114 protein-coding genes, 1 riboswitch and 1 other annotated feature (2 of these 116 cut by a window edge) are annotated in these 115,343 nt (G+C 26.0%); of the genes, 86 read left to right on the forward strand and 28 right to left on the reverse strand.

The annotated features are described in order from the left end of the window. Positions 1–3,685, forward strand: the 3' portion of a protein-coding gene (locus AC4FRL_RS01365) for a S8 family serine peptidase (protein WP_491138212.1). It extends 983 nt beyond the left edge of the window; 3,685 of the gene's 4,668 nt are visible here — the last part of the coding sequence; its start codon lies off the left edge, out of view; the stop codon is at positions 3,683–3,685. Between the two features lie 443 nt (positions 3,686–4,128). After that, entirely contained in the window at positions 4,129–4,365 is a 237-nt protein-coding gene (locus tag AC4FRL_RS01370; RefSeq protein ID WP_491138213.1) for a branched-chain amino acid ABC transporter substrate-binding protein, read from the forward strand. A gap of 510 nt (positions 4,366–4,875) precedes the next feature. Here the strand turns inward: AC4FRL_RS01370 and AC4FRL_RS01375 are convergent. Next, on the reverse strand, positions 4,876–5,391 hold the full coding sequence (locus AC4FRL_RS01375; RefSeq protein WP_491138214.1) for a GNAT family N-acetyltransferase: 516 nt from the start codon (positions 5,389–5,391) through the stop codon (positions 4,876–4,878). Between the two features lie 463 nt (positions 5,392–5,854). On the opposite strand from AC4FRL_RS01375, the gene AC4FRL_RS01380 reads away from it, so the two are divergent. Continuing rightward, positions 5,855–6,460, forward strand: coding sequence for a DUF3267 domain-containing protein (locus AC4FRL_RS01380; protein ID WP_491138215.1), 606 nt, complete (start codon positions 5,855–5,857; stop codon positions 6,458–6,460). Positions 6,461–6,635: 175 nt separating this feature from the next. Then, positions 6,636–7,205 (forward strand): hypothetical protein, encoded by a 570-nt coding sequence (locus tag AC4FRL_RS01385; protein WP_491138216.1) that lies wholly within the window; start codon positions 6,636–6,638, stop codon positions 7,203–7,205. Between the two features lie 70 nt (positions 7,206–7,275). Here AC4FRL_RS01385 and AC4FRL_RS01390 read toward each other — a convergent pair whose 3' ends face one another. Further along, positions 7,276–7,479 carry a hypothetical protein gene (locus tag AC4FRL_RS01390; protein WP_491138217.1) on the reverse strand — a complete coding sequence of 68 codons (204 nt, stop codon included), beginning with the start codon at positions 7,477–7,479 and terminating at the stop codon, positions 7,276–7,278. Between the two features lie 361 nt (positions 7,480–7,840). Between AC4FRL_RS01390 and AC4FRL_RS01395 the strand changes: the two genes are divergently transcribed. From AC4FRL_RS01395 to AC4FRL_RS01435, 9 genes are all read left to right on the forward strand, one after another. Beyond that, positions 7,841–8,818, forward strand: a complete 978-nt coding sequence (locus tag AC4FRL_RS01395; protein ID WP_491138218.1) for a DUF4003 family protein — start codon at positions 7,841–7,843, stop codon at positions 8,816–8,818. A 172-nt stretch (positions 8,819–8,990) separates the two neighbouring features. Next, positions 8,991–10,910, forward strand: a complete 1,920-nt coding sequence (locus AC4FRL_RS01400) for an FUSC family protein (protein ID WP_491138219.1) — start codon at positions 8,991–8,993, stop codon at positions 10,908–10,910. A gap of 111 nt (positions 10,911–11,021) precedes the next feature. Further along, complete coding sequence (locus tag AC4FRL_RS01405; protein ID WP_491138220.1) at positions 11,022–11,414, forward strand: hypothetical protein; 393 nt, start codon at positions 11,022–11,024, stop codon at positions 11,412–11,414. A 227-nt stretch (positions 11,415–11,641) separates the two neighbouring features. Continuing rightward, positions 11,642–12,511, forward strand: a complete 870-nt coding sequence (locus AC4FRL_RS01410; RefSeq protein ID WP_491138221.1) for a cation diffusion facilitator family transporter — start codon at positions 11,642–11,644, stop codon at positions 12,509–12,511. A gap of 130 nt (positions 12,512–12,641) precedes the next feature. Further along, a complete protein-coding gene (locus AC4FRL_RS01415; protein ID WP_491138222.1) occupies positions 12,642–13,664 on the forward strand; it encodes a hypothetical protein in 1,023 nt (340 codons plus the stop codon). A gap of 88 nt (positions 13,665–13,752) precedes the next feature. Continuing rightward, entirely contained in the window at positions 13,753–16,929 is a 3,177-nt protein-coding gene (locus tag AC4FRL_RS01420; RefSeq protein WP_491138223.1) for a DEAD/DEAH box helicase, read from the forward strand. A 421-nt stretch (positions 16,930–17,350) separates the two neighbouring features. Further along, positions 17,351–18,040, forward strand: a complete 690-nt coding sequence (locus tag AC4FRL_RS01425; RefSeq protein WP_491138224.1) for a pseudouridine synthase — start codon at positions 17,351–17,353, stop codon at positions 18,038–18,040. 120 nt (positions 18,041–18,160) lie between these two features. Beyond that, the gene (locus AC4FRL_RS01430; RefSeq protein ID WP_491138225.1) at positions 18,161–18,922 is read left to right on the forward strand and encodes an SDR family NAD(P)-dependent oxidoreductase; all 762 of its coding nucleotides are present in this window, start codon (positions 18,161–18,163) and stop codon (positions 18,920–18,922) included. A gap of 175 nt (positions 18,923–19,097) precedes the next feature. Continuing rightward, on the forward strand, positions 19,098–19,784 hold the full coding sequence (locus tag AC4FRL_RS01435) for an MgtC/SapB family protein (protein WP_491138226.1): 687 nt from the start codon (positions 19,098–19,100) through the stop codon (positions 19,782–19,784). Positions 19,785–19,814: 30 nt separating this feature from the next. Here the strand turns inward: AC4FRL_RS01435 and fliB are convergent, their stop codons facing one another. Continuing rightward, positions 19,815–20,963, reverse strand: a complete 1,149-nt coding sequence (fliB, locus tag AC4FRL_RS01440; protein WP_491138227.1) for a flagellin lysine-N-methylase — start codon at positions 20,961–20,963, stop codon at positions 19,815–19,817. A 217-nt stretch (positions 20,964–21,180) separates the two neighbouring features. Here fliB and AC4FRL_RS01445 point away from each other — a divergent pair, with 217 nt between their 5' ends. Further along, a complete protein-coding gene (locus AC4FRL_RS01445) occupies positions 21,181–22,194 on the forward strand; it encodes an alpha/beta hydrolase (RefSeq protein ID WP_491138229.1) in 1,014 nt (337 codons plus the stop codon). A 66-nt stretch (positions 22,195–22,260) separates the two neighbouring features. On the opposite strand, the gene AC4FRL_RS01450 is transcribed toward AC4FRL_RS01445, so the two are convergent. Then, on the reverse strand, positions 22,261–22,905 hold the full coding sequence (locus AC4FRL_RS01450) for a DedA family protein (RefSeq protein WP_491138230.1): 645 nt from the start codon (positions 22,903–22,905) through the stop codon (positions 22,261–22,263). Between the two features lie 242 nt (positions 22,906–23,147). Between AC4FRL_RS01450 and AC4FRL_RS01455 the strand changes: the two genes are divergently transcribed. From AC4FRL_RS01455 to AC4FRL_RS01555, 21 genes are all read left to right on the forward strand, one after another. Further along, a complete protein-coding gene (locus AC4FRL_RS01455; RefSeq protein WP_491138232.1) occupies positions 23,148–23,864 on the forward strand; it encodes a ferredoxin-like domain-containing protein in 717 nt (238 codons plus the stop codon). A gap of 29 nt (positions 23,865–23,893) precedes the next feature. After that, positions 23,894–24,229 (forward strand): hypothetical protein, encoded by a 336-nt coding sequence (locus AC4FRL_RS01460; protein WP_491138233.1) that lies wholly within the window; start codon positions 23,894–23,896, stop codon positions 24,227–24,229. Positions 24,230–24,244: 15 nt separating this feature from the next. Beyond that, a complete protein-coding gene (locus tag AC4FRL_RS01465; protein ID WP_491138235.1) occupies positions 24,245–24,523 on the forward strand; it encodes a hypothetical protein in 279 nt (92 codons plus the stop codon). Between the two features lie 71 nt (positions 24,524–24,594). Then, positions 24,595–25,518 carry a hypothetical protein gene (locus AC4FRL_RS01470; protein ID WP_491138236.1) on the forward strand — a complete coding sequence of 308 codons (924 nt, stop codon included), beginning with the start codon at positions 24,595–24,597 and terminating at the stop codon, positions 25,516–25,518. A 145-nt stretch (positions 25,519–25,663) separates the two neighbouring features. Continuing rightward, positions 25,664–27,463, forward strand: coding sequence for a diguanylate cyclase (locus tag AC4FRL_RS01475; RefSeq protein WP_491138238.1), 1,800 nt, complete (start codon positions 25,664–25,666; stop codon positions 27,461–27,463). Between the two features lie 176 nt (positions 27,464–27,639). Then, positions 27,640–28,272, forward strand: coding sequence for a hypothetical protein (locus AC4FRL_RS01480; protein ID WP_491138239.1), 633 nt, complete (start codon positions 27,640–27,642; stop codon positions 28,270–28,272). A gap of 19 nt (positions 28,273–28,291) precedes the next feature. Continuing rightward, positions 28,292–28,705, forward strand: a complete 414-nt coding sequence (locus AC4FRL_RS01485) for a hypothetical protein (RefSeq protein ID WP_491138240.1) — start codon at positions 28,292–28,294, stop codon at positions 28,703–28,705. 47 nt (positions 28,706–28,752) lie between these two features. Next, positions 28,753–29,574: an MBL fold metallo-hydrolase gene (locus AC4FRL_RS01490; protein WP_491138241.1), complete on the forward strand. Its 822-nt coding sequence runs from the start codon at positions 28,753–28,755 to the stop codon at positions 29,572–29,574. A 233-nt stretch (positions 29,575–29,807) separates the two neighbouring features. Next, on the forward strand, positions 29,808–30,512 hold the full coding sequence (locus AC4FRL_RS01495) for an MIP/aquaporin family protein (protein ID WP_491138242.1): 705 nt from the start codon (positions 29,808–29,810) through the stop codon (positions 30,510–30,512). Between the two features lie 153 nt (positions 30,513–30,665). Next, a complete protein-coding gene (locus AC4FRL_RS01500; protein ID WP_491138243.1) occupies positions 30,666–31,898 on the forward strand; it encodes a sensor histidine kinase in 1,233 nt (410 codons plus the stop codon). A gap of 17 nt (positions 31,899–31,915) precedes the next feature. Next, positions 31,916–32,668: a response regulator transcription factor gene (locus AC4FRL_RS01505; protein ID WP_491138244.1), complete on the forward strand. Its 753-nt coding sequence runs from the start codon at positions 31,916–31,918 to the stop codon at positions 32,666–32,668. A 335-nt stretch (positions 32,669–33,003) separates the two neighbouring features. Continuing rightward, the gene (locus AC4FRL_RS01510) at positions 33,004–34,668 is read left to right on the forward strand and encodes a propanediol/glycerol family dehydratase large subunit (protein ID WP_491138245.1); all 1,665 of its coding nucleotides are present in this window, start codon (positions 33,004–33,006) and stop codon (positions 34,666–34,668) included. Positions 34,669–34,681: 13 nt separating this feature from the next. Next, the gene (locus AC4FRL_RS01515; protein ID WP_491138246.1) at positions 34,682–35,248 is read left to right on the forward strand and encodes a propanediol/glycerol family dehydratase medium subunit; all 567 of its coding nucleotides are present in this window, start codon (positions 34,682–34,684) and stop codon (positions 35,246–35,248) included. Positions 35,249–35,266: 18 nt separating this feature from the next. Further along, positions 35,267–35,692: a diol dehydratase small subunit gene (locus tag AC4FRL_RS01520; RefSeq protein WP_491138247.1), complete on the forward strand. Its 426-nt coding sequence runs from the start codon at positions 35,267–35,269 to the stop codon at positions 35,690–35,692. A 17-nt stretch (positions 35,693–35,709) separates the two neighbouring features. Next, positions 35,710–37,557: a diol dehydratase reactivase subunit alpha gene (locus AC4FRL_RS01525; protein WP_491138248.1), complete on the forward strand. Its 1,848-nt coding sequence runs from the start codon at positions 35,710–35,712 to the stop codon at positions 37,555–37,557. Beyond that, the gene (locus AC4FRL_RS01530) at positions 37,550–37,900 is read left to right on the forward strand and encodes a glycerol dehydratase reactivase beta/small subunit family protein (protein WP_491138250.1); all 351 of its coding nucleotides are present in this window, start codon (positions 37,550–37,552) and stop codon (positions 37,898–37,900) included. Before AC4FRL_RS01525 ends, AC4FRL_RS01530 begins: the two co-directional genes overlap by 8 nt. Before the next feature lie 15 nt (positions 37,901–37,915). Then, positions 37,916–38,428 carry a cob(I)yrinic acid a,c-diamide adenosyltransferase gene (locus AC4FRL_RS01535; RefSeq protein ID WP_491138251.1) on the forward strand — a complete coding sequence of 171 codons (513 nt, stop codon included), beginning with the start codon at positions 37,916–37,918 and terminating at the stop codon, positions 38,426–38,428. 25 nt (positions 38,429–38,453) lie between these two features. Further along, positions 38,454–38,882 carry a GlcG/HbpS family heme-binding protein gene (locus tag AC4FRL_RS01540; protein WP_491138253.1) on the forward strand — a complete coding sequence of 143 codons (429 nt, stop codon included), beginning with the start codon at positions 38,454–38,456 and terminating at the stop codon, positions 38,880–38,882. Between the two features lie 99 nt (positions 38,883–38,981). Beyond that, positions 38,982–40,139, forward strand: coding sequence for a 1,3-propanediol dehydrogenase (gene dhaT, locus AC4FRL_RS01545; protein ID WP_491138255.1), 1,158 nt, complete (start codon positions 38,982–38,984; stop codon positions 40,137–40,139). A gap of 333 nt (positions 40,140–40,472) precedes the next feature. Beyond that, positions 40,473–41,150, forward strand: coding sequence for a ferric reductase-like transmembrane domain-containing protein (locus AC4FRL_RS01550; RefSeq protein WP_491138256.1), 678 nt, complete (start codon positions 40,473–40,475; stop codon positions 41,148–41,150). A gap of 91 nt (positions 41,151–41,241) precedes the next feature. Next, entirely contained in the window at positions 41,242–41,751 is a 510-nt protein-coding gene (locus AC4FRL_RS01555) for a GNAT family N-acetyltransferase (protein ID WP_491138257.1), read from the forward strand. A gap of 38 nt (positions 41,752–41,789) precedes the next feature. On the opposite strand, the gene AC4FRL_RS01560 is transcribed toward AC4FRL_RS01555, so the two are convergent. The 6 genes from AC4FRL_RS01560 to AC4FRL_RS01585 form a co-directional block, all read right to left on the reverse strand. Next, positions 41,790–42,542: a DUF7852 domain-containing protein gene (locus AC4FRL_RS01560; RefSeq protein WP_491138258.1), complete on the reverse strand. Its 753-nt coding sequence runs from the start codon at positions 42,540–42,542 to the stop codon at positions 41,790–41,792. 94 nt (positions 42,543–42,636) lie between these two features. Next, positions 42,637–43,422 carry a hypothetical protein gene (locus tag AC4FRL_RS01565; protein WP_491138259.1) on the reverse strand — a complete coding sequence of 262 codons (786 nt, stop codon included), beginning with the start codon at positions 43,420–43,422 and terminating at the stop codon, positions 42,637–42,639. A 100-nt stretch (positions 43,423–43,522) separates the two neighbouring features. Further along, positions 43,523–43,867, reverse strand: coding sequence for a DUF1622 domain-containing protein (locus AC4FRL_RS01570; RefSeq protein WP_491138260.1), 345 nt, complete (start codon positions 43,865–43,867; stop codon positions 43,523–43,525). A gap of 150 nt (positions 43,868–44,017) precedes the next feature. Further along, entirely contained in the window at positions 44,018–44,674 is a 657-nt protein-coding gene (locus AC4FRL_RS01575; RefSeq protein WP_491138261.1) for a pentapeptide repeat-containing protein, read from the reverse strand. Between the two features lie 152 nt (positions 44,675–44,826). Then, positions 44,827–45,708: a hypothetical protein gene (locus AC4FRL_RS01580; protein WP_491138262.1), complete on the reverse strand. Its 882-nt coding sequence runs from the start codon at positions 45,706–45,708 to the stop codon at positions 44,827–44,829. Positions 45,709–45,993: 285 nt separating this feature from the next. Further along, positions 45,994–46,221 carry a single-stranded DNA-binding protein gene (locus AC4FRL_RS01585; RefSeq protein ID WP_491138263.1) on the reverse strand — a complete coding sequence of 76 codons (228 nt, stop codon included), beginning with the start codon at positions 46,219–46,221 and terminating at the stop codon, positions 45,994–45,996. A gap of 247 nt (positions 46,222–46,468) precedes the next feature. Between AC4FRL_RS01585 and AC4FRL_RS01590 the strand changes: the two genes are divergently transcribed. Then, positions 46,469–47,680 carry a BaiN/RdsA family NAD(P)/FAD-dependent oxidoreductase gene (locus AC4FRL_RS01590; RefSeq protein ID WP_491138264.1) on the forward strand — a complete coding sequence of 404 codons (1,212 nt, stop codon included), beginning with the start codon at positions 46,469–46,471 and terminating at the stop codon, positions 47,678–47,680. A gap of 113 nt (positions 47,681–47,793) precedes the next feature. Next, complete coding sequence (locus AC4FRL_RS01595) at positions 47,794–48,330, forward strand: glutathione peroxidase (protein ID WP_491138265.1); 537 nt, start codon at positions 47,794–47,796, stop codon at positions 48,328–48,330. A gap of 64 nt (positions 48,331–48,394) precedes the next feature. Here the strand turns inward: AC4FRL_RS01595 and AC4FRL_RS01600 are convergent, their stop codons facing one another. Continuing rightward, a complete protein-coding gene (locus AC4FRL_RS01600; protein ID WP_491138266.1) occupies positions 48,395–48,985 on the reverse strand; it encodes a metal-dependent hydrolase in 591 nt (196 codons plus the stop codon). Positions 48,986–49,714: 729 nt separating this feature from the next. Between AC4FRL_RS01600 and AC4FRL_RS01605 the strand changes: the two genes are divergently transcribed. Further along, positions 49,715–50,146 carry a MarR family winged helix-turn-helix transcriptional regulator gene (locus AC4FRL_RS01605; protein ID WP_491138267.1) on the forward strand — a complete coding sequence of 144 codons (432 nt, stop codon included), beginning with the start codon at positions 49,715–49,717 and terminating at the stop codon, positions 50,144–50,146. 42 nt (positions 50,147–50,188) lie between these two features. Here the strand turns inward: AC4FRL_RS01605 and yjeM are convergent, their stop codons facing one another. Continuing rightward, positions 50,189–51,802 carry a glutamate/gamma-aminobutyrate family transporter YjeM gene (gene yjeM, locus AC4FRL_RS01610; protein ID WP_491138268.1) on the reverse strand — a complete coding sequence of 538 codons (1,614 nt, stop codon included), beginning with the start codon at positions 51,800–51,802 and terminating at the stop codon, positions 50,189–50,191. A gap of 663 nt (positions 51,803–52,465) precedes the next feature. On the opposite strand from yjeM, the gene AC4FRL_RS01615 reads away from it, so the two are divergent. Continuing rightward, entirely contained in the window at positions 52,466–53,440 is a 975-nt protein-coding gene (locus AC4FRL_RS01615; protein WP_491138269.1) for a hypothetical protein, read from the forward strand. Between the two features lie 74 nt (positions 53,441–53,514). Here AC4FRL_RS01615 and AC4FRL_RS01620 read toward each other — a convergent pair whose 3' ends face one another. Next, complete coding sequence (locus AC4FRL_RS01620; protein WP_491138270.1) at positions 53,515–54,966, reverse strand: cation:proton antiporter; 1,452 nt, start codon at positions 54,964–54,966, stop codon at positions 53,515–53,517. A gap of 27 nt (positions 54,967–54,993) precedes the next feature. Continuing rightward, positions 54,994–55,614: a methyltransferase gene (locus tag AC4FRL_RS01625; protein WP_491138271.1), complete on the reverse strand. Its 621-nt coding sequence runs from the start codon at positions 55,612–55,614 to the stop codon at positions 54,994–54,996. A 226-nt stretch (positions 55,615–55,840) separates the two neighbouring features. Here AC4FRL_RS01625 and AC4FRL_RS01630 point away from each other — a divergent pair, with 226 nt between their 5' ends. Then, the gene (locus AC4FRL_RS01630; protein ID WP_491138272.1) at positions 55,841–56,620 is read left to right on the forward strand and encodes a histidinol-phosphatase; all 780 of its coding nucleotides are present in this window, start codon (positions 55,841–55,843) and stop codon (positions 56,618–56,620) included. 25 nt (positions 56,621–56,645) lie between these two features. Here the strand turns inward: AC4FRL_RS01630 and AC4FRL_RS01635 are convergent, their stop codons facing one another. Next, positions 56,646–57,674, reverse strand: a complete 1,029-nt coding sequence (locus AC4FRL_RS01635) for a lactonase family protein (protein ID WP_491138273.1) — start codon at positions 57,672–57,674, stop codon at positions 56,646–56,648. 190 nt (positions 57,675–57,864) lie between these two features. On the opposite strand from AC4FRL_RS01635, the gene AC4FRL_RS01640 reads away from it, so the two are divergent. Next, complete coding sequence (locus AC4FRL_RS01640) at positions 57,865–59,805, forward strand: GTP-binding protein (RefSeq protein WP_491138274.1); 1,941 nt, start codon at positions 57,865–57,867, stop codon at positions 59,803–59,805. A gap of 116 nt (positions 59,806–59,921) precedes the next feature. Further along, a complete protein-coding gene (locus tag AC4FRL_RS01645; RefSeq protein WP_491138276.1) occupies positions 59,922–60,275 on the forward strand; it encodes a hypothetical protein in 354 nt (117 codons plus the stop codon). A gap of 33 nt (positions 60,276–60,308) precedes the next feature. Here the strand turns inward: AC4FRL_RS01645 and AC4FRL_RS01650 are convergent, their stop codons facing one another. Further along, positions 60,309–60,821, reverse strand: coding sequence for a ferritin (locus tag AC4FRL_RS01650; protein ID WP_491138277.1), 513 nt, complete (start codon positions 60,819–60,821; stop codon positions 60,309–60,311). A gap of 150 nt (positions 60,822–60,971) precedes the next feature. Next, positions 60,972–61,790 carry an AraC family transcriptional regulator gene (locus AC4FRL_RS01655; RefSeq protein WP_491138278.1) on the reverse strand — a complete coding sequence of 273 codons (819 nt, stop codon included), beginning with the start codon at positions 61,788–61,790 and terminating at the stop codon, positions 60,972–60,974. Positions 61,791–61,951: 161 nt separating this feature from the next. Between AC4FRL_RS01655 and AC4FRL_RS01660 the strand changes: the two genes are divergently transcribed. Together AC4FRL_RS01660 and AC4FRL_RS01665 are read left to right on the forward strand one after the other, a co-directional pair. Next, complete coding sequence (locus AC4FRL_RS01660) at positions 61,952–63,784, forward strand: beta-N-acetylhexosaminidase (RefSeq protein ID WP_491138279.1); 1,833 nt, start codon at positions 61,952–61,954, stop codon at positions 63,782–63,784. Between the two features lie 121 nt (positions 63,785–63,905). Next, positions 63,906–64,373: a DUF8426 domain-containing protein gene (locus AC4FRL_RS01665; RefSeq protein ID WP_491138280.1), complete on the forward strand. Its 468-nt coding sequence runs from the start codon at positions 63,906–63,908 to the stop codon at positions 64,371–64,373. A gap of 198 nt (positions 64,374–64,571) precedes the next feature. On the opposite strand, the gene AC4FRL_RS01670 is transcribed toward AC4FRL_RS01665, so the two are convergent. Continuing rightward, positions 64,572–66,089, reverse strand: a complete 1,518-nt coding sequence (locus tag AC4FRL_RS01670; protein WP_491138282.1) for a YfcC family protein — start codon at positions 66,087–66,089, stop codon at positions 64,572–64,574. A gap of 376 nt (positions 66,090–66,465) precedes the next feature. Here AC4FRL_RS01670 and AC4FRL_RS01675 point away from each other — a divergent pair, with 376 nt between their 5' ends. From AC4FRL_RS01675 to sdaAA, 4 genes are all read left to right on the forward strand, one after another. After that, on the forward strand, positions 66,466–68,142 hold the full coding sequence (locus AC4FRL_RS01675) for a PAS domain-containing sensor histidine kinase (protein ID WP_491138283.1): 1,677 nt from the start codon (positions 66,466–66,468) through the stop codon (positions 68,140–68,142). Between the two features lie 210 nt (positions 68,143–68,352). After that, positions 68,353–69,420 carry a PTS sugar transporter subunit IIC gene (locus tag AC4FRL_RS01680; protein ID WP_491138285.1) on the forward strand — a complete coding sequence of 356 codons (1,068 nt, stop codon included), beginning with the start codon at positions 68,353–68,355 and terminating at the stop codon, positions 69,418–69,420. A gap of 29 nt (positions 69,421–69,449) precedes the next feature. Next, positions 69,450–70,130, forward strand: a complete 681-nt coding sequence (sdaAB, locus tag AC4FRL_RS01685) for an L-serine ammonia-lyase, iron-sulfur-dependent subunit beta (protein ID WP_491138286.1) — start codon at positions 69,450–69,452, stop codon at positions 70,128–70,130. A 3-nt stretch (positions 70,131–70,133) separates the two neighbouring features. After that, entirely contained in the window at positions 70,134–71,012 is an 879-nt protein-coding gene (gene sdaAA, locus AC4FRL_RS01690) for an L-serine ammonia-lyase, iron-sulfur-dependent, subunit alpha (protein ID WP_491138288.1), read from the forward strand. A gap of 39 nt (positions 71,013–71,051) precedes the next feature. Here sdaAA and AC4FRL_RS01695 read toward each other — a convergent pair whose 3' ends face one another. Further along, a complete protein-coding gene (locus AC4FRL_RS01695; RefSeq protein WP_491139513.1) occupies positions 71,052–71,777 on the reverse strand; it encodes a tRNA 2-thiocytidine biosynthesis TtcA family protein in 726 nt (241 codons plus the stop codon). A 202-nt stretch (positions 71,778–71,979) separates the two neighbouring features. On the opposite strand from AC4FRL_RS01695, the gene truA reads away from it, so the two are divergent. Next, positions 71,980–72,726 (forward strand): tRNA pseudouridine(38-40) synthase TruA, encoded by a 747-nt coding sequence (truA, locus tag AC4FRL_RS01700; protein WP_491138289.1) that lies wholly within the window; start codon positions 71,980–71,982, stop codon positions 72,724–72,726. 160 nt (positions 72,727–72,886) lie between these two features. Further along, positions 72,887–73,597, forward strand: a complete 711-nt coding sequence (locus AC4FRL_RS01705) for a Crp/Fnr family transcriptional regulator (RefSeq protein ID WP_491138290.1) — start codon at positions 72,887–72,889, stop codon at positions 73,595–73,597. Positions 73,598–73,625: 28 nt separating this feature from the next. Here AC4FRL_RS01705 and AC4FRL_RS01710 read toward each other — a convergent pair whose 3' ends face one another. Continuing rightward, positions 73,626–74,540, reverse strand: coding sequence for a radical SAM protein (locus tag AC4FRL_RS01710; RefSeq protein WP_491138291.1), 915 nt, complete (start codon positions 74,538–74,540; stop codon positions 73,626–73,628). A 260-nt stretch (positions 74,541–74,800) separates the two neighbouring features. Between AC4FRL_RS01710 and AC4FRL_RS01715 the strand changes: the two genes are divergently transcribed. From AC4FRL_RS01715 to AC4FRL_RS01745, 7 genes are all read left to right on the forward strand, one after another. After that, the gene (locus AC4FRL_RS01715) at positions 74,801–75,181 is read left to right on the forward strand and encodes a hypothetical protein (protein WP_491138292.1); all 381 of its coding nucleotides are present in this window, start codon (positions 74,801–74,803) and stop codon (positions 75,179–75,181) included. A 585-nt stretch (positions 75,182–75,766) separates the two neighbouring features. Further along, entirely contained in the window at positions 75,767–76,807 is a 1,041-nt protein-coding gene (locus AC4FRL_RS01720) for a M42 family metallopeptidase (RefSeq protein WP_491138293.1), read from the forward strand. Positions 76,808–77,881: 1,074 nt separating this feature from the next. Further along, positions 77,882–78,529, forward strand: coding sequence for a hypothetical protein (locus AC4FRL_RS01725; protein WP_491138295.1), 648 nt, complete (start codon positions 77,882–77,884; stop codon positions 78,527–78,529). A 16-nt stretch (positions 78,530–78,545) separates the two neighbouring features. Next, entirely contained in the window at positions 78,546–80,195 is a 1,650-nt protein-coding gene (locus tag AC4FRL_RS01730) for a hypothetical protein (protein WP_491138296.1), read from the forward strand. A gap of 127 nt (positions 80,196–80,322) precedes the next feature. Then, positions 80,323–80,550 (forward strand) — a binding site (T-box leader). 52 nt (positions 80,551–80,602) lie between these two features. Then, positions 80,603–82,264, forward strand: a complete 1,662-nt coding sequence (gene gltX, locus AC4FRL_RS01735; RefSeq protein WP_491138298.1) for a glutamate--tRNA ligase — start codon at positions 80,603–80,605, stop codon at positions 82,262–82,264. A gap of 167 nt (positions 82,265–82,431) precedes the next feature. After that, positions 82,432–82,587: a zinc-ribbon domain-containing protein gene (locus tag AC4FRL_RS01740; RefSeq protein WP_003481131.1), complete on the forward strand. Its 156-nt coding sequence runs from the start codon at positions 82,432–82,434 to the stop codon at positions 82,585–82,587. Between the two features lie 107 nt (positions 82,588–82,694). Further along, positions 82,695–83,306, forward strand: coding sequence for a DUF488 domain-containing protein (locus tag AC4FRL_RS01745; protein ID WP_491138299.1), 612 nt, complete (start codon positions 82,695–82,697; stop codon positions 83,304–83,306). A 22-nt stretch (positions 83,307–83,328) separates the two neighbouring features. Here AC4FRL_RS01745 and AC4FRL_RS01750 read toward each other — a convergent pair whose 3' ends face one another. Both AC4FRL_RS01750 and AC4FRL_RS01755 read right to left on the reverse strand, forming a co-directional pair. After that, positions 83,329–83,529 carry a hypothetical protein gene (locus tag AC4FRL_RS01750; protein WP_491138301.1) on the reverse strand — a complete coding sequence of 67 codons (201 nt, stop codon included), beginning with the start codon at positions 83,527–83,529 and terminating at the stop codon, positions 83,329–83,331. 143 nt (positions 83,530–83,672) lie between these two features. Continuing rightward, positions 83,673–84,638 (reverse strand): hypothetical protein, encoded by a 966-nt coding sequence (locus AC4FRL_RS01755; RefSeq protein WP_491138302.1) that lies wholly within the window; start codon positions 84,636–84,638, stop codon positions 83,673–83,675. Positions 84,639–84,909: 271 nt separating this feature from the next. Between AC4FRL_RS01755 and AC4FRL_RS01760 the strand changes: the two genes are divergently transcribed. The 8 genes from AC4FRL_RS01760 to AC4FRL_RS01795 all read left to right on the forward strand — a co-directional run bounded on the left by AC4FRL_RS01760 (position 84,910) and on the right by AC4FRL_RS01795 (position 90,184). After that, entirely contained in the window at positions 84,910–85,089 is a 180-nt protein-coding gene (locus AC4FRL_RS01760) for a DUF896 domain-containing protein (protein WP_491138303.1), read from the forward strand. An 11-nt stretch (positions 85,090–85,100) separates the two neighbouring features. Beyond that, positions 85,101–86,024, forward strand: a complete 924-nt coding sequence (gene hprK, locus AC4FRL_RS01765) for an HPr(Ser) kinase/phosphatase (protein WP_491138304.1) — start codon at positions 85,101–85,103, stop codon at positions 86,022–86,024. Positions 86,025–86,069: 45 nt separating this feature from the next. Continuing rightward, a complete protein-coding gene (locus AC4FRL_RS01770) occupies positions 86,070–86,999 on the forward strand; it encodes a magnesium transporter CorA family protein (RefSeq protein ID WP_491138305.1) in 930 nt (309 codons plus the stop codon). Positions 87,000–87,065: 66 nt separating this feature from the next. Then, entirely contained in the window at positions 87,066–88,472 is a 1,407-nt protein-coding gene (locus AC4FRL_RS01775; RefSeq protein ID WP_491138306.1) for an aminopeptidase, read from the forward strand. 207 nt (positions 88,473–88,679) lie between these two features. Beyond that, the gene (locus tag AC4FRL_RS01780) at positions 88,680–89,039 is read left to right on the forward strand and encodes a methylglyoxal synthase (protein ID WP_491138308.1); all 360 of its coding nucleotides are present in this window, start codon (positions 88,680–88,682) and stop codon (positions 89,037–89,039) included. 132 nt (positions 89,040–89,171) lie between these two features. After that, a complete protein-coding gene (locus AC4FRL_RS01785; protein WP_491138309.1) occupies positions 89,172–89,426 on the forward strand; it encodes a phage holin family protein in 255 nt (84 codons plus the stop codon). Positions 89,427–89,511: 85 nt separating this feature from the next. After that, positions 89,512–89,889 carry a RidA family protein gene (locus AC4FRL_RS01790; protein ID WP_491138310.1) on the forward strand — a complete coding sequence of 126 codons (378 nt, stop codon included), beginning with the start codon at positions 89,512–89,514 and terminating at the stop codon, positions 89,887–89,889. A 49-nt stretch (positions 89,890–89,938) separates the two neighbouring features. Continuing rightward, on the forward strand, positions 89,939–90,184 hold the full coding sequence (locus tag AC4FRL_RS01795; RefSeq protein WP_491138311.1) for a TIGR03905 family TSCPD domain-containing protein: 246 nt from the start codon (positions 89,939–89,941) through the stop codon (positions 90,182–90,184). A 54-nt stretch (positions 90,185–90,238) separates the two neighbouring features. Here the strand turns inward: AC4FRL_RS01795 and AC4FRL_RS01800 are convergent, their stop codons facing one another. Further along, positions 90,239–92,875: an FAD-dependent oxidoreductase gene (locus tag AC4FRL_RS01800; protein ID WP_491138313.1), complete on the reverse strand. Its 2,637-nt coding sequence runs from the start codon at positions 92,873–92,875 to the stop codon at positions 90,239–90,241. 208 nt (positions 92,876–93,083) lie between these two features. Continuing rightward, the gene (locus AC4FRL_RS01805; protein ID WP_491139514.1) at positions 93,084–93,920 is read right to left on the reverse strand and encodes a PHP domain-containing protein; all 837 of its coding nucleotides are present in this window, start codon (positions 93,918–93,920) and stop codon (positions 93,084–93,086) included. A 238-nt stretch (positions 93,921–94,158) separates the two neighbouring features. On the opposite strand from AC4FRL_RS01805, the gene AC4FRL_RS01810 reads away from it, so the two are divergent. The 7 genes from AC4FRL_RS01810 to folK are packed head-to-tail and all read left to right on the forward strand — an operon-like array spanning position 94,159 to position 99,616. Next, positions 94,159–94,746 carry an anthranilate synthase component II gene (locus tag AC4FRL_RS01810; RefSeq protein WP_491138315.1) on the forward strand — a complete coding sequence of 196 codons (588 nt, stop codon included), beginning with the start codon at positions 94,159–94,161 and terminating at the stop codon, positions 94,744–94,746. Positions 94,747–94,751: 5 nt separating this feature from the next. Beyond that, on the forward strand, positions 94,752–96,098 hold the full coding sequence (gene pabB / locus AC4FRL_RS01815) for an aminodeoxychorismate synthase component I (protein ID WP_491138316.1): 1,347 nt from the start codon (positions 94,752–94,754) through the stop codon (positions 96,096–96,098). A gap of 18 nt (positions 96,099–96,116) precedes the next feature. After that, the gene (locus AC4FRL_RS01820; protein WP_491138318.1) at positions 96,117–96,890 is read left to right on the forward strand and encodes an aminotransferase class IV; all 774 of its coding nucleotides are present in this window, start codon (positions 96,117–96,119) and stop codon (positions 96,888–96,890) included. Between the two features lie 15 nt (positions 96,891–96,905). Further along, positions 96,906–97,460, forward strand: coding sequence for a GTP cyclohydrolase I FolE (gene folE, locus AC4FRL_RS01825; RefSeq protein ID WP_491138319.1), 555 nt, complete (start codon positions 96,906–96,908; stop codon positions 97,458–97,460). Between the two features lie 25 nt (positions 97,461–97,485). Further along, the gene (locus AC4FRL_RS01830; protein WP_491138321.1) at positions 97,486–97,959 is read left to right on the forward strand and encodes an HD domain-containing protein; all 474 of its coding nucleotides are present in this window, start codon (positions 97,486–97,488) and stop codon (positions 97,957–97,959) included. Between the two features lie 11 nt (positions 97,960–97,970). Then, a complete protein-coding gene (gene folP / locus AC4FRL_RS01835) occupies positions 97,971–98,780 on the forward strand; it encodes a dihydropteroate synthase (RefSeq protein ID WP_491138322.1) in 810 nt (269 codons plus the stop codon). Positions 98,781–98,794: 14 nt separating this feature from the next. Continuing rightward, on the forward strand, positions 98,795–99,616 hold the full coding sequence (gene folK, locus AC4FRL_RS01840; protein ID WP_491138324.1) for a 2-amino-4-hydroxy-6-hydroxymethyldihydropteridine diphosphokinase: 822 nt from the start codon (positions 98,795–98,797) through the stop codon (positions 99,614–99,616). Positions 99,617–99,703: 87 nt separating this feature from the next. Here the strand turns inward: folK and AC4FRL_RS01845 are convergent, their stop codons facing one another. Then, positions 99,704–100,168, reverse strand: a complete 465-nt coding sequence (locus AC4FRL_RS01845) for a DUF4883 family protein (protein ID WP_491138326.1) — start codon at positions 100,166–100,168, stop codon at positions 99,704–99,706. A 117-nt stretch (positions 100,169–100,285) separates the two neighbouring features. Between AC4FRL_RS01845 and AC4FRL_RS01850 the strand changes: the two genes are divergently transcribed. Together AC4FRL_RS01850 and AC4FRL_RS01855 are read left to right on the forward strand one after the other, a co-directional pair. After that, entirely contained in the window at positions 100,286–100,726 is a 441-nt protein-coding gene (locus AC4FRL_RS01850; protein WP_491138328.1) for a hypothetical protein, read from the forward strand. A gap of 191 nt (positions 100,727–100,917) precedes the next feature. Then, positions 100,918–101,997 (forward strand): pyruvate kinase, encoded by a 1,080-nt coding sequence (locus AC4FRL_RS01855; RefSeq protein ID WP_491138329.1) that lies wholly within the window; start codon positions 100,918–100,920, stop codon positions 101,995–101,997. A gap of 54 nt (positions 101,998–102,051) precedes the next feature. On the opposite strand, the gene AC4FRL_RS01860 is transcribed toward AC4FRL_RS01855, so the two are convergent. Further along, positions 102,052–102,600, reverse strand: a complete 549-nt coding sequence (locus AC4FRL_RS01860) for a phosphatase PAP2 family protein (protein WP_491138330.1) — start codon at positions 102,598–102,600, stop codon at positions 102,052–102,054. A 174-nt stretch (positions 102,601–102,774) separates the two neighbouring features. On the opposite strand from AC4FRL_RS01860, the gene AC4FRL_RS01865 reads away from it, so the two are divergent. Then, positions 102,775–104,223, forward strand: coding sequence for an ABC transporter substrate-binding protein (locus AC4FRL_RS01865; RefSeq protein WP_491138331.1), 1,449 nt, complete (start codon positions 102,775–102,777; stop codon positions 104,221–104,223). 21 nt (positions 104,224–104,244) lie between these two features. Here AC4FRL_RS01865 and crcB read toward each other — a convergent pair whose 3' ends face one another. Continuing rightward, complete coding sequence (gene crcB, locus AC4FRL_RS01870; protein ID WP_491138333.1) at positions 104,245–104,631, reverse strand: fluoride efflux transporter CrcB; 387 nt, start codon at positions 104,629–104,631, stop codon at positions 104,245–104,247. Between the two features lie 456 nt (positions 104,632–105,087). On the opposite strand from crcB, the gene AC4FRL_RS01875 reads away from it, so the two are divergent. Beyond that, on the forward strand, positions 105,088–106,539 hold the full coding sequence (locus AC4FRL_RS01875) for an ABC transporter substrate-binding protein (RefSeq protein WP_491138334.1): 1,452 nt from the start codon (positions 105,088–105,090) through the stop codon (positions 106,537–106,539). A gap of 153 nt (positions 106,540–106,692) precedes the next feature. Then, positions 106,693–107,421 (forward strand): metalloregulator ArsR/SmtB family transcription factor, encoded by a 729-nt coding sequence (locus tag AC4FRL_RS01880; RefSeq protein WP_491138335.1) that lies wholly within the window; start codon positions 106,693–106,695, stop codon positions 107,419–107,421. A gap of 150 nt (positions 107,422–107,571) precedes the next feature. On the opposite strand, the gene AC4FRL_RS01885 is transcribed toward AC4FRL_RS01880, so the two are convergent. After that, entirely contained in the window at positions 107,572–108,372 is an 801-nt protein-coding gene (locus AC4FRL_RS01885) for a phosphotransferase (RefSeq protein WP_491138336.1), read from the reverse strand. Between the two features lie 62 nt (positions 108,373–108,434). Here AC4FRL_RS01885 and cobT point away from each other — a divergent pair, with 62 nt between their 5' ends. From cobT to AC4FRL_RS01930, 9 genes are all read left to right on the forward strand, one after another. After that, complete coding sequence (gene cobT, locus AC4FRL_RS01890) at positions 108,435–109,517, forward strand: nicotinate-nucleotide--dimethylbenzimidazole phosphoribosyltransferase (protein ID WP_491138337.1); 1,083 nt, start codon at positions 108,435–108,437, stop codon at positions 109,515–109,517. Positions 109,518–109,547: 30 nt separating this feature from the next. Next, on the forward strand, positions 109,548–110,108 hold the full coding sequence (locus AC4FRL_RS01895) for a bifunctional adenosylcobinamide kinase/adenosylcobinamide-phosphate guanylyltransferase (protein ID WP_491138339.1): 561 nt from the start codon (positions 109,548–109,550) through the stop codon (positions 110,106–110,108). Continuing rightward, the gene (locus AC4FRL_RS01900; RefSeq protein ID WP_491138340.1) at positions 110,092–110,847 is read left to right on the forward strand and encodes an adenosylcobinamide-GDP ribazoletransferase; all 756 of its coding nucleotides are present in this window, start codon (positions 110,092–110,094) and stop codon (positions 110,845–110,847) included. The genes AC4FRL_RS01895 and AC4FRL_RS01900 overlap by 17 nt, the downstream gene beginning before the upstream one ends. A gap of 13 nt (positions 110,848–110,860) precedes the next feature. Further along, positions 110,861–111,238 (forward strand): bifunctional adenosylcobinamide kinase/adenosylcobinamide-phosphate guanylyltransferase, encoded by a 378-nt coding sequence (locus AC4FRL_RS01905; RefSeq protein WP_491138341.1) that lies wholly within the window; start codon positions 110,861–110,863, stop codon positions 111,236–111,238. Positions 111,239–111,243: 5 nt separating this feature from the next. Further along, positions 111,244–111,888 carry a histidine phosphatase family protein gene (locus tag AC4FRL_RS01910; protein ID WP_491138342.1) on the forward strand — a complete coding sequence of 215 codons (645 nt, stop codon included), beginning with the start codon at positions 111,244–111,246 and terminating at the stop codon, positions 111,886–111,888. A 2-nt stretch (positions 111,889–111,890) separates the two neighbouring features. After that, positions 111,891–112,838 carry a cobalamin biosynthesis protein gene (locus AC4FRL_RS01915; protein WP_491138343.1) on the forward strand — a complete coding sequence of 316 codons (948 nt, stop codon included), beginning with the start codon at positions 111,891–111,893 and terminating at the stop codon, positions 112,836–112,838. Further along, positions 112,835–113,899: a threonine-phosphate decarboxylase CobD gene (cobD, locus tag AC4FRL_RS01920; protein WP_491138344.1), complete on the forward strand. Its 1,065-nt coding sequence runs from the start codon at positions 112,835–112,837 to the stop codon at positions 113,897–113,899. The genes AC4FRL_RS01915 and cobD overlap by 4 nt, the downstream gene beginning before the upstream one ends. An 80-nt stretch (positions 113,900–113,979) precedes the next feature. Further along, positions 113,980–114,157: riboswitch (cobalamin riboswitch) on the forward strand. A gap of 248 nt (positions 114,158–114,405) precedes the next feature. Then, on the forward strand, positions 114,406–115,323 hold the full coding sequence (locus tag AC4FRL_RS01925) for an ABC transporter substrate-binding protein (RefSeq protein ID WP_491138345.1): 918 nt from the start codon (positions 114,406–114,408) through the stop codon (positions 115,321–115,323). Then, positions 115,310–115,343 carry the 5' end (the start) of a FecCD family ABC transporter permease gene (locus tag AC4FRL_RS01930; RefSeq protein ID WP_491138347.1) on the forward strand. Its footprint extends 998 nt past the window's final position, so 34 of the gene's 1,032 nt are visible here — the first part of the coding sequence; its start codon is at positions 115,310–115,312; its stop codon lies off the right edge, out of view. The genes AC4FRL_RS01925 and AC4FRL_RS01930 overlap by 14 nt, the downstream gene beginning before the upstream one ends.

A 115,343-nucleotide genomic window follows, 5' to 3' on the forward strand; every position in this document is an offset into this window, starting at 1 on the left:
AAAGGAAGATGACCCAGAGCAAATAGCAGTTAAAAAAGCAGTAGATGCAGGCGTTGTAGTTGTTGTTGCAGCGGGAAATTCTCAATATTCTACAGCACCATATAAGGTTCCTGATGTAAAAGATACTGGTTTAGTAGGGGCACCAGGAACTGCAAAGGATGCTTTAACTGTTGCAAATTATCATAATAGTAAAATGCCATTACCTACAATATCTTTTAATCTTAAAGGTGAAAATTATAAGGTTCCATTTATGATGTCAGCTGATGAAAGCACTTTAAATTTAGACAAGGACTTTGAAATTGTAGATTGTGGACTTGGTAAAAAGGAAGATTTTAAGGATAAGGACTTAAGTGGAAAGATTGCTTTAATAAAAAGAGGAGAAATTACCTTTATAGATAAAAATTTAAATGCACAGGAAGCGGGAGCAGAAGGCGTTATAGTTTATAATGGTGATAATGATGAATCTTTTATAAACATGGCAACAGATGAAAAGGTAACAATACCTTCAGTTTTTATTAAAAATTCTGATGGAGAAAAATTAAAAGAAGTAATAGATGAAAATTCAAAGGTGAAATTTACTAAGGAGAAAATTTTAGTAAATAGTAATGATGCTGGAGACTTTGTTGAATCTTCTTCTTGGGGACCTACTCCTAGTTTGGATTTTAAACCTCAAATTTCTGCACCAGGAGGAAATATCTATTCAACTTTAAATGATAATAAGTATGGAATAAAAACAGGTACATCAATGGCATCACCTCATGTTGCAGGGGGAGAGGCTTTAATTGTTGAAGGACTTAAAAAAGAAAATCCAAATCTTAAGGGAAGAGATTTAGTTGATTTAGCTAAAAATACAGCTATAAGTACTTCTAAAATAGAGATGGATAAAAATAATCCTAAGATACCATACTCACCAAGAAGACAAGGAGCAGGTCTTATGCAGATAGAAGAGGCTCTTAAAAATAAAGTTGTTGTTTTAGATGAAAATGGAAGTCCTACTGTAGCATTAAAAGAAATAGGAAATGAAAAGGAATTTATCTTAACTTTAAAAAATTATGGTGATAAAGATGCAATATATGAGGTTGAAAATTTAGGTGGAATATTAACTGAAACTAGCGACACCTTAAATACTATGTCTCATGATGTAAATATTGAAGGGGCAAATCTTAAATTTGATAAAGAAAAGGTAGTAGTTAAGCCTAATAGTACTGAAACCCTAAAGGTTAAATTAACTATACCAAAAGCTGTTTCAGAGGATAGATTTGTTGAAGGATTTATTAAATTAAAAGGACAGGATGTTCCTTCATTATCCGTTCCTTTTATAGGATATTATGGTGATTGGGGTAAAGACCAAATAATAGAGACTATGAATTGGGACAAAGAAAATCAAAAGTTTATAGTGCCTTCAGAGGTTCTAACTAACTTAAATGGAGCAATGGGATACAAGTTAGGTCTAGGAAATAAGGATGAAAAAGGAAATTTTGTAGTTGATGAAAATAAAATAGCAATTTCTCCAAATGGTGATGGTAATGGAGATTTAATAGCACCATACCTATACTATTTAAGAAATGCTAGAGTTACAGAGGTTGAACTTTTAGATAAGGATAAAAAATCTTTAGGTCTTATAGGACATGAAGATTATATAAGAAAAGAAGAATTTAATGAACCAAGTGGAAGTGGAAAAGCACCTAATTTATTTGAAAATTTAAATTGGGATGGAAAATTATATAACGAAAGTACAGGAGAAAAAGAAGTTGTAGAAGAAGGTCAATATTATTTAAATATAAAATCTAAAGTTGACTATGATGGGGCTAAGGAGCAGGAAGTTATTGTTCCAGTAAAGGTAGACCTTACAGCGCCAAATATAGAAATAACTTCTAAAGATAAAGTTTTAGGAAATAAAGATGAAGAAGAAGTTGACTATACTCTTCAATGGACAGCGAAGGATAATGTTTCTGTTATTCCAGGAGTAGCTTCTGTTTCAGTTAATGGAAAAAGTGTACAAGCACCTATTAAAGAGGAAAAGGGGCTTTATAGTTGTGAAGTCAAACTTAAAAATAATTCTTTAAATGAAGTTAAGGTTGACATGAATGATACAGCCTTTAACTTAGGAGAAGTTACAAAGAATATAAAGGTTGAGTCTTCAGAAGCTATTATTAATTTTGCTGATAACTTTGGAAAAACTACATTAAGTGTTGATAATTCTTCAGAATATGTAGTTAAAGGAATTTCATTAGGACCTGTAGAGGAATTTAAAATAAATAATGAAGAAGTTTCAGTTAATGAAGATGGAACATTTGCTCATAAAATTTCATTAAAAGAAGGTATGAATAAAGTAAATATTTATGCTAAAGATAAAAATGGAAAAGAAATTTATAATTATGCAAGTTGTATATTATGTGATACTAAGGCTCCTATAATAAATTTAGTTTCTCCAAAGGTTAAAGAAGATGGAATTGTTATAACAAATGAAGATAGCATAAAGGTTGAAGGTACTGTTGAAGATAATACTATAGGATATAAATTCTATAAAAATGGAACTATGGAATTAGATGTAGAAGATAGAGCTAAACCAGGAAATGATAGTACAAGAAGAAATTTCTCTTATGATGTGCCTGTAAAAGATGGGGATGTTTTAGTATTAAGAGCTGTTGATGTTTTAGGGCATGAAACCATAAGAAAGCTTACTGTTAAAGTGGATAAAAATGCTCCAAAGGTAACCTTAGAAGGGGTATCTGATAAAGGAATATATAACTATGATGTTTTACCAAAGGTTACATCTAATGAAGAAGCTACTATTACTTATTTATTAAATGGAAAAGAATATGATGGAAAAACTCCTATTAAAGAAGAAGGTAATTATGAATTAATAGTTACAGCATTAGATAAAGCTGGAAATAAAACAGAGGTTAAAAGTAATTTTATAATAGATAAAACACCAGCAAATATTCAAGTTAAAAATATTGAAGAGGGAAAAGTTTATAATAATGATGTTTCTTTAGAGGTAGATACCAATGAAGAGGCAACCTTAGAATATACTTTAAATGGAAAAGAGTATGATGGAAAATCTCTTATAAAGGATGAAGGAGAATATCTTTTAAATATTACTGCAACTGATAAGGCTAAGAATGTATCTAGCAAAAAAATTAAATTTTCTATAGATAAAACACCAGCTAATATATTAGTAGAAGGTGTAAAAGATGGAGAAGTTTATAAAGAAGCAGTTACACCAATTATTGAAACTGATGATAAGGATGCAACTTTAGAATATACTTTAAATGGTGAAACTTATAATGGAAAAGATAGAATAGAGAAAGAAGGCCAGTATGTTTTAACAATTGTTTCCTTAGATAAAGCAGGAAATAAATTAGAAAAGACAATTAATTTCTCTATAGATAGAAGTTCCTTAAAAGATGAAGAAAATAAGGAGGAGGATAAAAAGTATAATGAGCCTAAGGAGGAATTAATAGGAGAAAAACCAGAGGCTAAAAATGATTCAAAGGAAGAAATTGAAATTTCTAAAGATGAGAATAACTCAAAGGCAAGTAAGGAAGAAAGTATGTTAGATAAATTAGGGAATTTACCTAATACAGGACAAGTTCTTGGAGGGTCTTATTTATCAATTTTAGGTGTTATTATGGCTACTTTAGGAGCTGTTTTTACAAAGAAAAAGAATAAAGATAAATAATTTATAGAAGTTTAAGGGATTTTTAGTTAAAAGGCTATTTATTTAAAATAGCCTTTTATTTTTTTCTATTATGAGTAATTTTATTATGAAAAAAATAATTACTTTAAAAGTATATACTTTTTATTAAAAATAATGATAAATAGTTAATAAAATTTATAAATATTCTACAGAAAATGTTTACATTAAGAAATTAGAGTAGTATAATAAAGGTGTAAAGAGAAATAGACTTATTTAGGAAAATTTATATAATTATTCAAAATAAGTTGAAGTGAATTATTTTATCTTGTGTAAACGTTTATAAAGTCCTGCGTTTTGAATTTTGCTTTTAATTATCAAAATAATTTATCTCTTTTTAAAATATAGCTTTTAAAATATCTTTTAGGACTTTACATTAATATGATTCATTTTATAAAGGATTTTATTATTAAAAGGGGTGTTGTAATATGTTATACAAAGGCAATGACAAAATAAAAATAACTTTTAATGAAGATTTTTTAAGTAGAGTCGATTTTATGAGAGCTGTTGTTAGATACTTAATTAAAAATGATAGAGATTGTAAAATAATAGATTTTTATCATTTAATAGTAGATGACAAAAAATATTATTTAAGAGATCAAAATTTAACTCCTGAAGGAGCAAAATGTATTCAAAATGCAATTTTAATTCCTATAGATGATTAGAGTTTTTATATATAAATTAAAGAACATAAAAATATTTAAAAAATACTTTTATGTTCTTTAATTTTTTTATTTAATAAAAAAATATAAGGAAAGGCTAAATAAGCCTTTCCTTATATCTAAAAGGAGTTTAAAAACAAAGAAATATTTGCTTTTAAATTTAATATAAGATTAGTTTAAAGGAGATTTAGGGTGATTTATAGGATTCTTTTGTTTTTTAATTCTTTAGTTTGTATGTTTTTATTTTAAGTTAGTCTTTAGTTTCTTTAAATTTTATGATTTATTCTAATATAAATCTCGTATAATTATGTAAATTTGAATTTTTGCTTTAAGTTAAAATTTAAATGTGTAACTAAAAATAGAGGAGAGCTTTAAGATACACATTTAAATTTTTAATGGTTTTATAATTTTAAAACATAAGTTTTAGGTTTGAACTTAAATATAGTATTTTTTATAGTCATTAAGATTGTAGACATGAATTTTATTTTCTATACATTAATAATTAAATTTTTATTAGGTTATTTTTTTTATTAATATTTCTCTATTATCATAGTAAAAGATACCAGAGTTGGAGAAGTTTAAATTTAACCAAAATAATTTGTTTTTAGGATTAGTAGGGGTTAATTCTATAGTTTTAGCACATTCTTTTTTTAATTTTTTTTCAAGTTCTTTAAAGGCTAATTTTCCTATTCCTTTATTTCTATAATCTTCATTTATACAAAATTCTAAAATTAAGGCTTTACCTTTTTTATCAATGTAAGTTATATAGGTAGCAAAGCCTAATAACTCTTCATTATTTTTAAAAAATACTAATTTTAAAGGGTTAAAATCTCTTTCTAATGCTTCTAAAAAAGATAGTTTATATTCTTTAGATAAAAAATAATTAATCTTCTCCTTAGAACTATTACTATTTTCAGAAATATGATTTATGTATTTATAAAACATATTCCAAAAAATATTTAAATCTTCAAAACTTTCAATTTCATAAATTTTAATATTCATATAATAAAAAAGGTTAAAATAACCCAAACTATCCTCCTTTTATTTTAAAAATAAAAAAATAAGGGACTTTAAGAAAAAGGAGATTTTAAAGTAAGTCCCTTAAAAAGTTCAGTTTTAATATTTATATGCTTAAAATTTGAAAATATTACTACATTATAAAAATAAATTTAATTTGGTTCGATTTTCCAGGATGAAAATAAATAATATTATGGTATAATAAGGTAATAAGGGAGAATTTAAGTTAAAAGCCTTATATTTATATAAGGCTTTATATTATGTGCCTAAAAATTAATAGTTAATAAAAGTGAAAAGTTTATATTAAAGTTAAATATTACAATTAATATTAAACTTTTTCTTAATTCACAATAAATGGGGGAGGTGAAGGTCACTAATTATTATATAAGTGCTAAAGAATTGTAACAGCGAGTAAAGTTTTATTTAGAAGTTAAAATGTTAGTTAAAGGTTTTAATAAAGTTAGTGGCTGAATTTTTGAAATTAATTTGGAAAGGGAAGTTTAATGGGGTAGAGGATCTTCCAGTTGAAGAAGTACCTAAGGATGCGAGAAGATTTGAAGAACCAGAGACAGCTTCAGACTTAGCTAGGGAAACTAGGAAATCCTTAATTCCAGTTATAATATTTTTGCTTATAGTTATCTTTCTTAGAATGAAAATAAATGGAAGCTTCAAGGTTAATGATGTTTTAAATATATTTGGAGTTATTTTAGTTCCGTTTAGTATAGTTCCTCATGAATACTTACATGCTTTAGCTTTTCCTAAAGGGGCAGAAGTTAAGATGTGGTATTCTTTTAAACAGAGGTTAGCAGTTATTATTTCGGATAGAGCTATAACAAAAAGAAGATTCATATTTTTAAATCTTTTACCAAACATAGTATTTGGGTTTTTACCCCTTGTAATATGGATTTTTGTACCTAAGAATATGAGTTTTTTATCAGGAATTTTGTTTACATTTGGTTTTATAAGCTTAATCATGGGGACAGGTGATTTTATGAATGTTTATAATGCTATAAGACAAGTTCCAAAAAAAGCAATGATTCAAATTTCAGGATTTAATTCTTATTGGTTTTTGAAAAAATAAGAGTTTGTAAAAAATAGGCATATAAAATAAAAGAATATAATTTTTGTAAAAGGACAAGTAATTTATTACTTGTCTTTTTATTTCTTTTTAAAGAAAAATAAATAAAAAAATGATATAATAAATTAAAGTTTTATTTTATTTAGTTGATGGAATTTAGAATTAGGAGGAGTTTAAAATGAATCTTTTTAATAGAAATGAAGATGAAAAAGATGATTTAGAAGAAAAAAGTGCTGTAGAAGTTGTTGTAAATGAAGAGGGTTCTGTAGAAAACGTTACTTTTGATAAAAGTAAGGCTGTAGCCTATGGAATTGATTTAGAAAAAGAGGAAAAAGAGGAGAATATGGATGGAGAAGAGGGTGAACTTTTAAATCCTATACCAACACCTATAAAACAAGAGGAGAATATGTTAGATTATGTTCTTACTCTATCAGAGGAGCAAAAGATGAGATTAAATGAGCTTATACAGTCTAATGATTTTGCAGGAGTTAGTAGATTACTTGCTGAACATAAAAGAATAATATCAACTCCTAAAGAATTATATAATATAGTTTTAAACTTTAATGATAGCAAAATAATTCCTTTTAAATCTGCTATGGTATTAGGATTAGATGAGGTTGATGCATTTAATGTTTTAACTAAGGAATATCCTATTTTAAAGGAGCTTGAGAGAAATAAAATATCTATTAGAAAAGTAAATAGAGTTCAGCAATCACAAGTTCTTATGGTAGATGGTGAATTAAGATAACTTTAAATTTACATAAAGAGCCTTAAAATTAAAAAAAGAGAGATTTTGATTTTTCAAAATCTCTCTTTTTTTATTTTATATTAAATTTTTCTTGAAGCTTAATAACTACCTTAATTATTAAGAAAAAAATTATGAATATTACAAAAACACTTAATATGCTTAAGGTATATATATTATCTAATAAAAGTTGGTCATAAAACATAGCTACAAGAAGGCCAAATATAAGGTAGGATAAAACTAAAGTCATATTTCTAATATAAGTATAAATATTCATAAAAATAACACCCCTTTTATACCATTTAATACCTTAATTATACAATAAATGATAAAATAAAAGGATTTTTGTAGGTTATTTTGCAAAAAATATAAGTATTTAGATAATATATGCTTTAAATTAAAAGAAAATCATATTAAGAGTATATATTTTAATAATAGCACAAAAATAAGTACCTTTTATTAAATTTAGTTCAGTAGCTTTTTTAGTGCTTTTTAAAAAAAATAGTATAATTTTATTAATAGGACTAAGCGAGTTAATTTTTGTGATTTTTACATAGGGTTTTATTTTATTTTAATTATATTTACAAGGGTTAGTTTGCAAGGTTTACAATATTTTTTCAAAGGAAAGGATGATTTTTATGCTTAACGAATTAGTAAATCTATTAATTAGCAATGGGGAAGTTTTAGATAAAGTAGAAGGGACTTCTGAGAAAAATATTGACAGAAAATACTGTGCCTTAAATTTAACTTTAAAAAATGAAAATGCTAATATAGATAAAATAGAAAATGCAATAAAACTTATAAAGGAAAAAACTTCAATGTTTTCTGAGTATAGAAGAAGAAATCTATTAAACTTAGCTGTAAACTTATCATTAGAAGATGATATGGACAAGGCTTTAAGTTCAATAGAAGAAATCTATAATAAACTTAAAGATGAATTATCTTCAAGCAGATACTTAATGTTAGCAGCTGAAGAAATATTCTTTGCAAAAGATAACATAGATATTGATGAAACAGTAAAAAATACAAAAGCTATATATAAAGAAATGAAAAAAGACCATAGATTTGAAACTAAGAGAGAAGATGTTTGCACAGCTGCTATGCTTTCAATGACTTCAGAGGATATAAACAAAACATTAGATGAAGTTAGAGAATGTTATGAAGTTTTAACAAACTGTGGTTTTTCAAAAAATAATGATTTAGAATTATTAAGCTGTGTTTTAACAGTTATAAATATGCCTGTTGATAGAAAATGTGCAGAGGTTAGAGATTTATCTACTAATTTAAAAGAAAATAAAGTTGAGCTTAAAAAATCAGCACTTCCAATATTAGGTATAGCTGCTTTCGTAACTGATGATTACAACAAGTTAAGCAAAAATGCTTTAGATGTTGCAAGTACTTTAAAAGAAACTAAAGGATTTAAATCTGCAACTGTAGATGAAAAAGTAAGAAATGCTATGGCTATAATATTAGTAGTTAAGTCTTACTTAAGCAACTTAGACGATAGTCAAAAACAAAATCTTGTAAAAGAAATGTCAGGAAAATCTTTAGATGCAATATTTGCAATTGCATCATCAGGTAGCGTTACTTTAGAAGAAATGGCTGTAACAATGTAATATAAGAAAATTTTTAATTAAATTTATATAAGGGAGTTTTAATATTCTAAGTTTTGAATATTAAAACTCCCTTTTTTTAAAACTTATATTTATAGATTTTTAAATAAAAATAAAAATTTGTATGGTAGAATATTTTTTTAAGTAAAATATATGCTTAAGGAAGGAGAAAAACTTGGAAGTAAAAAACATAAGAGAAATTTTTAAAAAAGCCTTACCACCTACCATATTATCTATTATTTTACTTCAGATGAATTTAAGATTTTTCGGAGCAAGTAATATAATTATAGCAACTTATATGACCTTGACCTTTATAAGGATGAGAACTTATTTAATAATAGAAAATAATATTTTTAAGCCTTTATTTATTCATTTATTTATAGGAGTACTAGCATCTATTGCTAGTATGGGAGGGATATTAGAAGTTATTATAAACTTTTTTGGAATAATAACCTTAGTATATCTTTTAACAGATGAATATAATCCTGATAGTTATTTCCCATATTTAATGGCTTTTGTACTTTTACAGATGTTTCCTGTTAAAGTTTCTGAAATATCAGGAAGACTTTTAGGAATTTTTCTGTCATATATAATAGTTTATATAGCTCTTATTATAGTATCTCCTAGTGGAGAGGATAGTAAGATTGAATCTCTTATAAAAAGAGGCTTTGAAAATATAACTTCTCAATTTAAAAATCTTTATTATGGAAAGGTTGATAATATAAAAGAGGAACAGATAGAGCTTTTTGATATATGCAGAGAGTTAAATAGGTTTGTTTATTCAGGTGGAAGAAGAAAATATTATCAAATAATTATATCTTTTCAACACATAAATAACATACTTCATGATTTGAGAGAATCAAAGGAGGTTATTGTTGAAAGTAGAAAGGAACTTAAGAAGTTTTATAAGCTTTTTCATTCTTTAGAAAATAATTTTAAGGATTTTAACTTTTGTAAACATAAGTTATATGAATTTGAAAAGGAAATTAAATTTAAAAATAATAACTTAAATTACTACATAGACTTAGTATTAAAATATTTAAATGAAGCTATAAAACATTTAAATTATCATAGATTTAATTTAGGGAAGTTTTTAGAGTTTAAAAAAAATAAGGACTATTTTCAAGTTTATAGTAAATATAATTTTAAGCTTAATCAATTTAAATTTAGGTTTGCAATAAGAATGGCAATTATAGTAACTTTATCTTTTTTAGCAATTAGAGTATTTTCTCTTCCTAAGGGGTATTGGCTTCCTATGACTGTATTTATTTTAGCACTTCCTTTTTATGAAGATAGTAAAAAAAGAGTATATGCTAGATTTAGAGGAACTTTTTTAGGGGTTATTTTAGCTTTTTTACTATTCTCTATATTTAAAGGAAAGGAAATGCATTTTATTATAATAGTAATTACAACATTTTTCATGTACGCTTTTAAAGATTATGCAACCATGAGTATATATGTAACTTGTTATGCTTTAGCTATAACAACTATATATATGAAAGATGGAGAGGCTGTTTTTTTAAGATTATCTTATACTGCAATAGCTGCACTTATAGTTCTTTTTGCAAATAAATTTATACTCCCTAATAAAAATCATGTTGAACTTATTAATATGATTGAACGGCTTATAGATTTAGATAAAATTATGATTGAAAAAGTTAAGGGGGCTTTAAAAGGTAATTTTGATGAAATGGAATTAAGAAGAATAATATATTCATCTTATCTTATAAGTGGAAGAATACAAATGCATACTAATCCAAAGGATGAAAAAGAAGGGGTATATATAAAAAAGTTCATGCTTTCAAATAGTGAATTTACAACATCTATAATAAATTATGCTGTGGTTTTAAGCAATGCAGAAAAAGGAGCCTTAGATTATGATTATGTAATTTCTGCAGTTGATTTGATTTATAATAAATTAAATTCTTTTAAGGAGGAATTTTTTAAAGAACCTAATTATTTAGGAAACTATTGCAAAAATATACAACTTATAAAGCATGAGGATAACTATAAAAATTATTGCTTAATAAAATGTGTTGACAGGGTTTATACTTTAGAGAAAAGCTTAAATGAGTTAAAAGAAGTAATAAATTAAGAAAATATTAAATTTTTTTAATGTTAACATATTTATTAAAGATAAAGCATATATAAATAATAGAGCATTTAATTTTTCTTTTATAAATAGAATTAGAGAGGGGTGAGCAAAATGGCATCAAATTTAAATGTTAATTCTAAAGAGGATATAAGTGTTTTAAGAGAATCTAATTTAGAAGATTTAACTATGAATGCTTTTTGCTTTAATTGCGAAAAAGGTTTTAGTGGAAATGAGGGAGGATATTTCATAGTAGATGAGCCCTATTGTTCTTTAGAGTGTGTTTTAGATGGAATAATAAAAGATTTGAAAAATGATTTTATTTTAAAGAAAATAAGTAAAGAAAAGTTTGATTTAGAATATTTATATAAAAGTTCTGCAAAAAATTCTCTAAGTCATCTTAAAAATCATTATAATTTAGATAGTAATGACAAGGAATTTTTAATTAAACTTGCAAAGAAAAAGGAAGCTTTTTATTTATTAGAACTTTTAGAAAAGGTTCTTTAGTATTTTAATAGAATTAAATTATGATATTTTTATAAAAATAAGGGGGATTTAAAATCCCCTTTATTTTTTTGTCTAGGCATTTTAGTAACAATAAATAAAACTTTAGAATATTATACTAAGTAAAGTATTTTTAAGGAATAATATTATCAATTGATAATAAATTATATAGTAAATTTAAGGTATTAATATATTTTTTATATTAATTGATAATTTAGAAGGAGAATTTTATGGAATCAAGATATGGTGAGGCTAATAAGGTTACAATTATAGCTATACTTTGGAATATATTTTTAACTTTAGTAAAAATAATATCTGGTATAGTTGGAAAATCAAATGCTATGATAGCAGATGGTATTCATTCTGCCTCAGATATTTTAAGTTCTCTTGGGGTTTTAATTGGAAATAAGATTTCTAGTAGACCAAAGGATAAGGGGCATAATTATGGTCATGAAAAGGCAGAAACATTAGTTTCTTTTTTATTAGCTATTTTACTAGTGATTGTATCTTTAAAAATTGGTTATAATGGTTTTTATTCTCTTTTTCATTTAAATGAAGTTGAAATTCCAACTACTCTTCCTTTAATTGTTTCTCTTTTATCTATTATTATAAAAGAATATCAATATAGAATTACTATTAAGGTAGCTAAAAAAACAAATTCACCTTCTTTAAAAGCAGATGCTTGGCATCACAGGTCAGATGCATTGTCATCTATTGCAGCTTTTATAGGTATTTTAGGAGCTATTTTAGGTTTTAAAGCTTTAGATTCTATGGCATCTATAGTTGTGGCCATTTTTATATTAAAAGTTGGAGTTGAAATTTTAATTTCATCCTGTAATGAACTTATGGATATTTCAATTGATGAAGAGAAGGAAAGAGAGATATGTACTATTGTTGAAAGTATTGAGGAGATAAAAGCTTTAAGAGAAATAAGAACTAGGAAATATGGACCAATGGCCTATGTAGACTTAATAATCTGTGTAGATAAGGATATTTCTGTTTTTGAAGGACATAAAATAGCTAGTAATTTAGAAAGTATTATATTTAAAAATATGAATTTTATAAAAGGAATTACAGTTCATGTAGAACCTTTTGTTTAAATAGAATAAGTGGAGATTTTAATTTTAAGGTCTTCACTTATTTTTTATTCTTTTTTCATATTATTTTAAAATAAATTGTAAATTTATGATACAATTAATTAAAAGTTTTCAAAAAGTAGGGGGAATTTTAATGTTATTAGATGTTTTATTAAGTATAAGCGTTTTGTTAAGTAGTGGATTAAATACTGCTATGGGAGAACATAATGGGATTATGACTTATACAAGGGAAGTTTTGGAAAAAAGTAGGCTATATAATACTTTTAATCTAGAAAGATTTATTTTACAAAAAGACTTTGAAAATAGCTTTGATTTTTATGATTTTCTATATGATATTGGAGAAGGTATAGAAGGTACTAATAAAGATGAAAATAATTTTAACTATGGCTATGAAATTTCTGATAACAAGGAGGAGAATAAAGAAGAAAATAGCCTTGGTGAAGAGGATTTTAATGAAGAATATAAAGAAAACGAACAGCAGGGACAAGAGGATAATTTTAGTGACGAAAATAATTTTAATGAAGATTATAGCTATGGTAAAGAAGGAGAAGCTAAAAATCAAAGTTATATAGATGAGAATATTTTAAGAATAGTTAAAGATAGATATCCTGAAAGATGGAACGAAGAATTATATTTAGAAAATTGTAACTATAAAGAAAGTAAAAATTATGAGGATACCTATGGATATTTAATTGGAACAAATCTTGGAGATATAGGAGATTTAAATGGAGATTATAATTATAACTATGTTATGCTTTTAGGAGCTAAAGTTAAGTATCCAAATATATTTAAGCTAGATATTTCCTATGGTTTAGAGGATAAATCAGCTATATGTCTTAGAAGTAAGGACGAAAAATTGAGATTTGTTTTAAATAGTCAAGAAAATACAACGGAAATGACTATTGATGATTTTTACAAAGAGGAAGTTGAAGGAAGAGAGGTAGTTAGCTGTAGTAAGGATAATAATAAACTTCAGTATTATGTTAGAAGAGGAAATATTTCATATTATAAGGTGATTTCCTTAGAAAAGGGAAGAATAAGTTATTTTATTTACGAATTTCCAAGAGAGTACGGAGATTCTTTACTTCCTATGATGGAAGAAAGTAAAAATAGCTTTGAGGTCTTTTATGGTTATCCTGATAATTTTAAAGAGTAAAATTAAATAATATTAAGTAATTTTTTATTTATAAAGCTTATTTATGATAAAATTATATTTTATGAAAGTTGTTAAAGGAGGGAGGCCTTTGAATTTAGATACTTTTAATAAGAACTTAGTTAGAAAAACTTCTAGTTTTACTAAAGAACAAGGAAAAAAATTAATTAAGGAAGCATATTTAAAAGAAGTTAAAGGGAAAAGGATAGGTGCTACTTATCATATTTATGGAAGTTTATTTAATGAGGATAGAAATAGAGAAGTTAATACTCACATAAAAATAGAAATTACAAGTAGTGAGATAATAAGTACTAATTGTAGCTGTGAAATTTTTAAAGAAAATAGTAAACATATAAAAAATTATGTGTGTAAACATATTTTTGCAAGTAGTGAAGCTTTCTGTTCCTTAGTTAGAAAAAAGGTAAGAAAAAAATCAAAGATAAATAATGAATTTGTAAAAAGAGAGGAAAAGAAAAAGGAAGAAAAAAGATTTTTATCTTTAGATATAGATATTAAGCAGGTTTTAAATGAGGGTGTAAGCATATATAACTGTGAATTTAAAATAGGTATAGTAAATACAAGCTTAATTTTAGACCTAAAGGATTTTTTATATAAAAATACTTTGAAAAAACCTTTAGAATTTCCTAATGGGTTTACATATAATCCCTTAAAAGATGAGTTTTTAGAAGAAGATAAAAAAATTCTTAGATTTTTAGTAGATAATAGGGAAGATATAAGTGGAAGGTATTTAAAAATAAAACAGAATAATTTAAGGGACTTTTTAAAATTAATAAGTGAAAAAAAGAAAATAAACTTTAATATTAATTCTATAAATTATAAAGTTAATGTTAAAAAGGAAAAGGTGCCTGTATACCTAACCTTAAAGGAGGGGAAAGAAGGATTAATTTTAAGCCATCATAAAAAGTTTCCTGTCCTTTTAAATACTTTAGGAGATGTAATGTTTTTTGATAGGAATTTATATCTTCCAAGAAAACAACAGTTAAAATATTATATTCCAATTCATAAATTGTTTTTGAAAAACAATGAAATTATTTATAAAAATGATTTATATACTTTAAGAAACTTATTAGAAACTCTTAAAAATATAAGTAATAATATTGTTTTAGATGAAAATATTAAAATTTTAAAGAAAAAACTTATGAAGGCAAGATTTTTTCTTTATAAAAAAGAAGAAAAAATATATTTTAATGTAAAAATAGATTATTGTGGATACATAATTGACTTAATAAGAGATGAAAAAAATAATAGTTTTTTAAGAGATTTAAAAATAGAAAAACTTATTGAATTTCAACTTGAAAAATTTAAATTTATAAAAAAAGAAGAGGATTTTTTATTTATAGGAAATGAAGAAGACTTATATGAACTTTTTTTAGTTGGAATTAAAAAACTAAAGGACTTTGGCGAGGTTTTAATAGGGGAAGAATTTAAGGAGTTTAAAATTATAGATTCTTCTTTTATTACCTCAGAACTTATAGATTTTAATAATTTTTATAAGCTTAAATTTGATTTTTTAGATTTTACTTTAGAGAATTTTAAAGAGAGCATAGAAGCTATGAAAAGTGGGAATAAGTTTTATAAAAGTTCTAAGGGATATTTAAATTTAGAAGATGAAGCTATAGTTGGATTTTTAAATCTTTTAGAGGATTTAGGCTTAGAAAATATAAAAAATAATGAGGTTTATATAGATAAAAATAAGGTCTTGTATATAGAAGAAAAATTAAAGGATAAAAATCTTTCTTTTATAAAAGGAGGAAGAGTTCTTAAAGACATAGTGGAAAAACTTATAAACAAGGATTTTAAAAGAAAACTTGTTCCAAAAAACTTAAATGCAGAGCTTAGACCTTATCAAAAAGAAGGCTTTAAATGGCTTAATGAAATTACTCATTTAGGCTTTGGAGGTATTTTAGCAGATGATATGGGGCTTGGTAAAACTATTCAAATCATAGCTTTTTTATTATCCCAAAAAAAGAGTAAAAGTATAGTTATAGTTCCAACTTCAGTTATATATAACTGGAAGGAGGAGTTTGAAAAATTTGCTAAAGATATAAAGGTTTTAATGGTTCATGGTAGTAAATCTAAAAGGGAAAAACTTTTAGAAGAATTTAAAAATGGAATTAACTCTAAAAAAAATACTTCCTCTAAAGGAAAGAAAAATTCCTATGAAAGATATGATGTTTTATTAACAACTTATGGAACTATTAAAAATGATGAAAAGTTATATGAAGAATTGGACTTTGATTATTGTATTATAGATGAAGGGCAAAATATAAAAAATCCAGAGGCTCAAGTAACCTTAGCTGTTAAAAGTATTAAATCAAGATGCAATATAGCTTTAACAGGAACACCTATAGAAAATAATTTAATGGAACTTTGGTCAATTTTTGATTTTGTTATGCCAGGATATTTGTTTACTAGAGAAAGATTTAGAGAAAGATTTATTTTAGATGAAGGCAATTTAGAAGAATTAAAAAATTTAATAGCTCCTTTTATTTTAAGAAGATTTAAAGAGGAGGTTTTAAAAGAGCTTCCAGAAAAGATAGAGAAAAAATACTTAGTAGAGATTAGAGGAAAACAAAAGCAGATTTATAATACCTATGTGAAAAATTTAAAAGATAAATTAAAAGATAAAAATAGTAAAAATAAAATAAATTTATTTTCTTATTTGACAAAGTTAAGAGAAATATGTTTAGACCCTTCCTTAGTTATGGAAAACTATAGTGGAGAGAGTAGTAAGCTTATTGTTGTTAAGGAGATTGTAAAGGAAGCTATTTGTAATAATAAAAAGATTTTATTATTTTCACAGTTTACTTCAGTACTTGAAAAAATAAAAGAATCCTTAAAAAAAGAGGGTATTTCCTATATGTATTTAGATGGGGCAGTTTCAGCTAAAGAAAGATTAAACAGGGTTAAAGGATTTAATGAAGATGATAATATAAAAGTATTTTTGATTTCTTTAAAAGCAGGAGGTGTTGGATTGAACTTAACCTCTGCAAGTTTAGTTATACATTTTGACCCTTGGTGGAATCCAGCTATAGAAGATCAAGCTACAGATAGGGCTCATAGATTTGGACAAATAAATAAGGTTGAAGTTATAAAGTTAGTTGCAAAGGATACTATTGAAGAAAAAATATTATTAATGCAAGAAGATAAAAGAGAACTTATAAAGTCCTTAATAGATGGAAAAGCTATGGATGGAAAGGGATTAAGACGTCTTACAGAAGAAGAAATAATTCAGTTATTTGAATAAAATTATAAAAAGCTAAGATATTTTAATACCTTAGCTTTTTATAATTTAACCATTATCTGTATTTGTAGTTAGTTGGTGGCAAACCAAGTTAGAGAGTTTAAGAAATAAGATTAATAAATCTTATTATACATAAAAATCATCCAAGTTATCTTAAAAGTAAAGAAGGTTTTTACTTTTAAAAATACAATATAAAAAACAGGCTAACAGAAAATCCGAAAGTTTATAGTATAACCATACGTTCCTAAGTATGTTCTTTAAATATACTACATTTACATTATAAACTACTATTTGTAATATATAAACTAAATTTTAAAATTTGGTTAAAATAAATATATTTTCTAAGTTTAATAATTATATATTTATTTAATTAGATTTAGTAAAATTAGAAAGTAACTTTTGAAAGGAGATATTAGATTTTATAATGAGAATAAATAAGCTTTTTAGTAACTTTGGTATATGCTCTAGAAAAGAAACTAATAAAATTATTAGAGAAGGAAGGGTTACTGTTAATGGTAAACCATGTATAGAAGGACAATGGGTTGAGTTAAGTGATGAAATACTTTTAGATGGAAAACCCTTAGCTAAGAAGGAGAAAATTTATATAGCTCTTAATAAACCTGTAGGGGTTGTATGCACAGCTTCAGAGGAGGTAGAAAATAATATAATAGATTATTTAGGCATAGAGGACTATGTTTTTCCTATAGGTAGATTAGATAAGGATTCTCAAGGTTTAATTATTTTAACTAATGATGGTGATTTAGCAAATCAAGTTTTAGCAGCTGAAAATAATCATGAAAAGGAATATATAGTAACTTTAGATAATCCTTTTTACGAAGATTTTATTGAGAAGATGGAAAAGGGTGTTTTTATCTTAGGTAAGTTAACAAAGCCTTGTAAAGTTAAAAGAATAAATGAAAATACATATTCAATAATATTAACTCAAGGTTTAAATAGACAGATAAGAAGGATGAGTAAAGTTTTTGGATTTAATGTAGTTAAATTAGAAAGAATTAGAATAGTTAATATAACTATTGATGATATAGAATATGGAAAATGGAAATATATAAATGAAGAAGAAATTTTAAAGTTAAAAAAATTATTAAATTCTTAAGTTTTAAATTAAAAAGATATTGATTTAAAATTATTTAATTATTTACAACTATAATTAATCACCTTGTATTATTATATTAAGTAAGAGAAAGATTAAATATATGTATAAGAGGTGAGATAAATGGATATGTTATCAAAAAGTATTAAAGATAAAGTTGTTATAGTAACTGGTGGAACAAGAGGAATTGGCTTTGCAACAGTTAGAAAATTTTTAGAATGTGGTGCTAAAGTTGCTTTATGCGGTTCAAGAGAAAAAACTGTTAATGAAGCATTAGAAAAATTAAAGGATATAGACCCAAGCTTTAAGGTTATAGGATTTCATCCTAACTTATTAAATTTAAAAGAAGTTAATCATATGGTTTCTAAGGTTTTAGAGAAATTTGGAACTGTAGATATACTTATAAACAATGCTGGGGTTAGTGATAGCAAGGCTATATATGACCAAAGTGATGAGGACTTTTCTAAGATAATTGATATTAATGTAAATGCTATATTTAATTGTACTAAGGCCTGTGCAGAAATAATGAAGGAGAAAAAATTTGGTGTTGTTTTAAATACTAGTTCTGTTGTAAGTATATATGGACAAAAAACAGGAGTTGGTTACCCAACATCAAAATTTGCAGTAAATGGATTAACTAAATCTTTAGCAAGGGAACTTGGACAAGATGGTATAAGAGTTAATGCGGTAGCACCAGGAGTGATTGCAACTGACATGGTTTCAAGCCTAGATGAAAATTTAGTTAAAAGAATAGCTAGTAATATACCTTTAGGAAGAGTTGGACAAGCTGATGATATAGCAAATGCCTTTTTATTCTTAGCTTCCGATATGGCAAGTTACATAAGCGGAGAAATTTTATCTGTAGATGGTGCAGTAGTTATATAGTTTAAAATAAAAGTAGGAATTCTTAATTTTAAGAATTCCTACTTTTATTTTAATAGTTATATGGTAAAAATTTGATTTTTATCTTGCAAAGGTATAAACTAAAAATATATTACAAGTTTTTACATAATAAACATTATTTATTGGATAAAATATATTAAAGAAAGTTGGGGATAAAATGGATATAGGACAAGTTATTATAAGAATAGTTTTATCTATAGTAATAGGGGGCTTAGTTGGGTGCAATAGAGAATATAGAAATAGACCAGCTGGTTTTAGAACACATATGCTAGTTTGTTTAGGAGCTACCATTGCAGGTCTTATACAAGTTCAAGTAGGACATTTTGTTATTGAAGAAATAGTTCAAAATCAAGCTATTAATGGTATTTTGCATGTTGATGTAGGAAGAATTGTATGTCAGGTTATCTCAGGAGTTGGTTTTTTAGGTGCTGGTGCAATAATACAGACTAAGGGAACTGTAAAAGGTTTAACAACAGCGGCTTCTATGTGGGCAGTAGCTGGAGTTGGAATTGCAATTGGTATGGGATTTTATGCTATAAGTATTTTTAGTGGAGCTAGTATTTTGTTAGTTTTAATTTCTTTAAAAAAATTTGAAGATAGATTTATTATAAGAACTAGGAATGTAAATATGGAAATAAAGTGCAATGATATTAAGGCTTTAAATGAGATAAATGATTTTTTTGAGGAGTATCAAATAAAAATAAGTAATATTGAAACTAAGGAGGGGAATGTATACGAATACAGAATAGAGGCTCCTCAATTTGTTAGTATAAATGAAATAGTAAGTGGACTTATAATTAATGAAAATATAAATAAGGTAAAAAAGATAGGTTTTGGAATGTAAAAATAAAGGGAGAAATATTCTCCCTTTATTTTATAAATTTAGAATTTCTTCAAAAACTTTATTATGCTCTATATCTTTACTTAAAATTTGAATTAAATATATTATATCCTTTTCTGAAATGTCTTTTTCTAGAGAAAGAGAGTATAAGATTAAATAGGCTTTTATTAAGTTATAGGTATTTATAAGTTTTTTTCCACTAAGACTTAGTTTTTCACCTTTATTAAAGGGAATAATATCCTTAAAAATTTGATTAACTAGATAATTTTCAAAAATATAAGAGTAGTTTTTTAAAGGAGCTTCTAAATTTTCTACATTAGAGTTTTTTAATTTAGAAAAAATGTTTTTATTGTTTTTCAAAGATATTATAAATTCTTTTAGTCTTTTTCCTATTATTTTATTTGAAAGATTTTCTTCTAGAATAGTAAAATAAAAATCCTTATGTATTTTTATTAAAGGAGGAGTAGTAAGGGAAAAAATTTTATTAAGTTCTAGATAACTATTATTTAAATTTTCTAAGAGCATTTCTATTTCATAGAATTTTTCTTTTTCTTTTAAAGTTTCTAATTTGGAATAGAATAATTTTAAAATGGAAAGTCTTTCTTCAATAGAGAAATCTCTATTTTGCATAATATTTATAGAAATTATTCTTATATCCCAAAAGTATTGAAGCAGGTTATTTGAATCTAAAAAGGCTTCAGTATCTATAACTCTTCTTATTTCTAAATTATTAGGATTAATATTTTCTACTGTTTCAATAAATTCCATTTTTTCTTTATTTAAAAAAGCTATATTACATATTTCTTCACAGGAAGGAAGACCACTTTTTTCATATATATTGTCTATAATATTAAAAACTCTAGGGTATCTTTTACAGGTTATAGAAAGGTTTTCTTCACCACATTTTTGATGAATTTCACAAAGTAAGTTTTCATTTAAGAAAGGACATCTATTTTCCTCTGTTATTTTCATAAATCCAAAATTAAAATAATCCTTTGAGGGAGAATTTTTTATATATTTTCCTTCTGTTAATTTTTTTAAAGTTCCTTTATCCTTTTTATATTTTTTAAAAGTTGTTTCATCTATGTTAATGTCCCAACCAGCACAGCAAGTATCATTACAATTAGGACCTATACATTTAAAGTTTTTCATGTATTTTGGAATAAAAAAATTTGTTTTCAAAACAACACCATCTTTCGTGTAAAATTATACTGCCTTAATATTTTATCACTTAGCTCTATAAATAGTTAGTAATTTTTTTAGAAAGTAAAATTATAAAAATAAATAAATCTATTTAATATTTTGCTACTAGAATTGTTTTAAACAATAAATATTTGATAATCAAAATAATTCGTGATATAATTATGACTTACAAAAAGTCTTTTTTAAGGAGAGCTATATGAGTACAGCAAATAAAACACAAGATATTAAAACTAAGAAAAAGTGGGGAAAGGGAAAAAAGTGGATTTGTGGAATATTAATAGCAGTAGTAATAGTTATTATTTTAGCTTTAGGATTTGGAGGAAATTATTTATATAATTTAGCTATAAACCCAGATACACCAAAGGACATAGTTTTTGATTCAACAGAAAGTAGCAAAGATGTTGTTACAGTAGATAGTACTAGTGGTCCTGTTAGTATTTCAAGTGAAGAGTGGCTTTTAAATCAAAGTGGTTATGAAGATTTATATATGACTTCAAAAGATGGATTAAAGTTACACAATTATCTTATAAAAAATCCAAATTCTAATAAATGGGTTATTACAGTGCATGGATATACTTCACAAGGAAAGTTAACTTCATATTATGCAAAAAACTTTTATGACATGGGTTATAATGTTATAATTCCAGATTTAAGAGGTCATGGAAGTAGTGAAGGTGATTATATCGGAATGGGATGGGACGAGCGTTTAGATATTATAGATTTAATTAACTATATAGTTAAAGAAGATAAAAATGCAGAAATTGTTTTATATGGAATATCAATGGGAGCAGCTACAGTACTTAATACTTCAGGAGAAAATCTTCCAAGTAATGTTAAGGCTATTGTAGCAGACTGTGGATATACTAGTGCATGGGACGAGTTTGCATACCAATTAGACAAGCTTTTTGGTCTTCCAGCTTTTCCAATGATGCATGTTGCAAATTTAATAACTAAGGTTAGAGCGGGATATTGGATAAATGAATCTTCTCCAATTTCTCAAACTGCAAAATCAAAAACACCTACTTTATTTATTCAAGGAGATGAAGATACCTTTGTTCCTTCTTTTATGGTAGATGAGCTTTATGAGGCATCTTCTGCTGAAAAGGAAAAGTTAATAATAGAAGGGGCAGGACATGCTAAGGCAAGTAAGGTTAATCCAAAGCTTTATTGGGAAACAATAGATGATTTTTTAAATAAATATGTAAAGTAAAGTATAAGTTTTAAAGGATAAAACTTTATAATAAAAAAATAAACAGCAAATTTGCTGTTTATTTTTTTATGTAGTTGATTTAGGGGATAATTTAGCTTTAAAAACTCCTATTATAGCAGGTAATATAGAAATAATTATTATACCTATAATAACTATTGAAAAGTTTTCTGAAACTATTTTTATGTTTCCAAAAAAGTATCCTAAAAAGGAAACAATTATAACCCAGATAAATCCTCCTGCTGCATTAAAAAATAAAAAATTTCTATAGTTCATTTCTCCAATGCCTGCAACAAAAGGCGCAAAGGTTCTTATTATTGGAATAAATCTAGCTATAACTAAGGTTTTTCCACCATACTTGTTGTAATAGCCATTAGTTTTATCTATATATTCTTTTTTTATAATATTAGATTTAGAAATTAACTTACCACCTAAAAACTTACCAATGCTATAGTTTAAGCTATCTCCAAGAATTGCAGCTATTAAAAGTAAAGGAACTAATATAAAAATATTCATCATCTTTAAAGCACAAAAGGCAGAGGCTGCAAATATTACTGAATCTCCAGGTAAAAAAGGAGTAACTACTAAACCAGTTTCGGCAAGAATTATTAAGAATAAAAGTAAGTAGGTAAATGTTCCATAATTGAGAATAAAAACACTTAAATACTTGTCTAAATGTAGTATTAAATCAAAAAAATTCATAATTAAGTTCATAAAAATCTCCTAACATATTAATAAATCTATCTTTAATTATATTACGTAAATAATAAATATTCATTAATAATAAGGATAAAATGTTAAAAAAGTACATTATTTTTTAAATTAATAAACAAATTAAGGGAAAATATATAGGTATATAATTATGTTAATTCTATTAAATAAATATAGTAGTTATATATAATTACATATTATAATATATTTATAAAATATATTTTTATTAAATAGGGAGTATACAAATGAGTAAATTAACTTTAAAAGAAAAGCAAGAGTTAAAAGCTAAAGGAATTTTAAATCAAAAGCAAGAAGATTTTTATGCTATAAGATTTTTAAGTAAAGCAGGATATTTTAAAGCAGAGGAAATAGATGCTATTTCTAAAATAGCAAAGGATTATGGAAATGGAGAAATAAGTTTAACTAGTAGGCTTACTATTGAGATACCTTATATAAAAGAGGAGAATATATATAAGGTTATTGAAAGAGCTGAGGAAAATAATCTTAGAATAGGAGGAGCAGGAAAAACTGTTAGAGCAGTTTTATCTTGTAAGGGAACTGTTTGTAAGCATGGACTTTGTGATACTAGAAGAATTGCAGAAATTTTAGAGGATAGATTTTTAGGTAGAGAGGTTCCCTCTAAATTTAAAATAGGAGTTTTTGGTTGTTCAAATAGTTATGGAAAGGCTCAAAGTAATGATTTTTCTATCTTACCTTCTTTAAATAGTGAAAGTAAGAAGATAGAGTTTTTAGTTTTTTTAGGAGGAAGAGCAGGAAGAAAATCAAGAAAAGCAGAACCTATGAAAAGATTATTTAAGGAAGAAGAAATTATTCCTCTTTTAGAAACTGTTATAGAATGTTATAAAGAAACTGCACAAGGGAAAGAAAGACTTGCAGAAGTTATTGAGAGAATGGGATATGATAATTTTGAAGAAAAACTTTTAAATAGGTTTGCTTCATAAAAAATAATTTTTGAAAAGAGATGATATCTTTGATTGAAAAGAAAATAGTTATTGAGGATAATATATATTTAGAAAAATTTTTTGAACATAATAAAAAGCATGAAGAATATATAAAAGATAAAATCTATAACTCTACTTTAGATTTAATAAATAATAATCCTCATAAGATTAAGAAGGTTAGAGGATATAAGTATAAGGGAAAAACTATATATGAGTATAAAATTCCTCTAGAGCCTTCTTTAGATTGTAGAGTTGCATATATTTTTGAGGATGAAGAGATAAGTGTATTTTTTATTTCTAATGTAGTTATAAAAAAGGAATTTACAAAACTTGTTTCTAAATTAAAAAATGTAAATAAAGCTTAGGGGGATGTATTTAGAGTGGTAAATATAGCAGATTTTATAGATGTTGCTTTATATACAGCAAAGAGAATAGAAATAAATGAAAAGGTTAATTTTAAAAGCTTTAAAAAAGATAGAGAAATTGAAATAGAAAAAATAGATAAAGATTTATATAAAGTGCATGAAAATGGATTTAAAAGAGATGTATTTTTAAATTTAGATGAAAAAGATTTAAAGAGAACTTTGAAATATCTTCAAAAAAAAGAATTTCCTAAGAGTAATAGACTTTGGTATAAAATAATAAGAAAAAAGAATTAAAAATATTTATATAACCTTTTTAAAAGTAAGAAAATAGAATATATTAATTAATAATTTAAGGAAGAATCTTAATGAGTAACTTAAATAAAGAATTAGATATTTTAAATAAAGAAGATAAAGAGCTTCTTTATGAATTTTCTTATGAAGATAGTAGTAATTTAAGATGTATAAAAACTATGGAATCTTCTTTTATAGGTCTTTATTCTTTAGAAGATAATAATGATTTTATAAAACCTAATGTAAGTTTAAATAATTTAAGTAGAAACTCTCTTAAAAAAGAGGGGAATGATATTGAAAGTTTAAATAAGGACTTTTTTAGGAAAGATTTTTTTACTTTAGAAGAACTAATAAAAAAGAATATTATTAGGTTAAGGGATAAAAATGAAGAGTTTATTATATTAAAATCTTCTTTAGAAACACCTTCTTTAGTATTATTAAAAAAAGAAGGGGAAAATCATTATGTTATTAAGGATGAATTTAAAGGAGAAGGATTATGCTTTAAGGAGATAGTTCTTTTAAATGTAAAAAAAGAAATTTTTATATTGGTAGGATTTAAAATAGAAGATTCTTTAAATAAATTATATATTTTAAAGTTAAAAGAAGATAAGTTTATTAGAGCCTTTAAAGAGTGTGAACATTATTATAGCGAAATGTTTTTAGAGAATATAAAAAAGAAAGAAAATTTAAATATTATATTTTTTCTAGAGGAAGTATATAAATGTTATAAAATAGAAATATACTCTTTAAGTGATAAATCTCTTAAGAAAGAAGAAAATTTAGAAAAACATTATTATAAAAAGCTTATAAAATACTATGAAGATATTATAAGTTTAAAAGAAGAAGATATATATCTTTATTATTTAGCCTTAACTTATGAAAAAGTAAAAGAATATCATAAGGCTATTTATATAATTAAATATCTTCTTAAAAAGGATACTTATTATAATTTAGCAGAAAGCTTAAAAGAGATGAAAAAAAGGATAAATAGTAAGTAGATAAGAAAATAACCTCATCTAAAGTTAAAAATTTAGGTGAGGTTATTTTATTTTTAAAAAAATGTAAAATTTAAAAAATTATCATGAACAGTTTTTTGTGATAAAATTAAAGTCTAATAGTATGGAAGTAAAGAGGATGAAATATATGAATTCAAATTTATTAGAGTTATTATTAGATAACATACCTTATTCAGTTTGGTTAATAGGATTAGATAATAGATTTATTTTTGCAAATAAATATTATGCAGATATGCTTAATTTAAAAAAAGAGGATATCATAGGAAAAAGCATAGAGGAAATATATTCTAAAGATATAGCTAAGGAGTATATTGAAAATTATAAATTAGTTCTTAAAGAAGGAAAGCCAAAGCTTTTTTCAGGATATGAAAAAAAGTTAGATTATCCAAAGGGGGCTTTTTTAGAATGTTATTTAGCACCTATTAAAGAAAATGGTGAAGTAACCTGTTTTTTAGGGATTTTACAAGACCAAAGTGAAAGAAAGAAATATGAAGAAGAACTTATAAGTCAAAAGGACCTTTTAAATGTAATTGTAGATTCAATTCCTGATGGAGTATATCATAAAGATAATAAGGGCAAATATTTAAAATGTAATGATGCCTTAGTAAAGGAATATTACAAGAAAAATAAAGGGGAAATTATAGGAAAAGATTTAAATTGTCTTTCTAAAAATGATTTAGAAGGAAATAGTATATTTAAAGATGAAAAGATTTTAAAGAGTTTTCTTGATAAAGATAATTATGTTATAAAAAACAAGGAAAAGATAACAGAGAAAATTAAGGTTAAATTAGATGATAAAGTAAAGTATATTGAATCAATAAAGGTTCCTGTAATAGATAAAGAGGGAGAAGTAACAGGGATTGTAGGAGTTATTAGGGATATTACTGAAAACTCTATTCTAGAAAATAGATTAAAAAATATGAGTTATAGAGATAAGCTTACAGGATTATATAATAGAGCTTACTTTGACGAAAAGTTAAGAGAGTTAGATAGTGAAGAATATTTACCTTTAAGTTTTATCATGGGAGATTTAAATGGTCTTAAGGTAATAAATGATGCTTTAGGACATTTAGAAGGAGATAAAATTTTAAAGGAAATTTCTAAGGTAATAAAGGGTTCTTGTAGGAGAGAAGACCTTATATTTAGGTGGGGAGGAGATGAATTTTGTATCTTACTTCCTAAAACAACTGAAAAGGAAGCTAATTTAGTTTGTGAAAGAATTAAGAAAAACTGTAAGATAAATAATAAAACAGCTCTGCCTCTTAGTATAGCCTTAGGTGTTTCTAGTAAAAATGAAATGAATAAATCTATAGCTGAAATATTAGTTGAAGCTGAGGATAAGGTTTATAGAGAAAAGTTAATTGAGGAAAATAAAATAAAAAAGAACATAATAAATACTTTAAACAAGGAACTTTTTTTAAAGCATGAGGATATAAAAGAACATATATCGAGAGTGGAGGTATATGCTTTAAAGCTTGGAAAAGCTCTTAATCTATCTGATGAAGATTTAGATAAATTAAAGCTTTTAGCTAAACTTCATGATATAGGAAAGGTTGGAATATCTGAGGATATATTAAGAAAACCAGGAACTTTAACAAAGGAAGAATATGAGATAATACAAACTCACTCTGAAAAGGGATATAGGATTGCTCTTTTTAATCCAGATTATGAAGTAATAGCACCTTATATCTTAGCTCATCACGAAAGATATGATGGTTTAGGATATCCCTTAGGATTAAAGGGAGATAAGATACCTTTTTTAGCTAGAATTATAAGTGTTGTAGATGCATATGATGCAATGATAAATAAAAGAGTTTATAAAAAGAGGCTTACAGTAGAGGAAGCAAAACTTGAAATTAAACGAAATTCAGGTACTCAGTTTGACCCTAAAATTGTTAAGGCTTTTTTAAATTTAAAAGATATATAAAAAATTAATATTAGTCTATTAAAAAACAAACTAAACTTTAACTTTTAGTTTGTTTTTTTCTTTATTAAATAATAATCTTAACTTTTTGTAAATGTGTACAAAGAGTTAATAAAATGTTATAATTTAAATGTAATTATTTGGTTTTGTTCTCATATTTAATGACTAGGGGTGAGGATATGGTTTTTACAATTAATGCTTATAAAATACCGTTAGAATCAGTTTATAGACTGAAAAAAGATAGTAATTGGGAGCCACAGGAACACTTTTTAGCTATTGACTTTGAAAAGGATATGATATTTAACACTCATGAGGAAGCTGAAAAATGGCTATCTAAGAACAGTATTCTTTTAATAAGTGAGGAGAAAGTTAATGTTTCAGAAACCTGTAAAAATCCTTATGAAGATAAGGATTTTAAGGTTGAAATAATAGTTCATAGAAAGACAAAACCTAATATTTTTACAAAGGAAGATTTAAAAAGGGTATTAATAGAAGGAGATGACAGATATAATAATTCTTTAATTGTAGATTTTTCTGGAAAGTTAAAATTAATTCAGAATAATAAAGAAGATATAATATATCATTCTAATTATGCTGTAAGCAATGAGGTTTATAATAGTGGAAATGGATTTGTAGGAAAGGAATATAGCAAATCTTATATTGACTATGTTTATTTAAATCTATTAGACAATTGGTTTTTACATTTAGAGTCTGGCAGAAGTATTTATGTAACCTATTATGAAGATAATTTAGATGAAGATAAAACTATTTTAAAAATAAAAGAGCTTTTATCTTATAGGAATTTATTATAGAGAAGGAGAAGTAAATATTATGGAAAAGTCAAATGTATTTTCTAATGAAGAGAAAATAAGATGTAGAGTTTGTGGAAAAGATTTACTGGAAGATGTTGAAATGTCTATGGTTCAAATAATTACAGATGAAAGTGATAAGATAGTTAGGGTAATTCCTTGTTGCAAGGGAGAGTGTGATAGAATTTTGCAAGATAATATTAAGGAATCAGAAGGAAATGGTTTTAGAGATTTAGTTACCTTTATAAATCCTTATTTATACATAAATAATCTTGTTGAAATTATGGATAGAATGTTTGAAGGAAAAGGTTTTGAAAATCAAGAGGCTTTCAATACTTATTCTAATTTGATTTTAAATTGTTATAAGTATGTATCGAGAGATTTAAGCAAAGAGGAGGAGGCCCTTTCTAAAAGTATAAAGATATTTCCTTTATAAATTTATAATATAAAGAGTTTTTTTACATAAAAGAGGAGTGAGAGATTTTGAAAATAACTACATTAGTTGAAAATACTAAAATATCAGAGGAATATGAAAATAAACATGGCTTATGCTTTCATATAAAAACAGATAAGCATAATTTACTTTTTGACTTAGGACCTAAAAAGGTTTTTATAGAGAATGCTAGAAAATTAGGAGTAGATTTAAAAGAGATAGATACAGTTATAATATCTCATGGACATTATGACCATGGTGGTGGCTTAGAGGAGTTTCTAAAAATAAATGATAAGGCGAAAATTTATATAAATAAAGAGGCTTTTAATGAATACTATCATATCTTTGGTGATGTTAAAAAATATATAGGGTTAGATAAAAGTTTAAAAAACAATCCTAGATTAATATTAACTGAAGGTGATTTGAAAATAGATGAGGAATTATATATTTTTTCTACAGTTAAAAAAGTTCATAAATCATCTGATTTTAACAGAGTTTTATATAAAAAAGAAAATGGAATTTATTTAGAAGATGATTTTATTCATGAACAAAATCTTATTATTTCAGAGAATAATTTAAAGGTTTTAATGGGTGGCTGTGCCCATAATGATATAAGAAATATTTTAGATAGGGCAGAAGAAATCGCAGGAAAAAATATAGATTATGTAATAAGCGGTTTTCATGTTTTTAATCCTAGTACAGGAGAGATAGAAAGTGATTCTTTTATAAATACTTTAGGAGAGGATTTAAAGAAAAGAAATAGTAATTTTTATACATGCCATTGTACAGGACTTAAAGCTTTTTATATGTTAAAAGAGATATTAAAAGATAAAATTTATTATATTTCTTCAGGAGAGATTTTAAATATATAAAATAAATGTTGAAAATTTAACTAAATAAAAAGATTTACATGGAAAAAAAATTCATTATAAATCAAGAATATTTAGTTAATTTCTTAAAATTATTAATAAAAAAAGAATTTTTTAATAATAATCTTGACTATTTTTTAACATGTGTATTATAGTATAATTGTTGTTTAAAGAATATTAAAGTTTTATTTAAAATAATTGCATTTATGTCATAAAGTTTAAAGGGAGTTTAATTTATGGCATCATTATTAGCAGAATTAATAGGAACAATGCTACTTATCATACTTGGTGATGGTGTTGTTGCAAATGTAGTCTTAAAAAAGACAAAAGGACATAGTTCAGGATGGATAGTTATAACTACAGGATGGGCCCTAGCAGTAGCTATTCCAGCTGCAATGTTTACAAGTGTAAGTGGAGCTTTATTTAATCCTGCACTTACAATAGCTTTAGCAATAATTGGTCAATTTACATGGCAACAAGTTATTCCATACATAATTGCACAACTTTTAGGAGCTTTCTTAGGAGCTGTCATTGTCTACATAACTTATTATAATCATTTTGAAGAAACAGAGGACCAAAATTCTAAACTTGGAGTTTTTTGTACCATTCCAGAAATAGAAGACCACAAAATAAACTTTTTAACAGAATTTATAGGAACTTTTGTTTTAACTTTTGCTGTTTTAGGAATAGGAGCTCAAGAAATAGATTATGGAGTTAAGGTAATTATTGTAGGATGCTTAATATGGGCCATAGGTTTAAGTTTAGGTGGACCAACTGGTTATGCAATAAATCCAGCTAGAGACTTTGGACCAAGATTAGCACACTTTTTACTTCCAATACCTAGAAAGGGAAGCTCAAAGTGGGAGTATGCATGGATTCCTATAGTTGCACCAATAATAGGAGCAATTTGTGGAGCCTTAGTTTATGTAAATATATTTTAATAAGCTAGGTAAATAAATTTAAAATTATTATCTATATAAGTATATAGATAATAATTTTTTTTACTTATGAATATATTTTCAACTTAAATAGTATTATTTTTTAAAAAATCCATAAAATTAATACTATTAAAGCTCTTAAGAAAGGGAGGAAATATGGCAAAGTTATTAGATATTAGAGAAATTTTAGATTTAAATACTTTTCAAAAAATACAAGATGACATTTCTAAAGCTACAGAATTTGCTATGATTACAGTTGATTATAAAGGGGTACCTGTAACTAATCACAGTAGTTGTAGTGAGTTTTGCCGATTAATAAGAGAACAAAAGGAGTTTTCTAAGCTCTGTGAAAAGTGTGATTCAAGAGGAGGCTTAGAAGCTGCTAGAGAAGGAAGTTTTTATATATATAAATGTCATAGAGGGCTTGTAGATGTAGCCGTTCCTATAATAATTGATGGTCAGTATCTAGGAGCTGTAATGGTTGGGCAGGTTTTAGTTACAGATGAAGATGAACATGAATTAGAAGCTGTGTTAACTAAAGAATTAGAATATAAAAGTGATGTTAAAGATAAAATTATGAAAGCTTATGAAAAGATACCTGTTCTTAGTTTCGATAAAATAAAAGCTGTATCTGAAATGATGTCTCATGTAAGCAATTACATTGTAGAAGAGGCATTGCTTAAGAGAACTCAAAATGAAATATATACAAAGAATATAGAAATTGCAATGGCTGAAAGAAGTAAATTAGAACTTGAGGAAGAATATAAGGATTGTCAATTAAAGGCATTACAATCTCAAATAAATCCACATTTTTTATTTAATGTTTTAAATAGTATAGCTTCCTTAGCAATTATAGAAGAAGCCCCTAAAACTCAAGAGGTAATTTACAACTTATCTTATATATTAAGATATACTTTGAAAAAAGCTAATAAACTTGTAAGACTTAGCGAAGAAATAAATCATGTTAAGTCTTATTTAGAAATACAAAAGGTACGTTTTGGAGACAGAATACACTATAATATAAGTTTTGATGAAGAAGATTCTAATGTTCAAATTCCTTTTATGGCTCTTCAAGTTTTTGTAGAAAATGCAGTTTTACATGGAATAGAAGAGAAAGAACAAGGAGGAACTATAAATTTATCAGTTAAGAGCAAAGAAGATAAGTTAATAATTATAATTTCTGATGATGGCGTAGGTATTTCCTTAGAAAAATTATGTGAAATTAGAGAAGAAATAAAAAATAAGGATAAATTAGATTTAGATAAGGTTGGAATAAACAATGTAAATAAAAGAATGTTTCACTATTATGGAGAAGATTATAGTATAAATATAGATAGTAAAGTTAAAAATGGTACTAAAGTAGAAATTATAATACCTAGAAAACTTTAAAAAAGGAAGTGTATTTTGTGTTTAGTATAATGATTTCTGATGATGAGCAATTAGAAAGAAATGTTTTAACCTCTATATTGAAGAAAAATTCAAGAGTTAAGGATATAATTCAAGCTAAAAATGGAAAAGAGGCTTTAGAATTAAACAGAGAATTTAATCCAGATATAATAATTATGGATATAAAGATGCCAGGAATAAATGGCATTAAAGCCTTAGAGCTTATAAAAAATGAAAATTCTAATAAAGAAATAATAATGCTTACAGCTTATGATGATTTTGATTTTATACATAAGGTTTTAGTTTTAGGTGGTTCAGATTATATAATAAAGCCAGTAAAACCAGATAAGTTAATGGAAATTGTAAATAACATAATGGATAAAATTGAAAATAAGAATATAGAGATTGAAAATAAAAATAATACATATGATAGTTATTTAGAAAAAACTTTAACAAGTGAGAATAATTTAATAGATAAGGTAACTAAGTATATAGATGCTAATATGGATAAAACTATTAAATTAGAAGAATTAGCATCTCTTTGTAATTTAAGTCCTGGATATTTTAGCAGAGTTTTTAAAAAGGAAACAGGAAAAACTGTAATAACATACATAAATGAAAGAAAGGTTGAAAAGGCAAAGAAACTTTTAAAAAGAAGTAAAGAGCCTATAATAAATATATCCTTAGATTTAGGCTTTGATGATTGTGGATATTTTATAAGAGTTTTTAAAAAGATAACTGGTATAACTCCAAAGGCTTTTAGGGAAAAATAATTAATTATTAAATTAACAAAGAAGTGTTTTTATTAAGGTTTATTTTAGAGAAAAGCCATATTTTGAGGAATACATCATATAAAAATATAGTTATTAATAGGAAAATATAGTTAAAGTTTTAGTAAAGGTGTTAAAAAAATTATATTTAGGTAGGATTATTTTGATTTTTAAGAAATTAAAATCAAAATAATCCTATTTTTTATTCAAAATACGACAAGAATTTGACATAACAGATTAAAATTTTTCAATGGAATTTAATTAGAATTATATTAAAATCTAGACATAGACAAAAAATTAACAAATGAATTTTAATTTGAAAGTGAGGAGACGTTAAAGTGAAATCTAAAAGATTCCAAGTATTATCAGAACGTCCTGTAAATCAAGATGGACTTATAGGAGAGTGGGCTGATGAGGGCTTAATAGCTTTAGATAGTCCAAATGATCCAAAATCATCAATAAAAATAGAAAATGGAATAATTACTGAATTAGACGGAAGATCTAGAGATGAGTTTGATATGATAGATAAATTTATAGCTGAGTATGCTATAAACATAGAAGACGCGGAAGCATCTATGAAACTTTCATCTAAAGAAATAGCAAGAAGATTAGTTGATATAAATGTTAGTAGAGATGAGATAGTTAAAATTACAACTTCAATAACACCTATGAAGGCTGTAGAAGTAATTCAAGAAATGAACGTTGTTGAGATGATGATGGCTCTTCAAAAAATGAGAGCTAGAAGAACACCTGCTAATCAATGCCATGTAACTAATGTAAAGGACAATCCAGTTCAAATAGCAGCAGATGCGGCAGAAGCTGCTTTAAGAGGATTTGCAGAACAAGAAACTACAGTAGGTATTGTAAGATATGCACCTTTTAATGCTTTAGCTATATTAGTAGGTTCACAAGTAGGTAGAGGCGGAGTTTTAACTCAATGTGCAGTTGAGGAAGCTACAGAACTTGACCTTGGTATGAGAGGACTTACAAGTTATGCAGAGACAGTTTCAGTTTACGGAACAGAGTCAGTATTTACAGATGGAGATGATACTCCATGGTCAAAAGCCTTTTTAGCATCAGCTTATGCTTCAAGAGGACTTAAAATGAGATTTACATCAGGTTCAGGTTCAGAAGCCTTAATGGGATATTCAGAAGGAAGATCAATGCTTTACTTAGAGTCAAGATGTATATATATAACTAAGGGTGCAGGAGTTCAAGGATTACAAAATGGTGCAGTTAGCTGTATAGGTATGACAGGTGCGGTTCCATCAGGAATAAGAGCAGTTCTTGGAGAAAACTTAATAGCAGCAATGCTTGATATAGAGGTTGCTTCAGCAAATGACCAAACATTCTCACATTCAGATATAAGAAGAACAGCAAGAATGTTAATGCAAATGCTTCCAGGAACAGACTTTATATTCTCAGGATATAGTGCAGTTCCAAACTATGATAACATGTTTGCAGGTTCAAACTTTGATGCAGAAGACTTTGATGATTATAACATACTTCAAAGAGACTTAAAGGTTGACGGTGGATTAAGACCAGTTACAGAAGAAGAAACTATAAAGGTTAGAAATAAAGCAGCTAAGTGCATACAAATAATCTTTAGAGAGTTAGGCTTCCCAGAGGTTACAGATGAAGAAGTAGAAGCTGCAACTTACTGTCATGGAAGTAAAGAGATGCCAAATAGAAATGTAGTTGAAGATTTAAAAGCTGCAGAAGAAATGTTAGAGAGAAGAATAACAGGATTAGATATAATAAAAGCTTTAAGCAAAAATGGTATGGAAGATATAGCAAACAACCTGTTAAATATGCTTAAGCAAAGAGTTACTGGAGATTATCTTCAAACTTCAGCAATTTTAGATAAAGACTTTAATGTTATAAGTGCTGTTAATGATGTAAATGACTATATGGGACCTGGAACAGGATATAGACTAGATGGTGAAAGATGGGAAGAAATTAAAAAAGTTCCTACAGTAATGAGACCAGAGGATATAGAGTAGGGGGAGAATGTCAATGGAAGAAAGAACTTTTATACCAGAAATAACAGTTGAAGAAGTTGGAGAAGCTAAGGTTGGTTTAAGATCAGATGAGGTTGTTATTGGATTAGCACCTGCATTTTTAAAATACCAAAACAAAACTATAGTAGATGTTCCTCATACTGAAACTTTACTTGAAATTATAGCAGGAATAGAAGAGGAAGGATTACATGCTAGAGTTGTTAGAATATTAAGAACTTCAGATGTATCTTTTATAGCTCATGATGCTGCTTGTTTAAGTGGGTCAGGTATAGGTATAGGAATACAATCTAAAGGAACTACTGTAATACATCAAAAAGATTTATTACCTTTAAACAACTTAGAATTATTTTCACAAGCCCCACTTTTAACACCAGAAACTTATAGATTAATCGGAAAAAATGCTGCTAAATATGCAAAAGGTGAATCACCAACACCAGTACCAGTAAAAAATGACCAAATGGTTAGACCTAAGTTTATGGCAAAGGCAGCTTTATTACACATAAAAGAAACAAAACATGTTGAATTAGGTAAAAAACCAGTTCAATTAGAAGTTGAGTTTTAGTTAGAAAGGATTGAAATCATGGAAAATAAGAAGATGACTGCGGCAGATTATCCTTTAACTTCTAAGAGAAAAGAAGATATAAAAACTCCTACAGGAAAAGCCTTAGAAGATATAACTTTAGAAAAAGTTTTAAGTGGAGAAATCAATGCAGAGGATATAAGAATTTCACCAGAAACTTTAGAGATGCAAGCTCAAATAGCTGAAAGTATGAATAGAGATGCTATAGCTAGAAACTTTAGAAGAGCTGCAGAACTTATAAGAGTACCAGACGATAGAATATTAGAGATGTATAATGCTTTAAGACCATATCGTTCAACTAAAGAAGAACTATATAAAATAGCTGATGAGCTTGAAACAAAATATGAAGCTAAAGTTAATGCTGATTTTGTTAGAGAAGCTGCTGAAGTTTATGAAACTAGAAATAAATTAAGAATAGAAGAGTAAAATCAAGAGGTGAAAAGATGAAAATCATAGCAGGAATTGATATAGGAAACTCTTCTACTGAAACTGCTTTAGGTAAGGTTTATAAAGATAAAGTTGAATTTCTGTCTAGTGGGATAATTCCCACTACAGGAATTAAAGGAACTGAAGAAAATATAAGCGGAGTAATTTCTTCTTTAAACCAAGCTTTAAGAAAAGCTAACCTAACTTTAGAGGATTTAGATTTAGTAAGAATTAATGAAGCAGCACCAGTTATTGGTGATGTTGCTATGGAGACTATAACAGAAACTATAATTACAGAATCAACTATGATAGGACACAATCCATCAACACCTGGAGGATTAGGAGTAGGAATTGGAAAAACTATAAGATTAGAAGACTTAGAAAAGTTAAATCTTGAGGAAATAAAAGATGAAAATGCTTTTATTCCATTAGTTTTAAAAAACATAAGCTTTTTAGAAGCTGTTTTTAAGATGAATCAAGCTACTAAAAGAGGAATAAATATAACTGCTGCTATTATACAAAAAGATGATGGTGTCTTAATAAATAATAGATTAAATAAAAAGATACCTATAGTTGATGAGGTTTCGCTTTTAGAAAAGGTTCCTGTAAATATGAAGGCAGCTGTAGAAGTTGCACCTCAAGGTTCTGTAATAAAACAGTTATCTAATCCTTATGGAATAGCTACTGTATTTGATTTAAATCCTGAGGAAACTAAAATGATAGTTCCTATATCTAGAGCTTTAATAGGAAATAGATCAGCTGTTGTAATTAAAACTCCTCAAGGGGATGTTAAAGAGAAGAAGATACCAGCAGGTAAAATAAATATAACAGGAATTAGAAGAAAAGAGTCTGTTGATGTTGAAGAGGGAGCAGATAAAATAATGGAGGCTGTTAGTCTTTGTACTCCTATAGAAGATTTAAGAGGAGAGGCTGGCTCTAATGTTGGAGGTATGCTTGAGAAGGTTAGACAGGTTATGGCTGATTTAACAAATCAAAATATTTCTGACATAAAAATTCAAGATTTATTAGCTGTAGACACATTTATACCTCAAAAGGTAAAAGGTGGTCTTGCTAAGGAGTTTTCTATGGAAAATGCTGTAGGAATAGCTGCTATGGTTAAAGCACATAAACTTCAAATGCAAATAATAGCCAATAAACTTGAAGAAAAGTTAGGCGTTCCTGTAGAAGTTGGTGGAGTAGAAGCTGACATGGCAATAAGAGGAGCTTTAACAACACCAGGTACTAATACACCTTTAGCTATTTTAGACATGGGTGCAGGGTCAACAGATGCTTCTATTATAAATAAAGAAGGAAATATAACTTCAATACATTTAGCTGGTGCAGGTAATATGGTAACTATGCTTATTAAATCAGAATTAGGTATAGAAGACTTTAGTCTTGCAGAAGATATAAAGAAATATCCTTTAGCTAAGGTTGAAAGTTTATTCCATATAAGACATGAAGATGGAAGTGTAGAATTCTTTGAAAAACCTTTAGATTCTTCAGTTTTTGCTAAAATAGTAATCCTTAAGGAAGGAATGCTTATTCCTGTAGATGGTCAAACTTCTATAGAAAAAATAAAGAATGTTAGAAAAACAGCTAAGGAAAGAGTTTTTGTAACAAACTGTTTAAGAGCTTTAAAAAGTGTTTCTCCTACAGGAAATATAAGAGATATAGAATTTGTTGTTTTAGTTGGAGGTTCTTCTTTAGATTTTGAAGTTCCTGAATTAGTAACAGATGCTTTATCTCATTATGGAGTAGTTGCAGGAAGAGGAAATATAAGAGGTTGTGAAGGACCAAGAAATGCTGTGGCAACAGGATTAGTTTTAGCCTTTGACAGAAAGGGTGTCAAGGAAAATGATTAAAGATTATAATCATCCAAGTATATTTATATATACTTCTTTAGATATAAAAGAAGATTATATAGAAGAAATTCTATGGGGAATAGAAGAAGAAGGAATTCCTTTTACTATAAAAAATAAAGATTTAAAAAGTGCTAAGGAGCTTGCTAAATTAGCTTCTGATGATTCAAAACTTTCAGTAGGTATAGGAGTTAATAAAGAGGGAAATGTAGCCTTAACTATTAACAAGCTAAAGCTAGAAGAACCACTATTTTATATAAATATAGAAGAGGGAAAGGTTTGTTTAAGAAGTTTAGGAGCTAATGCAGCAAGATTAGTTAAAGGAATGCCTTTAAAAAATATTTAAATGAGAGGTGTTAACATGAATATTTATACTAAAACTGGAGATAAAGGAACAACTTCTCTTTTTGGAGGAAGTAGAGTAGATAAAAATGATTTAAGAGTAAATGCTTATGGAACTATAGATGAATTAATATCATTTATAGGTGTAGCTTATGCTGAACTACCTGATGAAGAGGAGAAGAAGGAACTTAAAAAAATACAAAAGGAATTGTTCATGTTAGGAGCCGAGCTTGCTAGTGATGAAAAAGGTCTTGAACTTTTAAAGGATAAAATTCAATTTGAACATATAGAATATTTAGAAAAGCTAATAGATAAATATATGACAATTGCAGGACCTTTAACAGAATTTGTTATACCAGGTAAGAATAAACCTTCAGCTAATCTTCATGTAGCTAGAACTGTAGCTAGAAGAGGAGAGAGAATAATGATTTCTTTAAATGAGGTTCAACCTTTAAGAGAAGAGATTAAAAAGTATATAAACAGATTATCAGATTGTTTATTTGCTATAGCAAGATATTACGAAGAAAAATAATTAAATTTTAAAGGAGGAGAAAATTATGAAAAAATTAAATGATAAAAAAGAGTTAAGCTTAGAAATAGTTAAAGAAATGGCTAAAGCTTCAGAAGCTAAAGCTTTAGAATTAAATGTTCCAGTTATCTTTGCAGCTGTTGATTCAGGAGCTAATTTAATGCTTATGCACAGAATGGAAGATGCTTTTTTAACAAGTATAGACATAGCTATAAATAAAGCTTATACTGCAGCTTGTTTAAAACAAGGCAGTCATGAAATTGCACAATGTGTTCAACCAGGAGAAAGCCTTTATGGACTTCAATTAACTAATAATTGTAGAATAGTTCCATTTGGTGGTGGATTCCCAATTATAGTTGATGGAAAAGTTGTAGGTGCTGTTGGAGTAAGTGGTGGAACAGTTGAAGAAGATATGGCTATAGCACAAGCAGCTGTTGATTGTTTCAACAATAAATAATTATTTAAAAAGAGGTAATAATATTTAATACTTAATAAAGTTTAAATATTAAAATATATTTTAATACATATAAAATGTTTAAAAATGGAGGAAAATGAAATGAGAATGTACGATTATTTAGTACCAAGTGTAAACTTTATGGGAGCTAACTCAATATCAGTAGTTGGTGAAAGATGTAAGATATTAGGTGGAAAAAAAGCTTTAATAGTTACAGATAAATTCTTAAGAGGATTAAAAGGTGGAGCAGTTGAATTAACAGAAAAATACCTAAAAGAAGCTGGTATAGAAGTAGCTTACTATGATGGTGTTGAACCAAACCCAAAAGATACAAATGTTAGAGATGGTTTAAAAATATTTAAAGATGAAAACTGTGATATGATAGTTACAGTTGGTGGCGGAAGCTCACATGACTGTGGTAAAGGTATAGGTATAGCTGCAACTCACGAAGGAGATCTTTACGATTATGCAGGAATAGAAACTTTATCAAATCCACTTCCTCCAATCGTAGCAGTAAATACTACAGCTGGTACTGCAAGTGAAGTAACTAGACACTGTGTTATAACAAACACTAAAACTAAAGTTAAATTTGTTATAGTAAGCTGGAGAAACTTACCTTTAGTATCAATCAATGACCCAATGTTAATGGTTGGAAAACCAGCAGGATTAACAGCTGCAACAGGAATGGATGCATTAACTCATGCTGTAGAAGCATATGTTTCAAAAGATGCTAACCCTGTAACAGATGCTGCTGCAATTCAAGCAATAAAATTAATATCAAATAACCTAAGACAAGCGGTTGCTTTAGGAGAAAACTTAGTAGCTAGAGAAAATATGGCTTATGGTTCATTATTAGCTGGTATGGCCTTTAACAATGCTAACTTAGGATATGTTCATGCAATGGCTCACCAATTAGGTGGATTATATGACATGCCTCACGGAGTAGCTAATGCTATGTTATTACCACATGTATGTAAATATAACTTAATTTCAAACCCACAAAAATTCGCTGATATAGCAGAGTTCATGGGAGAAAATATAGAAGGATTATCAGTAATGGATGCTGCTCAAAAAGCTATTGATGCAATGTTCAGATTATCAACTGATATAGGAATTCCTGCTAGATTAAGAGATATGGGCGTTAAAGAGGAAGACTTCCAATACATGGCTGAAATGGCTCTTAAAGATGGTAATGCATTTAGTAACCCAAGAAAAGGTAACGAAAGAGAAATAGTTGAAATATTTAAAGCTGCATTCTAATTAAAATAAATTTTTAATAGTCTAAGTAAAATAAAAGACATAGATGCAATAAACTTTATATAAACTTATAAAACAACAATAAAATTAATTAAATTAAGATATTATACCTATAGATTATAATACTTAAAGTGATTTTTCATAATATATAAAGAACTCTCTTAAAATTTAAGAGAGTTCTTTTTTATGCTAAATATTTTTAGTGTAAAAATTAATGTTTTATTAAAAATAATAATAAATTATTAAATAAATTAATAAAATTAATTGATTTTTAATAATAATTATAGTAATATATAAATGAAAATGAATTTCAATAACACATAAAAGGAGAAATCAATGGAATACTTAATTTATTCATTAATAGCAGTAATAATTTTAGCTATAGGACTAAATAATTTTTTTAAAAAGAACAGCAAATATTTATATTCAGTAGCTCTGTTAATAAGTATAGTTGTTATATCTTATGAGTTTTACAAACTATGTACAGGCTTTAAATTAACAGGGATAGGCTTTGTACTAGAAAGAAGTTTTATGAAAGGCTTTGTTTCTACCTCATTATTTATACTAGTGATGTTTGCAGGAGTTTTAAATAAAAGATATGAAATTACAAAAAGACTTCTAAGAGTAAGAGGAGAAATGGCAATCTTAGCATCTATATTAATTTTACCTCACTTTATAATTTATACATATAAATTCATTCAAAAAATTATTCAAGGTAAGGTATTAACTCCTTTATACATAGCTTTTATAATAGTTGGGTTAATAGCATTTTTAATAATGATACCTTTATGCATAACTTCTTTTACGAAGATAAGAAAACTTATGATACCAAGCAAATGGAAGAAGGTTCAAAAAGGAGCTTACATATTTTATATTTTAATATATATACATATAATTCTTATTTTATTTAATAAAAAGACATTTAACTTAAACTCTGTCATATTATACTCTGTTATATTTTTAAGTTATTTTATATTAAAATTATTAAATAATAAAAAAACATATAAAGCATAATTGTAATATTTTCATACTTCCTTTATAGTAATAATTAAGTTTATTATAAAGGAAGTTTTTATTTTAATTATAATAATTAGGAGGAATTATATTGGAATTTAGAAAAGCAAAGCTTACTGACTTAGAATATATTACAGGCATAATAGAAGAAGGTAAATTATATTTAAAAGAAAACAAGGTAGACCAGTGGCAAGATGGATATCCTAATAAGGAAATATTAAAAGAGGATATAGAAAGTGGGGATAGTTATGTTTTACTTAAGGAAGGAGAGATAGTTGCAACCTTTTTAATATCTTTAGAAGGGGAAAGTACTTACAATTTTATTAAAGATGGAAAATGGTTAAGTGATAAAAATTATATAGTACTGCATAGGGTAGCTATTTCATCTAAATATAGAGGGAAAAATGTTTTTAAGTTTTTAATAAATAAAGCTGAAGAATTAGCTATTAAAAATGATATATATAGTATAAAGATAGATACTCACAGAGATAATAGTATAATGCAAAAAGCTCTTTTAAAGAATAATTTTGAAAGATGCGGAATAATCTTTTTAGAAGATGGAAGTGAAAGAGTAGCTTTTGAAAAATTGTTAAAAAAATAGATAGCTTTAAAAGCTATCTATTTTTTTATAATTTGTTTTTAAGGAGCTGGTATATTTGGAACTGTTACAGTTACTGGTCTAAGTTGGAAAACAGATATAACTAGATTTAAATTTAATTTTTCAACTACAGTATCAAATAAGTCCTTATTAGTAAGAGAACAGTTAGTTTTGCTTATAACAGCTTCATTAATAGTGTATCTATCTAATTCACAAGAAAATGGCTCTTGTAAAACTACAGTTTCAGAAAATAATCTTTCACAATCAGATTCACTCATAGTTCCATTATCACAAGGACCCATACAGTTTTTCAATATCGCTCTTTCAGTATCAGTTGTAGGCGCAACTATGTTTGCGTTAGTTAAAGTTAAAGGAACTGAAAAACTGAAATTAACTTTAGCTGTTAAATCCTTATAATCATTTCTCATTACAATACATTCTTCACAAGGTTCTTTAGAATCTTCTTCAGAAATTGGAGTAGCATATTGAACATTTTTTAATATATATCCTTCTACAAATAATTGTCCAGTATTTTTAGGTGTTGCTGAAATAGGAACAACATAGCATTGAGTTAAAACTAATCTTCTAGATATGCCTTTTATGCTATAAAAGCCTTCAGGAATAGTTATTGAATTAGTTAATGGATGATTTATATTAACAGAAGATACTCTAACTAAAGCTTTAGCATTTCCTACATTAGTAGGGTTTGTACCTAAAGTTGTAGTAAAGTTATCAACATTAACTTCTATATCATTAGAGCATACAGGAAAATTTTTCTCACAGCAAGAACTCATTAAATTTCACCTCATAACATAAAATTTTTATTATTAATCTTATGTTATATACTATTCAAGGCCATTATAAAAAGTGATATTTTTATAAATAAATTTATACAAAATCATACAATTCTAGAATATAATTGACTATTAAAGACATTCTTAACTCTTTTATTAAAGAGAGAGAGTTTTTTGATGACTCTTTTTTTGTATATTTAATATCTTTAGTAAAGTTTACTTTTTTTAATTTAATATTGTTTTCATCAAAGTAAATTTTTTCTCCTTTTAAAGGACTTTTAAAATTCACTCTTAAAGAACTTTTAAAGGGAATAAAAATTAAAGAGTTCATTTCCTTAGAAATAAGTGGGAGTGAATTGTCTTTAGTTATATTATAGAAAAGTTTAACTTCTAATAAACCCTCAATATATAATGAGGCCACATTTCTATTTAGAGAGTCTAAAATTAGTGAAATTGATTTTATAGAAAGATTGTTTTCAATAGAGTTTATAAAAATAGCAGGTTTTATAAATTCTAAATCACCTTTAAATATATCAACTAAGGAAAAAGAAGATAAAAAAATAGGGAATTTAGGCAAAGCTTTATTATAAATTAAGCTTTCATAATTTTCTAAGGAAACATTTTCTACACTTAAAGAGTATGTAGAAGCCTTTAAGTGAGATAATGATGTTTTGATTTGACCCCTATTTTGAGATTTGGTTATTTTTTCTTCCTTTTCTATAGTTTTGATATTTAAAGGGGAATCAGCATTAGTATTATTTTCTTTAATTATAAGTAGTAGTTGACAAAAGAGTAATGTAAAAATAATTTTAGTAACCTTAAGAGAAAGCAAATCTTTGCTATATAAAACAAATATAGATAAAATATACTTTAAATTCATTAAATTAACCTCAAAAAGTATTTACTAAATAAATATTTATAAATTTTTAGAATTATTAATATCACTTATAAATTTTAAGTTTTATTAGTCTTTAAATATTTTAACATTCAAGGTGTTTTTTATCAGATTCAATTTCTTTATTAAGGAAATAAGATATTACAGTTCTTATAACAACTATAGAGGCTAAAACTATAATGTCGTGAAATGTAGGATTTAAGATAGATTCTATTATATCTGCACAAATTAAAATTTCTAAGCCAAGAAGAATATAAGTTCCTAAACAGTTTTTTACTATGGTAATTTTTTTTACTGCTTCTATTCTGTTTTTAGCTTTAATTTCATAGATTATAAAATCCTTTACAGTTAAGATAACTCCTAATAAAAGAACAACTATAGATACAATATTTATAATCCATATAGCAACTTCTAAAATGTGTCTAAACATAAACAAATTCCTCCTTTTAAAATTTAATAAAAAATATTTTTTATTAAATTTTATGAGGATTTAAGAGGATAAATTATATAATACTTTTAATGTTTTTTTAAATATTTATAAGAGATTTTAAAATAAAAAAAGTACTTTAAAAAGTACTTTTTATAATAAACCAGAATCCTTAAGTTTATTTATATTTTTATCTATGTAACTTAATGTGCAAAAATCTCTATCTATTGTTTTTGAAGAAAGATTAAGACCTTCTATAAGTAAACTTTCCTTATGATTTTTAAGTAGTCTTATAACACTTATAGTATTTAATTTTCCTTCTTTTGTATCTAGAACTCTAGAGTTTTTTATATATTTATTTTCTAAAGCTTTTTCTAAAGCTTCTTTAAGAGAAGTGCTTATAGCTATTTTAGGTATACTTTCATAAATTGTAACCTCTTCCTTATTAAATTTTAAATTATTAGCTTTATCTAGCTTTGTATCAATAAAAATTACATTTTCAAAGGTTGCACCTAAAAAGTCTGTACCTTCTAAATTAACTCCTTCAAAAACTACATTTTTAAATTTAGCTTTTTTAAATTTACTTTTTTTAAGGTTACTTCCTATAAACTCTGTAGAGTCAAATTTACATTGGAAAAAATCACAAGACTTAAAATGAGCTCCTCTAAAACTTGCATAACTAAAATTAGAAGAGGAAAAATCACAGTTATAACAATTTGCTCTTTTAAAGTCCATATACATAAAGTTTTTATTTCTTTTTTCTGCTTTATTGTATTTGAAAATATTTGTATTTTTTTTATCTTGTGTCATAAATATAGGTTACTAAATTATTAATAGTAACAAATGCACCACCTTTCTAGGATTTTTATTTTATTATATAATATTTATTTTAAAATATATATTAAATACTTTAGTCTTTTATTTAAAAGGCAACTTAAATAAAAATTTAGTTGCCTTTTTTTCTAAAGCTTAAGGTCTTCTTCTATTTTTTTTCTAACCTCTTCATCAAAATCATATATTCTGATGTAAGATTCGCTTATAGAATGCATAAATTTTTTATATTCATCTATATTCATAAAGGATTTTTTTGAAAGATTTAAAGGAATTACCTTACTTTCTGATATATATTCTTTTACATTTACAGTTAATATTATTATTCTTAAAACATCACTTGCATTTAAATACTCTAATAACCTAAGAGGGATATCTTCAAAGTATAGTGCTTCAGAGGCTATTAAGGAAAGAATATTCCTTAGCTCATCTTTAAACTCTAAAGGTTTAATGTTTAAGTTCTCTACAAAATCATCTATATTTTCCTTGTTTTCATAGACTTTATCTAAATGTTTTTCTAAGTATGCCTTAATAAAAGCAATTTCACAATTTGAATTTTTCTTTAGACAACAGTTATAAGAAGATAAGAATATAAGTGAAGATATAAAATTTAATAGATTTAGATTGTACTTAGATAAGAGTTCTTTATAAGATGCTTTAAAATCTTTATAGTAATCTTTTTTTAAAGTTGAGTTTTTAAATATAGAACAGTGTTTAAAATAGGAATTAGGGTTATTGTTAAACCAGGTTCTAAAATCCTCTTTATTATTTAGAATAAATTCTAAGATTAATTCTACTTCATTTAAAAGTCTTTTAAAAAGAGTTAATTGTTGAAGTTTAAAGGAACAACCACTTAAGGTGGTAGAAGCAACCCCTGAAAAATCAGTGTTTAATCCTTCTAGTATCATATTTTTTTCACCTAATTTTTCATAAAAAAAGGTGGAAATATTATTATTTGATAATCTAAAAATAATATCATCTAAGGCTTCATTATTAAATAAATTTTTTTCCATAAAGTCCTTCAATAGATTATAAAATCATTAGATAATATCTACCTATTGAGTGCTCCTCCTTTCTAATATTAAAGCAAATATTCATATTATTATATGCATAAAAATAAAGATTTGTTTATAAAAGGAGCTTCTTTAATTAACTTTATAAGATTTTTAATGTTAAAAAAGTAGAGCTTGGAATCCGGCGAAGGACTAAACCAAGCTCTACAAGAATTAGCACTATACGTACCAACTGCTTAATAAGGATAACATTTAAGGTGTAATTTTGTCAAGAAAAATTTAGTTTTAAAGCTTTTTATAAACCTTAAGACCCTCTCTTATTTCTTCAAGAGCCTCTATTTTAAGTTCAGATTTTTTTCTTATATGCTTTAAAAAAGCTGATTCTAAAGTTTTCTTTTCTGTATTTGATAGCTTATCCCATATTATTTTAGGGAAAAGATCCTTTACTATGAATTTTTCTCCAGAATTTATATAGCTTAATAGATTAACTGCTTGTGGCAATATTGCATTCATAAGAACTCCCCCTTAAAATTTTAATTACTAAATATATTATATGATTCATTATATTTTTTAGAACTTATATTTTTAATAAGGATTAAATTAAATTTAAGAAGAAGTTAAGGAGAGTAAATTAGTATAGTTTAAATAGCTTTATTTAGTGTATAATAACTTATATATTTTTAATAAACTAAATAAAATTTTAATAGTGTAATTTAAAGAATTTTAATTATATATTTAAATTAAATATTGGAGGAAACTAATGAGCAAAAAAAGAGTAATAGTAATTGGTGGTGGACCAGCTGGAATAATGGCAGCTTTAAAAGCTTCTAAAAATAATGAAGTTTTACTTATAGAAAGAAATGATGATATTGGAAAAAAGCTTAAACTTACAGGAGGCGGAAGATGCAATATAACTAATAATAGAGATATTGAGGATTTCTTTGATAAAATAGTTACAAATAATAAGTTTTTATATAGTGCTTTATATAATTTTTCGAATATTAATCTTTTAGAGTATTTAAGTGAAAGAGGATTAGAATATAAGGTTGAATTAGACCAAAAAGTTTATACAAAAAGTGATACTGCTGAAGAAGTAATAGGTATTTTTAAAAAAGAATTAAAAGAAAGTGGAGTAAAGACTTTATATAATACAAAGGTTTGTGATTTTTTAATAGAGGATAATGAAATAAAGGGAGTAATAACAGAGAAAGGAGAAAAAATTTTAGGAGATAAGGTTATAGTAACTACAGGTGGAAAAAGCTTTCCTAATACAGGTTCTGATGGTTTTATGTATGATGTGTTAAAAAAACATGGTCATACAATAACTAAAATACATGCAGCCTTAATACCTCTTGTAACTAAGGAGAGTTTTGTGAAAAATCTTCAAGGGGTAGCTATGAAGGATGTTGTTGTTTCAGCTAAGATAAATAAAAGAAAATATGAAAAGTTTGGTGATATGATTTTTACTCATTTTGGTGTATCAGGTCCTGCTATACTGAAATTATCATCATATATTACTAAGGCCTTAGAAAATGGGGAAGTATCTTTAAGTTTAGATTTTTTAAGGGATAAATCTAAAGAGGATATTTCAAAAATAATGAGAGAGAATAAAAATAAGACTGTATTAAATAATTTAAAGGGAATTCTTCCTCAAAATTTTTTAAAGGAAATTTTTGAACTTTTATCTTTAAGTGAAGTTAAGGCTAGTGATTTAAAAAAAGAAGATGAAAATAAAATAATAAGTTATATTAAAGATATGAAGCTTACTGTATTTGAAACTTTAACTATAAAGGCTGCACAAGTAACTTCAGGAGGAGTTAAAACAAAGGAGATAAATTCTTCTACAATGGAGTCTAAGCTTATAAAAAATCTTTATTTTGCAGGAGAAGTTATAGATATAGATGCAGAAACAGGAGGATATAATCTTCAAATGGCTTTTTCTACAGGCTATTTAGCAGGAAGTGATTTTTAAGGGGATTAAATTTAAATTTATCATATTAAATTTAATAAGTTTTAGTATTAAAAATTTTTTATAGGATAAATTAAAAAGAGAAATAAAATACCTTTAAAAGGAGAGAAGTAATTATGCTATATGACTTTAAAGTTAAAGATGTCTTAGGTGAGGAGATTCCTTTAAAAAATTATAAAGGAAAGGTTCTTTTAATAGTTAATACAGCTACAGGATGTGGATTTACTCCACAATATGAGGCCTTAGAAGCACTTTATAAAAAATATAAAGATAGAGGATTTGAAATTTTAGATTTTCCTTGTAATCAATTTTTTGAGCAGGCTCCTGGAAGTGATGAAGAAATTCAAAACTTTTGTAAAGTTAACTTTGGAACAACCTTTAAAACTTTTTCAAAAGTCTCTGTTAATGGAGAAGATGCTTGTGAACTTTATAAGTATTTAAAAAAGGAAGCACCTATGGCAAAGGAAGATACAAAGTCCTTAGAGTTTTATGATAAATTAAAATCTTTAGGCTTTGAAACAGAGGGAGAAGAGATAAAGTGGAATTTTACTAAGTTTTTAATTGATAAAAAAGGAGATGTAGTAGCAAGATTTGCACCTACCTTTGAACCTAAAGATTTAGAAAAAATTATAGAAGAATTACTAGAAGAATAAAAAAATACCTATGCTTTTTAGCATAGGTATTTTTTAGCTTCTTTATGATTTAAATTAAAGCATCTTAAAGAGGAATTATATTTTTTAATGCTCTAATTATATTTATTCCTAAAAAATCCGATAAAATAAGTATTATATTATATATAACTAATAAAAAGTTGAATAGCTTTATTAGTTTATTTATTATTTTTTCACTTTTTGAACCTGTTTTGATTTTAGCTATTTTAAAATTAGCCTTACAAGGATATAAAAGTTCTATTCCTTCAGAGGTAAGAAAATCTAAGAATAAATGAGATATATATCCTAAGACAAAGCCTATGGAAATTACTAAAAATATAATATTATAATTGCTTACATTTAATATTACATAGCAAAATAAGATTATTAAAGAAAGACAAAATAAGCTATGAGTAAAACCTCTATGTCTACATTTACTTCCAATATGTTTTGATAAGAAAGGATACATTTGACTAATTGATGATTTTCTTTGGTCTATATCAGGAAAGATTGAGCCTATGTAAGAAAAATGAAAAAACAAAGCTATAAGTAATATTTTATAAGCTATTTCATAAGGAAATAGAAATAAACTTAAAAGAGTATTTAGCATTAACAAGGAAATGCAAACCCCGCCTGTTTTATGTGTTTCTTTTGTCATAAAAACTCCTTTTAATTTAGTTTTCCTTAGTTTATATTAAAGATATTATCATAATATGCAAAGTTCATAAAGAAAAAAATAAAAATCCTAAAAAATAGAGTGGACAGTTCTATTTTTAGGATTAATAGTTATGGTGGTAATTTTATGTAAGGTTATTACTAAATTAAAATAATAAACTAAGTAAATAATTATTTATATCTAACTTTTAACTGTGGGATTAATAATTAAACATTAAAGGTGAAAATTAATAAAACAAAATCTATTTAAGTAAAATATCAATCTCTTTAATCAATTTATATAAAAATATAAATTTAAATTATAAGGGAGAAAAAGAGTTTGTAATAATTAATTTTATTTTAAAAATAAAATATTGTTTTAGTAATTTAACAGCTTTTATAAATAAATATTTACATTAGCAATACCATAAATGTATTTTATCAGTAATTTAACTCCTAGAAAATACACTTTGCATAACTGGTCAAAAAACATGCAAAACTGGTCATATTATAACTTTTGTAATCTTTATAATAGGGAAATTTATTATAATTATATTTAATAATATTATAAGGAAGTTATTTTAATAATATTTATATGATTAAATAGGATTATATATAAAGTATTAGTAATAAATTAAAAAATTGACAATGAGTAAAAAAAGTAATATCCTTAATTTTATGATTATTGCACAAAATGGAATGGAGTATATTTAAAGAGTTAAAGGGAGTAACTATGAATAAATATGATGTTTTAAAATTGGAAAATCAAATATGTTTTAGGTTATATGCAGCTTCAAGAGAAGTTATAAAAAAGTACAAGCCTATATTAGATAAGTATAATTTAACTTATACTCAATATTTAACTATGATTGTTCTATGGGAAAATGAGAAAATTACTGTTAAAAATATTGGTGAAAAGTTACATCTAGATTCTGGAACTTTAACACCACTTATAAAAAAGTTAGAAAAAATGGACCTTGTAATAAAATATAGGTCAAAAAAAGATGATAGGGTTGTTATAGTTGAATTAACAGAGAAGGGAAGAGAATTAAAAGATAAAATGATAGAAGTTCCAAAGAAAGTATTTTGTACTTTAGGAATGGATGAAAATCAAATTTTAGAACTTAAAAAAGATTTAGACATATTATTAGAAGCAATAAAATAAAAGGATGTATAAAAATACATCCTTTTATTTTATATTAAATTATTACTTTTTATCATCATCTTTGTTATTATTAACTTCTACGTCTATTACATCTACAGAATCTCCATTTGAGCTTATTTCTTCTACTTCTGTAACTGTTCCTTCAGAAGATAGAACTTTTTTTGATAAAACATTTTTTTCATATCTTCTATAGATTATCCAAGCTAATAGTCCAAATACTATAGGACCAGATACTTGGAACATTACAGCTACATAGTCTTTAGTTTCTGCTGTAAGAGGTTGTATAATTGTAAATACATTAGCAAATCCAACTGTTAAGGTTACTATTACAGACCAGATTAAAGCACTCTTATAGTTTTTATAAACTTCAAATGGTTTTGCAATATCTTTTTTCTTTTTAAAGAATGGGAATGCAAAGGATAAGAACATATAAGGTAAAGTCATAGCAACATTTCCCATAAGAATTAAGTAGTCGAAGAATTTAGATGAATCTTCTCCACCCATTGAACAACATAAAACAAATATAATAACTGTTATACATTGAATCCACATAGCTGTAGCTGGCATATTTTCTTTATTTAATCTTGTCCATTTTTCTGGCCATATATCTTTAGGTGTACCTTCTATTAATTGTTTTAATGGAGAGTAACTTAAAGCAAAGAATGCACCTATAAGTGCTAGGAACATTGAAAGTCCTATAAATCTAGCAAAGAAGTTACCAAGCATTGTACAAGCTTCTATGCTTAGTCCAAGTGCTTCACCTATATAAAAACCAAGGTTATTTACAATAATATAAGCTATATTAGCCATGTTTACATCAGGACCAGTTAAATCTCTATTCCAGTTTACAAAGAAACCAATACATAAAATACCTATAGCATAACCAATAACGATTACAAAAGCTGATATTTTTATACCCTTAGGGAAGTTCTTTTTAGGATTTTCTGTTTGGTCAACTAATCCACCTACAACCTCAATACCACCATAAGCAAAAATAGCAAAAACTACAAATCCCAGAACCCCTATAGGAGACTGATAGGCTGGATTTGGAGAATGAATAAATTGTTCAATATTAAATCCTTGTGCAGCTTGGAAACCGTTACTTGCAAGTACAAAGAATCCACCAGCTATTAAAACTATATTAGCTAAAGCAACAACAGTTCCACCTATAGAAGTAATTTTTGATATTTTATTTAATCCTCTAGAAGAAACAAATGTTATTGTAATTAATAATATTATAGCTAAAACAGCCATTGCACGAGGTCCTGTTAATCCAAAGATATTCCAAGTTGAAGTTGTATCTTTTCCAAAGAATACATTAGATAAAGGAATCCAAATAGATGAAGAAACTGATACCATCCATATTAAGTTTGAAGAAAACCACATAAAGGTTACTATAAAAGCAAATTTAGGGTTAACTGATCTAGCCATCCATGAATAAATACCACCCTTTTCTTTTCTGAAAGCTGCGCCATATTCAGCCATCATGAAAGCATAAGGAATAAAGAATAAAATAGCTGATAAAATATACCATATGATTCCACTATAACCCATAAGATAGAAAGTTCTTGGCATGTTAGTAAAGCCATAAACTGATGTGAAAATCATAAGAATTAAGGCTGTCAGTGTTAATTTGCTTTTTTCTTTTGATTCCATATAAAATCACCTCTCATATATACTTTTAAAATCTTATTTTTCTTAAGTATACAAATAATAAAGATTAAATTAAAGTAAAGTATCTTAATAAATTAATGATTTGTTAACAAAAAGTAAATAAAAATAGTCGTAAAAGTATATATTTTTATAAAATAAATAAATATTTAATGGATTTTATATAAAAATAATAAATTTACCAAAATTTATAAAATTAATTTTTATTTATAATATGAACTAAAAATTAAAGAGTTAAAAATTAAAGAAAGGCCTTTCTTATTATATATTATATTCTTTTTATTTTAGAAAAGAACTTAAAAATAAATAAGGTACAACTTAATTTAAAAAAACATATAATTTATATATATTTATTTTTAGGTGATTAAATGACCTTAGAAAATCAAAGATATTTATGGATTTTAGGTGCTTTTTATTTTTTATTTTTAAGTTTTATTTTTTTAATAAAAGGTTCAAAGCTAGGCTGGTTTACCATTATAACCTTTATAATCTTATGGTTTAGTTCTTTAAAGGTTAAAAATTCCTTAAAAAAACATAAGTCCTTTAATTATTAAAAATTAGGTTTTAGATTTTTTTACTTAATAGTATTAATTTTTTAGAAAGGGGGGAAGTTGAGGTTAGCTTTATAAAGGAAGTTATCTAAAAAGTATGAAATATAGAGTAAATAGTTTAAATAGTAAAAAAACAGCTATTTTAGGGTTAAAGGATTTAGAAGAAAATTTAGATTTTTTTATTGAAAGAACATTAAAATGTAATCCGAGGTATGTTGTTTTAGGAAGTAATTCTATTTCCTTAAATGAAAAAATATTAAGGGCTTTAGGGGATTTAAATTGTCCTAAAATTTTAATAACTAAATTTAATTATAAATTTAAAAATCAAAAAGAAGCCTTAAATAGTATAAAACTTATTAAGTTATTAAATAAAGAAAATACTGCTGTATTATTAAATTCCTTAAATGACAGTAATTTTATATTAACTGATAAAATAATTTATTTAAGTTCTAAAGGTTTATTTGAAAATTCTTCAAATAATAATGTTTTATTTGAGGTTATTAATTCAAAAGATTCTAATTATATTTTATGGAAAGAGGAAATTCTTTTATTTCTTAAAAATTCTTTATTAAGTTATAAAAGCTATGAAGAAAAAATAGCAATAAATAATAACTTAGAAAAAGAAAAAGAAAATTTAAAGGATTTTATTTTAAAAGATTTTTCTTCTTTATTTAAGAAACAGGAAAAATATAGGTATTTATTAAATCTTTTAGAAAGTATAGAAGAGGAGATTTTAAAGGGCTCTGATATTTATGATTTTTCGAGTAAGGAGTTTTTTATTTTAATAAATAGAAATAAGAAAATCTTAAAGAAAATAGAAACTTTAAAAGAAGAAATATTAAAAGAGATATTTAAAAAGTATGAGAGTAGAAAATATAATAATTTCTCAATAGATTCTTTAAAAAAAGAGTTTGATAGCTTTTTAGAAGAATTATATATTTGGCTTTCTAAGGAAAATCTTTTTAAGGATTTATCATTTAAATGGAGAGAAGAGGGGGTACTAGATTTTTTATTAAGAGAGTATAGCAAAAATGATAAGCTAATTTTAGATTTTTATAAAAGCTTATCTTAGAAGAGAAATTTTTAAAATAAAAATTTTGATAAAATAAAAGCTCTTATAAATATTTATAAGAGCTTTTATTCTTTTTATTCTGGTAAAGCTAAATTACAAGTTGATAACATGTCAATAGTTTTGTTTACATCTTTTTTTACTCCTGCTAAAATAACTAAATCCTTTTCTTTTAAAATAGTATTAGCCTTAGGCATAAATTCATTATTATCTCTAATAATTGAAAAAATTCTGCATCCTGTAGGCAATTTACAATCCTTTAAAGCTTTTCCTATATACCAAGTGCTACTTATGAAAACTTCACGAATTATAATTTTTTCTTCCTTTTCTTCTAAAGGATTATTTTCTATTTTTAAGTTTATTAACTTTTCAAAAAGGATAGGGAAACAAATACAAGTAATTACAGTTGTAACTACAAAGGCTGAATAATCAGCTAAATTTATATAACCTAGATTTAAGGCTATTTGAGCTCCTACTATAACTAAGCTAAGTTGTGCTGTTAAAATCATAGAAGCAGCTAAAGAGTTTTTAGTTCCATATTTATTTTTTAATAAAAGAGAAGGAATTAATTTTACTAAGAAAAATATTAAAATAAATATAGGGATTTTAAGAAAAGCCTTTGGATTTTCAAAAACATCTTTTAAATTTACATTAACTCCAACCATTATGAAAAATATAGGAATTAAAAATCCATATCCAACAACATCTAATTGGTGAGATATTTCTTCCTTTGCCTTTCCTACCAATAAGGAGAAGACCATTCCAGCTAAAAAGGAGCCTAAAATTATTTCAGAGTCTACCTTTTCTGCTACTGCTACTAAAACTAGTACAAGAACAAAAGCACCTCTTACACTAAGGTGAAGGTTTTTAAAGGTAATTGTTGAAAAGTCGTGTACTTTAAAAATAATTTTTGATAAAAAATATACTATTACTGCAACTAAAAATATTATTAAAAAAGTAAAGCTTTTAAAGTTTAATCCATTTATATAAATGGAAGATACAAAAGTAATACCTATTAAACTTACTAGTTGAGTTATTATTCCAAAAACAAGTAATGTTTGCCCATAGGAAGTGCTTATTATATTCTTACCCTTTAATATAGGTACAAGAAGTCCTGGTGCTGCAGAGGTAAAAAGCAATGCAAAAAATATATAACCCTTTGATATTCCAAGAAATTTTAAGGAAAAGGATAAAATTATAGCTATTAATATAGAAACAATAAACATTTTTATACTTGTAAAAAGTTTAGAGTCTTTTAGTTTTTCTCCTTCCTTTAATTTAAGTTCATCAAAGTCTATAGCAAGACCACTTAAAAACATTAAATAAGCTAAGCCTAGATTTGATAAAAATAAAATCCAAATGTCTGGTTTTATTATATTTAAAAAGCTTTTTCCTAGAAGTATTCCTATAAAAATTTCACCAACTTGATAGGGAATATTAACCCTTTTTAATTTAGAAACTAAAAAGGGTGTAAAGAAAGCAACTATAGATAGAATTAATAGTGAATCATAATTTATAGTTCCGCTCATAAAATAAATCCTCTCTTTTTCTTTAGTTTATATTAAATTTAAATATTTAAGTTCATATATAAGGATTTTTTCTCTTGAATTATATTCGTATTTTTCAGGAATTTTTATTTCTCTTTTTAAAGAGAAAGGAGTATAGTTTTCTAAATAGAATATATAGTCTTCAGAGGGATAATAAAGTATTATGTTTACCTGTCTTTCAAATTCGGAAATGGATTCTAAAATATTTTTAAGAACCTTCATAAAAATTTGTTCTGAAAAGGGATTAAAAAAATAAAATTTATTATCCTTAGGAGAGATTTTATAATCTTCAGCAAAAATATTTAAAAAATTTATTTTATCCTCTCTTATTTTATTTTGCGACAAATAACTTTTTTTATTTTCTAAACATTTATTAAAGTAATAGGAGTTCATTTCTATTCCTGTAACATTAAGGTTAAAAAAATAATTAAAGTAAAAATTAAGTCTTCCTTTTCCACAACCAAAATCTACTATAGAATCTTTTATTGAAAATTCTTCTTCTTTAGAAAGAAGTTCTAATATAGAATAAGAGGTAGGTTCATACCTGTTATAGTGAAGAGAATCATTAAAGTTTTTCTGCTCACCAGAGGTTTTTATCTTTAGTAATTTTTCAAAATATTGTTCTTCCATTTTTCTTTCCTTAATCAATTATTTAAATTTATATGTATCAGTATATTATGTTACTTTAAATTGGGCAAGGTAATTTTTAAGAAATACTTAGTTAATATAAAATACCCTTAGTAAAAAGTGAAAAAAGCTAAGAATATGCCCTATAGGTGTTCTTGGTTAAAATTTTATAATTAGATAAAATAAAAAGGAATGATTAAAATACAAAAGATATTTAGGAGGACTAATTATGAGGAGCAATTATCATACCCATACATATAGATGTAATCATGCTAAAGGAGAGGTTTTAGATTATGTTAAAGAAGCAATAGAGGCTAATATAGATGAGATTGGAATTTCTGACCATATGCCTCATCCAGGAAAAAATATAGATAACTATCATAGAATGGCTTATGAGGACTTAGAAGATTATTTTAAAAAGATAGAAGAAGCAAAAAAAATATATGGAGATAAAATATCCATAAGAGCTTCTATAGAATGTGAATATTTTCCTGATTTTCATTGGCTTTATGAAGAATTAAAGGATAAATATAAAGTAGATTATTTAGCCTTAGGAGTTCACTTTTTTCCTTATAATGGGCAATGGGTTTATATAGGAGCTATAGATTTAACCCCTGAAATATTAAATATTTATGCAGATTTTGTAGTTGAAGCTATTAAAAGTGGGTATTTTTCTTATTTAGCTCATCCTGATTTGTTTGGAATTAGTTATAGAAATTGGGATAAATATTCAATTGAAGCCTCTAGAAAAATTTTAAAAGCTGCACAAGATTTTGGTGTAGTTCTAGAAATAAATATAAATGGGATGAGAAGAAAAAGAATAAAATACAATAATGGAGAAAGGTATCAATATCCTATAAAAGAATTTTGGGAGTTATCTAAAGAGTATAATGTTAAAAGAATAGTAGGCATAGATGCACATAATCCTATAGAAATGAAAGATTTAGATAGAGGTTTAGCTTTTGCGAAAGAAAATGATTTATGTGTTATAGATAAATTAAACTTTTAAATAAAAGGTAGAAGCTTAAAAGCTTCTACCTTTTATTTAAAAATTTTATGCAAGTAGGAGAGGGAATAGAAAAATCATTATTTATAAGTTTTAAAGTTCCATCACTATTTTTAAAATATATAGTTAAATTATTAGACCTTTCATTAGCTATTATTAAAAAGTTATTACAAGGGCTTATTTCAAAATCTCTAGGGAAATCTCCATGAGAACTATAGTGATTTATAAGTGACAATAAACCACTTTCTTCATTTATTTTAAAGGCAGATATTCCATTAAAGCCTCTATTTGAAACATATAAAAACTTATTGCAAGGGCTTATTTTTATAGCAGAACCAAAATTTTGTCCACCAAAACCATTAGGAAGTACATGGAGATACTGAATAAGTTTAAAGCCCTTTTCACCTAGGTATTTTAAAATTATAATTTCTGAGCTATATTCACAAATTACATAAGCAAATTTTCCATCCTTTGAAAATACTATATGTCTAGGTCCACAACCTTTTTTGCAAATAAAGCTTAAGTTTTCAATGTATGTTAAGATTTTATTAGAATTTAATTTAAAAAGTTCAATTCTATCCATTCCTAAATTTATAGCACAAATAAATTTTTTATCAGGAGTTAAGGATGCATAATGCATTTTTGAATTATCTTTATGATAAAAGGAACTTAAGGATTTATCTATGTCAAAATTTTCATTTAAAGAATATGTATTTATTGATTTTTCATGGTAATTACTAGAGATTATTAAAGATTTATGTGGAATTATATTTATATGACATGGTTTTTTTCCTTGAAGTAAACTAGCACCTGTTAATTTTAAGGAATAATCTTCTTCTATATTATAAGAAGCAACTCCACCTAAGGTATCTAAGGAAAAAGGATTTCCAACAGCATATAGTTTGTTTTTATGAATGCATAGATAGGTTGGATTTCCAAATCTAGCAACTGGACACAGCTCATAAAGTTTTCCATTATCTGTATCTAAAGATAGCTTATATATTCCTTCACTAGCCCCATTTGTGTAAGTACCTATATATGCAATAGATTTATTCATTATTAAAAGCCCCCTTTAGGTTTATTATATTGTTAAATTATAAATTTATTTGTATTATATAAGATATATTAACAAATTTTATAAATAATATTAAATATTATTTGTTATACCATATAAAATAAAAATAGTAAAGATTATAATAGATAAAAGTGTATAAAGTTTTATTCTTTATTTTTAATGGAGGATTAATATGAAAAAGACTATAGGGATATTAGCTCATGTAGATTGTGGAAAAACAACCTTTTCAGAGCAACTTTTATATCATACAAAAAGTATAAAAAATAGAGGTAGAGTAGACCATAAAAATTCTTATTTAGATAATAATAAAATTGAAAAAGAAAGAGGGATAACCATTTATTCTGAGGTTGGAAGATTTTTTATAGAGGAGGATGAGTATTATCTTATAGATACTCCAGGTCATATAGATTTTTCACAAGAAATGGAGAGAGCTATTAGTGTTTTGGATTATGCAATTTTAATTGTAAGTGCAGTAGAAGGGGTTCAGGGGCATAGTGAAACAATATGGGAATTGTTAAAAAAGTACAAAATACCAACCTTTATCTTTATAAATAAGATGGATAGAGAAGGAGCAGATATAAGTAGAGTTTTAGATGAAGTCAAAAAGAAACTTACAGAGGATGTTATATTTTTTTCAAATAAAATAGAAGAAGAAGTAATTGAAGAAATAGTAGAAAGAGATGAAGAATTATTAACTTTATACTTAGAAGGAAATTTAGAAAAGAAAAAATTATTACATAATTTAAAAAAATTAATAAAGGAAAATAAAGTGTTTCCTTGCTTATGTGGCTCAGCTTTAATTGATGAGGGTATAGAAGAATTTATAAAGTGTTTTCATAAATTAACTTTTACTAATTATGAAGATAAGAAAGGAAAATTTAAGGGAAGAGTTTTTAAAATAAAGCATGATGAAAAAGGAAACAGATTAACCTTTATAAAAGCTTTAGAAGGAAAGTTAAAAACTAAAGAAGAAATTGCATATTTAAAAGAAACTAAAGAAGTTTTAGAAAAAATAAATGAAATTAGAATATATAATGGAAGTAAATATGACCTTGTAAAGGAAGTTTATGCAGGAGATGTATTTTCTATTGTAGGAATAAAGTCTTTAGAAGCTGGAAATGGAATTTCAATAGAGGATATTAAAGCTTATGATATGGTGCCAACTTTAAAGGCTAAGGTGATATATAGGGAAGGGTTAAATCAAAAGGAAGTTCTTTCTTGGTTTAAAATTTTAGAAAGTGAAGATAATACTCTAAGCCTTTCTTATGATGAAAGATTAAAGGAAATTCATGTAAATATTATGGGTAAGGTTCAACTAGAGGTTTTAAAGGAAGTTATAAAAGATAGATTTAATGAAGAGATAGATTTTGGAACACCAGAGATTTTGTATAAGGAAACAATAGAAGAAGTGGTAGTAGGATATGGTCATTTTGAACCCTTAGGACATTATGGAGAAGTTCATTTAAAAATGGAGCCTTTAAAAAGAAATTCAGGAATAATATTTGAAAATAAGTGTCATACAGATGATTTAACAATTGGAAATCAAAATTTAGTAAAGACACATATATTTGAATGTGAGCACAAAGGTATATTAACAGGCTCTCCTATTACTGATATTAAAATAACTTTATTAACAGGGAGAGCTCATAATAAACACACCTCTGGAGGAGATTTTAGAGAAGCTACAAAGAGGGCTTTAAGACAAGGCTTAGAAAGTGTTAAAAACAAACTTTTAGAACCTTATTACAAATTTAAAATAGAGGTTGATATAAACTTAATAGGAAGAGTAATGACTGATATTCAAAAAATGCATGGAAATTTTAAGGAGCCTATTATAGGAGAAGAAAGAGCTATAATTGAAGGAATAGGACCTGTATCTACTTTTATAAATTATGGTTTAGAATTTCAATCCTTTACTAAGGGAAAAGGGGGACTTTCTCTTAAGTTTTATGGATATGGGCTTTGTCATAATGAAGAAGAGGTTATTGAGAAAATAGCTTATGATAAAAATGCAGATATGGATTATACATCAACTTCTATTTTTTGTTCAAAAGGACAATCTTATTTAGTTAAAGGGGAAGAAGCAAAAAATTATATGCATTGTTTAGTTTAATTAAGAAGATAATTTTAAAAAGTTATATAATTAGACAAAAATATTTAGCTTAGTTATAATTTATAAAGAAAGTTTTAAACTGTTTAAGATGAATTAGTTTTCTATGAGGTGGAGAGATGGAATTAATAAATATTTATGACGACTATAAAGAAATAAATAAAAATTACGTAAATTTTATAGAGGAGATAATAAATAAAAATTTTGAAGGCTTTAGTCATGATTTTATACTTAGTAAATTAGAAAGTTTTCAAAAATCTATAGAGGATTTAAAGATTAAAACTGATACTTTAGAAGTAGATGAAAAGGACAAGGATAATTTAAATGATTTAAGATATTTAATTGTAGATACTTTATTTTTAACCTTTGACTTAAATAACTTTTTTAAGTTAAAAGAGTTTGAAAGGTTTAAAATGAGATTTGTAAATTATATAAATAAAAGAGCTAGAGAAGAAAGAATGAAGTTATTTTAAAATAATAAAGAGAAGCAAGTTTGCTTCTCTTTATTATTTAGTAGCTACAGGAGGAGTAAACACTCTAGAAGCTAATTCTTCATCCATCATATATAAAGCTGCAGGGTTGCCTTCTGATCTTCTAACTTTCTTTAATAATGAATGGAAGTTATTTTCTTCTTCAACTTGCTCATCTATAAACCATTTTAATAAGCTCATAGTAGCATGTTCTTTTTCTTCAAAAGCTATATCAGCAAGAGCATAAATTCTGCTTGTTACTAATTGTTCATGCTCATATCCCTTTTCAAAGGCTTCAATAATATTAGCAAATTCAACTCTAGGTTTATTTACTTGCTCTAATTCAACAACACCATTTTTTTGGAATATATAGTCATAAAACTTCATTGCATGGAATAATTCCTCTTGAGCTTGAACTCTAAAAAAGTTAGCAAAACCACTTAAATCTACTGATTCAGCATAAGCTGCCATAGCTAAATAAGTATATGAGGAATAGAATTCAAAATTAACTTGGTCATTAAGTTTTTTTAATAAATTTTCACTTAACATATATGTACACCTTCTTTTAATTATTTCTATAAAATAATTGTATTATTAAAAGGAAAATTAATCAAACTAATTTATAAAAATTATTAATAGAAATTAGTAGTCTATTAATAATAGATTGCAGTATCTTGAATTTACTTTATAATGCTTAATTTATGTAAATTTTTCTTCAGAAGGTAATTTTCCCAAGTGTTTTTTATAGGTTTTAGAAAAATATGATAAATTATTAAAGCCACTTTTATAGGCACTTTCAGAAATTGTATATCCATTATAAATTATTAAATTTCTTGCATTAAGGCATCTTAAATTATTTGTATAATCTAAGATAGTTTTACCTGTTAATTCTTTAAAGACACGACAGGTATAATATTTACTAAAGGATACATGTCTAGAGATATCCTCTATAGAAATATCCTCTTTAAAATTATCATTTAAATAACTTATTATATTTTTTACCATTAAAATTTTATTGTTTTCCTTAAGAGGTAAGAAGTTTATATTATTATTTGAATACTTTCTTTTAAGATATATTAGCATTTCTAAAATTTTTATTTTTATGGATTCTTTAAAGTAAAGGTCTTGATTGGTAAACTCTTCTTTTATTTTTTCAAAATTTTCTTTTATGTATAAATCATCAATTAAGTTTTCAAGCTTAAAATCAGTAAAGTTTTTTAAATTCTCTTTAAGAAAATTATTGTCTATAATAAGACAATAATACTTACAAAAAGAGGATTTTTTTTCTATAGAATGTAGTTCTTTTGAGTTTACAATAACTGTATTAAAGGGTTTAATATTTATTTTTTTATTGTTGCAGTAAACTAAGGCCTCACCAGATAAAAAAAATAATATTTCTAAACCTTCATGATAATGCATAAAATAGCTAGGTCTATTATCATCTAAAATATCACAATGAAATATTATAGGGAATTTTAAGTCCTTATGACAATGATTTTCGTATATATAATTTTTCATAAAACCTCCTTAATTGAAAGCAATATTGTATTAAAAAATGGCAAAATTATTACTTAAAGATAAAAAGTAATTTTATATAATAATAGTAAACATTTAAATTCTTTATAATTATTATATAAAAATCTTTTTTAAAGTAAAGGGTTTATTAGGGGGAATAATATATGCATTTAATACCGAGACCAAAAAACATTTTAAATAAAGAAGGAGAGTTCTTCATAGAAAGAGATACAGAAATTATTTTAAGTAGTGAGTTATCCTTTGAAAATTTAAACTCTGCATTAATACTTAAAGAGGAAATAGAAAATTCCTTAGGATATAACCTTAATATAAATAAATTATTTATTGAAAAGGATTATAATAATTCAATAATTTTTCAAAAGGTTCAATTTGAAGAAGAGGAAGAGTATAAGATTGAAATAAATAAAGATAAAATAATAATAAAGGGAATGGATAAGGGACTTTTTTATGGATGTCAAAGTTTAAGACAACTTATAAGAGAGTTTGGTGCTTGTATTCCAAGTATGATAATAGAAGATTCTCCATATTTTAAATATCGTGGTTTTTATCATGATGTAACAAGAGGTATGGTACCAACTTTAGAGACTTTAAAAGAATTAGTAGATAAAGCAGCTTTTTATAAAATAAACCAACTTCAATTATATATAGAACATACCTTTGCTTTTAAGGGAATGAGTGAAGTTTGGATGGATAAGGACCCTTTAACTTCAGAAGAAATATTAATATTAGATAAATATTGTTTAGAAAGGTACATAGAGCTTGTACCGTCTTTATCTACCTTTGGACATTTATATGAAGTTTTAAGAAGTAAGTCCTTTAAAGAACTTTGTGAATTAGAGGAGATAGATTGTGAGTATTCCTTTGTAGATAGAATGGCTCATCACACCTTAGATGTTACAAATCCTAAGAGTTTAGAGCTAGTTGAATCAATGCTTTTAGAATTTATTCCTTTATTTACTTCAGATAAATTTAATATTTGTTGTGATGAAACCTTTGATTTAGGAAGAGGAAAAAGTAAGAATAAAGCAGAAGAATTAGGTGTTGGAAGAATATATACTGAATTTTTAAATAAGGTTTATAACATTGCAAAGAGATTTAATAAAAAGGTTATGTTTTGGGGAGATATTATAGTTGGATATCCTGAACTTTTAGAATATATACCAGAGGATTTAACTTGTTTAACTTGGAATTATCATCCTCAAGCTAATGATGTAGCACCAAGAATTATAGCTGAAAATAATAAGGTTCAATATGTTTGTCCTGGCGTTTGCGGATGGAATATGCTTATGAATCTTATAGAAGGTTCCTTTAGTAATATAAGAAGAATGGTTAACCATGGAATAAAATATGGAGCTATAGGAGTTTTAAATACAAACTGGGGCGATTATGGAAATATAAATTTATTAGAAAATTCAATTCCATCTATGATTTATGGAGCTAGTCTTTCATGGAATCCAAGGGAAGAAGATTTTAATGAAGTCTTTAAATCAATATCAATTATGGAGTTTGGAGATAAGGCTATAAATGTAGTTTCTTTAATGAATAAGTTATCTAAAAATCAAGTTGCAGGATGGGGAGAACTTGTTAGATGGAAAGAAAAATTTAATAAGAGAGAGGAAACAAGAGAAGAAATTAAAAATATAGATACTTTAAAGCTTTTAGAAGGATATAATACTTCTATAGAGGTAAGAAAAGATTTTATAAGAATGCTTAAAGAGGTAGAAAACAAGGAAGCTATTCAAAGATTTATCTTATCTTCAAAGGGCTTAGAAATTTTAAATAAAATTTTCATGGTAATTCTTGAAAGAGAATTTAATAAAAAAAGCTTAATAGAAATTAATAAAAATAATTTAGCTAAGGAATTAGAGCTTTGGTTTTATGATTATAAATCAGTTTGGAGAAAATCAAATAAAGAGAGTGAATTAAATAGAATAATGGAAGTTATAAAATATACCTGTGATTATTTAAGAGCGTAGGGGAATATAAGGACTAAACAAAAATAAATTAAAGGAGTATAATTAAATAGGAAGAAATATTAACTTTGTTGATAACTTTATTTATTATGTATAATTAATAAAATGAAAGAAGGTAATAATTATGAATTATTGGCAAATATCAGCAGAGATAGGAAATACAAATTTAATAGATATATTCTTTGATTTAGGAGTAGCAATTGTTGGTCCTGGAAATATAGGTGATTACTTTGATAATAAGGAAGAATATGAACTTTTAGAAAAGGATGGAGCTGTTATAAAAAGATTTGCAGAGGAAGTTAAGGTTGGAGATGTGCTTATCTTAAAACAAATAAATTCAAGAGATGGAAGTTTTACTATTGTAGCAGCTGGAAAAGTAACAAGCCCGTATAGATTTGAACCTATATTTAATAAAGTAGGATTAGATGAATTACCTATGCAACATTGTAGAAGAGTAAAATGGTATATTCCTACTGATGGATTAGTAATTGACAAGGAAGGCTTAAGTATAGGACTACAAAAGCTTAAAGATGATAGTCCACTAAAGATAAAAGCTCAAGAGTTTATGAGTGAATTAAAAGAAGAAAATTAGTTATAGATAATTTTAATTTATTTAAAAATTATTTTTAAAAGGAATTTCTAGAAAGGTTTCTAGAAATTCCTTTTTTATTTTTAATTTATAATTTTAAATTAAAAATAAAGTATATAATTAAAAATCAAGATATATAAAGAAAGTCCTATAAGATAAAATTATCTTATAGGACTTAATTTTTAAATGTTTAATATAATTTTAAAAGTTCGCTTGTATTAATAGTAATACTGCTGCGAAGGCAGCTATTATTCCCATTAGAGGCATAATAAACTTCAACCACTTGTTGTAGGTTATATTTACCATGGCCAGAGTTGCCAAAATCAATCCGGTCGGTGTTATGAAGGATATTAAACCTTGTCCAAATTGATATGAACTAACTATAACATCTCTAGATAATCCAACAGTATCTGCAAGAGGTGCCATAATTGGGATTGCTAAAACTGCAAGACCTGAAGATGATGGTATAAAGAATCCTAAGATTATGAATATAACAAGCATTAAGATTATAAAGATGTTTTTATCCATACCTTGTATTCCGTTTGAGAAAACATAAAGTAATGTATCTGAAATCTTACCATTTTCAAGTATTAAGTTTATAGATCTTGCAACACCTATTACAAGAGCAACACCAACTAAGTCAGCTGCACCTGCTATAAAGGTATTTACAAATTTCTTTTCTCCCATTCCAGATATAACACCTAGGATTATTCCAACTACTAAGAATAGAGCAGTCATTTGTATGAAGCCCCAACCCTTAGATGAAACTCCGTAAACTAGTACTAGGAAAGAACAAGCAAATATTAATAACATAAGCTTAAGTCTCCAAGTAAATTTAGGAGCCTCTGTGTTAGCATCATGAAGGAATTTCTTTTCGATTTCTTCTTTTTGGTCATAAACAAGTGATTTAGTAGGATCGTTTTTAACTTTTTTAGCATATCTAAGGATATAAATTATAACAATAGCTGTAGCTAAAACTAATCCTATAGTTCTAAAGTTAAGACCTTCTTTAAAGCTTATTCCAGCAGCAGTTGATGCTATTACTGATGAGAATGGGTTGACAGTTGAAAACATTGTACCTATTGAGGAACCCATATATATGGTAGCTATACAAACAATGGCATCATAGCCAGAGGCTAGGAATATGGGTAGTAAAATCGGGTACAGGGCAATGGTTTCTTCTGCTAAACCAAATGTAGTACCACCAAGTGCTACTATAATTGATAGTAGTATTATAAGGATATATTCCTTACCCTTAGTTAGCTTTGAAAGGCTAGCTATACCAGCGTTAAATGCACCAGTTGCATTTAAAACACCTATTACTCCACCAATTATTAAAACGAACATTATGATATCTATTGTATCGTAGGTTCCTTGTATTGGAGCCTCAATTATTTCAGCAATACCTTGAGGATTTTGTGTAACCCTTTCGTAAGTATTTGGTATAGCAATAGGCTTATTTATACTTCCATCAGTAAATTTATCTAAGTCTATTTTTACACCAAGCTTGTCTAAGGTATCCTGACTTACAGCTTCTTTAGTACTTTCTCCTTGGGGATTAGTAACAATAAAAGTATGTTCTTCTTCATTGTAGGACAATTTAGAATATGACCCTGCAGGAATTAAGTAAGTTAAAACAGCTGAAAATATCAAAACAATAAATAGCACAGTAAAGGCCGTCGGAAATGAAAACTTTTTCTTCTTAGTCTTCTTACTCATTTTTTTACCTCCTCTTTAAAAATTTTTATTATTTATTTTACAAATAAAAATCAGTAAATAAACTTTATTGATTAAATACTTGTATTGTCTTAATTATACTCTTTTGTAATTTTGGGGTAAAGAGTAAATATTATTAAAGTAATGAATTATTAATGAAATAAATATAATTATTATTTAGTACAAAATGAATTTATTTAAGCTTGACTTAATATAAAATTTAATATATAAATTTATTAATTATCATATTTTTACATAATTAAAATAAATTTAATATATTGTTTTAAAGTGTAAAAATGCCTATAATAGAGAGTAAATAAAGGGAAAGATTGCTTTGGTTTTTAATATTTTACATAACTTAAAGGGGAGTTATACTATTATGACAGATTTAAATTTTAAACAAATATTAGAATTATGTCCTATGGAGTATATTTACGGAACAGTAAAAGAGGAGGATTTTTTTGTTGTTAATTCTAGTATAAAGGAATTCAACAATAGGTTTTTAAATGAGTTTTTAAATATTAATATGGACTTTAAATATTTATTTAAGAATAAGAATTACTTTTTAGAAGATATGGTCTGTGGAAAAATAAGTGTAAAATTAATTGAGGATAATTTAGTTGTTTTTTGGTTTAGTAAAGGTTTACTGAAGGAAGAAACAACTAAAGAAAATTCACTAGATAAAATAAAGGATTTAGTTATAAGTCTTTTAAATATTTTAAAAGAATATGTAGATAAAAAGAATTTAAAATTACATATAAAAAAGTCTTTAATTAAGGAGTGTGCAAATAATAAGTGTCTTTTTAATAAGGAAAATCTATATTTAGAAAATAAAGGCATAATAAGTAGTAGTTTTCCTTGTGATAATCATAATTGTTATAGAAGTGAAAAAAGTAATAGAATGTTTTTTGAGGTTTTGAATTATTTAGAAGATGTTGTAATTATAAAAGAAGGAGAAAAAACTATTTATGTAAATAATGCTTTTGAAAAATTATATGGAATTAATTGTAAAGAGTTATATAAAGAAAAAAGTATGATAGTAAAATTAGATATGATACATCCAGAGGATAGACATAAGTTTAATAATATTGATTTTAGCAATTTTTTTATGGAAAGTGCAAGAATAATAAGAAGCGATAATGAAATTAGAAATGTTTTATTTAGAGCAAATTCAGTAAAGGATGAAACTGGCAAATCAGTTAGGAGAATTATAGTTATTAATGATATTACAGATAGTATAGAACAAAGTCATGAAATGGATAAGTTAAGAATGGAGTTTTTTGCAAATATATCTCATGAATTTAAAACTCCAGTTAATTTAATTTATAGTGCCCTTCAGCTTTTAGAGTTGAAGTTTAAAAAAAGCATAGATTCGGATTCAGAAGGATATATAAATTACATTAAGATGGCTCAACAAAATATATTTAGATTATTAAAGCTTATAAACAATTTAATAGATAGTACTAAATTAGAAGCAGGATTTTTTAATATTAATATTAAAAATCATGATATAGTAAGTTGTGTTGAGGATATAACTTTATGGATATGTGAATTTGCTAAAAATAATAAGATAAATATAACCTTTGATACTGAAGAAGAAGAAAAAATAATTGCTTTTGATTTAAGTCATTTAGAGAGAGTTTTATTAAATGTATTATCTAACTCAATAAAGTTTAATAAAGAAAATGGAAATATAGATGTTAATATGAGTTTTAATGATAAAGAAGTTATAATAAGCATTAAAGATACGGGAATAGGTATTCCTAAGGATAAAATGAATATCTTATTTAATAGGTTTAAAAAAATTAGCAATAGGCTTACAAAAATTAATGAAGGTAGTGGTGTAGGTCTTTATATAGCTAATGAGCTAGTTAAAATAAATGGTGGAGAAATGGAGATTAAAAGTGAATTAGGAGAAGGCACTGAGGTTTTAGTTAAACTTCCAGTTAAAAGGATTGAAAATGAAGGCGAATTTAGTCAATATATAAACTTTTCTGAAAAAGAAAATAGAGAAGAGTTTTATAAAATAGAATTATCAGATATATATAATATTTAAAAGTTAAGGTTTACATCTATTTGGTGTAAACCTTAACTTTTAAATATAAACTTTTATTATATTTTTTTGATAAATATTTAATAAATAAAATAAATTGTAAATAATGGTATGAAAACCTTTTCTGAAATAACTTTGTGTTGTAAAATGATTTTGCTAATAAAAGTATTTTAATATTAGATTAGACAAAAAAATACATAGGGGGATTTTTTCATGCAAATTTTATTTGGAACATTATTGTTACTATTGGTTTTAGGAGGATTTACTTTATTTAGTTACAAAGCACCTCATGGAATGAAAGCCATGGGTGGACTAGCAAATGCTGCTTGTGCCAGCTTTCTAGTTGAAGCCTTTCATCTGGCTTTCTTTGGAGACGTTTTACAAATACCTTTTTTAGCAGAAGTTGGAGCTGCTAACGGTAGCTTAGGCGGAGTTGCTGCTGCAATTTTAGTACCATTAGCTCTTGGCGTATCTCCAGTATATGCAGTTTTAACTGGACTTGCTTGTTCAGGGTTTGGAATATTACCAGGATTTATAGCGGGATATCTTGGATCATTTGTTATTAAGTTTTTAGAAAGAAAAATACCTGCAGGACTTGATTTAATAGTTATTATCATTGTAGGAGCACCACTTGTAAGAGGTATAGCTACAATATCAAACCCACTTGTAGAAACAACTCTACAAAATATAGGAAGCGTTATAACAGCTACATCAACAGCTAGCCCAATAATCATGGGAATTATTCTAGGTGGAATAATCACTGTAGTTGCTACAGCACCATTAAGTTCAATGGCTTTAACAGCTATGTTAGGATTAACTGGTCTTCCAATGGCAATTGGAGCTTTAGCAGTATTTGGTTCATCTTTCATGAACTTCGTATTCTTTGGAAAAATGAAATTTGGTAGTAAAAAAGATACCATTGCCGTTGCCATAGAACCACTTACGCAGGCGGATATTATTTCTGCAAACCCTATACCGGTCTATGTAACTAACTTTATAGGTGGAGCATTATCAGGTATAGTTGTTGCTTTAATGGGTCTTGTTAACAATACTCCAGGAACTGCAACACCAATAGCTGGTTTCGCAGTAATGTTTGCTTATAACCCAGCACTTAAAGTATTACTTGCAGCTGCAATAATCATAGTGCTAAACGTTATTGCTGGTATGATAGGATATCTATTATTTAGAAATTACAAGATAATGACAGCAGATCAAGTTAGAAACAACAAAGTACAAGAAGTTGATGCAGACAAAGAAAAAGATGATTATGTTGTCGTCTAGTTTATGATTAAAAAAAGGAAGGTGTACTTATGAATAATCTTTGTGTTTTTGATATACTAGGCCCTATAATGATTGGGCCTTCTTCCTCACACACAGCAGGAGCAGCAAGACTTGGAAAAGTAGCAAGAGCTGTAGCAGGAGAAAAAATAGCAAGTGTTAAATTCTTACTTCATGGTTCTTTTGCAAAGACTTATAAAGGTCATGGAACTGATAAGGCTTTACTTGCTGGAATATTAGGAATGAATCCAGATGATGAAAGACTTAAAAGATCTTTAGAAATTGCTAAAGAACAAGGTTTAGATTATGAATTTGTAGAATGTGATTTAGGAGATTACCATCCAAATACAGTTAAATTCATAATTGAATGTGAATCTGGTAAACACTGCGAGGTTTTAGGTTCTTCAATAGGTGGAGGAAGTATAGAAATCGTAGAAGTTAATGGAAAAGAAGCTAGCTTTAGTGGAGCTTATCCAACTCTTATTACATGTCATGATGATAAATTTGGAACTGTAAGTAAGGTTACAGAGCTTCTTTCTGAAAAAGAAATAAACATAGCATTTATGAATGTTTCAAGAACTCAAAAGGGAATGGATGCTACAATGACTTTAGAGATAGATAATGAAATTGATGAAAGTCTAATAAAGCATATAGAAGAAATTGACGGAATAAAGAAAGTTATATTTATAAATCTAGAGGAGGATGGTGAGTAACCGATGAAAGTTGCAAAAACTGGAGAAGAACTTTTAGAAATATGTAAAGAAGAAGGTATTAAACTTAGTGAATATGCCTTAGTATCTGAAATGGAAAATAAAAACTTAACTAGAGAGCAAGTTTATGCAAAACTTAGAAAAACTTTAGAAGTTATGAAAGAATCTTCTTCAAAGGGAAGAAAAGAAGAAGTTTATTCTTTAAGTGGTTTAATAGGTGGAGACGCTTATAAATTACAAAAATATTTAGAATCAGGAAAGTCCTTTACAGGAGATGGAGCTATTTTAGCTATGGCTATGGCTATTTCTTCATCGGAAGTAAATGCATCAATGGGTAAAATAATTGCATGTCCAACTGCTGGTTCTTGTGGAATAGTTCCTGCTGTAATGTTTACTGCTAAGGAAAGATTAAACTTAGATGATGAAAAATTACTAGATGGACTTTTAGCAGCATCAGCTATAGGACTTATAATAGGAAGAAATGCTACTTTTGCAGGGGCTGAAGGTGGATGTCAAGCAGAGTGTGGTTCAGCAGCAGCAATGGCAGCTGGAGCTCTTGTAGAACTTATGGGAGGAACACCTGAAATGTCTTTAAATGCAGCAGCTATAGTAATTAAGAATATTTTAGGATTAGTTTGTGACCCTGTAGCTGGACTTGTAGAAATTCCTTGTGCAAAGAGAAATGCATCAGGGGCTGTAAGTGCTATTTGTGCAGCTGACCTTGTAATGGCTGGAATAAAATCAAAGATACCATTTGATGATACAGTAATTGCTATGGCTCAAGTAGGAAAAGCACTTCCTGAATCTTTAAGAGAAACAGCTCTAGGAGGAGTTGCTATTACTAAGACTGGACTTATGTTAAAAGAAAAAGTTTTTGGTAAGTAATTTAAATAAAAGTGTACAAGTATTTACTTGTACACTTTTTTACATTTCTCTTACAACATCCTTATCCCAAATAAAAAGTTGTTCTGAGTTTCTTAAAGATTTAAATAAATTCTTCTTAAAGCCAGGTATTTTTTTATCTAAATCTCTAATAATTCTTTTAATTTCTTCTCGTTTAGTATTTCCATCAGCAGGACAAGGATTTTTTATTACAGGAAAATCATATTCCCTAGAAGCCTTTTTAATTTGGCTTTCATCTATAAATACCATAGGACGAATAAGAGTTAAATCATTTTTATCCATAAAACTTTTAGGAGAAAAACAATTTATTCTTCCTTCATAACTTATAGATAACATAAGCGTTTCTATAGCATCATCTTTGTGATGACCTAAGGCTACTTTATTACATCCTAATTTTTTAGCATTGTCATTTAAAGCTCCTCTTCTTAGATTTGCACATAAAGAGCAAGGATTTTTTTCTTTTTTTACATTAAAGACTATTTCTTGAATATCTGTTTGTATTTCATAAAAGGGAACATTAATTTCCTTGCAAAGTTTATGTAAAGGGGAATTATCAACGCCACCTGGATTTAAAGTTATGGCTATTAATTCAAATTTTTCTGGAGAAAATTTTTGATAGTTTTTTAATATATGTAAAAGAGTTAAGCTATCCTTACCACCAGATAAACCTACAGCTATTTTATCGCCCTCTTCAATAAGTTTATATTCATTTATGGCTTGTCTAGATTTACTTAGTAGTTTTTGCATAGTATTCATTAAATCACCTCTTAATATTTATTTAATTATCTTATAATAAAAGAGAAGATTTTTAAAGAGGAATATTTTATGTAAAAATTAATTTATTATTAACGTAGATATAGAATTTTTTTATTGTTGACTCTATATATTCATAGAAATAAAATAGAATAAGTAATAAGGCTAAAATTAAAAACTTTGAGAGGACTTTAGAATGAGAAATATAAAAATTATATTAGATTATGATGGTAGTAAGTATAAGGGATGGCAAAAGCAAAATCAAAAGGGAAATAGTGTTAGCACTATTCAAGATAAATTAGAAAAGTTAATAAGTAAGATGCTTGAGGAGGATATTCAATTAATAGGTTGTGGAAGAACGGATTCGGGAGTTCATGCAAAAAATTATGTAGCAAATTTTAAAACAAATTCAAATAAAGATTTAGATTTTATGATTACATATATAAATGAATATTTACCTGAGGATATAAGAGTAAAAGATATAAGAGAAGCTAGTCTTAGATTTCATTCAAGATTTAATGTTAAATCAAAAACATATGAATATGTTATAGACAATAATAAATTTCATGATGTATTTTTAAGAAAATATTCTTGGCATATAAGCGAAGAATTAGATTTAAAAAGTATGGAAGAAGGAGCTAAGTATTTATTAGGAACACATGATTTTAAAAGTTTTACAAGTTTAAAATCAAAAAATAAATCAACTTTAAGAACAATAAACAATATAAGTTTTCAAGAAAATAATAATATATTGAGAATTAGAATAAATGGAAATGGATTTTTATTAAATATGGTTAGAATAATAGTTGGAACTTTAGTTTCTGTTGGTCTTAAAGAGATTTCACCTAAAGAGGTGTCTTTAATATTAGAGGCTAAAAAAAGAGAAAAGGCTAAAGAAAAAGCTCCTTCTAAGGGGTTATACCTTGTAGAATTAGAGTATTAAAATAAAGACTTATAAAAAATATAAATAATATATTTTTTATAAGTCTTTTTACATATTATAAAAGCTTAAAAATAAGGGTAAAAAAAAGTTTATAAATATATTATAATAAATACTAAAGATTAAAGGTTTATAAGTTTTAATATAAGTTAGGAGAGAATTTATGAAAAAATGTGATTGCAAGGGCTATAAAAATTGTATTAGCAATAAGGAACTTACTATATTTAAGGATTTAACAGAAGAAGAATTTGACAAGTTAGCTGCTGGAATGACATGTTTTCATTTTAATAAGGGAGAGTATATCTGTTATGAAGGGGAAAAGCTTTCAAAATTATTTTTAATAAGTAAAGGAAGTGTAAAAATATCTAAGCTTACTAAAGGAGGAAAAGAACAGATAATACATATATTTTCCTTAGGAGATTATTTTGGGGAAACAAGTCTTTTTAACAAGGAAGAGGAGATTTCATTTAATGCTATTGCTTTAAATGAAGTTATAGTCTGTGCTATAGATAAAGAGAAGGTTCAAGGGATTTTAGAAGAAAATCCAATAATTGCAATGATAGTTTTAAAATCATTGACTAATCGTTTAAGAGATACAGAGGAATTTGCTCATAAATTAGTAACTAATGATGTTAAGGTAAGAATAGCTTATATGCTAAAAGAATTTAAAAAGAAGTATGGAAAAGTAGAGAGTGGAGATATATTTATAGATTTGCCTATAAATAGAGAGGATATGGCTAACTATTGTGGAATAACCAGAGAAACAATGAGTAGAAAACTTTCAATTTTTGAACAGGAAGGATTAATTGAAATAAGAGGTAATAAATCCTTGATAATAAAGGATATAGATAAGCTAAATAAAATAATTTCGTAGGAAAAACAATTCCTACGAAATTATTTTTTTATTTATTTTTTAAAACCCCTTGAAACTCAAAGGAAGGAACATAAGATTTTGAATTAGTTCCATTTTCTTGAATAAAAGCATTTTCTACTCCTAAGGAAAGTGCATAATCTATAAGAGAATCGTAATGCTTAGGGTTTAAAGGTTTATCTATTTCTTTGTAGTTACAGGATTTATGCATAGGAGTATATTGATTCATAATGCTTATATATACATTGTTTTTAAATTTAGAGTATATTGTATCTATAATCTTTTTTGAATCGAATAAAAGTCCTGGAAGCATCAAATGCCTAATTATAAGACCCTTTAAAAGTTTTCCTTCTTCTGAAAACTTAGGAGGACCTACTTGTTTAAACATTTCTTCTAAAATTATAAGAAGATTGTCTTTATAATTTTTAACCTTTGAATATTTAAGGGCATATTCATCTTTAAAATATTTAAAGTCAGGAAGATAAACATCTATGTATCCATCTAGTAATTTTATTGTTTCTAAGGTATCATAGCCATTTGTATTATAAAGAATAGGAATGTTTAAGCCCTTTCTTTTTGCTATTTTTAATGCTTCTAATATTTGAACTGCATAATGAGTTGGGGTAACTAGATTTATGTTTTCAGCACCTTTTTCTTGAAGTTCTAAAAATATTTCAGCTAGTCGTTCAATTGAAATTTCAATTCCCTTAAATTCTTGACTTATTTCATGATTTTGGCAAAAAACACATTTTAAATTACAGTGAGAAAAAAATACAGTACCAGAACCTTTTTTAAAAGTAATAGGTGGTTCTTCCCATTTATGAAGTTCTGCCCTAGCTACCTTAATTTTTTCATTAGCCATGCAAACTCCAAGAGATTTAAATCTATTAACTTTGCACTTTCTAGTACAAAGAGTACACTCTTCTAATAGCTCTTTATTTTCCATTAAAACACCTCTAATCTATATTCAATATTAATTATATATTTTAAAATATTAAGTAACAAGAAGTTTAAAGAGAACTAGAATTTTTATAAATTTAGTAATAAGTATTTTATTTAAATTTAATAGTTGTTTAATATGAATATGTAATAAAATGTTATATAATACAATTATTTAGATATAATAAAATAAATAAAATGATAAAATAAATTTAAAGAGATAAATTGTTAGTATTTTAAAATAGACTTATAAATGGAGGGATAAGGATGAGTTATAAATCTAAAAAGCCAAGTACAAGAGAGTCTATAGATTATGAAAGTTTAAGAGATAGATATGATTATGATATTGACGATTTAGATGACTTAGATATTGATGATATGGATGATTTAGAGGATATTTATATTTCCGATGATTGTGATGAATATAGTTATGGAAGTTCTTCTTCAGATTGCAATGATAGTTCAAGTAGTGGATATTATGGGGGAAAACCTTCTAAATTTAAGATTTTATTAAGGAATATAGAGAGGATTGTTTCAGTATTTTTAGGAAGTTTTGCTATAGTATTTTCTTTATGCCAATTAGCTATATGCTTAGGAATATTCTTTATATTAATATATCTTGTGTATAAAATTTTTACTATATTTTAAAAAAATAGATGTTATAATAAATAATGAAAACTTGAATTACTGAGGTAAAGTTATTTATGGAGTATAAATCTACAATTTAGTCTAGGCTATATTTATAAAATGAAACCAATAAGATTTCAACTCTTGTGATTGAAGTTTTATATATTGATAATTTTAATGAAAAGTAATAGCAAGATAATATTTTTCAATTAAAAATTGAAGCTAGAGATAAAGACATTTAATAAATAATTACTGATAGGTTAAAAGATTTGTATAAGTGAATTATTGGTAATATATTGTAATTAAGTATAGATAATTTTGCTACTAATGTAATTGAATATTTCAATTTAAATGGGAAAATCATAATATTTTATTTTTATTTGGTGAAATTGGACAATAAATTGAAGATAATCCTCAATTTATGTTTAATCTTTAAATAGTTATTAAGAATTTAGTTTTATTATATAATACATTATTTTTATATATGTAATATACTATTTAAATAAAGAGTCATTTGAACTTTATTTTAAACAATATTTAGGTGCTTTAAATAAATAATAATTTAATTATGAATTATTAATAATATTATATATTTTAGGAGGAAAAATGAGCAATAATTTTAAGATTAATAAGGAATTAGTATTGAAAATAGCAAAAGAAATATTAGAGTTTGATAGTCCTACTGGATTTTGTTTTGAAATAATTAATAAAATAGAGGAAATGACAAAGTGTTATGGATATAAGTTTGAAAGAACTAATAAAGGATGTGGAATAATTACTATTGGAGGAAATAGTAATGATAAAACAATTGGACTTTGCGCTCATGTAGATACATTAGGTGCAATGGTACGATCTATAACAAAATGTGGGACTTTAAAGTTTACAATATTAGGAGGACCTATAGTACCAACGTTGGATAGTGAATATTGTAAAATAAGAACAAGAGACGGAAAAATTTATACTGGGACTTTTTTAAGTACTAGTCCAGCAGCACATGTTTTTGAGGATAGTAAAACTAAAACTAGAGATGAAAAGAATATGGAGATTAGAATTGATGAAGTAGTAAAAAGTAAAGAAGATGTTTTAGCATTAGGAATTTTTCCAGGAGACTTTATATTTATTGATCCAAAGACTACTATCACAGAAAGTGGATTTATAAAGTCAAGATTTATTGACGATAAAGGAAGCATAGCGGCTTTAATAGCGATGCTAGAAATTATGAGTAGAGAAAATATAAAACCTAAATTTACAACAAAGATATTAATTTCTATATATGAAGAAGTTGGACATGGATCATCGTATATACCAAGTGATATTACTGAATTAATAGCAGTTGATATGGGGTGTATAGGTGATGATTTATCTTGTACAGAATATATGGTAAGTATTTGTCCTAAAGATTCAAGTGGACCATATGATTTTGGAATAACAACAGAATTAATAAATCTCGCAAAAAATAATAGTATAGATTATGCAGTTGATATATATCCTATGTATGGATCGGATGTAAGTGCTGCGTTAAAAGCTGGTAATGATGTAAGGGGAGCTCTTATAGGACCAGGGGTACACGCATCTCATGGTATGGAGAGAACACATTATAAAGCGCTAGAAAATACAATTAAGTTATTATTAGCATATCTAATTTAGAAAATACACTAAATAGTACATTTATTAGTTAAATTTGGTGCAATATAATATCAACAATATGTGATTAGTTTAATAGATTATTAATAAATAAATGGATTGTAGAATTTATTTGAAACTTAACAAGAGACAACTAATTTATGATAAAAAATATAAAAGAAAGTGATTATGCAATTGTTGTTTTAATTGAAGAATATGCTAAAAATTAGAGTGTTTTTAAGGTCAAGTTGTGTTTGAAACTATGCTAACTATTACAGACATTAAAAATAATATGAATAAGTTATTATTTTTAATAAGAAATAAAAGGTATATACTAATGAATTCCCAATATTATTTTAGATATATATGCTATTGATTTTCAGATGATAGTAAGTTTGAAGAATTAATTTATAAGATTAATAATATATCATTATAGATAATTAAAAAGTATTTAAAGTATTTTAGGAGATTTTAAATGTTTACTTTTAGTAAGTAAACATTTAAAATCAAATTTAATTTATGAATTTGAAGAAATTACAGCTAGATTAAAATTTGAATAAAAATATTGTATGTCTCATTTATATGGTTTAGATAAAACTTTATTTATCATAATGGGTATTGATTCATGAGAATAATGATTTTTTATGTTAGTAATAAAATTTTGAATGTAGATGAGGTTGTAAAAAAGACTTTGATAGAGCATGTTAAGAGTTAGTTGAAATATTAGTTTTGAATATTTTTTTAATGATATATATTGATTATTGTGAAAATTATTCAAGAGAGATATGTGATTATTATATTAAATCAAAACTTATAAATTTATTTAAATATAGTTGATTAAATTATGTAGTAGATATATATTTAAATTATGGTAGTTCTGATGTTTGTTAATTACTTAAAGTGAGAAATAGTTTTAGAGTTGCTATTGTAGTAGTTGGAGTAAAAATGTTTAGTATAGTATAGAAATGATACTCTATTAAGCTATAAATAACATTATTTATAGCTTAATAGAGTAAACCACATTTTATATTAAATTAATATAATAAATGTAAATTTGTAAATAATATAATTAAAATGAATTTGATTGAAGTTTAGAAAGTGAAAGGATTTTTAATAGCAAATATTTTAGTTTCTACTTTGTTTTTTAGTGAAGGTATAATTTACAAAGATAATTTATTAAAAGAGGATACGTTAAACAGCAAATTTAATTTAAATAAGAGTTTAAATAAATATGATGATTTTTATATAAAAGATAAGGAAAAAAATTTAGTAAAAGAGTATGCACTAGATTATATGAAAAAGATTTATTTTATGGACTTAGGAGCTAATATAGACGGATTTAAGGACATTGGAAAGGATAGATATTATCAAGTAACTTTATACTCTAAAAGCGTAAAGGGAGAGGCGTTAACAGGGATAGTAGATAGAATTATTATAAACAAAAGAGGAGAGGTTTTAAAAGGAGAAAATGGAGAAGCTTTAAGTGGAATTTATGACCTTATAACTAACTTAAATATGAGTAATGAGGAAGTTTTAGAAATAGAAAAGTTTGCAAGATTGTATGAAGCTGAGTTAAATATTAAAGATTTAGAAGCTTATGTATTAGGAGATAAGGTTTTAAAAAATAAAACTTATTATGAGGTTTACATACTTTCTAAAAGTTTAGAAAATAAAGGTATTTTTGAGCCTTTAGAAAAACTTTATATAAATAAGCTTGGAGAAGTTATTAAAAATATTGATGTTTAAAATGGGGAGATTTAAGATGTGTGGGGCTAAGAGTATAAAATTTATAATAGATATAGCTTTAGATAAAAAAGATGTTTTAAGGGTAAAACTTAATATTAAAAATGCTTATTTAGGTATCCTTCAGTTTTATAAAGGAAAGATAAGAATAGTTAAATTTAATTGTAATGAAGAGTTTTATTCAGATTCAAATTTTATATATATAAATAATAAAAATAAAGAACTTAATTTAGAGTATGAAGTTTCCATAGGATATTTAGGAAAGCATGGAAAAATAGGAGTAATAAAAGAAGATTTGATAAGTTTTTTAGGAGAGCAAGTATTTTTACTTCCAGTTGAAATTCTTACAATTAAAGATAAGGAAAAATCACCTTTTACTTTAGAGGTAGATTTTATGTCTTTTATAAGGTTTTTAAATAACAAGAATTTTAAGGAAGATAATTATAAAAATATTATACCTTTTAAAGAAACTGATTTTAAATTAAAACTTTTAAAGGGTACTTGGAGTGATTTTTATGAAATAATGAAATCTTCCTATACCTTTGGATTTTTTTCTGAATATATTTTAGAAAATGAAGAAGGAAATCTTAAATTATACTATGACATTAAAAATAATTTAGTGAAAAGTATGGAAGAAAAAGAAATAGTTTTAAAAAATATAAATAATATTTATAAATATTATTGTGATTTATTTAATATAAATTGTTTTAATAAAAAAAATATTAATATAGTTTTACTTAGAGAGAATGAAGAAAATAATTCATATATTTTAGGAGGAAGTGGGAAAAATATTATAAGTGCTACCTTTAATCCTTATAAAAAAAGGGACTGGCAGTTGTTATCTCATAGATTATTTCATAGCTTTATGGATAGTATTTTAAAAGAAAGAGCCTATCATCTTCCTCCTAATCTTTGGTTAACAGAAGGCTTAGCTACATATTATGAAAATTTATCTTTAGAATCTTTAGAAAAAGGACTTAAGGAAAATTTAAATATAAGTTTTAATAGGGAAATAGCTAACTTATATACTAGATACTTATATATGACATTAAAAGAACCACTTAGGTTTAGTATTATTCCAATGGAGGAAGGAAGTATAAGAAGTCATGGTAAAATAGAGTTTTTACATTATACAAAGGCTCCTTTACTAGTTTATTTCTTAGAAAGAATAAGTAATTTAAGTGAAAAAGATAAAATAATAAAGCTTTTAATTAAAAATAAGCATAATAATTTTTCTATGGAAGAGTTTTTTTATAGCTTATTAAAAAATAAATGCGATTTTTTCGCAAATAATTATTTATTTAGAAATAACATAATTCCTTTATGGCATTTAAAAGAATATTTAATAGAAAAAGATGTTATATCTATTTTAGAAGAATATGAATATATTTTATGGACATGGTTTAAAGTAGAGGATAATAATTATATTAAAGATAATCTTAAGGGTTATAATGAAAACCATAATAAAATTTTAAGCTATAATAAGTACCTTTTTAATCCTAAAATCATAGAAGTTTTAGAGGAATATTCTAAAAGTTTAAGTTATTTAATAAAAGCATGGTTTATTAGATGTGATTTATGTTCTGTTTCGTATAATGATGAATATGTTAGATATAAAATTTTATTTAAAGAAGAAAATCTTAAAATATGGAATGATTTTATTAATTAGGCTTTGTAAAAATATAATATAAATATTTAAAGTAAATTAAAAGAATGAAAGCTTTAAATAGTCAATATTTATATTTACAACTTTATATAATCTGATATAATATAATTTGTTATTTAAAATTATATATTTTATTGCTATGATGAAGAAGAGTATATAAATAATTATTTTAAAGCGATTTAGGGAGGGTGTAAGCCTAAAAGATAATTTTATAGAAAGAAGCTTCGGAGCTTAGGCTGAAAATCTTAATCTTTAAGGAGTAGGTCTAGGGATAATTCCCTTAAATATTTTAAGTGAGTTAGTTTTATATCTAACTAATTTAGGTGGTAACGCGGAAGTTAAGTCTTTCGTCCTAATTTTTAGGACGAGAGATTTTTTTATTACATAAATTTAGAAAGGAAAGTGAAAAAATGAGTTATGAAAATTTAGCTAATTTAATATTTCCAGAGGTAGATAAAACACCGGAATATTATTTTGAAAAGTATCCAAAGAGAGAATTAAAAGAAGGTGCTAAGGTATTAAGATATGCACCAAGTCCAACAGGATTTCAACATATAGGAGGAGTTTTTGCTTCATTAATAAATGAAAGATTAGCTCATCAAAGTGGTGGAATATTCTATTTAAGAATAGAGGATACTGACCAAAAGAGAGAAGTTGAAGGTGCTATAGATGATACTATAAAAACTATGCATAGTTTTGGTATGGACTTTGATGAAGGAATAACAGGAGAAAATTCAGAAAAAGGAGCTTATGCGCCTTATAAGCAAAGTGAAAGAGCAGAGATATACAGAGCCTTTGTTAAAGACCTTTTAAGAAAAGGATTAGCTTATCCTTGTTTTATGACTTCTGAAGAGTTAGAAGCTTTAAGAGAAAAGCAAATTGCTGAAAAATTAACACCAGGTTGTTATGGTGAGTTTGCTAAGTATAGAGATTTATCTCCTGAAGAAGCTATAAAGAAAATAGAAAATGGTGAAAGTTATGTTATAAGAATGAAATCACCAGGAAATCCTGAAAAAAGAGTTGTTGCTCAAGATATGATAAAGGGAGAGGTTTCATTTCCTGAAAACCTTCAAGATGTAGTAATAATAAAGGGAGATGGACTTCCAACTTATCATTTTGCTCATGTAGTAGATGATACTTTAATGAGAACTACTCATGTTATAAGAGGAGAAGAATGGTTATCATCTCTTCCAATACATCTTCAACTTTTTGATGTTATAGGAGTTGAAGCACCTAAGTATGCTCATATTCCAACAATAATGAAAATGGATGGAAGCTCAAAAAGAAAATTATCAAAAAGAAAAGATGCAGAAAGTGCAGTAAGTTACTATAGAGAAAAAGGATATCCATCTAAATCAGTTATTGAATATCTTTTAAATATTATAAATTCAGCTTTTGAAGAGTGGAGAGCTGAAAATCCAGATAAGGATTATCATGAATATAAAGTTGAATTAGACAAAATGAGTAAAAGTGGAGCCTTATTTGACTTAATTAAATTAAATGATGTAAGTAAAGATGTAATCTGTAAAATGAAGCCAGAGGAAGTATATGATTTATATACAAAGTGGGCAAAAGATTATGATGAAGAAATGTATAATTTAGTTACAGCAAAAGAAGAAATGATGAAGGAAGTATTTAATATAGATAAGGAAGGGCCAAAGCCAAGAAAAGATTTTGCTAAGTGGGATGAAGTTAGAGAGAAGGTATTTTATTTCTTTGATGAATTATTTGATAAAGAAACAGCAGAAAATGTGGAACTTCCAAAAACTTTAGAATTAGAAGAAGCTAAGAGAATAATAGAAGCTTATGAAAAAGCATATAATTTTAATACAGATAAAGATACTTGGTTCTCTGATTTAAAAGAGGTTGCTGTAAGTTTAGGATATGCTACTGATAGAAAGAAATATAAGAAGAATCCAGAGGAATATAAAGGAATGGTATCAGATGTTGCAGGAGCTGTAAGAGCTGCTTTAACACATAGAGCGAATACTCCAGACCTATATACAATAATGCAAATTATGGGTGAGGAAGCTGTAAGAGAAAGATTTAAAAATTTTATCACACTAAAGTAAAAGTTAAAAAATAGTGAATAAAAACTTGCTATTTTAAAATTTTAATGATATAATTTAAACATAAGATACAAAGCTTTAAAAGATGAATAAAATTTTCCTTAAACTTAAAGAATAAAGAAAATTTTTATTAATCCATTTAAATCTTTAAATTTAAGGAGGATGTCAAAATGGCAGATAGAACATTAAAATGTAAAGACTGTGGAGCAGATTTCATATTCACTGAGGGAGAACAAGCTTTCTACAAAGAAAAAGGATTTGAAAATGATCCAGTAAGATGCTTAGATTGCAGAAGAGCAAGAAAAGCTCAAAGAAATAATAGATAATAATTTGTTTATTATAGGTTGTAAGATTATTCTTACAACCTTTTTTAATTTCATGGTAAAATTTTTATTGTAATTATATTTTATAATTATTTTGGAGGATTTTTAATATGGAAATATATACTATAGGACATTCTAATTATGAAGTAAAGAGACTTGTAGAAATGCTAAGAAAATATAATATTAACTGTGTAGTTGATATAAGGGGAATTCCTTATTCTAAATATAATGTGCAGTATAATAAAGAAACTATTAAGAATACTTTAAATAAATTAGGTTTTACTTATGTTTATATGGCTAAAGAATTTGCAGCTAAAAGAGAAAGCAAGGTTTCATATAATTCTCTAGGATATGCTGATTTTAACAAGGTTATAAAGGAAGATTCTTTTAAAAAAGGAGTAGAAAGGCTTAAAGATGGAATAGATAAAGGGTATAGAATAGCTCTTTTAGGGGCTATGCAAGAACCTATTAGGTGCCATAGAAGTATATTAGTAGGGCGAGAATTAGATAAACTTGGCTTTAATGTAAAGCATATACTCCATGATTATTCTTTATGCAATCAAAAAGAGATTGAAAATATGCTATTAGAAAAGTATTTTAAAGATAGAGGACAAATTACTATAGATTCTATTATGGGGAAAGAAAAAAGTGAAGATGAAATGATAAAAGAAGGATATGAATTAGCTAATAAGGAAATTGGATATAGAATGGAAAAACTTTAGCTAATGTTATTTTTAATTTATTTTATAAATTTTTTAAATTGAAATATATTGTATTTATAGAGCTTAGCATAAAGAAAAAGCTAGAAATTAATCCTACTATATTTACAAATAAAAGCTTTGATTTAAGGGCTACATAAATCATAGTTATAGAGGCTATAAAGGTGATTAAAGAGAATATTGCACCAAATTTTTTTTCAGTTAAAAAAAGCTTAATTTTATTCATAACAAATCTCCTCAAATTTTAAGCTATTTTAATTAAGTATAAGTTTAGTTTTATAATCATATAACAAAGAATAGTCTGTGAACCTTTTAAAAGAAATACACTTTAGTATAGCATATTAAAAGAAAAAGACACAGACTATTATACTATTTTTTGGACATTTCTTGAAATATCTCTAAGAAAAAATCCTCTAATTCTTGAACTTTCTTTTCAAGTTTACTAACTCTTTCTTCTAAAGATACTTTAGTTTCCTCCTTAGGAGAATTGTTATTTTCTTCTTTTAAATTTAAAAATTCTTTTTTTAGTTCTTTAAAATATAAATCACTATTATAAATAAAGGTGTCGCTATTATTATAGCTTTTCCTTAAATTTTTAATTTTTCCTTTTAAGTTTTTGGGTAATTTTATAGAATTAATTTTTTTAGGATTAAACTGTGAATAATTGTTTTTTTCTTTAGGAATTTTACTTTGATTTATTTTATCTAAAGAAGGTTGATTATTTAAATTATTATCTAAGGCTACTTCTTTTAAGATGGAGTTATTATTTTTTTTATCATTTATAAGATTTTCTTTTTTAGAGTTTTTTTTCTTAAATTTATTTTTGAAAAAATAAATAAACTTAAGAAATATATTTTTATTTCTTTTTTTTCTTAATCTTTCACTTCTTGAAATTCTAGGAATTTTAATGTTTTCATAAGATTTTATAGTATTTTCTTCTTTAAGAGAAGTATTAATTTCAATATCTTTTATCTCTGGTAATAAAGATTTAGGATCTTCTTCTTTTATATTTAATTTTTCATTTATTGAATCTATAATAGATTGTACATCTTCTCTCTTTTTATAATTTTTATTTATAGAACTATCTGTATTATATAAATTTAAAGGTTCCATATTTATTAAGGTTGGAATATCTTTATCTTTTTTAAAATATCCTTCAGTATTATCAAAGAAAAAACCTTCTTTTTTCATAAAAATAACTATATCTGTTTGGGATAGATTTAGATTTTTTGAAAGTTCATTTAGGTTAATGCCATCTAAAACTAAGGAATTATTTATAAATTTAACTTTATCTGAATTTGTCATGTTTTTAAAATTTAAAGCTATTTTATTCATAATTCATCACCTTTAATAAAAAATATTAATTAGAATATTAAGTTCTTTCTTTATTAAAAAAAGTATATAAAATATTATAAGATAAAAAAAAATAATTTGAAATATATTACAATTTAAAAAGATAAAAATTTCAAAGAAATTAACATAATATATATAGTTTTAATATATTATGATTTAAAATGTTAATTTAGTAAGAAAGATTGTTGCTAAAAAATAGATACAAATGTAAAATAATATTATAAATAAATTAAAGTTAAAAAGGAGATTAAAGATGAACATAGATGAATTAACAAAAAGAATAAATGAACTACATAAAAAACATAAAGAAGAAGGATTATCAGAAGAAGAACACAAAGAAAGAGAAGAACTTAGAAGAGAATATATAAATAGATTTAAAAGTAATTTAAGAGAACAATTAAAGGGAATTGAGCCGAAAAATAAGAAAAATTAAGGGTGATTTTTGTGGGTGTTACAATAGAGAAATTAATAAAGGATTTTAAATTAGAGGTAGTACAAGTTGGAGAAGAAAATGTTCCTATAAATGTTTGTGATGTAAACAGACCAGGACTTCAATTAGCAGGATTTTATAACTATTTTGCTCCTGAGAGAATTCAAGTTATAGGGAAAGCTGAATGGAGCTTTTTAGAAGATATGTCTCCAGACCTTAGAAAAAAAAGATTGAATAAATTTTTTTCCTTTGATATTTCTTGTCTTATTATAACTAGAGAATTAGAAATACATGAAGAACTTTTAAAGGCAGCAAGGAAAAGAAACTTATGGATTCTTAGAAGTAACATGGTAACAACTAAATTTATAAGTAAAATTACAATGTATTTATCAGATAAAATGGCGCCTGAAACAAGACTTCATGGGGTTCTTGTTGATGTATATGGTATAGGTATGTTAATTACAGGGGAAAGTGGAATTGGTAAAAGTGAAACAGCCCTTGAACTTATAAAAAGAGGTCATAGACTAGTAACTGATGATGCTGTAGATATAAAAGAAATTGATGGGGATTTAATAGGTAGGTCTCCAGAGATAACTTTTGGAATGCTTGAAGTTAGAGGTATGGGTATAATAGATGTATCAGCTTTATATGGACTAAGTTCAATTTTAACTTCTAAAAAAATAAAAATAATCATTCATTTTGAACATTGGAAAGATGATGGAGATTATGATAGATTAGGAGTAAACGATGAATATCAAGACATTTTAGGTGTTAAGGTTAAAAAGTTAAGGGTTCCTATAAGACCAGGTAGAAATATAGCTGTAATTATAGAAGCAGCTGCTGCAAATTATAGATATCAAAGAATGTCAGATGTTTCTCCTGTTGATATTATAGAAAAAAGAATGCTAGATAGCATGGAAAATGAGAGTAAAATTTAATAAAAAAACAAAGAATATAACCATATCAAAAATAAAGGTGATGATATGGTTATATTTAATATTGAGGAAAATTTTAAAATACTTAAGGAGTGGAAAAGGGGAGAGTATAATGTATGGATACTAATGGAGGAAGATGAAGTTAGCTTTTTAGAAAAAAATTTCTCTTATGAATGTATAAAGGAATGTATTGATTATAAACAAGAGCAGAGAATAGATTCTTTTAAGGACTATAATTTTATTTTAATAAATATAATAGAACAAATAGAAAGGCAAATAATCTCTAAAGAATTAGATATATTTTTAGGAAAAGACTTTATTATTACTCTTTATAAAAGTAAAATTTCTCTTTTATATGAATTAATAGAGGATATAAAAGAAGGGAAAAATTGTCAACTATTTAAGGAAAATAAAAAAGCATCTATAATTCTTTACTATATCTTAGATAGGATAATAATAAATAACTATAATATAATATCAAATTTAGAAATTGAAGGGGATAAAATTGAATTAGAAATTCTTAAAAGTACTGAAAATAAGCAGTTAAATTCCTTATTATTTATAAGACGAGAGGTTTTTAAGCTTAGAAAGATTATAAAACCTTTAAGGTATATAGGTGATACTCTTATAATAGATGAAAATAAAGTTATAGGAGAGAATAATAAGGCATATTTTAAAAATATAAATAGTAAAATAGAAAAGCTAATACTTTCTTTAGATAATTTATCTCAAGAGTTAGCTATTGTAAGAGAAGCTTATGAATCTGAGTTAGCTAATAAGACCAATGACCTTATGAAAGTTTTCACCATAATAACAGCTATATTTTTACCCTTAGAATTAATAACAGCTATATTTTCTATGAGTTTTGACTTTATACCATTTAAAAGCTCACCATATGGATTCTACACCTTAATTGGTATGCTTTTTTTTACAGCCTTATTTTTAATCTTAATTTTTAAATTAAGAAAGTTTCTATAGTTTGACAAAATATTGCCAAAAATATAGAATTAAGTTATAAAATAAAATAATTAGGAGGGCTATAATATGAAAAGTATAGAAGAGTTAAAAAAAGAATATGAAAATGCTTGGACAAAATATGACAAAAAAGATTTAGAAGAAGTATTTTCTTTAGGAGAAAGATACAAAAACTTTATGTCTATTGCAAAAACTGAAAGAGAATGCGTAAAGGTTTTAAGAAAAGAAGCTGAAGAAAAGGGATTCAAAAATTTATGTGATGTTATTGAAAAGGGAGAAAAGGTTAAATCTGGGGATAAGCTTTACTCTGTAAATATGGATAAAACTATAACATTAATAAAAGTAGGACATGAATCTTTAGAAAAAGGTTTAAGAATAATAGGTGCACATATAGATTCACCAAGATTAGATGTTAAACAAAATCCTTTATATGAGGATTCAGAATTAGCCTTTTTAGACACTCATTATTATGGTGGAATAAAAAAATATCAATGGGTAACTACACCTCTTGCTATATATGGAGTTGTTGTTAAAAAAGATGGAAGTAAGGTTTGTATTAATATAGGTGAAGATGAAAAGGACCCTGTTTTAGGAGTTTCAGATCTTTTAGTACATTTATCAGCAGACCAATTAGAGAAAAAAGGTGCTAAAGTAGTAGAAGGCGAAGATTTAAACGTTTTAGTTGGAAGTATGCCTTTAAAAGAAGGAGAGGAAAAAGAAGCTGTTAAGGCTAATATTCTTCTTTTATTAAATGAAAAATATGGTATAACTGAAGAGGATTTTGTATCTGCTGAACTAGAAGTTGTTCCAGCTGGTAGAGCTAGAGATTATGGTTTAGATAGAAGTATGATTTTAGCATATGGACATGATGATAAAATTTGTTCTTATACTTCAGCTGAAGCTTTAATGGAATTAGGTGAAGTTGATAAAACTTGTGTTGCTTTATTAGTGGATAAAGAAGAAATAGGTAGTGTAGGGGCTACAGGAATGCAATCTAGATTTTTTGAAAATGTAATTGCAGAACTTATGGATAGAAAAGAAGAATACTCTGAGTTAAAGCTTAGAAGATGTCTTCAAAACTCAATGATGTTATCAGCAGATGTTACAGCTGCTTTTGACCCTAATTATCCATCTGTATGTGAAAAGAAAAATACTGCATACTTTGGCCATGGAGTAGTATTTAGCAAGTATACAGGTGCTAGAGGTAAGGCGGGATGCAATGATGCTAATGCAGAATATATAGCTCATTTAAGAAAAATAATGGATAAGAATAATGTTGTATGGCAAACAGGAGAACTTGGAAAGGTTGACCAAGGAGGCGGTGGTACAATCGCTTATATTTTAGCTCAATACAATATGCAAGTTATAGATTGTGGAGTAGCATTACAAAATATGCATGCACCTTTAGAAGTTGCTTCTAAAGCTGATTTATATGAAACTAAAAAATGCTATAGAGCTTTCTTTGAAGAAGCATAAAATAAAAAAAGCACTATATTTTATATAGTGCTTTTTTATTTTAAATTTTAATAATATAATTTATCTATTTTTAACTTAGTTTATATTTTAAAATATAGTTATTTATTATATAATTATTTATGTAAATGTTTAAAAACAGAAGTAAATTTTTAAAAAAGCAATAAATATTATAAATTTATTTTGCTTTGGAAAAAAGGGGAGAGTAAGATGAAAATAGCATTAATTGCACACGATAAGAAAAAAGAAGAAATGATAGAGCTTACAAAAAAATTCGAAAATAAGTTAAGTAAACATATACTAGTTGCAACAGGAACTACTGGTCTTAAAATTATGCAAAATACATCTTTAGAAGTTAAAAGATGTAAAAGTGGCCCATTAGGTGGAGACCAAGAAATAGGAGCTATGGTAGCAAATCATGATGTTGATATGGTAATTTTTTTAAGAGACCCACTAACAGCTCAACCTCATGAACCTGATGTTAGTGCATTACTTAGACTTTGTGATGTTTATAAAGTACCTTTAGCTACAAATACTGAAAGTGCTAAACTTATAATGGCAGATATATAGTAAAAGTTAGTTGTTAACTCATTTTCTTAAAATTATTATTGAAATAATTTTAGAAAATGAGTTTTTAATTTAAATAACAATAAAATCTTAAATGGAATATTATAAAGTGTAATAATAAAATGGTAGAGTTTTATGAAAAATTATAGTGTTTTTAAAAATTATAGATTATGGTTAGCTATTTTTGCACTTATTCCTTTAATATTAGAGGGATTTAATATAAGTATTTTGCCGAAAAATTATAATGAAATAGTTACATTAATATTATCTATATTAGTTATGGGAGGAATTTTAAATAATAATATAGAGGGAAATAATTTAAAAGAGAACAATGAGTTAAAAACTTTAGAACAAAATATAAACAATTTAGAAAATGAGAAAGATAAGTAGATAATACGTTGAATTTAGGGTGCTACTGTATTAAAATTAAATTGTGAGATTAAACTTTTGTATTGAAGAAGAGGAGATGTTTTATATGGAAAAAGAAATCATAAAAACAAATAAGGCACCTGGTGCAATAGGTCCTTATTCACAAGGAGTAAAAATAGGAGAGTTAGTTTATACTTCAGGACAAATTCCACTAGACCCAGAAACTGGTTTAATGGCTGAAACAATTGAAGAACAAACAGCTCAATCTTTAAAAAATGTAAAAGCTATATTAGAAGAAGCTGGAACTTCAATGGATAAAGTAATAAAAACTACTGTATTTTTAAGTGATATGAATGATTTTACAAAAATGAATGAAGTTTATGCAACTTATTTTAAAGAAAATCAACCAGCAAGAAGTGCTGTAGAGGTTGCTAAATTACCAAAGGATGCTAAGGTTGAAATTGAAGTTATAGCTTTATTATAAAAATAGTTTTATCCTTGTAAGTTAAAATGGATAGGAGAAGGTTTTACTTATGAATTATAAGACTAAAGGAGTTTGTGCTAAGGAAATCAACTTTGATATTGAGGATGACAAAGTAAAAAATGTTACTTTTTTAAATGGTTGTCCTGGAAATTTGATTGGCCTTTCAAAGCTTGTAGAAGGAATGAATATTGAAGAAGCTATTTTAAGATTAAAAGGAATAGATTGTGGTGGCAAGGGAACTTCTTGTCCAGATCAACTTGCAAAAGCTTTAGAAGCTTATAAGGAAAGTTTGTAAAGATTAAAAATAAAAAAAGTGACTATTTTAGTCACTTTTTTTATTTTTTATTTTTTATAGAAGATTACTTGCTAAAGCTGCAGTTTTAGATAATTTACTATCTATTGCAATTATAATTTGTCCTGCCTTAGCAGTATCACCAACTATAATTCCTCCAACTAAGATGTTATCTTTGAAGAATAACTTAGTGTAATTTCCTTTAGCTTCATCTTTAGAACTTATTTTTTCATAAGATGGGTCATTAAATCTAATTAATCCAGCTGAGAATACATGAGTTCCTAAAGCATCTAATATTATAGATGGTGTAAAGTCTTCAAAGGTTTTTTCAGCTCCAGTTGCATTAGCACCAGCAGTTTTACCCATTTCTATAGCAGCAGGCCAGTTACCATAAACAACTCCACTAAATTCAGCTACATCTCCACAAGCATAGATATCTTTAATGCTTGTTTCCATCTTTTCGTTAACAATAACTCCTCTGTTACATTCTATACCAGCTTCTTTAGCTAAAGATATATTGCTTCTAATACCTGTTGAAACTAAAAGTATATCAGCATCTAGAGTTTTTCCGCTCTTTAAGTTTACAGCTGTTAATTTACCATCAGTAGTTATTATTTCACTACATTCTTCTGATGTTATAAAGTTTATTCCACAGTCTGAAACTTGTTTTCTAAAGATATCAGCACCTTCTTGGTCTAATTGATTGTTCATAAGGTTTGGTAAGAATTCAACTACTGTAACATCTAAGCCAGCTAGTTTCATTTCCCAAGCAGCTTCTAAGCCTAAAGGACCAGCACCTATTATTACAACCTTCTTAGCTTCTTTCATATCTTCTTTTACATCAAAAGTATCTTTTAAGTCTTTGATTGAGTAGATTCCTTTTAATGTATGGATATTTTCACTATTTAAAGTTATTTCTTCAGAATTATTTTTAACTTTAAATGGTGGTATAAAGTTATGACTACCATTTGCTAAGATAAGTTTAGTATATGGTATTTCAGTACCATCTGTTAAGATTACTTTTTTAGCCTCTTTATCTATAGATTTTACAGTAACACCTAATAATTCTTCTATATTATTTTCTTTATACCAAGAAGCTTTTTCTAAGTAGAAAGTATCTATATTCATTTCTTCATTTAAAAGATCTGAAAGGTTAGGTCTTGAATAAGATGATACTTCTTCACTTGAAAGTAATTTAATTGTAGCTTTTTTATTTATGTCTCTTATAGTTTTAGCAGCATAGAAACCAGCAGCACCATTACCAACTATAACGAAGTTATCATCTGTATCATTCTTTTCAAATACATCCATTTCTACTTCAATGAATTGCTCTTTTCCAGCACCACAAACAGGACAAACCTCAGGACAAACAGGACTTTCGAAGATTTCACCACAAACTAAGCACTTCCAATATCTAGTTTTTCCGTTTCCAGTTAATATTTCCTTAGTTTCAGTTGCATGGTTTGGTGAATAATCAAGTTCTTTTTCTCCAAACATAGTTCTTGCAAAATCTCTACCGAATTCAAAGGCTTCTTTTAATTCAGTTACTGATGGTTTGAATTTAATTCTTAAGCCAGGTCCAAATATATTCATTTTTAATTCTTTTAATCTAGCTTCTATTCTAGGAACAGCTTCTCCACTCCAACCATAAGAACCAAAGGCAGCAGCATATTTTCCACCGTGAATTACAGGGTTTAAGTTAGCTAATAAAATTCTAATAGGAGGTAATAATTCTCCAACTATTGTTGGTGAACCAAATAAGATACCATCAGAATCTACAATATCAGCTAAAGCATCTTCTTGTTTGCTATAAGTTAAATCATATAATTTAACTTCTACGTTATGTTCAGATTGAATTCCTTTTGCAATTTCTTCAGCTAATTCTTTAGTATATCCATAAGCTGATACATAAGGAATTGTAACTTTTTTATCTCCGTTTATTTGAGGTTTTACAGGAGTACTCCACTCTTTGTAAGTGTTTATTACTTTCCAAGGGTCTTGTCTAAGTACAGGACCATGACCTGGACAAACTAAATCTATATTTAAATCTTTAATTTTATCAATAGCTTTTAAAACATATGGCTTATATGGTCCGAAGATACAATCATAGTAATATCTTAAGGCATCTAAATATTCTTCTTCATTAGGTACTAAGTCATTAAATACCTCTTCACAAGAATAGTGGCTTCCGAAAGAGTCGCAAGTTATTAATGTTTTATCTTCAGGAATATAAGTATACATTGAATCTGGCCAATGTAAAAATGGCGCAGAGATAAATTGTAAAGTTTTGTTTCCTAATGAAATAGTGTCGTTATCTCCAACTATTATATATTCAAAGTCTTTATTAACTATATCTCTTAAGAATTCTATAGCTTGCATTGTACCAATAACTTTAGCTTGAGGAGATAATTCAAGTAATTTCTCAACAGAGCCAGCATGGTCAGGTTCTGTATGATCTACTACTATGTAATCTATCATCTTAGGGTCTACTCCTAAACTAGTAAGTTTTGATAAATAATCTTCAAAACATTTTTCTTTTACTGTTTCAAAAACAGCTATTTTTTCACTACCTTTAACTACATAAGAGTTATATGTAGTTCCATAAGGAGTGTACATAATAATATCAAAAACTCTTAATTCTGGGTCTAAAGAACCAACCCAGTAAATATCTTTTTTTACTTCTAAATAATTCATTAAAAACACCACCTAATATATGTTAAAATTATAACAATCGCCATTAATGGATATTAATTATTAATTAATACCTACAATTAAATTATATTCTTTTTCAATGAAATGTAAATAGTTTTTTTAATAAAATATTATATTCTCTAAAAATTTAAAAAAATAATGGTAATTTGGCATTTAAACCATATTACCATTATTTTAATTATTAATTAAATTATTGTGAATTGTATTTTTCTAGAAATTTTTCAACATATTCAACAGGAATGCTCATACATCCAATATGACCATGTCTTTCATCTCCTTCATGGTCTCCATGAAAGTCAGAACCACAGGTTATAAGAAGGTCATGATGAACTGCATAAGATATAAAGAAATCAGTATCTTTTTTAGTATTTTGATAATAAATAGCCTCTATGCCATCAAAGGGAAAGGACATTACTTCCTCTACAGGAACTTTTTTTATAAGTTTTGGATGAGCAAGAACTGTAATGGCATTATTTTCTTTTAAAATATTTATACCTTCTTCTACAGAAACTTTTTTGTTAGGAACATAAGCTTTGCTATCATTTCCTATAAAATTATCAAATATGTATTCCCAGTCATAAGGATAACCAGCATCTACTATGCATTGTGCTATATGGGGTCTAGCTACTACACCTTTTCCTTTAGCTAACACATCCTTATAATCTAATTTTATGTCAAAATACTTATCTAGGTTTTCAACAATTTTTTTTGCTCTATTTATTCTAGAGTCTTTAAGTTCTCTTAAAAAACTTTGAAACTTTTCTCCTTTATAAGTATCATCTTTAAAGTATCCAAGAATATGAACTGTAGCTCCTTTATGCTCACAGCTTAATTCTATTCCAGGAATAAATTTTATATCTAATTTTTTAGCTTCTTCCATAGCTTCATCAAGACCAGATGTTATATCATGGTCTGTTAAGGCTATTAAAGAAATGTTAGCTTTTTTAGCTTCTCTTATTACTTCCTTTGGCGATAAAGTTCCATCAGATGCTAAGGAATGACAATGAAATTCTGCATGAATCTTAATAATAAAACCTCCTTTAATTAATGTAATAATATATAGTATTTTTATAATATTGTTAATTTTAAAAAATATTTGTAGTATTAATATTTTAACACATAACAATGAAATAAAATAATTAATTTTTATCTTTAATTTTATACAATAATTTAAAATCTTAATAAATTTAAAGAGATTAATTTTAATATTTTTTTTTAGGGGTTTTTGATATAATTATTTTAAACTAATTTTTAGAGGTGAATTAATGTTTTTAATTATAGACAATTATGACTCCTTTGTATTTAATTTATATAGATATTTTAAAGAATTAAATGAAGAGGTAAAGATAAGGAGAAATAATAAAATAAGTATAGAAGAAATAGAAAGGCTAAATCCTACAGGGATAATTATATCTCCAGGGCCTAAAGCACCAAAGGATATGAAAGAGTGTTTAGAGATAATAGATTATTTTAAAGGGAAAATACCTATTTTAGGTGTATGTCTTGGGCATCAATGTATAGCTTATTTATTTAATAGTGAAGTTAAAAAGGGTAAATTTCCTATTCATGGAAAGATAAGCAAAATAAAGCATGATAACAAGGGGATTTTTAAAGGAATTAAAAATAATATAAATGTAACTAGATATCATTCATTAATAGTTGATAAAGAGTTATTAGGAGAAGATTTAGAAGTAAGTGCTTTAAGTGATGATGGAGTAGTTATGGGAATAAGACATAAAAAATACTTTATAGAAGGAGTACAATTTCATCCTGAAGCTGTCTTAACAGAGTATGGTCATGAAATGCTTAAAAATTTTATAGACCAATCAAAAAATAATTTTTTAGATAGGTGATTGATTTGGATTTTAAAATTAGAGAAATAGAAAATAAATTTAAAGCAGAGGAAGTATATTCTTTATTTAGTGAAGAGATAAATAGTATTTTTTTAGATAGTTCAAAGGAAGATAGTGAGTTTTCCTTATATTCTTTTATAGGCTTAAATCCTTTTAAAAAGTTTGTTTCTAAAGGAAGAAAGATTTTAATTGATGATAAATTAGTTTTAGGAGAACCTTTCTTAAAATTAGAGGAGCTCATTTCAAAATATAAAATAGATTACAAAAGTAATATACCTTTTTTAGGAGGGGCTATTGGGTATTTTTCTTATGATATTGGAAGGGTTATTGAAAAATTACCTGAAAGTGCATTAGAAGATGTTTCTATTCCTGATAGTTATTTTTTATTTTATGATAATTTAATTATATTTGATTTGAAAAATAAAAAAACTTATATAACAGCTTTAGGAATTAATGAAAATTCAGATAAAAGTATAGATAGGATTTATGAAAAAATAAGAAGTTATAATTTTAATTTCAATAAGGACTTAGATAAAGATACTAAATTTTCATCTAATTTTTCAAAGGAAGAATATATAGAGGCTGTGAAAAAGGTTAAAAATTATATAGAAGAAGGACATACATATATTGCAAATTTAACACAAAGGTTTTCTTGTGATTTTAATTCTAATCCTTTTAATACATATATGAATTTAAGGAGTATAAATAAAGCACCTTTTTCTGCCTATTTAAATTTAGAAGGATTTCAAATTATAAGTTCTTCTCCTGAGAGATTTTTAAAAGTATTTAATAGGGAAGTTGAAACAAGACCTATTAAGGGCACAAGACCAAGAGGAAAAGATTCTTTTGAAGATGAAAAAAATAAAAAAGAACTTTTAAATAGTGAAAAGGATAAATCAGAACTTTTAATGATTGTTGATTTAGAGAGGAATGATTTAAGCAAAGTTTGTAAGCCTTTTTCAGTTAAAGTTACAGAACTTTTTAAATTAGAGGAGTATTCAACAGTATTTCACCTAGTTTCAACTGTTATAGGAGAATTAAAAGAGGATGTAAGCTCTGTAAAATGTATAAGAGAATGTTTTCCTGGAGGTTCTATAACAGGAGCGCCTAAAATAAGAAGTATGGAAATTATTGAGGAGTTAGAAGGAATTAGAAGAGGGATTTATACTGGAGCTATAGGATATTTTGACTTTAGAGGTAATTGTGATTTTAATATAGTAATAAGAACTATACTTACAAAGGATAATAAAGCTTACTTTGGAGTAGGTGGAGGAATAACTATTGAATCAGAAGAAGAGATGGAATATGAAGAAACCTTAGATAAGGCTAAAGCCTTAATGAGAGTATTATGATTTAGGTTGTGATATAAATTGATTTATATAGGAGAAAATATAAAAGATTCTTTTATAAGTTGTAGTGAAGAAAATTTTAAAGTGGATTCTTCTGTGTTTTTTGGAAGAGGAGTTTTTGAAACTATACTTGTACTAAATAAAGGAGTTTTTTTAAAGGAACATTTAGAAAGATTAAAGTTAGGGTGTTTAAAATTAGATATTCCTTTTAACATTACAAAAAAAGATGTTACAGAATTTATTAAGAAAAATAATATAAGGAATAAAGTCTTAAAAATAACTCTTACTGAAAATAATATAATTTATTCAATTAGAGAAATTCCATATAATAAAGAAGATTATAAAAGAGGATTTTCTTTAAGACTTAGTAAGGTAAGAAGAAATAGTACATCTATGCTAACTTATTTAAAAAGTACTTGTTATATTGAAAATATTTTAGAGAAAGAAAAGGCTAAAAATAAAGGCTTTCATGAGGTAATATTTTTAAATGAAAAGGGAAATGTAGCAGAAGGGGCTACAAGTAATATATTTTTTATTAAAAATAATAAGATATATACTCCTTGTGTTAAATGTGGGCTTTTAGATGGAATAATTAGAAAATGGATAATTAAAAATTTTGAAGTTCAAGAGGGATTTTATACTTTAGAGGATTTAAAAAATAGTGAAGGGATTTTTATAAGTAATTCTCTTCTTGGCATAATGAAAGTAAGAAATTTAGAAGAGAAAAATTTTTTAGAACAAGATTTAATAGAAAAAGTAAAGGAGAAGTACGAAAATTCTATTAAAATCTTTTAATGATGGAGGGAAATAATGGATAAAGATAAAATAAGAGAAGGAATGAAATTAATACTTGAAGCCATAGGAGAAGATGTTAATAGAGAAGGGCTATTAGAAACTCCAGATAGGGTTGCAAGAATGTATGAAGAGATTTTTTCAGGAATAGGTAAGGATGCTAAGAAACATTTAAATAAAACCTTTGAGGTAAATAGTAATGACCTTGTTTTAGAAAAGGATATAACTTTTTATTCAATGTGTGAACACCATTTAGTTCCTTTCTATGGAAAGGTGCATATAGCCTATATACCAAAAGGGAGAGTAGTTGGTTTATCTAAACTTGCAAGATGTGTTGAGGTTTATTCAAAGAAGCCACAACTTCAAGAGAGACTTACAAGTGAAATAGCTGATTCTATAATGGAATCTTTAAAGCCTGAGGGAGTAATGGTAGTTGTAGAGGGAGAGCATATGTGTATGACTATGAGAGGTGTTAAAAAGCCTGGTACAAAAACAGTTACAACAACTTATAGAGGTAAGTTTTTAGAGGATGAAAATTTAAAAAATGATGTATTTAGAATGATTTCTATGTAGATATTATTCTTTGAGGTGTTTATTTATGAAGAGAGTAAATAATATACTTAATAACAATAAGTATAAAGAATATTTAGATAAAAATTCTTTTTATGAAAAAGATAGGATTTTTTGCAAGCATAATTTGGAACATTTTTTAGATGTGGCAAGGATTGCATATATAAAGGTTTTAGAAGAAGATATAAAGGTTTCTAAGGAGATAATATATGCAATAGCCCTTCTTCATGATATAGGAAGATGGGTTCAGTATGAAGGAGGAGAAAAACATAATAAAGCTTCCTTTAGGTTAAGTTTACCTATCTTAAAAGAATGTGCTTTTAAAGAAGAGGAGATAGAAATTATTTTAAGTGGAATATTAAATCATAGAAATAAGGATTCTAAGGGCTTAGATAAGATTATTTATTTAGCAGATAAAGAGTCTAGAGCTTGTTTTTTATGCAAAGGAGAAAAACTTTGCAAGTGGGAGAAGGAAAAGAAAAATTTAGACATAATTATTTAGGGGGAACTTTTATGAAAATAGGAAATAAAGATTTTGAAATAGGAAAAAGAACATATATAATGGGAATTTTAAATGTTACTCCAGATTCATTTTCAGATGGAGGACAATATAATGATATTGATTTAGCAATAAAAAGAGCAGAGAAGATGATTGAAGATGGTGTTGACATAATAGATATTGGAGGAGAGTCAACAAGACCAACTCATACACCTGTTGAAGAAGAGGAAGAATTAAAGAGAGTAGTGCCTATAATAAAAGCTTTAAGAGAAAAATTTGATATTCCTATATCAATTGATACCTATAAGAGTAAAGTTGCAGAGGAGGCTATAAAGGCTGGTGCTAATTTAATAAATGATGTTTGGGGATTTAAAAAGGATAAAAATATGGCAAAGGTAGCTTCTAAATATGAAGTTCCTTGCTGTATAATGCACAATAGAAATGATAAAGATTATGGAAATGACATAATAGAAACAATGAAAAAGGATATGGAAGAGTGCATAAATATAGCTTTAGAAGCTGGAGTTAAGAAGGAGAATATAATTTTAGACCCGGGCATAGGCTTTGCTAAGGATTATAATCAAAATTTAGAGGTTTTAGATAGACTAGATGAGTTTTGTAATATGGGTTATCCTGTTTTACTAGGAACATCAAGAAAATCAGTAATAGGAAATACTTTAAATCTTAAAACAGATGAAAGACTTGAAGGAACTTTAGCTACAACTACTCTTGGAATAATTAAAGGCTGTGATTTTGTAAGAGTTCATGATGTTTTAGAGAATAAAAGAAATGCCCTTATGACTGATGCTATTATAAAAAGATAGGAGTTAGAGCGTTAATGGATAAGATTATTATTAAGGATTTTGAGGTTTTTGGGAATCATGGAGTTTTTGAAGAGGAAAAGAAGCTTGGACAAAAATTTATTTTAAGTATAGAACTTTTTTTAAATACTAGAGAAGCAGGAATTACTGGAGATTTAAGCAAATCTGTTCATTATGGAGAGCTTACACATAAGATTGAAGAGGAATTTAAAAGAGAAAGCTATGATTTAATAGAAACAGTAGCTGAAAAATTATGTGAGTTTATCTTAATAGAATATCCAATTATTAAAAAGGTTAAAATTTCTTTGAAGAAACCTTGGGCTCCTATATTAAGAACTTTAGATACGGTAAAAATAGAAATTGAAAGAGAATGGAATGAAGCTTATATTTCATATGGTTCTAATATAGGAGATAAGAAGTTTTATATAGAAGAGGCCTTAAAGGAAATGGATAGCTTTTATCATACTAAGATTATAAAAAAATCAACTTTAATAGAAACAGAACCTTGGGGATATTTAGAGCAAGAAGAATTTTTAAATGGAGTTTGTAAAATAAAGACCCTTTTAAATCCAAGGGAATTAATGAACTTTTTATTAGATATAGAAAAGAAATTAAAAAGGGAAAGAAAGATTAAGTGGGGGCCTAGAACTATAGATTTAGATATAATATTTTTTAATGACTTAGTAAGTGAAGATGATAAGGTTATACTTCCACATCCAAGAATGCATGAGAGAAGTTTTGTTTTAGAACCCTTAAATGAAATTGCACCATATAAAATTCATTCTTTATATAAAAAGCGTGTTTTTGAGCTTCTAGAGGAGTTAAATAGAAAGAAATAAGATTATTTTGGTGAAAAAATTTTTGAAATAAATAAACTTTTAAAAAGGATATGAAGTTTAGAATAAAATTTCTAAACTTCATATTTTTTAATGTTTTTTATTAAAGACATATCTACAAAAGGGTTCTAGTTTAAAGGCATTAGGAATGTTTTTTAAGCTTAAGTAATCCTTATTTATATCACTATTCCAAGGATAGAGTGTTATTAAATCATCTCCATAAATATCTATTACATATCTTTCCTTTTCTAAGTCAATAAATGCTTTATATAAAGGTTTATCAGGCAAAGCTTCTTCTTCTATAAAGTTAGAATCTTTTAAATTGTTTAATAAATCATAAATAATTCTTATATCTTCATTATCAACAATAGTTTCACTATATATATTCATATCTAATAATCTAATTTTTATATTATGGGAAATTTCTTCACTTAAATTTTTAGTGTGATAACTTAAGGAACTTTTGTTTTTAGAAGGAATATTAATTTTAGAACATGAAATTAATAGAAGAGAAAAACATAGGATTATTAAAAATATTTTAGTTAGTTTTTTCATATCATTTATCACCTCTTTTAGTTTAATTTATGAAACTTATGTTTTTAGTAGAACTTTTTTTAAGAAAATGAATAATATATAGTACGATTATCTTTATTTCTTTGGAGGTGATTTATAATGAAATATGCTTTAGATATAGAAGATTCTATGTTAAAGGAGTCTTTAATAAACAAAATAAAAAAAGAAGAGGATATTATTATAGATTGTTTTTCAGAAGAGGGATGTTTAGGAGAAAACTTTTTTAAAAAGGTATTATTATCTAATAATATGAACGTTGATATATTTATAAGAATAAGAAGAGAAGTAGGAGAAGAAAAAAAGATAGAAATATTAGGTGATGATTTAATTCTTAGAAGAGTTGTTTCTTTAAACTTAGAGGATTTAGTAGATTATATGGGACTTTCTCAGATGAGCATAAAAAGTGGTAAGGGACTTTATTTAGTAAAAAATTTAGAATCTTTATGCTTAATTATAAATATAAGTGATGGAGAGAAAGAGAAGATAAACAATTATAAATTAATTGAATCTTTATATAAAATAATTAAAGAAGTTAGTTAAAATACATTAAAAGTTAAAATTTTCCCTTTAAGAAGTTATATAAAGCTTTTATTTAATATAACTTCTTTTATTTTATTTAAAATGTAATATCTTATGTTAAGAATATTTAATTAATAATAAAAATATAAATAATATTTATATTTTTATTTGCATATAAATCAAATAAATATCAATATTTAATGGGGGAATATATGTATATTATAGGAAGTATAAATACAAAGTTTATTAGTAAAAGTACAGAGAGTAAAGAAAGAATATTTAATAAAATAGATAAAATAGTATTAGGAGGAGCAAATACTATTAGAATAAATTTGTCTCATGGAAATCATGAGGATGTTGAACTTTGTATAAATTACATAAAAAGAAAGTATAAAGATGTAAAAGTTTTAATAGACCTTCAAGGAAATAAAGTTAGAGTTTCTAAAAATTTTCAAGAAATTTTTAAAGTTAGTAGTGGAGAAATAGTTTATTTTTGTGCAGAGGATACGTATGACTTTTATAAAGATAAAATAAAAGAATATAGTTTAATTCCCTTAAATTTAAAAAATGATTTCCTTAAGAAAAGTAGTTTTAAAAAAATATATATGAAAGATGCTACTATGGAATTTTTAGTAATTAAAAATGAATTAGGACTAATAAAAAGCAAAGTTAAATTAGGAGGAGTTGTTAGAGCTGAAAAGGGGTGTAATCTACCAAATTTAGATAGAAAAAATTGGGGGGTTAATGAGGCTGATTTATGTGATATAAAATTTGCTTTAAAAAATAAAGTTGATATTATAGATTATTCCTATTGTTCTTATGTAGAAGAATGTAAGGAGTTTAAAAGTATAGTTTTTGAAAATTTAGAAGAGAAACAAATTATTCCAAAGCTTTGGGGGAAAATAGAAACAAAAGAAGGCGTTAAAAATATAAAAGACATAGCAAAGGAATTAGATGGCCTTGTTATAGCTAGGGGAGATTTAACAGCAGAAATTGGAAGGTTAAACGTACCTATAGTTCAGGAAAAAATAATATATTCCTTAAAAGAAGAAAAGGTAGATATAACTGTTGCAACAAATTTACTTTCTTCTATAAAAAATAAGAGTAATAATCCTACTATAGGAGAGTTAAGTGATATATATGGATTTATTAAATTAGGAATTAAGGGATTTATGTTAACAGGGGAAACAAGTACTGGAGAAAATGAAGAGTATATAGTTAAAACTCTTAAAAATATAATAGATTATTATGAGAGTTTGTTTATTAAGTTTAAGAAAAAGGTTATGAAGTAAAGCTTATTTAAAAAGATAAGTTACCTATAAATAAAATTTATAGGTAACTTATCTTTATACTTTTCTTTTGAGTTTTTTACATATTATTTTTTTATAAACATTAATTACTATTACATAACTTATATATCCTAAGATTATTCCACATAAAACATCACTTGGATAATGGACAAGTAAATATAATCTAGAAAAGGCTATTAATCCTGCTAAAGCAAAGATATAAACCCTAATGTTTTTAAAGAAATAAGCTAACATAAAGGCTGCTGCAAAGGATGCTGAAGCATGTCCAGATGGCATAGAATAACTAAGAGGTTTAGTAATAATTATATGTAAATCTGGGTATGTAGTAAAGGGTCTAGGTCTTTGAATAATATGTTTAAGTATGCCTTCTCCTAAAATTGTATCTAAAATTAAGGCACTTAAGGTAAGAATTCCTATTTTTCTATATTTTTTTGAAATAATAAGAAGTATGCTTATTAAAATCCATATAAATCCTAGATTTCCTAAGGAAGTTATAAAAATCATTATAGGGTCTAGAAATTTATTTTGAATATGATTTTGTATAAAATATAGTATATTTATATCTATATTTTGAATAAAGTGCATATTTTCACCTCCTAAAAATAATAAGTATATTGTATTACTAATCTTTTTATAAGTCTACTAAAAATAAGGAAATATGTTTATAAAAAAAAGTAAGATTATATGAAAATTATTCATTTAAAGAGTTATTAAAAGGAAATATAATGTATTTGTAGCAGTAAAAAGGAGGTCTAATGTTTGCGGAAATTAGAAAAAACTCTTTTCATAATTATTATTGTAATAGTAATTATTTTTTTTATTATATTTAATTTTTTAAAAGAAGGAGGATATATTAATAAGTTAGTAAATAATAAAACTGAACTTATATGGTATACCATAGGAATAGAACCTCCACATATGGATATGGTTGAGAAAGAAATTAATAAATATCTTATTAATTCTATAAATTCTACAATTGATATTAGATTTGTAGGATATGCAGATTTTACTAAGGTTATGGAAAATAAGACTAATAAAGGGGAAGAGTTTGACCTTGTTTTTACATCCTCTTGGGCTAATGATTATTATCCTAATGCAAAAGAAGGACATTTTTTAAAGTTAAATGATTTAATTTATGAATATGGAAAAGATTTATATAAAGCCATTGATGAAAGGTTTTTAGAGGGAGCTAAAATAGAAGGAGAAATATATGCTATACCTAATCAAAAGGAGATAGCAACTATTCCAATGTTTGTTTTTTCAAAAGAATATGTAGATAAATACAATATTCCTTATAAGGAGATAAAAACATTACAAGATTTAGAACCATGGTTAAAATTAATAAAAGAAAAGGAAAAAGACGTAATTCCTTTTTATATAGATGATAGTTATTCTGTACCTATGATTTGGGATGAGTTAAGCAAGGCCTTAGGCATTAACTTAGAAAGTAACAACTTTAATGTAGTAAATATCTTTAAAACAGAAGAAATGTTAAAAAATTTAAAGACTATGAATAGATACTATAAATTAGGTTACACAAATAAGAAAATTGGAAATTCAGGAGATTTTTCTACAAAGAAGTTTGTTACTAAAGCAGATGGTCAGCCTTATGCAGAGAAAATATGGTCTGTTAAAAATGGGGAAGAGGTTTTGGTTAATCCAATTTTAGATAGTTATATTACAAATGATTCCTTAAATGGTTCTATGATTGCTATATCTAAAAATTCAAAAAATCCTAAAAAGGCAATGGAATTTTTAAATCTTTTAAATACAGACAAATACTTAAGAAATCTTGTGAATTATGGAATTGAGGGAGTACATTATGAAAAAATTTCAGATAATAAAATAAGGTTATTAAAAGACTCTAAAAATTATATGGTTGATTATTACACTTTAGGAAATTTATTTATAACTTATACTTTAGAAGGTGAGCCAAGTAATAAATGGGAAGAGTTTAAAAAAATAAATAAGGAATGTAAAGCTTCTAAGGCTTTAGGTTTTAGATTTGATAATACTTTAGTAAAGAAAGAGGTAAATGATATTAATTTAGTTTTAGAAGAATTTACAAAAAGTCTTTATACAGGAGTAATTGATATAGAAGATTATTTAGAGAAATTTTTAAAGAAACTTAAAGATGCAGGAGTTGATAAAGTTAAGGTTCAATTAGAAAAACAATTAAATGAATGGAGAATAAAGGGAGCAGACTAATAAAAAGTCTGCTTTTTTATTTTAAAAGAAAAACTTAGCAAATTTTTGTCCTATAATAACAAATAATAAGCTACATCCTAGATTTAAAACTATATTTTGAAGGGAAAGAAGTATATTACCGTTATTTAAAAGTTTTATAGTTTCATAGGAAAAAGTAGAAAAGGTTGTTAATCCTCCTAAAACTCCTGTTGTGAGAAAAAGTCTTGCATTAGGAGAGAGTAAATTACTATTTAAACTAAATTCCATAATAAATCCTATTAAAAGTGCTCCTATAATATTTACTATTAAGGTTCCATAAGGAAAGTTTCCTTGAAAAATTTTTGAGAAAAAATTTGAAATTATATATCTAAAAAATGCTCCTAAAAAACCACCTAAACCAACTATTAAAGCTAAGGAAAAATTTTGCATATAAATTTCATCTCCTTAAATTTTAAATTTTACTTTATAATCTTAACAGAATTTTATTATTAAGTAAAAATAAATAATAATAAGATTTTTTATTATTTGTAAGCAAAATAAAAAATAAAAAACATTTATTTCATATAAATATTACAAATATTTTAAAGTTTTTAAAATATTTAAAATATTAACATAATATATATATATTATTATCTTTAAAATTAGAAGCTATAACTTAGTAATAAAGCCGTTTTTTATATTTTTTATATATTTTTCTATAATTTGACTTTTTTATTTAAATGGTATAAATTAACTATAGAAACTTTAATTTACTTAAATTTCTTACAATGGTAATTATTTTTATGAATAAAAAAGGGATTATGATTGAGATTATATCTTTGTAAACGTTTCTTGTAAGGTTAAAGTTTCTAGTTTGGTATAAGAGAAGTATGAGGGGGAGAAAAAATGCTTAGACGTAAAAAATTATTAGCATTAATTTTAGGAGGTTTAATGACTACATCCTTAGCACTAGCAGGATGTGGCGGAGCTGGTGAGCAAAGTGCAGAAGGAGGAGCAGCTAGTGAAGAACCAGTAAATTTAGTTTGGTATGTTATAGGTAAACCACAAACAGATGGAGAATTAGTTGAAGAAGAGGTTAATAAGTATATCAAAGATAAGATAAACGTAACTGTAGATATAAAACATATTGACTTTGGTGATTATAGCCAAAAAATGAATGTAATTGCAAACTCAGGAGAGCCTTATGATTTAGCCTTTACTTGTTCATGGGCCTTCCCATATTTAGAAAATGCAAGAAAAGGTGCTTTCTTAGAATTAAATGACCTTATAGAAAGTAATGGGGCAGACCTTAAGGAAGTTATAGATGAAAGACTTTGGAAGGGTGCAGAAGTTGATGGAAAGATTTATGGAGTTCCAAACCAAAAAGAAATAGCTCTAGCACCTATGTGGGTTTTTGATAAGGAGCTTGTAGAAAAGTATGATATTCCATATCAAGACATACATTCAGTAGAAGATTTAGAACCATGGTTAAAGGTAATAAAAGAAAATGAGCCAGATTTTGTTCCATTCTATACTCAAGGAGATTCAATTCCTTTAGAATTTGACGAAATAATGAGACCATTAGGAGTATTCTTTAATGATGAAACTTTAACAGTTCAAAATATGTATGAAACTGAAGAAATGAAAAATATGATGGTAAAATTAAGAGAGTTCTATGAAAAAGGATATATAAATCAAGATGCAGCAGTTAGTAATATGAAAAATGAGGTTAAGAGATTTGTATGGAAAGCAGATGGACAACCTTATGCTGAAAATGGTTGGGGACAAGCTTTAGGAAGAGAAGTTGTTACTTCATCAATAATTCCTTCATATGTAACAAACAACTCAACAACAGGAGCAATGACAGCTATATCAGCAACTTCTGAGCATCCTGAAAAAGCTATGGAGCTTATAAACTTAATAAATACTGATTCAACTTTAAGAAATATGTTAATGTTTGGTTTAGAAGGAACTCACTATGAAAAGGTTAGTGATAATCAAATTAAGAGAGATCCAAATGGACCATACAGTGTTACTAGCTGGGCTTATGGAAACTTATTTGATACTTATGTTTTAGACAGTGACCCAGCAGATAAATGGGATGCTTTTGAAGAATTTAATAAAAATGCTAAAACTTCATCAATCTTAGGATTTAAATTTAATACAGAGCCAGTTACAACTCAAATATCAGCAGTTAACAATGTATTACAAGAGTTTGAAAGATCTTTATATACAGGTTCTGTAGACCCAGTAGAAGGATTAAATCAATTAAATGAAAAATTAAAAGCTTCAGGAATAGATGAAATAAAAGCTGAAATGCAAAAACAATTAGATGAGTGGGTAGCAAATAATAAATAGTATAAATAAAAAATATATGTAGCTTAAAATAAGCTACATATATTTTTTTGCTTTAAAATCTAATTAAGGAAATACTTAATTAAAGCTTGAATTATTTATTTTAAAGTAGTAAAATTTAATTAAGGAAATACTTAATTAAATTTGAGGTGATTTATGGAGGATAAAATAAAGATATTTAAAGCTTTAGGAGATGAGACTAGAATAAAAATTCTACATCTTATAAACAAAAGAGCTTTATGTGCAAAAAAAATAGCTCTAGAACTTGGTATTTCAGAATCAGCAATTTCACAACAGATAAAAATTTTAAAAGAAGCTAATCTTGTTATTGGCTATAAAATAGGTTATAACATCCTTTATGATTTAAATTTAGAAAGTTTAGAAAGTATAAACATCTTAATTGATTATATCGTAAATGATGATAATAATATAAAAGAAAATAAATATAAAAGATGTAACATGAAATGTAAAAATAACAACTTATTAAATGAAAAAAAAGTGAAGGAGGAAAAAGAAATGAAAGTTTGTTTTCCAGTAAAAAATAATGAAGGGGTTAAAAGTGTTCCTTATGGTCATTTTGGAACAGCTCCAAATTTTCTTATATATGATTTAGAAAGTAAAGAGTTAAAAGCAGTAGGAAATGGTGATTTAGGTCATGAACATGGAAAGTGTCAACCTATAAAAGCTTTATCAGGTGAAGTAGTAGATGCTGTAGTTGTTGGTGGCATAGGTGCAGGTGCTATAAGTAAGTTAAATTCTATGGGAATTAAAGTATATAAAGCTATAGAAGGAAATATAGAGGATAATATATCTGCTTTACAAAAGGGAGAATTAGTTGAATTTTCAAGTACACATACTTGCAATCATCATGGTTGTAGTCATTAATATAGAAAAGGTATTACTAAATTTAGTAATACCTTTTTATTTATAAGAATTTAAATAGTAAACAAAATATTTATTGATTAAATAAAAATGTTTAATCAATAAAGGGAAATTATTATTTATAAATTATGGATTTATAAGATAATTAAAAGATTATAAAGTAGATAAAAGGTCATCAATTATCATATTTCCACCTAATTCATAATCATAATCTGATTTGTAATCTAAGGATTTTAAAAGACTCCAAGAGGCATTCCAAAGTTTTACCACAAATAAATATTTTTCTAGTCTTTCATTTAAAGCATAGGAATAATAACCAAAGTAACTTTTTAATAGAAAGTATCTTTTTTCTTTTTCTAACATCCAAGAAATTGTAGCTAAATCAAAAAATATATCTCCCATAGCAGAAAATTCAAAATCTATGAAGAAAACCTTATTTTTGTAATAAAGTACATTAGAGGAATTTAAGTCATTATGACATAAGCCTATTATTTTATCTTTATTTAAATCTTCTTTAAGATATAGTAGTTTCTCTAAAAGAAGATTTATTTCCTTAGGAAGTTTGTAGTTTCTTTTCTTTAAAATGTTAAAATTATTTAATATGTGGTAAAAGGGGTCAAAGATGTAATTTGTATTAAGTTTATGTAATTTTTTTAAAGAAAAGCTTAATTTTTCGATAAATTCTAGAGATGTAAAGGTACTCATATTTACCTTTGAGTTCTCTAAAAATTTACTAATTAGTATTCCATTATCTCTATTATGATATATAATAGGGGGGGATAACTTGTTTAAGGAAGCAAGAGTTAAAACAAAATTTTCCTCTAAAAAATTATTTTTATTATCTTTACTAGGTATTCTTAAGACATACTTGTTATCTTCATTCTCTAATAAATAGTTTGAATTATTAAGTCCACCTAGTTTAGTTATCTTATGCTTTTTCATTTTATTAATCATCTTAATCTCCTTATATTCTGATGAAAATATTATATCAAAAAAAGAAGGGATGGAAATAGGTAATGTTAAATGAGACATTAAAAAATATAAAAGCTTTAGATGAGGACGCTTTAACTAAAGCTAAAAAAAGAGTTGATTCTTTAGCTAAGCCTTTAGGAAGTTTAGGAAAATTAGAAGATATAGCTATTAAGTTAGCTGGAATAACTGGAAATATTTTCAATGATATTGATAAAAAATGTGTAATTATAATGTCTTCTGATAATGGAGTTGAGGAAGAAGGTGTAGCATCAGCACCTCAATGTGTAACTTTACTTCAAACAAAAAATTTTATAAAGGGTACAACAGGTGTTGCTACACTTTCAAAGGTTAATGGAACAGATTTAATGGTTTTTGATGTTGGAATTAATTCAGAGGAGATTATAACTGGTGTTTTAAATAGAAAAATATCAAAGGGAACTAAAAATATTTATAAAGAACCAGCTATGACCTATGAAGAAGCTAAAAAATCCTTAGAAATTGGAATAGAGGCTGTAAAGATAGCTAAGGAAAAAGGATATAAAATACTTGGAGTAGGTGAAATGGGAATTGGAAATACCACTACTTCAGCAGCTGTTTTAAAAGCTCTTATTAATTGTGAAACAAAGGATGTAGTAGGAAAGGGTGGTGGAATTAATAATAAATCCTTTGAAAAGAAAAAAAGAATTGTAGAAGAGGTTATTAAAAAACATAATATAAACTTTAAAGACCCAATTGATATTATATCAAAGGTTGGAGGCTATGATATTGGAGCTATGACAGGAGTATTTATAGGAGCAGCTTTTTATAGAATTCCTGTAGTAATAGATGGATTTATATCTGTTGTAGCAGCTCTTTTAGCTAATAGATTAAATCCTTTAGTTAAAGACTTTTGTTTTACATCTCATAAATCACAAGAAATAGGATATGATTTAGCTATTAAAGAATTAGGGTTAGAGCCTATGTTAGATTTAAATATGAGATTAGGGGAAGGAAGTGGATGTCCTATAGCTTTTTCTGTAATTGATTTTGCAGTAGCAATGATTAATAATATGGCAACCTTTGAAGAAGGAGATATTGATAATAGTTATTTAGAAGAAGTAAAAGATGAAGAATGTTATATTGTTTAATAATTCTTTTAATATTAAAGGAGTTAATTTATGATAGTTTTAATTATTGGAGGGGCTAAAAGTAGTAAATCTTCTTATGCTGAATTTTATAGCAGTAATCTTTCAAAAAAGGAAAAAGGAAGTCTTTATTATTTAGCAACTATGAAACCATATGATTTAGAGGATTTGGAAAGAATTGAAAATCATTTAAAAAGTAGAGAAAAGTATAATTTTAAAACAATTGAAAAGCATAGAGATTTAAATGAAATATTTTTAAAGTTTTCTAAAAGAGATACTATATTGTTAGATAGCTTAACATCTTTAGTTACAAACTATATGTTTGTTGGAAAAGACTTTAATAAAAGTGTGCATAAGACTATTTTAGAAGAACTTAAAGTTTTAGGAAATAGTGTTTTAAATTTGATAATAGTATCAGATTATGTGTTTAGCGACGGAATTAAATATGATTATTATACTGAATCCTTTAAAAGAGAATTAGGTAAAATAAATTGTGGTTTAGTTTCCTTTGCAGATGTAGTTATAGAAGCTTCCTTTGGAAATTTAATATTTCATAAGGGAAAGGAGGTTTTAGAGGGTGAAAATATTTTATAAGGCGATAAATATGACTTTAAGTATGTTTACCATAATACCTCTTCCTAAGTATGAATGGGATGATAAAGCGGCAAAGCATATAATGAAACTTTATCCTTTTATAGGATTAGTTATTGGACTTATTTGGTATTTAAGCTTTTTTATTTTAAGTAAATTAAATATTCAAGTTATTCTTATGGCAGCTCTTATTTTAACAGTACCCTATATTTTAACTGGATTTTTACATTTAGATGGTTTTATGGATGTTTCTGATGCACTTTTATCAAGAAGAGATAAGGAGACAAAGCTTAGAATTTTAAAAGATTCAACAGTTGGAGCCTTTTCAGTTATTTCTGTAGTTTTATTACTTTTAGTAGAATTTGCAGCTATGGTTTCAGTATTAAATAAAAGTTTAGATATGAAAATATTAATATTAATTCCTATAGCCTCAAGAGCAATAAATGGATATTTTATTGTAAGTCAAGAAATGATAGGACAAAGCTCCTTAGCTAAATTTTTTAAGGAAGGAACAGGAAGTATAGATAAAATAATTTTATTAGGCATTTATTTATTAGTTGCTATTGTAGCCTTTTTTACATTAGGTTTAAAGTATTTAATTTCTATTTTGTTAATGGGACTTGTTGCCTTTATGCTACTTTTAAAGGTGAAAAAAGAATTAGGTGGGATAAATGGTGATGTTGCTGGATATATTCTTGTACTTATGGAGTTTACAGGAATATTAGTCTTAGGAATTATTTAAGGAGGAGAAGCTTTTGAAACTTTTTTTTGGTGGTTCTTATAATGGGAAATTAAGATATGTGAAAGAAAATTTAGGAATAGAGGAAAAGGATATTTTTTATTGCAAGGAAGATTATATAGACTTTTCTAAAACTGTTATTAGTGGTATTGATAAATTTATTTATTTTAATTCATTAAAAGGAAAGAAATCCTTAAGTTTTTTTGTAGATAACAAGGATTTATTAAAGGATAAAATATTAATTTGTGATGAAATATCCTCGGGAATAGTTCCTTTGAAAAAAGAGGAACGATTATGGAGAGAAGAAACAGGAAAAGTTTTACAGTTTCTTTCTAAGGAAAGTGAGGAAGTTTATAGAATATTTTTTGGAATAGGAACAAAAATTAAAGGATGATAAAAATGATAATTTATTTAATTAGGCATGGCAAGACTTATTGCAACGAAAATAAACTTTATTGTGGAGTAAGTGATATCCCTTTAAGTGAAGAAGGAAAAAAAGAATTAAGAGATAAAAGAGAAAATAGTATTTTACCACAGTGCAAAATAAACTTTACAAGTGGTAAAAAAAGAGCTAATGAAAGCTTTAATATTTTATATCCAAATAAAGATTATGAAGTTATGAAAGATTTTTCAGAATATAATTTTGGAGATTTTGAGTTAAAGTCTTATGAAATGTTAAAAAATAATAAGGATTATTTAGATTGGATTTTAGATGATAAAAAAGAGGTTTCTTGTCCTAGAGGAGAATCAAGAAAAGACTTTGAAAAAAGAATGAAAAAAGCACTTTTAAATTTAATTTCAAAGCTTTATAAAGAAAAGGAAAAGGAAGCTTTAGTTCTTTGTCATGGAGGAAGTATAGCTTGTATTTTAGAGCTTTTTGAAAAAAGTAAATTAGATTTTTATTCTTATCAACCTAAATGTGGATGTGGATATAAAATAAAGGTTGAATATAATAAGGATAACTTAAACAAGGACTTTTCAAATTTAGAATTTGAAAAAGATATATTAGATAACTTAAAACTAGAAATAATAGAAAGGTTTTAGAAATGATAAAGATTATAATAGGATATGTTTTAGATTTGATAATAGGAGATCCTAATAATCCCTACCATCCTATTAGGTATATAGGAAAATTAGCTTCTAGTATGGAGAAGATTTTTAGAAAAATTTTTAAAAAAAATCTTAAGGTTGCAGGTTTTTTTGCATGGCTTTTCATAGTTTTTATAACCTTTATAATTACTTTAGGAATTGTACATATTGCAAATAAGATTAATCCTATTTTAGGAGTGTTAGTATCAGGAATACTTATTTATTTTTGTATTTCTGCTAAGGGACTTAAAGTTGAAGGACTTAAAGTTATTAAGATTTTAAAAAGAGGTGATATAAATAAGGCAAGGGAGCAATTATCTTTTATTGTAGGCAGAGATACTAAGAACTTAGATGAAGAAGCTATAGTTAGAGCAGTAATTGAAACTATAGCAGAAAATATGTCAGATGGTATTATAGCACCTTTATTTTTTGCAGGAATTGGTGGGGCACCTTTAGCTTTTTTATATAAAGCAGTAAATACTTGTGATTCAATGTTTGGATATAAAAATGATAAATATAAAGATTTTGGATTTTTTTCAGCTAAGTTAGATGATTTATTTAATTATATCCCAGCTAGAATAACAGCCTATCTTATAATTATTTCATCTTTTATTTTAAGATTTAATTGGAAAGATAGCTTTAAAATATATAAAAGAGATAGATATAACCATTCAAGTCCTAATAGTGCTCATCCAGAAGCTGCTGTAGCTGGGGCATTAGGAATAAAACTTGGAGGAGAAAATTATTACTTTGGAAAACTTGTTAAAAAGCCAACTATAGGAGATTTTAAAAAGAAGATAGAAATTTTAGATGTTTATAAAACTAATAAAATATTAAGTATGGTTTCTTTTTTAGGAATGGTTTTAGCCCTTATTATTAGATTTATTTTAGAGGTGATTATATGAATTTAGGTCATGGTGGTAATGTTGAGGAAATAAAAAGGCTTTATAATTTAAAGGAAGAAGAAATTATTGATTTTTCTGCTAATATAAATCCTTTAGGCATAGCTGAAAAAGTAAAAGAAGCTATAATTAAAGGAATAAATCACATAGAAAGATATCCAGATATAACTTACTATAATTTAAAAAGTGAAATCTCTAACTTTGAGGAAGTTTCTTTAGAAAATATAGTATTAGGAAATGGAGCAGCAGAGGTTATTTTTAATATAGTAAGAGGAATAAAACCTAAGGAAGCTCTTATAATAGCACCAACTTTTTCAGAATATGAAGATGCATTAAATTCTATTAATTGTAAAGTGAATTATTATCTTTTAAAAGATAAGTATTCATTAGATGAAGACTTCTTAGGTGAAATTAAAGAAGGTTTAGATATTATATTTTTATGTAATCCAAACAATCCAACAGGTGCTTTAATTTCTAAAGATTTTTCCTTAAAGGTTTTAGAGAAAGCTAGAAAATTTAATATTACTGTAGTTTTTGATGAATCTTTTTTAGATTTTGTTGAGGATAATTTTAAATATTCACTTGTTAAAGAATTAGATAAGTTCAATAATCTAATTATTGTTAAATCTTTAACTAAGCTCTTTGCTTTTCCAGGAATAAGATTAGGATATGGATTATGTTCTAATAAAGTTTTTTTAGACAAAATTAAGGAAGTAGAGGTTCCCTGGAGTGTAAACACCTTAGCAGATTATGCAGGAAGAGAAGCCTTAAAAGATAGAAGTTATATAAAAAGAACTGTAAATTATGTAAAGAAAGAAAATGATTTTTTATATAAGGGTCTTAAAGAGATTAAATATATAACTCCTTTTAAAGGGGCTGTAAATTTTATATTTTTTAAGGTGCATAAAAATATAAATTTAAGAGAACAATTAATTAAGAGAGGTATTATAATAAGAAGTTGCAATAACTATAAGGGACTAGATGATAGTTTTTATAGAGTAGCTGTTAGAACTAGAGAGGAAAATAAAAGGCTTTTAGAAGCGCTTGCACAGATTGAAATATAAATCATTTATATATTAAAAAATTTTAATATTAAAGCTTATAAAGAGTGTTTGACAAGGATAAAATATAATAATATAATCAAAATGATTAACTAATAATTGGTGCGATTTTCGCTTAATAGGGAATGAAGTTAAAGTCTTCAACTACCTCAGTAACCGTGAAGCAGACAAAATCTCAATATGTCACTGCAAGCTTGTTGTGGGAAGACGAGATGGAGGATGAAGCAAAGTCGGGATACCTGCCTTTTATTTAAGTACTACTGTCTTCTGAGGGTAGGATAGTAGGGTGCGTAGTACCTAAATATGCCTAACATACCTTCTTTAGTGGTATGTTTTTTTATTTTCTACGTAGTAATCTAAGCCTCAAAAAAATATTTTAGTTTTTAAGTTTTATGAACAAATATTTGATTTGTTGAGACTTAGGAAAAATTAAATAATATAAGTTTCATAGGTTAAAGAAATTTCCTTCATAAGCTTAAAAAACTATAAAGTAAAATTGGAGGAATAGTATGAAAAACTTTAAAAAAGTATTGTCATTATTAATGATAAGTATGATGGCATTACTAATCTTTACTGGCTGTGGAAGCAAGACAGTAACCATGAAAGACATGGAGGGAACTGAATTTACAGTACCTAAAAAAATTGAAAGGATAGTTTCAACGGCTCCATCTAATACTGAAATATTAGTTGGTTTAGGTCTTGCTGATAAAATAGTTGCTGTTGATACGTATTCTGCTGATGTTAAGGGATTAAATCCTGATATTCCTAAAATAGACTTTAGAAATCCAGATGCAGAGGCTATAGTAGCACTTAAACCAGATGTAATAATAGCTTCAGGACATAATAGAACAGGAAAAGAAGATCCATTTAAGGCTTTAAAAGAAGCAGGAATACCAGTTGTATATATTCCAACTAGCGAAAGCATTGATGGAATATATGAAGATATTGATTTCTTAGCTAAGTTAACAGGAACAGAAGCTGAAGGAAAGAAAATGGTTGATTCTATGAAGAGCGAAGTAGATAAAATAAAATCTATAGGCGAAAAAATAAAAGACAAGAAAACTGTTTATTTTGAAATTGGCTCTGGCTCAAAACTTTATAGTTTTGGAAATGATACTTTCTTAAATAACTTATTAGATATAGTAGGTGCAGAAAACATATTTAAGGATGAAAAAGGATGGATATCTCCAAGTGAGGAAGCTGTAATAAAAGCTAATCCAGATGTTATATTAACAAATGAAAGTTATATTGAAAATGCTACAGAATTAATTGCTAAACGTCCAGGTTGGAATTCAATAACTGCTGTTAAGGATAATAAGATATTCTTAGTAGATAATAATGCATCATCACGTGGAAGTCAAAATGTGGTAACTGTATTAAAACAAATGGCAAAGGATATTTATCCAGAAGAGTATGCAGGAATCTAAAAAAAGAAAATTGCTAATAT

The organism is Clostridium sp. TJA032 (assembly GCF_058310275.1).

What these genes read in the sequence shown, in the direction of transcription:
- AC4FRL_RS01550 (WP_491138256.1), top strand. Translation starts at nt 40,473, where the DNA reads ATGGAATACTTAATTTATTCATTAATAGCAGTAATAATTTTAGCTATA.
- AC4FRL_RS01600 (WP_491138266.1), bottom strand. Translation starts at nt 48,985, where the DNA reads ATGACAAAAGAAACACATAAAACAGGCGGGGTTTGCATTTCCTTGTTA.
- AC4FRL_RS01515 (WP_491138246.1), top strand. Translation starts at nt 34,682, where the DNA reads ATGGAAGAAAGAACTTTTATACCAGAAATAACAGTTGAAGAAGTTGGA.
- AC4FRL_RS01520 (WP_491138247.1), top strand. Translation starts at nt 35,267, where the DNA reads ATGGAAAATAAGAAGATGACTGCGGCAGATTATCCTTTAACTTCTAAG.
- AC4FRL_RS01720 (WP_491138293.1), top strand. Translation starts at nt 75,767, where the DNA reads ATGAGCAATAATTTTAAGATTAATAAGGAATTAGTATTGAAAATAGCA.
- folK (WP_491138324.1), top strand. Translation starts at nt 98,795, where the DNA reads ATGGATAAGATTATTATTAAGGATTTTGAGGTTTTTGGGAATCATGGA.
- AC4FRL_RS01430 (WP_491138225.1), top strand. Translation starts at nt 18,161, where the DNA reads ATGGATATGTTATCAAAAAGTATTAAAGATAAAGTTGTTATAGTAACT.
- AC4FRL_RS01855 (WP_491138329.1), top strand. Translation starts at nt 100,918, where the DNA reads ATGTATATTATAGGAAGTATAAATACAAAGTTTATTAGTAAAAGTACA.
- AC4FRL_RS01665 (WP_491138280.1), top strand. Translation starts at nt 63,906, where the DNA reads ATGAATTATTGGCAAATATCAGCAGAGATAGGAAATACAAATTTAATA.
- AC4FRL_RS01755 (WP_491138302.1), bottom strand. Translation starts at nt 84,638, where the DNA reads ATGAATAAAATAGCTTTAAATTTTAAAAACATGACAAATTCAGATAAA.
- AC4FRL_RS01605 (WP_491138267.1), top strand. Translation starts at nt 49,715, where the DNA reads ATGAATAAATATGATGTTTTAAAATTGGAAAATCAAATATGTTTTAGG.
- AC4FRL_RS01800 (WP_491138313.1), bottom strand. Translation starts at nt 92,875, where the DNA reads ATGAATTATTTAGAAGTAAAAAAAGATATTTACTGGGTTGGTTCTTTA.
- folP (WP_491138322.1), top strand. Translation starts at nt 97,971, where the DNA reads ATGAAAATAGGAAATAAAGATTTTGAAATAGGAAAAAGAACATATATA.
- folE (WP_491138319.1), top strand. Translation starts at nt 96,906, where the DNA reads ATGGATAAAGATAAAATAAGAGAAGGAATGAAATTAATACTTGAAGCC.
- AC4FRL_RS01880 (WP_491138335.1), top strand. Translation starts at nt 106,693, where the DNA reads ATGGAGGATAAAATAAAGATATTTAAAGCTTTAGGAGATGAGACTAGA.
- cobD (WP_491138344.1), top strand. Translation starts at nt 112,835, where the DNA reads ATGAATTTAGGTCATGGTGGTAATGTTGAGGAAATAAAAAGGCTTTAT.
- AC4FRL_RS01585 (WP_491138263.1), bottom strand. Translation starts at nt 46,221, where the DNA reads ATGAATGCAATATTGCCACAAGCAGTTAATCTATTAAGCTATATAAAT.
- AC4FRL_RS01790 (WP_491138310.1), top strand. Translation starts at nt 89,512, where the DNA reads ATGGAAAAAGAAATCATAAAAACAAATAAGGCACCTGGTGCAATAGGT.
- AC4FRL_RS01455 (WP_491138232.1), top strand. Translation starts at nt 23,148, where the DNA reads ATGAGTAAATTAACTTTAAAAGAAAAGCAAGAGTTAAAAGCTAAAGGA.
- AC4FRL_RS01405 (WP_491138220.1), top strand. Translation starts at nt 11,022, where the DNA reads ATGGCATCAAATTTAAATGTTAATTCTAAAGAGGATATAAGTGTTTTA.
- AC4FRL_RS01625 (WP_491138271.1), bottom strand. Translation starts at nt 55,614, where the DNA reads ATGGAAGAACAATATTTTGAAAAATTACTAAAGATAAAAACCTCTGGT.
- AC4FRL_RS01475 (WP_491138238.1), top strand. Translation starts at nt 25,664, where the DNA reads ATGAATTCAAATTTATTAGAGTTATTATTAGATAACATACCTTATTCA.
- AC4FRL_RS01425 (WP_491138224.1), top strand. Translation starts at nt 17,351, where the DNA reads ATGAGAATAAATAAGCTTTTTAGTAACTTTGGTATATGCTCTAGAAAA.
- AC4FRL_RS01560 (WP_491138258.1), bottom strand. Translation starts at nt 42,542, where the DNA reads ATGAGTTCTTGCTGTGAGAAAAATTTTCCTGTATGCTCTAATGATATA.
- AC4FRL_RS01710 (WP_491138291.1), bottom strand. Translation starts at nt 74,540, where the DNA reads ATGGAAAATAAAGAGCTATTAGAAGAGTGTACTCTTTGTACTAGAAAG.
- AC4FRL_RS01680 (WP_491138285.1), top strand. Translation starts at nt 68,353, where the DNA reads ATGCAAATTTTATTTGGAACATTATTGTTACTATTGGTTTTAGGAGGA.
- AC4FRL_RS01435 (WP_491138226.1), top strand. Translation starts at nt 19,098, where the DNA reads ATGGATATAGGACAAGTTATTATAAGAATAGTTTTATCTATAGTAATA.
- AC4FRL_RS01630 (WP_491138272.1), top strand. Translation starts at nt 55,841, where the DNA reads ATGAGGAGCAATTATCATACCCATACATATAGATGTAATCATGCTAAA.
- cobT (WP_491138337.1), top strand. Translation starts at nt 108,435, where the DNA reads ATGTTAAATGAGACATTAAAAAATATAAAAGCTTTAGATGAGGACGCT.
- AC4FRL_RS01395 (WP_491138218.1), top strand. Translation starts at nt 7,841, where the DNA reads ATGCTTAACGAATTAGTAAATCTATTAATTAGCAATGGGGAAGTTTTA.
- AC4FRL_RS01915 (WP_491138343.1), top strand. Translation starts at nt 111,891, where the DNA reads ATGATAAAGATTATAATAGGATATGTTTTAGATTTGATAATAGGAGAT.
- AC4FRL_RS01785 (WP_491138309.1), top strand. Translation starts at nt 89,172, where the DNA reads ATGAAAAATTATAGTGTTTTTAAAAATTATAGATTATGGTTAGCTATT.
- AC4FRL_RS01760 (WP_491138303.1), top strand. Translation starts at nt 84,910, where the DNA reads ATGAACATAGATGAATTAACAAAAAGAATAAATGAACTACATAAAAAA.
- AC4FRL_RS01530 (WP_491138250.1), top strand. Translation starts at nt 37,550, where the DNA reads ATGATTAAAGATTATAATCATCCAAGTATATTTATATATACTTCTTTA.
- AC4FRL_RS01595 (WP_491138265.1), top strand. Translation starts at nt 47,794, where the DNA reads ATGCTATATGACTTTAAAGTTAAAGATGTCTTAGGTGAGGAGATTCCT.
- dhaT (WP_491138255.1), top strand. Translation starts at nt 38,982, where the DNA reads ATGAGAATGTACGATTATTTAGTACCAAGTGTAAACTTTATGGGAGCT.
- sdaAA (WP_491138288.1), top strand. Translation starts at nt 70,134, where the DNA reads ATGAAAGTTGCAAAAACTGGAGAAGAACTTTTAGAAATATGTAAAGAA.
- AC4FRL_RS01885 (WP_491138336.1), bottom strand. Translation starts at nt 108,372, where the DNA reads ATGATTAATAAAATGAAAAAGCATAAGATAACTAAACTAGGTGGACTT.
- AC4FRL_RS01655 (WP_491138278.1), bottom strand. Translation starts at nt 61,790, where the DNA reads ATGAAAAATTATATATACGAAAATCATTGTCATAAGGACTTAAAATTC.
- AC4FRL_RS01565 (WP_491138259.1), bottom strand. Translation starts at nt 43,422, where the DNA reads ATGAATTTAAAGTATATTTTATCTATATTTGTTTTATATAGCAAAGAT.
- AC4FRL_RS01810 (WP_491138315.1), top strand. Translation starts at nt 94,159, where the DNA reads ATGTTTTTAATTATAGACAATTATGACTCCTTTGTATTTAATTTATAT.
- AC4FRL_RS01410 (WP_491138221.1), top strand. Translation starts at nt 11,642, where the DNA reads ATGGAATCAAGATATGGTGAGGCTAATAAGGTTACAATTATAGCTATA.
- AC4FRL_RS01645 (WP_491138276.1), top strand. Translation starts at nt 59,922, where the DNA reads ATGGAATTAATAAATATTTATGACGACTATAAAGAAATAAATAAAAAT.
- AC4FRL_RS01780 (WP_491138308.1), top strand. Translation starts at nt 88,680, where the DNA reads ATGAAAATAGCATTAATTGCACACGATAAGAAAAAAGAAGAAATGATA.
- AC4FRL_RS01540 (WP_491138253.1), top strand. Translation starts at nt 38,454, where the DNA reads ATGAAAAAATTAAATGATAAAAAAGAGTTAAGCTTAGAAATAGTTAAA.
- yjeM (WP_491138268.1), bottom strand. Translation starts at nt 51,802, where the DNA reads ATGGAATCAAAAGAAAAAAGCAAATTAACACTGACAGCCTTAATTCTT.
- crcB (WP_491138333.1), bottom strand. Translation starts at nt 104,631, where the DNA reads ATGCAAAATTTTTCCTTAGCTTTAATAGTTGGTTTAGGTGGTTTTTTA.
- gltX (WP_491138298.1), top strand. Translation starts at nt 80,603, where the DNA reads ATGAGTTATGAAAATTTAGCTAATTTAATATTTCCAGAGGTAGATAAA.
- AC4FRL_RS01620 (WP_491138270.1), bottom strand. Translation starts at nt 54,966, where the DNA reads ATGAGCGGAACTATAAATTATGATTCACTATTAATTCTATCTATAGTT.
- AC4FRL_RS01670 (WP_491138282.1), bottom strand. Translation starts at nt 66,089, where the DNA reads ATGAGTAAGAAGACTAAGAAGAAAAAGTTTTCATTTCCGACGGCCTTT.
- AC4FRL_RS01715 (WP_491138292.1), top strand. Translation starts at nt 74,801, where the DNA reads ATGAGTTATAAATCTAAAAAGCCAAGTACAAGAGAGTCTATAGATTAT.
- AC4FRL_RS01575 (WP_491138261.1), bottom strand. Translation starts at nt 44,674, where the DNA reads ATGACACAAGATAAAAAAAATACAAATATTTTCAAATACAATAAAGCA.
- AC4FRL_RS01850 (WP_491138328.1), top strand. Translation starts at nt 100,286, where the DNA reads ATGAAATATGCTTTAGATATAGAAGATTCTATGTTAAAGGAGTCTTTA.
- AC4FRL_RS01660 (WP_491138279.1), top strand. Translation starts at nt 61,952, where the DNA reads ATGCATTTAATACCGAGACCAAAAAACATTTTAAATAAAGAAGGAGAG.
- AC4FRL_RS01470 (WP_491138236.1), top strand. Translation starts at nt 24,595, where the DNA reads ATGAGTAACTTAAATAAAGAATTAGATATTTTAAATAAAGAAGATAAA.
- AC4FRL_RS01730 (WP_491138296.1), top strand. Translation starts at nt 78,546, where the DNA reads ATGTGTGGGGCTAAGAGTATAAAATTTATAATAGATATAGCTTTAGAT.
- AC4FRL_RS01485 (WP_491138240.1), top strand. Translation starts at nt 28,292, where the DNA reads ATGGAAAAGTCAAATGTATTTTCTAATGAAGAGAAAATAAGATGTAGA.
- AC4FRL_RS01675 (WP_491138283.1), top strand. Translation starts at nt 66,466, where the DNA reads ATGACAGATTTAAATTTTAAACAAATATTAGAATTATGTCCTATGGAG.
- AC4FRL_RS01385 (WP_491138216.1), top strand. Translation starts at nt 6,636, where the DNA reads ATGAATCTTTTTAATAGAAATGAAGATGAAAAAGATGATTTAGAAGAA.
- AC4FRL_RS01650 (WP_491138277.1), bottom strand. Translation starts at nt 60,821, where the DNA reads ATGTTAAGTGAAAATTTATTAAAAAAACTTAATGACCAAGTTAATTTT.
- AC4FRL_RS01895 (WP_491138339.1), top strand. Translation starts at nt 109,548, where the DNA reads ATGATAGTTTTAATTATTGGAGGGGCTAAAAGTAGTAAATCTTCTTAT.
- AC4FRL_RS01635 (WP_491138273.1), bottom strand. Translation starts at nt 57,674, where the DNA reads ATGAATAAATCTATTGCATATATAGGTACTTACACAAATGGGGCTAGT.
- AC4FRL_RS01845 (WP_491138326.1), bottom strand. Translation starts at nt 100,168, where the DNA reads ATGAAAAAACTAACTAAAATATTTTTAATAATCCTATGTTTTTCTCTT.
- AC4FRL_RS01570 (WP_491138260.1), bottom strand. Translation starts at nt 43,867, where the DNA reads ATGTTTAGACACATTTTAGAAGTTGCTATATGGATTATAAATATTGTA.
- AC4FRL_RS01500 (WP_491138243.1), top strand. Translation starts at nt 30,666, where the DNA reads ATGGCAAAGTTATTAGATATTAGAGAAATTTTAGATTTAAATACTTTT.
- AC4FRL_RS01830 (WP_491138321.1), top strand. Translation starts at nt 97,486, where the DNA reads ATGAAGAGAGTAAATAATATACTTAATAACAATAAGTATAAAGAATAT.
- AC4FRL_RS01860 (WP_491138330.1), bottom strand. Translation starts at nt 102,600, where the DNA reads ATGCACTTTATTCAAAATATAGATATAAATATACTATATTTTATACAA.
- truA (WP_491138289.1), top strand. Translation starts at nt 71,980, where the DNA reads ATGAGAAATATAAAAATTATATTAGATTATGATGGTAGTAAGTATAAG.
- AC4FRL_RS01495 (WP_491138242.1), top strand. Translation starts at nt 29,808, where the DNA reads ATGGCATCATTATTAGCAGAATTAATAGGAACAATGCTACTTATCATA.
- AC4FRL_RS01695 (WP_491139513.1), bottom strand. Translation starts at nt 71,777, where the DNA reads ATGCAAAAACTACTAAGTAAATCTAGACAAGCCATAAATGAATATAAA.
- AC4FRL_RS01450 (WP_491138230.1), bottom strand. Translation starts at nt 22,905, where the DNA reads ATGAACTTAATTATGAATTTTTTTGATTTAATACTACATTTAGACAAG.
- AC4FRL_RS01535 (WP_491138251.1), top strand. Translation starts at nt 37,916, where the DNA reads ATGAATATTTATACTAAAACTGGAGATAAAGGAACAACTTCTCTTTTT.
- AC4FRL_RS01615 (WP_491138269.1), top strand. Translation starts at nt 52,466, where the DNA reads ATGAAATATAGAGTAAATAGTTTAAATAGTAAAAAAACAGCTATTTTA.
- AC4FRL_RS01910 (WP_491138342.1), top strand. Translation starts at nt 111,244, where the DNA reads ATGATAATTTATTTAATTAGGCATGGCAAGACTTATTGCAACGAAAAT.
- AC4FRL_RS01390 (WP_491138217.1), bottom strand. Translation starts at nt 7,479, where the DNA reads ATGAATATTTATACTTATATTAGAAATATGACTTTAGTTTTATCCTAC.
- AC4FRL_RS01705 (WP_491138290.1), top strand. Translation starts at nt 72,887, where the DNA reads ATGAAAAAATGTGATTGCAAGGGCTATAAAAATTGTATTAGCAATAAG.
- AC4FRL_RS01445 (WP_491138229.1), top strand. Translation starts at nt 21,181, where the DNA reads ATGAGTACAGCAAATAAAACACAAGATATTAAAACTAAGAAAAAGTGG.
- AC4FRL_RS01750 (WP_491138301.1), bottom strand. Translation starts at nt 83,529, where the DNA reads ATGAATAAAATTAAGCTTTTTTTAACTGAAAAAAAATTTGGTGCAATA.
- AC4FRL_RS01415 (WP_491138222.1), top strand. Translation starts at nt 12,642, where the DNA reads ATGTTATTAGATGTTTTATTAAGTATAAGCGTTTTGTTAAGTAGTGGA.
- sdaAB (WP_491138286.1), top strand. Translation starts at nt 69,450, where the DNA reads ATGAATAATCTTTGTGTTTTTGATATACTAGGCCCTATAATGATTGGG.
- AC4FRL_RS01740 (WP_003481131.1), top strand. Translation starts at nt 82,432, where the DNA reads ATGGCAGATAGAACATTAAAATGTAAAGACTGTGGAGCAGATTTCATA.
- AC4FRL_RS01370 (WP_491138213.1), top strand. Translation starts at nt 4,129, where the DNA reads ATGTTATACAAAGGCAATGACAAAATAAAAATAACTTTTAATGAAGAT.
- AC4FRL_RS01795 (WP_491138311.1), top strand. Translation starts at nt 89,939, where the DNA reads ATGAATTATAAGACTAAAGGAGTTTGTGCTAAGGAAATCAACTTTGAT.
- AC4FRL_RS01925 (WP_491138345.1), top strand. Translation starts at nt 114,406, where the DNA reads ATGAAAAACTTTAAAAAAGTATTGTCATTATTAATGATAAGTATGATG.
- AC4FRL_RS01640 (WP_491138274.1), top strand. Translation starts at nt 57,865, where the DNA reads ATGAAAAAGACTATAGGGATATTAGCTCATGTAGATTGTGGAAAAACA.
- AC4FRL_RS01525 (WP_491138248.1), top strand. Translation starts at nt 35,710, where the DNA reads ATGAAAATCATAGCAGGAATTGATATAGGAAACTCTTCTACTGAAACT.
- AC4FRL_RS01590 (WP_491138264.1), top strand. Translation starts at nt 46,469, where the DNA reads ATGAGCAAAAAAAGAGTAATAGTAATTGGTGGTGGACCAGCTGGAATA.
- AC4FRL_RS01775 (WP_491138306.1), top strand. Translation starts at nt 87,066, where the DNA reads ATGAAAAGTATAGAAGAGTTAAAAAAAGAATATGAAAATGCTTGGACA.
- AC4FRL_RS01580 (WP_491138262.1), bottom strand. Translation starts at nt 45,708, where the DNA reads ATGGAAAAAAATTTATTTAATAATGAAGCCTTAGATGATATTATTTTT.
- AC4FRL_RS01745 (WP_491138299.1), top strand. Translation starts at nt 82,695, where the DNA reads ATGGAAATATATACTATAGGACATTCTAATTATGAAGTAAAGAGACTT.
- AC4FRL_RS01770 (WP_491138305.1), top strand. Translation starts at nt 86,070, where the DNA reads ATGGTTATATTTAATATTGAGGAAAATTTTAAAATACTTAAGGAGTGG.
- AC4FRL_RS01875 (WP_491138334.1), top strand. Translation starts at nt 105,088, where the DNA reads ATGCTTAGACGTAAAAAATTATTAGCATTAATTTTAGGAGGTTTAATG.
- AC4FRL_RS01480 (WP_491138239.1), top strand. Translation starts at nt 27,640, where the DNA reads ATGGTTTTTACAATTAATGCTTATAAAATACCGTTAGAATCAGTTTAT.